Raw genomic sequence first — 115,343 nt, 5'->3', positions numbered from 1 at the left:
GTTATCCCATCTTTTGTCCCTTTTATCGTTACATTTTGTTGCTTTTTTTCTTCCACTAAAGTTCACCCCACCGATTCAATTCGACATAAAATTAGAAAATCCTTTTTTCTTTTTCTTCCATCGCTTTTGAAAGACGCACTATATATCGTCTCAGTGGGAAACAAACTATCAATAAGAAAATAGCATTTAACAATAAAGTAGAAAGGAGACGATCTGTGAAAAAGACATACGCTGGCATATGAGTACGTCCTAATAAAGTTAAGAATCCATACACATAATACTCTAGTGCTACACCGCTAGCTAATATGATAGAAACAACAATAAATAAATTCAATTGTAGTACTTTCATCACACTATATACTAAATAAGCTAAAATCGGATAAGCAAAAATATATATCCCGACAAGTTCTGTGTATACGGTATCAAATAAGAAGCCAAATAATAGTCCGTAATAAATCCCTTGGACCGGACTATAATACACTGTGATAAAACATAAGACGATTATAAAGAAATGCGGTGCTGCTATGCTGTCTTTCCAAAATACATCCGTTGGAACAACAGTAGCAAACATATTTTCAAATAGAAACACAAAAAGGAGCAAAAGAGGAAGAGCTGCTCTTTTTAATATCTTCATCATCTCTTCTTCTCCTCCTATTCTAATGGCGCTGAAGGTGTTGCACGTTTAGCAACCGTAATATGCTCTACGTCATTTAAATCAGCGGCAGGTTTTACATAAGCTGTTTTTGTTAAGCCATATGCATCCGGCTGAACTTCAACGATTTTTCCAATTACAAGACCTTTCGGGAAAATATCACCCAGTCCAGATGTTACAACTAGTTGATCTTTCTCTACCGGTGCATCAGAGCCAATCTTTGTGAAAAGAAGTAATTGCTTTTCTTTGTCATAACCTTCAATCAATCCAAAGATTTTCTCTTGCCCTTGTACAATAGCAGAAACGCGATTTGTTCGGCTCATAGAACTTAGTAATTCTACTGATGATGTAAACTGAGATACACTTTTCACTCTTCCAACTAACCCTTGTGAAGTTACTACAGCCATATCTTTTTTAATTCCTTGCTGTGCCCCTTTATCAATTCCAATTAAATCGTACCATTTATCTGGATTACGAGAAACAACAGTAGCTGGAATTTCAGTATACCCGCTATTTAACTCTTTTTTACCAGTTAGCTCTTGTAACTTCTTGTTATCATCTTCTAATTGTTTTACTTTCCCTGATAGACCTGCATAATTATCTAATTTTGCTTTTAATTCTTTATTCTCTTCATACGTGCGCTTTACATCCTCTACATTTTCGAAGAATCCAGCTACGTATTTCGCTGGCTTTTGGAATACACGTTCTACAACACCGACAGTATCTTTAACAAACTGCTCTGGCCATGTTAAACTGTTCCGTTCTTTCAATGAGATTCCAATCAATGCCACGAGAAGAATAATACTAACCAACAAAACAATTAATCTTTTGTTTAAGAAAAACTGTGGCACGTTCACACCCTCTTAATTTCACTGATTTTTATTTTGCAATATTATCGAGCAGCAGTTTTGAAAAGATCGATATTGTCTAATGCTTTACCTGTTCCAATTGCTACGCAATCTAATGGATCTTCTGCAACAAGAACTGGCATTTTCGTTTCTTCACTAATTACTTTATCTAAATTACGTAGTAATGCCCCGCCACCTGTTAATACGATACCGCGGTCCATAATATCAGCCGCTAATTCAGGTGGAGTTTTTTCTAACGTATTTTTAACTGATTCTACAATCGCATCTACTGTATCTTTTAATGCATCTGCAATTTCTTCTGGCTGAATTAGTACTGTTTTTGGTAAACCACTTACTAAATCACGACCGCGAATTTCCATAGGCTCGATACCTTCTGGCTCGCCTGCAGAACCAATTTCTAATTTTAATGCTTCAGCTGTTCTTTCACCGATCATTAAGTTATAGCTTTTCTTAATGTACTGAATGATTGAATCGTCCATATCATCACCAGCAACACGGACTGACTGGCTTGTTACAATACCACCTAGAGAAATAATTGCAACTTCTGTTGTACCGCCACCGATATCAACAACCATACTACCAGTTGGTTCCCAAACAGGTAAGTTTGCACCAATTGCTGCTGCAAATGGCTCTTCGATAGGATAAGCATCACGAGCACCCGCTTGACGAGTCGCATCGATTACTGCACGTCTTTCTACAGCTGTAATACCAGATGGTACACATACCATTACATACGGCTTACGTGAGAAGAAACCGTTTGATTTTTGAGCTTGTTGAATGTAATATTTCATCATTGTTGCAGTTGTTTCATAATCAGCAATTACACCGTCTTTCATCGGGCGAAGTGCCACAACGTTCCCTGGTGTACGACCAATCATTTGTTTTGCATCGCTACCTACAGCAACGATTTGTTTCGTATCAGTTTGTAACGCAACTACTGAAGGTTCACGTAAAACTACACCTTTTCCTTTTACATATACAAGCGTGTTCGCAGTTCCTAAGTCTATTCCAAGATCGCGAGTAAATCCACCAAATCCAAACATATTATTTATCTTCCTTTCTTGTTTTCACGGACTCATTTTTTCTTACTTTATATTATAAAAACAGTACGTTTTTTATATCTTTATCCTTTTTGTAGATAAATTTCTACAAAAAACTCATAAATCACATTATAAAACAAAATAAGTAAAAAGCATAGTCTTAAATATGACCTTTTTCCTTTAAACTCACGAATTTATGGTCACCTATTATAATATGATCAAGCACTTCAATTCCGATAATCTGGCCGCATTCTACTAAGCGTTTTGTTACTGCAATATCTTCACGGCTCGGCGTGGGATCTCCTGAGGGATGGTTATGAAGACATATGATAGAGGCTGCTGCACGACGGAAGGCTTCTTTAAAAACTTCCCTCGGGTGTACAATTGACGTGTTTAAACTTCCAATAAAGATCGTTTGCCTATGTATAACTTGATTTTTTGTATTTAAATATAAACAAACAAAATGCTCTTGTTGTAAAAAACGCATTTCTTCCATCATGTATTTCGCACAATCTTCTGGACTTCGAATACTATATCTATTTTGATATTCTAAACGTACCATTCTTCTGCCTAGTTCAAAGGCTGCCATAAGTTGCGATGCCTTTGAAATCCCAATACCATGTATACTAATTAGCTCTTCTAATGTTGCATCTTTCAACATACGTAAGCCATCAAATTGATGTAAAATTTTATCTGACAACTTTAAAACTGTTTCTTCTTTAGAACCTGTTCTGAGTAACACTGCGAGAAGCTCTCGATTTGATAAACTTCCAGCACCTTCTAACAATAAACGCTCCCGTGGCTGTTCTTCTCTTACAACATCACGAATACCGTTCATCTCTCCACCCCTTTATTTGTTCTCTCAAAGAAAACCCCATGCAATTTTACGCATGGGTTACATCAATATCAAATTGTTTTAATTCCCGAACGAGACGTGCAATTGGTAAGCCAACTACACTATAGTAGTCCCCTTGAATATTTTGAACGAAAATAGATCCTTTACCTTGAATCCCATAACTACCGGCTTTATCAAAAGGTTCTTTCGACGCGACGTATGTATCAATTTCCTCTTCTGTTAACTCCCAAAATGTAACTTCTGTACGCTCATAAAAAGTAACCGTTTTTTCTTTTGCTATAATTGCAACACCTGTATACACTTCATGTGTTTTCCCTGATAGTAATTGCAACATCTCTTTCGCCTCATCCTCATTAGAAGGCTTACCAAGAATACGCGACTCATATGTAACAATTGTATCTGCACCTAACACAATGTGATCACTATTATTTTCTGCCACCGCTGATGCTTTTTGCAAGGCAAGCGACATTACAATATCAGAAGGCGATGAATATGCACCAATTGTTTCCTCTACTTCACTTACAACGATTTCAAATGGCACACTAGCTAACTCAAGCAATTCCTTCCTCCGAGGTGACCCTGAAGCTAAAATTATTTTTCTCATATTTTCTCCTTCCTTTCTCACATGAAGCAGAACAATTTATATTAATCGTATCAAAGGAATAGTTTGCCCACAAATGAAAGAAATATTAATTTCTCTAACTAAAATAACACTTCTTTATTGCATACGATTATATTCCTGTCATAGAGAAAGCACTTTGCTCTAAATTCAAAAGAAAAGAAAGAAGTACATGTACTTCTTTCTTACTCATTTTATTATCCTATCATTTCACTTTCTACGAAACAATTTTTTCATACGAGAGTAAACCATCAATAATAACTTGATTTAATTTCGCCAAAGATTCCTTATCCATCTTCCCATCTTTTACTGTTTGTACAGCTACCGACGTATACATATACAGTTTCTTTGCTTCTTCTTGTTTCATACTTTTCCCTTCTTTTTCAACCTTTTTCCATTCTTTTTCAATTACTTCTATATCTTTTGCGCTGCTTTTTCCACCAACTTGTACGCTAGAAGCATATTTTGCTAAATGAGTGTATAATGGCTGCACTTTTGTTAAAAATGTTCCTACTTCTTTATCATCTTTCAGCAATGCTTTATCTGTTATATCCCAGTTCTTTTTTAAAACGGAGACACCATCATTTTTATACTTAGTCATTAATTGATTTATAGACTGTTCATCGCTAGCAATACCAACAACTATTGCATACTTATCACCGCTCGGTCTCAAAGCACCAATGCCCCCATTGCCTTTCCATTCTTCAAGAGCTGCCTGTCCCTTTTCTTCAGAAGAATAAAGCCCCCCTTGAACAAAAAATAATTTCATTGGATCCAATGACGTTCCTACTTGTGCTTTTTGTTTTTGTTCTTTCGGTGCTGGTGTTTGTTCTGCCGTTCCACCCACCTTTGATTCTCCATTTCCAGTCGGCCTTGAAGCTGTCACTTCACTTCCTCCTGTCGTTCCTTGTCCAGTAAGTAAATGAAGCATCCCCATTCCAAACGCCGTACCGATAATGATTGCAGTTGCAACGATTACAATTAATGTATTACTCCACTTCTTTCGGTATTTTTCCACAGACATTGATTTCGCTTTTTGAAACGGAACAACATTTTTCGGTCGTTCACTTTCTACTACCATCCATTCAAATTCATCTTTCTTTTTTTCCTCATACTTCGCTTCTGTTCCATTCACTTTCACTGAGATCGTTCGTGATTGCTTGTCCATACACTCACACCTCACCTCTTATCGTTGTCCGCATCATATCATATTCATTTCATAAAAAAACGAGATATTTGTCAGAGGAATTCGCCAAATAACCCTATATATTTATCTTATATGTATGCATTTGACTTCATTTGTAGAACAAAAAAACTAGATAGCAAAGACTATCTAGTTTTTCTCGCAAATATATTTTCGTACTTCAGAAATGAAATAAAGAGAACCTGTTATGATAAAAACATCATTTTCTGCTATCATTTCAACTTTTGTATCAATTGCCTCTTTCCAATTTTCAAAAACTAATTTTGATTCTTTCTGTGAATATGATGCAAGCTTATCAGCAGAAATAGCACGATCAAAGGCGAATGTTGTAAAAATAATTTCATCTGCAATGGTTTCTAATTGGCCTACCATGTTATGTAATTGTTTATCACCAAGGGCAGTAAATAACACTATTACATTTTTATCTTTGTAATGCGCTTCTACTGTTTTCACAAGGCTTTCGATACCTTCTGGATTATGAGCACCATCTATAATAATATCTGGATTACTTTGCAGTTTTTCAAAGCGCCCCACCCAATACGCTTCCTGTAATCCAGTTCTTATTTCTTCTTCCTCAATTAAAAATGATAAGTATGTTTTTACATACATGACTGCCATAAGCGCAAGTGCTGCGTTTCCTACTTGGTGGCTGCCTTTCATTGTGATTCGCACATCTTCAAAAGAGGCGAAAGGACAAGTGAAATCGAACTGTTCTCCATCTTCACTAGACTGTTTATGTAATGCTGTAAAATGGTTGCCCATCTCGTATAAGTTTGCATGATTTTCCTTTGCAACATTTTGAATGACTTGCAAAGCTTCTTCATCTTGTACACCAGTAATTACCGGCACGCCAGACTTAATAATCCCCGCCTTTTCATATGCAATTTCTCCTAGTGTATTTCCTAAAATATGCATATGATCGTGACCGATATTCGTAATAATCGTGAGAACAGGGTGTATAACATTGGTAGAATCAAAACGTCCACCAAGCCCTGTTTCAAATAAAACAACATCACAGAAATTGAATTTGCCGAAATAGCAAATCGCCATAACAGTAATAATTTCAAACTCTGTCGCTTCCCCTAAATCCGTTTCATCTAGTTTTTCCACGACTGGTTTTACCAGCTTTACAAGTTCAGTAATCTCTTCGTCTGCAATTGGTGTTCCATTCACACTAATGCGTTCATTAAATGATTCGATGTAAGGAGAGGTAAACGTTCCTACCTTATATTTCGCGCCTTCTAACATGTAACGCATATATGTTAACGTTGAACCTTTTCCATTTGTACCAGCAAGATGAACACATTTGATATGACGCTCTGGATTTCCAAGTTCTTCTAACATCCATCTCATTCTTTCTAATCCTGGCTTAATTCCAAATTTCAATCGGCTATGGATCCACCCTATCGCTTCTTCGTATGTATGTATCACGTATATTTTTCCCCTTTCAAAAGACAACTTTCATAGTTCTATTATACGCAAAGAAAAGAGACTCACCAATATAGTGAGTCTCTAAAAACATTTTTACTTTTCAAGATCTGCTAGACGTTGACGAACTGCTTCGCGTTTTTCTAGGTAATCTTGCTCTTTCGCACGCTCTCCTTCAATAACCGCTGCAGGAGCTTTCGCTACGAAACCTTGGTTAGAAAGTTTCTTCTGTACACGTTCTACTTCTTTATCGAACTTCTCAAGTTCTTTCTCAAGACGAGCTCTCTCTTCATCAAGATTGATAAGATCAGCTAACGGTAAGAATAACTCTGCACCTGATACGATTGCAGTCATTGCCTTTTCTGGCGCTTGTAAGTCTGTTTGAATTGTTAATTCGCTTGGGTTACAGAAACGCTCAATGTAAGAGCTGTTTTTCGTAAGTTGAGCAAGTACAGCCTCATCTTTTGCTTTAATTTGCATTTGAACTTTTTTGCTCATTGGCGTATTTACTTCTGCACGGATGTTACGAACAGAGCGAATGATATCAACTAGAAGGTGCATTTCTGCCGCAGCCTCCGTATCTTGTAAATCTTCGCGAACTGTTGGCCACGCAGCTACTGTAATAGACTCGCCTTCATGCGGTAAATGTTGCCAAATTTTCTCTGTTACGAATGGCATGAATGGGTGTAATAGACGCATTGTTTGATCTAATACGTAAGCTAAAATAGAACGAGTTGTTTTCTTAGCTGCTTCATCTTCACCGTATAGTGGAAGTTTCGCCATTTCAATATACCAATCACAGAAATCGTCCCAAATGAAGTTGTATAATGAACGACCAGCTTCACCGAACTCATATTTATCCATGTTACGTGTTACGCTTTCGATTGTTTCGTTTAAGCGAGTTAAGATCCACTTATCCGCAACTGATTTTTCACCAGTTAAATCGATTTCTTCATACTTCATATCATCCATGTTCATTAATACGAAACGTGATGCGTTCCAAATTTTATTAATGAAGTTCCAAGTAGATTCTACTTTTTCCATGCTGAAACGTAAATCTTGACCTGGTGCACTTCCTGTTGATAAGAAGAAACGCATTGCATCTGCACCGTACTTCTCGATAACATCCATTGGATCAATACCGTTACCAAGAGATTTACTCATTTTACGACCTTGCTCGTCACGAACTAAACCGTGAATTAATACATCTTTAAATGGACGCTCGCCTGTAAACTCTAAACCTTGGAAAATCATACGAGATACCCAGAAGAAGATGATATCATAACCCGTTACTAGTGCATCTGTTGAATAGTAACGTTTGAAGTCTGCTGAATCTTCATTTGGCCAACCAAGTGTGGAGAATGGCCATAATGCTGAACTGAACCATGTATCAAGTACATCGTTATCTTGATTCCAGTTTTCAATATCTGCTGGTGCTTCTGTACCTACGTATACTTCACCAGTTTCTTTATGGTACCAAGCTGGAATACGGTGTCCCCACCATAATTGACGAGAAATACACCAGTCATGAATATTTTCCATCCAACGTAAATATGTGTTTTCAAAACGCTCTGGTACGAACGTTACTTTTTCTTCTTCTTTTTGTTGAAGCGCTACTGCTTTTTCAGCAAGTGGAGCCATTTTTACGAACCACTGTGTTGATAAATAAGGCTCAACAACCGCACCGCTACGCTCACTATGACCTACTGAATGCATATGTGGCTCGATTTCTACTAATACGCCAGCTTCTTGTAAGTCTTTTACTAATTCTTTACGGCATTCGAAACGATCCATACCGTTATACTTACCAGCTTTTTCGTTCATCGATCCATCTTCGTTCATTACTAAGATGCGTGGTAAGTCATGACGGTTACCTACTTCAAAGTCATTCGGGTCATGAGCTGGCGTAATTTTTACAACGCCCGTTCCGAAATCTTTTTCTACGTACTCATCAGCAATAATCGGAATCTCACGGCCTACGATTGGAAGTGTAACTGTTTTTCCGATTAAATGTTTGTAACGATCGTCTTCTGGATGAACTGCTACTGCTGTATCACCAAGCATCGTTTCTGGACGAGTAGTAGCAAGACGAATGTGACCAGAACCATCTGTTAACGGATAGTTCATATGGTAGAATGCACCTTGAACTTCTTTATGAATTACTTCAATATCAGAAAGAGCTGTACGTGTTGCTGGATCCCAGTTGATGATATATTCACCACGGTAAATTAAGCCTTTTTCGTATAATTGAACGAATACTTTATTAACCGCATCTGATAAACCTTTGTCTAATGTGAAGCGTTCACGAGAATAGTCTAGTCCTAAACCAACTTTCCCCCATTGTTGACGAATGTGAGAAGCGTACTCTTCTTTCCACTCCCAAGCTTTTTCAAGGAATTTTTCACGGCCAAGATCGTAACGTGAAATACCTTCTTCACGAAGTTTTCCTTCTACTTTCGCTTGTGTTGCGATACCAGCATGGTCCATTCCTGGAAGCCATAGTACATCGTATCCTTGCATACGCTTCGTACGAGTTAAAATATCTTGAAGAGTTGTATCCCAAGCATGACCTAAGTGTAACTTACCAGTTACGTTTGGAGGTGGAATTACAATTGTATACGGTTGTTTCTTCTCGTCTCCTGTTGCTTCAAAATATTTGCCTTCAAGCCACCATTGATAAAGGCCTTCTTCAACGGACATATGATCATATTTAGTTGGTAAATTCTTTTCCGTGTTTGACATTATTTTCCCTCCTTAAAATAAAAAATGTCCCTCATCCAAAAAGGACGAGGGACATCGCGGTACCACCTTTATTTACAAACAAATTCATAATTTGCTTATACTCTTAATTTGATAACGGACAAATCCGTCTTTTCCTAATAAGAACTATTCCGTTCAGAAAAGATGCTCCAGGGCTACCTTCTAACATAACTATCTAGAGAATCTCCCAGCTAATGATTCTCCTCTCTGAAGACGTTTCATGTTATACTCTTCCCCTTCAAGGCATTTATATGATTGTTAATTATTATATACAATAGTGTAAAAAACGAAACCTTATTCGTCAAGATAAATTTAAAACTACAGCTTTTGGTGCCAAAAAGAAGATAAGTAGAATCCTCTACTTATCTTCTTTACCCCGCTATTTGTGGGCAGTAAGACCTCCACCTCAAAACTCAGCTGAAGCAAAGAAGTTAGATGGGAGCCCTGGTGCCCGTAAACGCCCAATTAGTGAAGGCTAATCATCAGCGGGGAATGTTTACTTTATCCGTTCCCTTGCTGGGCAGCTTGTAATTGTGACAGGAAATATTCTATATTGCTAACGAGCCAATGCGATTGTTGCAAACTCTTTACTCCGCGCAGTTCATTTTCCTCGTTACGATTATCTCTTCTTTTCTTATAAGACTGGATTTGCCGAATAAATTGCGATGGATACGTCATATACGCAAACATAAGTAGTTGCTCTTCTTTCGTAAAAGGGAAATTTTTTTGATACATTTGAAACCATTCAAACCGATCACTTCTTGCGATTGGATATGTGTTTAAAGACCGTGAATAAAAACCTACTATATCTTGCACAGGCGTTGCAAACTTCGATTTTTCTAAACTAATAAAATAGCCATTCCGTTCATAGTCAAATAAAAAATGATTCAGTGACACATTACCATGCACAAAAGTAATACGCGTTTTCTCCTTTTCTTTCATCGCATCGTTCCACTCATTTAATTGCTTCGTTGCAAATTCACGCGCTCTCATTACATGATGATAGTACGTACAATATTGCAATTCAAACGGGGACATATACCATTTTGATTCAGATTCTACGAGAAACTCTTCTAACATCTCACCATCATTTTCCCAACGATCGGATATACTTGTATAATGTTTTTCTAAATCTTCTTCCGTATACGTTTCTTCCTTCACAGTTTTTTGATGCAACGTTCCAAGTGTCTGAAACATTTTATGGTATTGATCATTGTCCTCACCGTTTCCTTCTGCACGTTCTAACCAAGGCATTAAATAATAATTATACGTCCCGTCACTTAAAATATAACTTCCATCCGTCGCATGATATATAGGTACATAATTTGAAAAACCTTTCTCCTTCAAATATTGAATATGATGCAGAAAGTTATTCCGCTCTAACTTTCTGCCTTCTATTTTCTTGAGTGCATATGGACCTTGATTCGTATAAATTTTCATTACATTTCCGTGCTCTTCCATATGCTGCGTATCTAATCTATATTGCCTCACGATAGGTTCATAGTGATTTCGCAACTCAATATCCATACGAATAACCCTTTCTATTCAAAACATAGCCTCTAAGAAAGGAAGTGAGTGAAAACACTCACTTCCTTATTTCGCCTTTACCCTTGAAACGGGAATATAAATAATTTGCCCCGTATTTAAAAATATATCTTCTGTTTGATTGACACGGTATAAATTTTGTACAGACGTTTCATAACGGTCTGCAATAGATTCAATTGTATCCCCTTCTTGCACGAAATACATTCTTAACTTTGTAAATTCTTCTTCCGGTTCTTTCGTAAATAATTTTGTTAAATAAAGCGCATTTTCATCTCGCTGTGAGTACTCTTCTTCTTGTTCTTCCTGCTTTTTCGCTTTTTCTTTCTTGAAATCTTTTCGTCCGAACAGTTCAAATTGCGGCGTTGTTTCTTGCTCCTCTTCACGCTCCACAAATTCATGTTCCTCTATCTTCTCTTCTTCTAATTCCTGCTCTTTTCTTTCCTCTAATTGGAACGGTTCAAATGCGTAATCTTCCCACTCATCTGATTCCTTATATGCTGGTTCTTCTACATGCGGCGCCGGTCTATTTTCGTCCTCTTGCGCTGAATCTTCTTCTAACTCGGCATACACCGTTTCTTCCTCTTCAGCTTCATCCTCGTTTCTCTCTTCATCACACAAACCGCTAATAGATATATCCGCTAATAATTGTAAGCAACCATTTTCCTTTAATTCATAATCAAATTCCTCAATTGATACATATAGCTCTTCAATTACTTTCACTCGATTTCTCGGAATTGATATTTCAAGCGGAAAGGAATGAACAAGTTCATTAACCCCATCTTCCCTTGTTTCTACATAATCAATTGACTTTGCTGGCGATAGTTCTCTTAATGAATACGCCGAATCATCTTTTCGTGCAACATACTCTCCCGTTAAATCTAATTGCCCTCTCACGATTACTTCATGATCAAGCTCTTCTATCTCAACGTCTGGATCTAACGAAATTGACAAAAGTTCTTCGACTTCCTGTCCCTTTTGGAACCAAACAGATTCTTTTAATGAAAATCGTAACGAATGATCTGTAGCCACTTCTTTTCCCCCTCCCAAACTATATGTCATTACAGATTTATGTGTGGGAAGCTTACTTTATGAATAAAAAAAATCGCCCCCCTTATGGAGAGCGATTTTTCTCTAATACATTATTTTAATTTTGACATTGCAATTTCAGCTGCTGCAATCGTTGCTTCAATATCTGCATCACTATGTGCTGTCGATAAGAATAAACCTTCGAATTGAGATGGTGGTAAGAATACACCTTGTTCTACCATTTCACGATAGTAAGCCGCAAAGAATTCTAAGTTTGAAGATTTTGCTGCATCGTAATTAATAACGGGTTCATCTGTAAAGAAAATACCAATCATAGAGCCTGCACGGTTAATATGATGCGGAATGCCATGTTTTTCAGCTGCTTTACGTAATCCAGCTTCTAACATTTCAGCTTTACGCTCAAATTCTACATATGATTCTGGCGTTAACTGTACTAACGTTTCATAACCTGCCGCCATTGCAAGTGGATTACCTGATAAAGTACCAGCTTGGTAAATCGGTCCGCTTGGCGCAACTTGGCGCATAATTTCCGCTTTACCACCGTATGCTCCTACCGGTAAACCACCACCGATTACTTTACCTAGGCATGTTAAATCAGGCGTTACGCCATAATAACCTTGGCCACAATTATAAGCTACTCGGAACCCTGTCATTACTTCATCAAAAATAAGCAATGCACCGTTTTGTTCTGTTACTTCACGAAGACCTTCTAAAAATCCAGGCTGCGGAGGAACAACCCCCATATTTCCTGCTACTGGTTCTACAATTACACAAGCAATATCATCACCGAATTGTTCAAACGCGTATTTTACGCTTTCTAAATCGTTATAAGCTACTGTAATCGTATTTTTCGCTATACCTTCTGGTACACCAGGACTATCTGGTAAACCTAAAGTCGCCACACCAGAACCAGCTTTAATTAATAACGAATCACCATGACCGTGGTAACAACCAATAAATTTCAAGATTTTATTACGACCTGTATAACCACGAGCTAAACGTAGTGCACTCATTGTTGCTTCCGTTCCAGAGTTAACCATACGCACAATCTCAATTGATGGCACGCGCTCAATAACAAGTTTTGCTAATTTATTTTCAATTTCTGTTGGTGCACCGAAGCTTGTACCTCTTTCAGCAACAGATTTTAACGCTTCTACAACACGATCATTTGCATGACCATGAATTAAAGGACCCCATGATAATACGTAGTCGATGTATTCATTCCCATCGATATCATATACTTTAGAGCCTTTTCCACGCTCCATAAACAACGGATTCATCCCAACAGACTTAAAGGCACGAACCGGGCTATTTACGCCACCAGGCATTAAGTCTTGCGCCTCTTCAAACGCTGCAATTGACTTATCAAACTTTTTCATTATTTAGCGCCTCCTTCTTGTAACCATCTTGCTGCATCTTTTGCATGATACGTAATAATTAAATCTGCCCCTGCACGTTTCATACTAATTAATTTTTCAAGAACAACTTCTTTTTCATTAATCCAACCATTTTGCGCTGCCGCTTTAATCATCGAATATTCACCACTTACATTATAAGCGACAACTGGTAAATTAAAGTTATTTTTCACATCACGAACGATATCTAAGTAAGAAAGAGCTGGTTTTACGATTAAGAAATCTGCACCTTCCATTACATCTGATTCTGCTTCACGGAATGCTTCCATACGGTTTGCCGGATCCATTTGATATGTTTTACGGTCACCAAATTGCGGTGCACCGTGCGCAGCATCACGGAATGGTCCATAAAATGCTGATGAATATTTCACAGCGTACGACATAACTGGCACGTGTCCAAAACCATTTTCGTCTAATGCATGACGAATTGCTGTTACGAAGCCGTCCATCATGTTTGATGGCGCAATAATATCCGCTCCTGCTTTCGCTTGACTTACAGCTGTTTTCGCAAGAACTGCAAGAGACTCGTCATTTAAAATAATCCCATCTTCAATTACACCGCAATGACCATGGCTTGTAAATTGACATAAACATGTATCTGCAACTACTACTAGCTCAGGGAAATCACCTTTAATTTGCTGAATAGCACGTTGTACAATTCCATGATCACAATATGCTGATGATCCAACTTCATCCTTTTCAGCAGGTAAACCAAATACAATAACAGAACGAATACCTAAATCAACAACTTCTTGCATTTCAGCTTGCAATAAATCTAAAGACATTTGATATACGCCCGGCATAGAAGGAACTTCATTACGAATATTTTCACCTTCTAATACAAAAATAGGGTAAATAAAATCTTCCGTATGTAAAAACGTTTCACGCACAAGTGCACGCATGCCCCCGCTTTGTCTTAAACGACGATGACGATTAAATTGTAAAGAGTTCATAGATTTCTATCCCCATTCTTTCATTTTATAGATTCACAAACATATTGTAGTAATGCTTCTACAGTGTACTCTTTCGGCACAATAACAGACGGAAAATAAAGACTTGCCTCTTTTTCCGTAATAGGTCCTATACAAGCAATTGTACATTTTTTTGTCCATTCTCTCCAGTTTGTACCCTCAAGTAAACGAACAAAACTAGTAACAGTTGAAGGGCTCGTAAATGTAATAATGTCTACTTTCCCTAACTTCAATGCTGCTATAAGTTCTTGCTTTTTTTCTATATTCACTTTCGTACCGTATACGATTAGCTCATCTAGAGAAACACCAATTTCCCGAAGTGCAACCGGAATTACCTCTCTTGCTAAATTCCCTTTCGGAAATAAAATACGTTCGTTTCCACTTAATTCTTTTAGAAACTCTTCTGCAAATGCTTCTGCAACAAATGAAGTCGGAACAAAATGAACTTGATAGCCCCTTTTTTCTAACTCTAATTTTGTTTTCACACCTACCGCAGCGATTTTAATGGTTAGCGGTAGTTTCTTTTTTAAACTATCTAGAAAGAAAGCTACACCATTTCTGCTCGTAAAAATAACCCAGTCGTATGAATGTAGCTGCTCTTCAATATGTTGAATTTGCGTATGAGACATACCTTCCATACGCAAAAGCGGAATTTCCAATGGAATTCCGCTCTTTTCTTTCACTGCTACACTCATTTGTTTCGCTTGATGCTGGGCACGTGTAATCAATACCGTTTTTCCAGCGAGAGCGTTCATATTTATTGTTGCTCCTTATTTGCAGCAAGAATGAGTTCTTTGGCGCCTTGTTTAATTAAACGGTCCGCGGCCTCTAACCCTACTTCCTCAGGATTAGTACCCACTACTGTCTCTTTTAATAAAACAGAGCCATCCATAGAGCCGACAAGAGCTGTTAATTCGATTGCATCGTTTTCTGTAAGGGTTGCATATCCAGCAATTGGAACTTGGCATCCACCTTCAAGTTTATGAAGAAATACTCGCTCCGCTGCCACTGTTCTTTCTGTTATCGTATCATTAATATGCGCTAACAACTGCAATAAATCCTTATCATCCTCACGACACTCAATCGCTAATGCACCTTGTCCTACAGCAGGTACACATAACGTCTCATCTAAATGTTCTGTAATAACTTCATTATCCCAGCCCATTCTTTGTAATCCTGCTGTCGCTAAAATAATTGCATCGTAATCTTCTTCTTTTAATTTACGTAAACGTGTATCGATATTTCCGCGAATCCACTTCACTTGTAAGTCTGGTCTCGCAGCGAGTAGCTGTGCACTACGTCTTAAACTACTCGTACCTAAAATAGCGCCTTCTGCTAACTCTTTAAACGACGCTCCGCTTTTTGAGATAAAAGCATCACGAGGGTCAACACGCTTTGGTGTACAACCGATCATTAATCCTTCTGGAAGTACGGCCGGCATATCTTTCATACTATGTACAGCCATATCAATTTCTTTCGTAAGTAGCGCATGTTCAATCTCTTTCACAAACAAGCCTTTTCCGCCTACTTTTGAAAGAGTAACATCTAAAATAACATCACCTTTTGTGACAATTTCTTTCACTTCAAATTCATATGGTAGACCTAAGGCTTTTAACTGATCAATAAACCAGTTTGTTTGCGTTAATGCTAGTTTACTCTTTCGTGATCCTACAATAATTTTGCGCATAATTCTCTCTCCTCATTATAAATACCAAAAGTGGAAATTGGACAAACTGCTTAATAGAAAAATGTTTACTAGCATTACGAGAAACGATCCGATATTCCACTGTACAATTTTCTTACCTTGCAACACATCTGCCGCTCGTAAATATAAACCTGTGCAATACACAAATAGAACGACAAAAGATCCGATTACTTTCGTATCATACCAATGGAAATTATCCAATTTTGTATATCCCCATATACATCCTAATAAAATTGCTAGTAAGAAAAATGGAACAGAAAATAAATTTAATCCGTAAGACATAGATTCTAGCTTCGGTAAATTCCCTAACCTTCTTAATCTCGCATTCCATTTTTTCTTTTTTAATAGGCGATATTGCAATAAATACATAATAGAAAAAATGAACGATACAGTAAACGTTGCGTAAGAAATAATTGCCATACCGACATGCACGTATACAAGTTCTGAAACTAATTGTTCCGCAAGTACTGGCGACATCTTTCCGAGCGGTGTAAAAATAGAAAAAGCGCTTACGCCAAATGCTACAACATTTGTAAAAAAGACTAAAAAGTCAATTCTCATAAATCGATTAATAACTAACGACATCGTAATCAATAACCAAACATAAAAATAAATCCCTGATAATAAAGTTAAAATAGGATTCGTTTCTGAATCTGTAGCTCTAAGCAACATAAAAATAGACTGCAGGACCCATACAATCGCAAGTAACCAAAAAGCAAATCGGTTCGCCTTTCGGTTACTTTGGAAATAATCTATAAAATATAAACTAATGCTACAAGCATATAAAATAATTGCAATATGATAAATAATACTGTTATTAAAAAAACTCATCCGATCATCCTTCCAAATTATAAAGATGGAACGGATGGTGTCCACACTCTTTTATGTTCTACTTCTTCCGCACGACTCTCTACTTCTTCCGTTTCTAAATCAAAAATCTTTGCAAATAACGCTAATTTTTCGCTCGCTCCCTCTTCAGCAGCTATTTCTTTCGCTACTAAAATTGGGTCTTTTAATAATTGATTAATAATACTTTTCGTATGCTTACTAATAACTTTTTTCTCACGATCACTAAGGTTTGGTATTTTTCGCTCTAGGCTTACCATCGTTTCACTTTGGATTGCAAGTGCCTTATCACGAAGAGCTGATATTAATGGAACAACACCAAGTGTACTTAACCACGTTTTAAATAGAACAATTTCCTCTTCAATCATAAATTGAATTTTCTCTGCCTCTTTCAAACGCTCAGCACGGTTTGCCTCCACTACTCCTTGTAAATCATCAATATCATACAAGAAAGAACCTTCTAGCTCATCAATCGCTGGATCAATATCACGCGGCACTGCAATGTCAACCATAAATAATGGACGACCAGAGCGCATTTTCTCCACCTTTGTCATCATCTCTTTCGTAATGACATACTCAGATGCACCAGTTGAACTAATTAAAATATCTGCTTCTAATAATGCACATTGTAATTCGCTTAACGATTTTGCATGTCCCATATATTTCTCAGCCATTACTTCTGCTTTCGAAAGCGTCCTATTCATAACTGTTACTTTACGAGCACCACTTCCATATAAGTTTTGTAGTGCAAGTTCGCCCATTTTACCAGCACCAAGAATAAGCACATGACAATCTGTTAACTCGCCAAATATTTTCTTTCCAAGCTCAACAGCAGCATAACTAACAGACATTGCACTTTCCCCGATTGTTGTTTCTGAGTGGGCACGTTTTGCTAATGTAATGACTTGCTTAAACAATTCATTAAAAATTGTGCCTGTTGCTTTAACTTGTTGCGCTTCTAAAAAGCTATCTTTTATTTGACCTAAAATCTGCGTTTCTCCGACTACCATTGAATCTAAACCGCACGTTACGCGGAATAAATGATCTATTGCACCATCTTGTTCAAAAATAGTTAAATATGGCGCGACTTCTTCTATTTCAAGCTGAAACCAATCAGCTAAAAACTTCTTAATATAATACCGTCCCGTGTGTAATTGATCGACAACAGCATAAATCTCAGTGCGATTACAAGTTGACACAATGACATTCTCTAACACGCTCTTTTGATTTTGTAATGTAGTCATCGCTCGCTCTAGTTCTGCTGCCTGAAATGTGAGTTTCTCACGAAATTCTACAGGGGCTGTTCGATAATTTACACTAACAACAAGAATATGCACGCAGCATGTCCCCCTTCACCCGTTTTATCACTTTATCTACTATCATAATACAACTTTCCTCTTATGAATCTGACAATCGTGTGAACAACCGATTATTTTTTAATTATTCTCCGTATGTAATAAAGGAGATTCAGTAACACTAATAAAAAAATTTCTACTTTATAATGATTATAAATTAATAACTCTATTTGTACGTTACCAAAAAAAGCCCTCATAATCAAGTGATGGAAACTATTCCATATAAATTATAACATCATCTTCCCTATCTTCTTTCATCATGAAGGAAAATATGTATGATTGTTCCAAAATGTAACAAAGACTTTCTCAATACAATGTATTTGACATTGCATTTCTTTTTCGTTATATTAGTTTTACAAAATTAAATTGTGCACAACTTAATTAGAAGGGAGTTATTTATGACAGAAGACTCTTTGCATCTAGATAACCAACTTTGTTTTTCTATTTACGCCTGCTCTAGAGAGGTTACTCGTTTTTATCGACCTTATTTAGAAGAAATGGGTATTACGTATCCCCAGTACATTACTTTACTCGTACTATGGGAGCAAGATGGACTAACAGTAAAAGAAATTGGAGAACGTCTATTTTTAGATTCTGGTACGTTAACACCTATGTTAAAACGTATGGAATCATTAAAACTTGTAAAACGTGTTCGTTCCAAAGAAGACGAGCGAAAAGTTTGTATTGAATTAACAGAACAGGGCAAAGATTTAAAGGAAAAGGCTTGTTCATTACCGACAACGATGGCTACAAACTTAGGAATTACAGAGCAAGAATATCGCTCTTTATTAATTCAACTAAATAAACTGATTGACACAATGAAAACAATTAATGATGGAAAAGGGGAATAAATATGGATAAATTATATACTGCTTCAGTAACAGCAACAGGTGGAAGAAATGGGAAAGTAGTTTCAGATGATGGCATATTAAATCTTGATGTAAAAATGCCGAAAGCACTAGGTGGTGCAGGCGGAGAAGCAACAAATCCAGAACAACTATTTGCAGCTGGTTATGCAGCTTGTTTCGATAGTGCATTACAACTTGTCATTCGTACAAAACGTGTGAAAGTAGAAAGTACAGAAGTAACTGCTCACGTTTCTATCGGAAAAGATACAGATGGTGGTTTCGGCCTATCTGCTGTACTTGATGTACATGTGGCTGGCGTTTCACATAGCGAAGCACAAGAACTTGTAGAAGCGGCTCACGGTGTATGTCCTTACTCGAAAGCAACACGAGGAAATATTGAAGTTACATTAAACGTACGCTAAAAAATTTAGCAAAACAAAAACGCGCGACATTCGTCACGCGTTTTTTGTTTTTGTAAATTTATGAATTGCTTTCCACGCTTCTTCTTTTCCAAGTCCTGTTTCAGAAGAGAATAGAACAATTTCATCGCCAATTTCAACAGCAAGCGTTTCTTTTACAACTTTTAAATGCTTTTGCCATTTCCCTTTCGGAATTTTATCGGCTTTCGTCGCAATAATAATTGTTGGGATTTCATAATGCTTTAAGAAATCATACATCATCACGTCATCACTTGTTGGTTGGTGACGTAAATCAACTACTAATACAGCTGCGTCTAATTGTTCACGCGTTGTAAAGTACGTTTCAATCATTTTCCCCCATGCAGCGCGCTCCGATTTAGATACTTTCGCATATCCATAACCTGGAACGTCAACAAAGTGCATCATCTCATTGATTAAGAAAAAGTTCAGCGTTTGCGTTTTTCCTGGTTTAGAAGAAATACGTACTAACTTTTTACGATTTAAAATTTTATTAATAAAGGAAGACTTCCCCACATTTGAACGACCTGCTAATGCAATTTCTGGTAAATCACTGTCTGGATATTGTTCTGGTTTAACAGCACTAATTACAATATCTGCTTTTGTTACTTTCATTGTTTCACTCCTACTAATGCGTGCTCCAATACTTCATCTAAATGAGATGCAAGCACAAACGTAAGGTTTTCTTTTACGCTCTCTGGAATATCATCTAAATCTTTCTCGTTTTCTGCTGGCAAAATAATTTTTGTTAAGCCTGCGCGGTGAGCACTTAATGTTTTTTCTTTTAAACCACCAATTGGTAATACACGACCACGAAGTGTAATTTCACCTGTCATACCGACTTCTTTACTTACAGGAATACCTGTTAGCGCAGAAATAAGTGCCGTTGCCATCGTAATACCTGCTGACGGTCCGTCTTTTGGAACTGCTCCTTCTGGAACGTGAATATGAATATCATTTTTCTCATGGAAATTCGGATCGATCTGAAGCTCTTCTGCACGAGAACGTATATAACTAAACGCAGCTTGTGCTGATTCTTTCATAACATCCCCAAGTTTCCCTGTTAAAATTAGTTTCCCTTTTCCTGGCGCTACAGAAACTTCAATGGCAAGTGTATCGCCGCCTGCTGCTGTGTAAGCTAGACCTGTTGCCATACCAACTTGGTCTGTTTTTTCAGCTTGCCCATAACGGAATATGTGTTTACCAAGTAAATCAACAATCTTTTTCTCTGTCACAACGATACGTTTACGTTCTGCTGTAACGATAATCTTCGCTACTTTACGGCAAACTTTTGCAATTTGGCGCTCCAGCGTACGAACACCAGCCTCACGTGTATAATAACGAATAATCTCAAGCAGCGCTTCATCACGCACTTGTAAATTACCTTTTCGTAAGCCATGTTCTTTTAATTGTTTCGGCAATAAATGCTCACGAGCAATGTGTACTTTTTCAAGTTCTGTATAGCCAGCAATCGAAATGATTTCCATACGGTCAAGTAATGGACCTGGAATACTTGAAAGTGTATTAGCAGTTGCTACAAACATAACTTTTGATAGATCATATGGTTCTTCAATGTAATGATCACTGAAGTTATGGTTTTGTTCTGGATCTAATACTTCAAGTAATGCCGCTGATGGATCTCCACGGAAATCGTTAGACATTTTATCAATCTCATCTAATAAGAAGACTGGATTAACTGTTTTCGCCTTTTTCATACCTTGAATAATGCGTCCTGGCATTGCTCCAACATATGTACGGCGGTGACCACGAATTTCAGATTCATCACGCACACCACCAAGAGATACACGGACGAAGTTACGATTCAATGATGTTGCAATTGAACGCGCTAACGAAGTTTTGCCGACCCCAGGAGGGCCTACTAAACAAAGGATAGGTCCTTTTAATGAATTCGTTAACTTCTGTACAGCTAAATATTCAAGTACACGCTCTTTCACTTTTTCAAGACCGTAATGATCGTTATTTAAAATCTCTTCCGAATGAGCAAGATCAATTATATCTTCTGTTGCCTCTGTCCACGGAAGCGCTAATAACCAATCAATATAATTGCGAATAACACCACTCTCCGCAGAACTTGCTGGTAACTTTTCATAACGATCTAATTCTTTCAGCGCAGCCTTCATTGTTTCTTCCGGCATTCCTGACTGTTCAATTTTCTCACGAAGTTCTTCTACTTCTCCGCCCTTGCCTTCTTTGTCGCCAAGTTCAGTTTGAATCGCCTTCATTTGCTCACGTAAGAAATATTCTTTTTGCGTGCGCTCCATGGAACGTTTCACTTTTTGCCCAATTTTCTTTTCTAGGCTAAGTAACTCTTGTTCATCTTGAATAATTGAAATAAGTGTTTGTAATCGTTCTTTTACAGATACAATCTCTAGAATCTCTTGTTTCTGCTTCGTTTTAATCGGCAAGTGAGAAGCAATTAGATCAGCTAATCTCCCTGGTTCTTCCACATCAGCTACCGTTGCAAATGTTTCATTTGAAACTTTTTTCGAAACTTTAATATATTGTTCGAAATGCTCCAGTAACGTACGCATAAGAGCTTTCTCTTCTAAATCATCTTCTACTTCTTCAGTTACCGTTTTAATCGACACTTGTACTACATTTTCTTCTTCGATAAACTCTATTACTTCTGCTCTATGTAAACCTTCCACAAGGACACGAAGCGTACCGTTCGGCAATTTTAACATTTGCTTCACTTTCGCCACCGTACCTACACTATATATGTCATCTTCTTTCGGATCATCGATATTCATTTCTTTTTGCATTGCTAAAAAGATGATATTTTCATCCATTGCCGCCTGCTCTAGTGCTTGTATCGATTTATCACGTCCTACATCAAGATGCAAAACCATCGTTGGATATACGAGAACGCCTCTTAATGGTAGGAGGGGCACGATTCTTTCGTTCGTATTCATACTAGACATAGCACCTCCATAATAAATTAAACTCCTGTTCAACTATTTTATATTACAATACACCTAGATGCAATTGCTGAGATTCCGCGCAATTGTAAATAGCTTGTTTTTCTACCTCACGAAAAGAAAAAAGACTCCGATTAAGCATACAAACTTAAACGGAGTCTGGCAAATTTTATTATTGTTTATTTTTACATAGATTGTGCATCAGTTTCGTCTACCTTAGTATGTACATCTAGCTCTCTATGCATATTTTCTTGCATAAACGTTAACTCAAATACTTCTTTTAACTTACGGACAGGAATAATTTCAATTCCCTTGATCGTATACAAAAATGGTTGCATATTTTCAGCAGGAATAATGACTTTCTTAGCTCCCGCTTTTTTCGCAGCTTTTATTTTTGCGTATACGCCACCAATAGGCTTTACTTCTCCGTGTATACTTATTTCCCCTGTCATCGCTACTTCATTATTTACATACGTGCGGTGTACCGCAGAATATACACCTGTTGCCATAGCGATTCCTGCAGAAGGGCCATCAATCGGGATACCACCTGGAAAATTAATATGTATATCATATCCTTCTGGCAACACATCTAAAGAACGAAGTACTGTTAATACATTATCAACAGAGCCTTTCGCCATACTTTTACGACGAATCGATTTCGTTTGACTACCAATACTTTCTTCTTCCACAATTCCGGTAACATTTACCGATCCTTTATCTTTCGCCTTGATTGCTGTTACTTCAATTTCTAATAACGCACCTGTATTTGGTCCGTATACAGCAAGACCATTTACAAGACCAATCCTTGGAATCGGATAAATGCGCTTTTCATATTTCGGTGTAAGCTGACTTGAGTGAACAACCCACTCTATATCTTCATCCTTAATGAAAGAACGTTCTTCATTTATCGCCATACCAGCAGAGATTTGCACGAGATTAATCGCTTCTCGTCCATTCCTTGCATACATCCCGATCATTTCAATACCATTTTCACCTATTTGCATTTCCACTTTTTCCGCGGCATTTTTCGCTACTTTTTGAATTTCTTCCGTATCTAATTCACGGAAAAATACTTCTAAGCAACGTGACCGAATAGCAGGAGGAATTTCCTCTGGCGAACGTGTCGTTGCTCCAACTAAGCGAAAATCTGCCGGTAAGCCTTTTTGGAAAATATCATGTATATATGTTGGGATCATCGTATTTTCTTCACTATAGTACGCACTTTCTAAAAATACTTTTCGATCTTCTAACACCTTTAACATTTTGTTCATTTGAATCGGATGGAGCTCGCCAATCTCATCAATAAACAAAATACCACCATGTGCATCTGTTACAGCACCTTTTTTCGGTTGCGGAATACCTGCTTGCCCCATCGCCCCAGCACCTTGATAAATCGGATCATGCACCGAACCTATTAAAGGGTCTGCGATACCACGTTCATCAAACCGAGCTGTTGTCGCATCAAGTTCAATAAATGTTGCATTCGTACGAAATGGAGATTTAGGATTTCGTTTCGCTTCTTCTAATACAAGACGTGCTGCCGCTGTTTTCCCAACACCTGGCGGGCCATATATGATTACATGTTGCGGATTCGGACCACAAAGAGCCGCTTTTAACGACTTAATTCCGTCCTCTTGCCCTACAATATCTAAAAAGGTTGTAGGACGCACCTTTTCTGCTAGCGGCTCTGTTAAAGAAATCTCACGCATTTTACGAAGCTGTTCTAATTCTTTTTTCGATTCTCGATCAATTGAAACTTTTTGTGTTCGTTGATTTCGAAGTAAATGCCAGAAATACAATCCGACAATTACACCAAAAACAAGTTGAACAACTAAAAATATATTTGTCCAGCTCATTATTTATTTCCTCCCGCAATATTTTATCTCTTAGTATTTCCGCGGAGGAACGTAGCTAAACATAAAGAAAAACAGCAATTATAAAAATTGCTGTTTCCCTTTCGCATTATGCAGATGTTTTTGTATCAAGTACAGTACCGTCTTGTAACACCAATTTTGGCGGCTCATTATCAGCTACTGTTTCTTTTGTAAGAATACACTTCTCGATATCTTTACGAGATGGAAGTTCGAACATTACATCAAGCATTAAGCCTTCAATAATAGAACGAAGTCCACGAGCACCCGTTTTACGTTCAATTGCTTTTTTCGCAATTTCGATTAGTGCACCTTCTTCAAACTCTAACTCAACATCGTCAAGCTCCAATAATTTTTGGAATTGCTTAACAAGTGCATTTTTCGGTTTCGTTAAAATATCAACAAGAGCATCTTCATCAAGTGGCTCTAGGTTCGCAATAACTGGAAGACGACCGATAAACTCTGGAATTAAACCAAATCTTAAAAGATCCTCTGGTAATACGTGAGATAAAACATGCTTCTCATTCACATCAGCATTTTTCTTCTCAGAACCAAATCCAATTACTTTTTCACCAAGGCGACGTTTAATAATCGGCTCAATGCCATCAAACGCTCCACCACAAATGAATAAGATGTTCGTTGTATCAATTTGAATAAACTCTTGGTGCGGATGCTTACGACCACCTTGAGGTGGAACGCTTGCTACAGTACCTTCTAAAATTTTCAGAAGTGCCTGCTGCACACCTTCACCAGATACATCACGTGTAATTGATGGATTTTCGGACTTACGTGCCACTTTATCAATCTCATCAATATAAATAATTCCTTTTTCCGCTTTCTCTACATCATAATCAGCTGCTTGAATTAATTTTAGTAAGATATTTTCTACATCTTCCCCAACATATCCAGCTTCTGTTAAAGATGTTGCGTCCGCGATTGCAAATGGAACATTTAAAATACGCGCTAAAGTTTGTGCCAGTAATGTTTTACCACTACCTGTTGGCCCGATAAGTGCGATATTACTCTTCGCTAATTCTACATCATCAATTTTGCTGTTAGAATTAATGCGTTTGTAATGGTTATATACCGCTACCGCTAGTGCTTTTTTCGCGCTATCTTGCCCGATGACATACTCATCTAAGATTTCACGAATTTCTACCGGTTTCGGTACATCTTTGAATTCTACTTCTTCGTCCTTCGCAAGCTCCTCTTGTACAATTTCAGTACAAAGTTCGATACACTCGTCACAAATGTAAACACCTGGACCTGCCACTAACTTTCGAACTTGCGTTTGTGTTTTACCACAGAAAGAACATTTTAATTGCCCTTTTTCATCATTAAATTTAAACATATTTTCACACCCCTTACAAAGTGCTAACCTCTTGCCTTCGTATGTACACGATAAATGTATCGTATGTAAATACATATTATGTCACTACGTGGCGAGAAATACAAATAATATGACTAGTTATGTACAAATAAAAAATTTTTAAAACTTTTGAAATATGTATATTCGACTTGTAAAGGAACTTTTCCTTCTCCATCGAAAAGTTTTATAAATATATTTCTATATTTATAAAACAAGGCACGATTTTAATCGTGCCTTGTTATTTTATTATGCAGCGTTTTCTACTAAGAAGTCTACAGCTTTACGCACTTTAAGATCTTCAGCTAAAGCGTCTACGCTTCCAAGAGCTTGCTTGATAGCGTCTACTGGCATACCGTACATTTCAGCCATTTTTTCAACTTCTGCAGTTACTTCTTCTTCAGTAACTTCGATGTTTTCAGCTTCAATGATAGCTTCAAGAACAAGATTGATTCTTACACGTTTTTGTGCATCTTCTTTCATTTGCTCTTTTAATTTGTCAGCATCAGTACCTGTGAATTGGTAGTAAAGCTCAAGGTTCATACCTTGTTGGCTTAAACGTTGCTCGAATTCACGAACCATACGATCTAACTCAGTGTTGATCATAGCTTCTGGAATTTCGATTTCAGCGTTAGCAGCAGCTAATTCTACTACTTCGTCACGTACTTTGTGCTCAGCTTCGTGCTTTTTGCCTTCTTCTAAGTTTGTGCGAAGTTTTGCTTTTAATTCATCAAGAGTTGCAACCGCTTCGTCTGCTTCTTTAGCGAACTCGTCGTTTAACTCAGGAAGTTCTTTTGTTTTGATTTCGTGAATTGTTACTTTGAATGTTGCTGGTTTGCCAGCTAATTCAGCAGCATGGTACTCTTCTGGGAATGATACTTCAACGTCTTTAGACTCACCAGATTTAAGACCGATTACTTGCTCTTCGAAACCTGGGATGAATGTACCAGAACCGATTGCTAGAGAGTAGTTTTCGCCTTTTCCGCCTTCAAATGCTTCGCCATCAACGAAACCTTCGAAGTCGATTACAGCTGTATCACCGTTTTCAACAGTTCCTTCTTCTTTAACAACTAGTTCAGCTTGACGTTCTTGTAAAGATTTTAATTCGTTCTCTACATCTTCGTCAGTTACAGTTGTTTCAACTTTTTCTACTGCTAAACCTTTGTACTCACCTAATTTAACTTCAGGTTTCACTGTAACTTTTGCAGTGAAGATAAGGTTAGCATTTTTTTCGAACTTCTCGATGTCGATTTCAGGATGATCAACTGGGAAGATACCAGCTTCTTCAATCGCTTCACCGTATGCTTTTGGTAAAATGATATCTAAAGCATCTTGGTATAAAGATTCAATACCAAAGCGTTGTTCGAATAATGGACGAGGCATTTTTCCTTTACGGAAACCTGGTACGTTAATTGTTTTTACTACTTTTTTGAACGCAGCGTCGATAGAGTTGTTTACTTCTTTAGCATCAACTTCGATTGTTAAAACGCCAACGTTACCTTCTAATTTTTCCCATTTTGTAGACATTTATTCTTTCCCTCCAACTATAATAATGTATGCACATACCTCTATAGATTAAGATCTTCATTATCTCTTTTTTGAAATAACAAATACACAAATAATCCTCTAGCAAAAGCTTTCAGATATAATGTTCCAATCTACTAATTGCCCAGAAGACAACTACGGTATATTTTGTTCGAGAATAATATGAAACATATTAAGTAAGAGAATTACACTTCTCTTCTCTTACAAACAGGCAGTTTTCTGCCTTTTGCAACCCTTACATTATAACATAGAATATGCTCGTTTCAAGAACTGAACGATTCTTTTTCATAATTATACGGGCAAATATCCTTCTCTTTCAACACGTAATAACCATTGATAGGCAATATGAAACTCTTCCAATTCGATATTGTATGCTGCCATAAGCTCTTCTTCATCAATAGCCAATCCGAAACGCTTTCTTCCAATTCTCTCTAAAACAGCTGACCAAATCTCTTCTTTATCCATTAATAGAGCAAATGGGAAAACGCTAATTTGCAATTCTTTCCAATATGTAACCATTGCTTCAAATATATCGGGATAATTTTGCTCTAATCGACTTGATAATTTATGTATAATGTTATTGGATTGCTCCTCATTATGACCTGTAAATGCTGGAATTACCTTAATCGTATTCCCAAACTTTTCTACCTCTATTTCCTCTTCTACCTGACTTTCTATCATTTTATACAAAATAGAAGTTTTCAAATAGGGGTGTTGCTCTTCTTCTATTAAAAATTTCTTTAAAACAGGTAATGCAAGATCTAAGTCTTTTAACGAAAGTCGCTGAATCGCTCTTAGCTTCTGTCCAAAGTTTTCTCCAAAAATTTCATTAGTAAACTCATCCAACTCAAAATTTGAATCGACTAGCGATGCATCTCCCTCATTGAGCATACCTTCTGCAAATAAAGCAAGTTGCGCTAATTTTTCCTTTTGATCAGGCATTATATCTTTCGTTTGTAAAACCTTTTCAACAGTTTCAATAACACCTTCATAATCATTTGTTTGAACTAAAATAGTCACGTACGTTTCAAGAATATCACCAAATAAGACAACTCCTGTTTTAAGCAACTGTTCACATTTGTCTTTCGCTTCTTCCATACGTTTTAATTCGAGTAAACAAATAACTGAAGCTAATTCCGTTTGTTCCGTTTCCGCATTATACTGACGTAATATTTCAAAGCAGCGCAATGCATCTTCGAACTTCCGCTCTTTCAGCGCTAAAAAACCTTCATCAATATAGCGCTCTGATAGTTGTGGAAACAATACGACCGTATTTTCTTTTTTATCCATACGTCCGCCTCTTTTTCTTGATTTTAATTATGTTCAAAGTAAATATATCAAATGCGTAATGAGAACACAACATCCCAAAACTATTTGTTTGAAATATAAAAATATTTAATTTTTACATTCCAATACGAATAAATCTCTACTAAAAATTAAAATTGTACAAATAAAAATCCCCAGCAACAAGCGCAGAGGATTCATCATTAATGGAAAGCTTTTATAATTGTGGGGTATATTACAAGGGTAATAATTTGGAGAACAATAATTGCCATAACAATCATGCTAAAATAGAAGATTGGTTTACTTCGCTTCATTAAAAACATAATAATAAGCATCGTACAAGCAAACAAACTTAAGAAGAACAAACTTGTTGTCGAACTAAGTATACCACTTGGGACAAAGAACAATAACACTACACTACAAGTACCTATAATTCCAAATAACCATTCCATTCATTCACTCATTCCCTTTCCCTCTCATGGCTGTTTTCTCTAAGCAATCAAATGTTTCACAACATCAACTACATACGTTAATTTCTCATATGCTACAAATCCAAAAGCAACCGTTAAGCCCGTTACAACTAATCCTTTCATCATTTCTGCCTCCTCGTTTTATCGTTGTTATCTTCATTATAAAAGATTAGCAATTTGTTACCATCGAACTACCTTACAGTTACCTTACAGAATTGTAAGATTTCAAAAGAGGATAGAAAAACACCTCACATAGCTTGAGGTGCTTTCACGGAATTTCTCTATAATCACTTGCAAAATTAACTTTTTTCTCTTGGTTATTTTTCGGAGAATCCAATCTTAAACTAATAGATTTACTAAATAATTTAGGATCAAAATAATTATTCATTACTTTTCTTAACTTACCTTCAGATATTTTCGTATTACAAGAAAACAAAGGATGAAAATCATGTTAATATATTTTTATACAATTAAGAATTTAATTTACAAGGGGGATTATATATGTTTAAAAAAATGGCCGCAGATGTATTAGGACTAAGCGATGTAGGTTCTGTTATTACACCTAAAGACTATGATAAGGTCGATGCCGATGATTATGTAATGCATGAAGATGGAGAGAAAATTTACTTTCTAATTAAATCGAAATCAGATGAATATTGCTTCACAAACAAAGGGTTAATTCACTTAGACGGTACAAGCGCAACAAGTAAAAAACGTACACTACGCCGCTTTCGTTATAGTAAATATCAAATTAAAAACGTAGCACTCGAAACTGCAGGAACGATTGATTTAGATGTAGAAATTAAGTTTCAAATGGGCGATGAACATTACTCAATTGATGTTCATAAAAAACATATTGAAGAATTAAAAGATTTGTATAAGGCTTTACTTAAAATCGAAGAAATTTCATACGACAACGATATTACATTACAATATGCACATAAAAGTTTAGATATGGCATCTAATGCCTTTAGCCGCATTTCAAACGCACAAGTAAATTTAGCAGAGCAATTTAAAGAAATGAACGAGATTGCCTTTAACTGGCTTGTTGATACGAAGAAACAATATAATGTGAAAGATTATGGTTTTGTATTTGAGAAGTTTATTAACAACTAATTTCAAATACACAAAAAACCTTGTTATCAAAAGATAACAAGGTTTTCTTAGCGTCCCAGGAGAGATTCGAACTCCCGCTCCGCCCATTTCCGTACTATTTTATATATTTTGATCGCAGTCTTAATATATCTTCTCCTTCGCGAATGCCTGCCGATCCCTTCCTCACATTTTTTACGACAGTCCAATTCGGGTTAGTTTCATCACCGATGTTCTGTACTGTAAAATTGCCATCACCATATTTTCGGTGGCCTTCTGCCAATTTCTCCGTTAAATCATTCTCATTTGATCTCGCCATCTTTGCGCCATCTCCCTTTTTTATACGACCTTCTTAAACCATCTAACCAATCACAGGTCCAGTCAATTGGAGATTCTCATTTTCCGCTTCTATTAATTGTAACACACTGCCGGGGATAAGTTCCGATAACTGCTGCTCAACCGTACTAGAATGGTAAAGAATTTTATAATATTGCAAGTAAACAATTAAGAGAATCTGGATATGGATTTGAGTTCCATCATAAACCTATTAATTCTTTAAATTAAATAAGATGAATAGGGCGCATAAATGGCGCTCTTTTTATTTAAGAAAAAAAGTACATATGCAACTGCTTAATATCAAAGGAAAGGTCGCAAATATTAAGCATGAACTACACTTATAACCCAAACATCAAATTTTAGACAAACAAAAAACCTTGTTATCTTTTGATAACAAGGTTTTTTTAGCGTCCCAGGAGAGATTCGAACTCCCGACCGTACGCTTAGAAGGCGTATGCTCTATCCGGCTGAGCTACTGGGACATGGAGCGGGTGAAGAGAATCGAACTCTCGACCAGAGCTTGGAAGGCTCTTGTTTTACCACTAAACTACACCCGCATATGTTATTTTCTTTTCTTCGTTAGCGCCGTTGCCCTATCGACAATATTTATTATATGTATAACCACACATAAAGTCAACACCTTTTTTAAAAGAGGATAAATTTTCTTATCCTCTTTTAAAAACTGCCTGTTCAACTAGTTGTCCGTCTAACGTTTCAAAACGAACTTCCATTTGATTTTCATCCATTTCTAATAAAGCAAATGTCTTTTCTACACGCTGACGTGGTAATAAAATACTGCCTGGATTAATAAATAAAACGCCCTCGATTAATTCCGCACCTAATACGTGAGAATGTCCGAAGCATGCAACTTGCGCTCCCACCTCTTCAGCATGGTACGCTAGCGTTTGTAATGTCATTTTTACATTATGTCGATGCCCATGTACAACTAAGAAGCGAATTCCATCTACATCAGTTACAATTTCATCTTGAAAGTTAGCATAATCACAATTTCCTTTTACAACATGGAAACCTTGCAGCTCTTCATGAGCAGGTGTTAGCTCTGAATCACCGCAATGAATCATGATATCTACTTTCCCTTCATACTTCTCTTTTAACTGCTGTAATTCCTTCACAGAGCTATGACTATCGCTTACGATTAAAGCTTTCATCAATCTCTCTCCCTTATTCTCCTAAAAACCATTCAGGGATTTTTTCTTCTAGCTTACGAAGAGCACGTCCGCGGTGACTAATAGCATTTTTTTCATCTGAACTTAATTCCGCCATTGCTTTTTTGTATTCTTCCACATAAAAGATCGGATCGTATCCAAAGCCATTTTCTCCGCGGCGTTGTTCTAAAATAAATCCTTCACATGTCCCGTTTACAATGACAGGCTTTTTATCACCTTCAGGGAAAGCTACTGCTAATGCACAGTAGAAGCGAGCTTTACGCTTATCAAACGGTATTTCATTTAATTCTTGTAAAACTTTATCAATATTCGCTTGATCATCTTTTGGCTCTCCAGCAAAACGAGCTGAATACACGCCTGGTTTCCCATTTAACGCATCTACAATAAGACCTGAATCATCCGCAATTACAATTGCATTCAACTGTCTACTCAAACTATCCACTTTTAAGATCGCATTTTCTTCAAATGTTTCACCAGTTTCTTCGACTTCTTCAATATGAGGAAAATCGTGTAATGATTTCACTTCTAAATCAAATCGCTCAAATAACTCAGCAAATTCACGTACTTTCCCCATATTTTTTGTCGCTACAACAACTTGTTTCATACTTTCCACCTCTACTCTATATGAGATACGATGTCACCTAACGCTTCTTTTTGCATATCAATCAGTTGGAAAATGCCTTGTTCTGCTGCATCAAGTAATTCATTTAACTGCGCTCTACTAAACGTCGCTTCTTCTCCAGTTCCTTGCACTTCAACAAACTGACCTTTTCCAGTCATAATTACATTCATATCAACGTCTGCTTTAGAATCTTCTGCATAGTTTAAATCTAAAACAACACCTTGCTCTTCAACAATCCCTACTGACGTTGCTGCTAAATAATCTTTTACTGGAATTTTAGATACTTTTTCTGCTTGTAATAACTTCTCAAACGCTAATACCATCGCTACGTATGCACCTGTAATAGAAGCTGTTCTCGTTCCACCATCTGCTTGGATGACATCACAGTCAATCCAAACTGTTCTCTCGCCAAGCGCTTCTAAATCAACTACCGCACGTAATGCTCGTCCAATTAAGCGCTGGATTTCCATTGTACGCCCTGTTACTTTCCCTTTGCTTGACTCCCTAATCGTACGTTGTTCTGTTGCACGCGGAATCATCGCGTATTCAGCTGTTACCCATCCTTTTCCTTCTCCACGCATAAACGGTGGTACACGCTCTTCAATTGTTGCTGAGCAAATCACCTTTGTATCCCCAACTTCAATTAATACAGATCCCTCTGGATGTTTTAAATAATTCGTATGAATATGTATATGGCGTAATTCTGTTTTCTCTCTACCATCTACTCGCATAAAAATAACCTCCTCTTAATTACTACTCGTTAGTATAGCCAAATTTAAATGTATGATATGTATACAATAAAAGAAGGAGAACCCAAAAAGCAATTCTCCTTTCTTACTTAAGTATATCAAATTATTGACGATTAAAAACTACCTGTATTCACGTTTTCTGGACGATCTACAGGTTTTATTAACTTTCCGCCCTTTTCATCTATAAGATTTGCTTTTCCATTCACTTCAATAGAAATATTTTTCACACCTTTCTTTTCTGTTAAAGATAAAACTAACGACTTCAATACGTAATTTGAGATCATATTTTTATCTGGGTTTACAAATATATTTTCATTAAAGTTTAATGTAAGATTTCCGTCTTGTAATTTCGGATTCGTAATAAGCTTAACGCCTGGATTAAAATCATTCAGGAGCGATTGATGGATCGGACCTTTTACAAGTTCATCTATAATTGTTGCATAGTCATTTTCTTTACCTTCCGCAACGCGGCGTGTGACTGGTACGTAGTATTGCTGTTTATTATTATTTTGCGCCATAAAATACAGTGTGACTGGTTTTGTATTTGTTACATCTGCTACTTGTTCATCATCGAAGTTAATACCATTTGCACGGCTCACTCCTTCACCAAGCGGTGTACCACCAACCGGCATCTTTGCCAATTTCTCACCATTTATTTGGAACTGCACTTGTTTTATCTCTGTAAATTGCGTCAACGTCCAAGCTATAGATTCAACGATTTGACGCTCTTCTTCTTTCGCATAGTTTTTCATTTCTTTAGAGAAATCAATAACTGCCGTTCCGTCCTTTTTCAAATCTAAGGTCATCGTTGTATTCGCCGGAATGACTGCACGAAACCCATTCGGTAATAAATTCGTTACCGGTCCATCTTTCACAAGGTATTCTAACGTTTGCTTCACAGTCTCATTTGCTTTCGGAGTAGGTATAGCTAACGTTTGTGGTACAACATAACCATTTTTATCAACAAGGTATAGTTCTCTATTTACCATTTGCCCTTGCTTATCTTTTTTAGCTACTTCTTTCTTCCCACCCTCTGTATACGTAACTTGTTTTGGCGGATCAATTTGTTCAGTTGCTTTCTCTTGATTTATAAAGCCACACCCTGTTAGTAAAACAGCACTCACAGTAGCACCAACAACCCATTTAAAAGTGGATTTAGGCATGCCATTCCCCCCCTAAAATCTAAGTTTGTACTATTATGTATACGAGCTGTTTCACGTTTTAGAACAAGCTGCGCCTCTTATAAATTGAAACTTTAATCAACAGGGGTCTTACTCCCTAGCAAATAGCAAGATAAAACAAAAACTCCTGATTTCTCAGGAGCTCACTTATATAAATTCTACTATTATTCTTTTTCTAAATGAATATGCTTCACATTTTCAATCGGTTGACCGAACCATTTTGATGCAATTTCTTTAAACAAGCCTATTTTTCCTGTTGTTAAGAAGAGATGATCGCTTTGTTCTTCTCCTTCATTCAACATTTTACTATGATATAAGATTGTACTTACTTCACGTGCTGTTTCATCACCAGAACTAATTAGTTGCACTTTATCTCCCATTACTTTTTTAATAACAGGTCCTAAAATCGGATAATGTGTACACCCTAATATAAGTGTATCAATATCGGTACTTTTCAGTGGTTGCAACGTTTCTCTTACAACTTCATACGCCATTTCACTTTCGAAATTCCCACTCTCTACAAGTTCAACGAAAGGTGGACAAGCTAAACTTTCTACCATAACACGGTTATTAATAGACTTTAACGCCTCTTCGTATGCACCACTTTTCACCGTTCCAATCGTTCCAATAATCCCAACGTGATACGTGTTTGTCACTTTTAAAGCTGTACGTGATCCTGGGTGAATAACTCCTACTACTGGAATTGGTAATTGTTTTTGCATCTCTTCTAATACAACTGCAGTTGCTGTATTACACGCAATAACTAACATTTTAATATTTAAATCTAGTAAATGCTCTGTCATTTCCCACGTAAATTGACGTACTTCTTCTCGAGAACGTGGACCATAAGGACAACGTGCTGTATCTCCTAAATATATGATACGCTCTTTCGGCAACTGACGAATTAATTCCTTCGCTACTGTTAAACCGCCAACTCCTGAATCGATAACACCGATTGCTCTATTCAACTTCATCACCCGTTTTCTCATTCATCATCTTTTATGTTTATCATTATATTTTACACACTTTAAGTTCGCTCACTTCAAATGCTTCTGTATGAAAATTTTCATTTTCCCATGTATAGACTAGGACCTTTTTTATTTTGCTCCTTTTTTTCGTAATTTGCAAGATAGAAAAATAACCGACCTTCTATAAGAAAGTCGGTTTCTTCTATATAAAGTGCATATTCATTGCTCCATCTTTTTTTGAAAAGAAGACATTCCCATTAATAAGAAGAAATGAGCAGCAATTAAAATGACGATCAAAATAAAATTCAATCGATAACTATTTGTAGATTCCATAATTTTGCTCGCTACAGCTGGTCCAAATGCCATACCGAAAAAGTTAATTAAATTATATAAACCAAGACCGACTCCAACTTTAGCTGGATTTAATGTTTTCGGGATAAATGTGTTTAATGATACTTGAATTGCCGAATAACTCATAAATGTTAAAATAACCGCAAATAAAATAAAGAGTAAGTTCCCGTCCGGAATAATCCCTAAAATTAAAAAGCCAATGATCATAACTACAGAAGCTACATACATCATCTTCACATTCCCAAACGAAGGAATAATCTTTCCGGTAATAAAACTAGATACAATACCAAAGAGAGATGCAATAAACAATACAATTCCAATAACGAATGGAGACAATCCATGTCCTCTTCCTAACAGTAATGGTAATAATAATAAACTAGCACATAACGCCACATTAATGATAAATCCGACCGCTATTAAACGAAGTAATGGTTTATTTGTAAATAACTCAATATCAATAAACGGCGACTCCGTTCTCTTCATATGAGCCTTAAATAAAAATAGAAAAACAACAGATAACACAAAAAGCCAACTATTAATATTCACTCCTAATAAAATGGTCGTAATCAATACAAATAATAAAACTGCTCCAATGAAATCAAAGCGAAACACTTCATCTGTATGTCGCGCCTCTTCTGGCATAAATTTTACGAGTAAGAAAATACCAATCATTGAAATAACCATAAATAAAAATAAATACGGCCACCCTAACGTATTTGTAATTGCCCCACCTACTAAAGGTCCAATACCAACCGCTAATGCAATAGAAGAACTAATCATTGCTAACGCACCTGGTTTTTTAGCTGGAGCAACTAATTTCGCCACCGCAATCATACTAAGCGCAATAAACGCTGCTCCGCCGCTCGCCTGCACTAACCTTGCGAAAATGATAATTTCATAAGATTGATTCACAAATCCAACAATAGAACCAGCTACAAATATGATAATAGAAATAATTAATAGTCTTTTTACACTGTAACGATCAGCCAGCTTTCCATATATTATCGAACCAATACCGACAACTAAGGAATACCCTACTACAACCCAGCTTACTTTCGATTGACTAATTGATAAATCATTGGCAATATCCTCTAGCGCTACATTAAATAACACAGCGTTCATCGGTCCTAACAAAACAATAAAACATAATGTAAAAACAAACCATTTCGAATGGTTTCTTATATCTTTCCCCATGTGTAACACTCTCCTGATTGCAATTTTAAAACTATCAAACTATAGATAAAAAAATGAACTTATTTAAATGTTGTATCACCACTAAACAACTTCATTAAATGTGTAAAAGTTGCTAATTTATCGCGCGATAAATTGAATTCGAAACGAAACACGTATGTTGTTCGATATTCATGGAACTATCATAGTTTCAGCATTACAGTTTGTCAACGAAAAATATACAAAGTAAACTAATTAAGTCTTTTTAGTTTACTTTGTTCAAAAGTTATTATACACTAATTTCGAAGCCGATATAAGGAGGACTGGCATGATTATTCAAATTTACATTTTTTAACTTAATAAAATGAAACGCATACAGAACTTTTATATAGAAGAGACATTATAGGAGGATTATGATGAAGAGAAAAATGTTAGTTGTATTAACAAGCGTAGAAAAATACCCAAATTTAAATAGGGCTACCGGACTTTGGCTTGGTGAAGCTGTACATTTCGTAAAAAAAGTAGAAGAAGCGGGTTACGAAGTTGATTACGTCAGTCCACAAGGCGGTTATACACCAATTGATCCACATAGTTTAGCAATGGCGGAGAGTATCGATTGGGAATGGTATCAAAAGAAAGAGTTTATGAATCGCCTCGGTTCTACAATGAAACCAAGTGAAGTGAATCCAGAAGACTACGCTGTTATTTATTACGCAGGTGGCCACGGGGTTATTTGGGACTTCCCAGAAAATAAAGAACTTCAAAATATTAGCCGCAATATTTATGAAAACGGCGGAATTGTTTCTTCGGTTTGTCATGGAGCTGCTGGTTTATTTCATATTACATTAAGCAATGGGGATCGTTTAATTAGCGGTAAGAAGGTAACAGGCTTTTCAAATGAAGAAGAAAAATTAGCTGAATTAGATCAATTCGTTCCATTTTTAACAGAAGATGAACTCATTAAAAATGGAGGACTTTACGAAAAAGCCGCGCAACCGTGGGAAGCTTATGCTCTAGAAGATAATCGTGTTATCACTGGTCAAAACCCAGCTTCAGGTGGTCTAGTAGCCGAATTAGTATTAAAACAGTTGCAAAAATAATATGTACTAAAAAAGCAGATTCTCCTCTATTAAGGGAGATCTGCTTTTTTACGAAATCATTTGCAAAATAGCAATAACTTCTTTTTCAATTTCAGAATCATCAATTGCTTCTATATACTCTGGTTTAAAAAGTTGATACTTCTTTAATTGATAAAAATCAAGTATCGCTTTCTTTAACGTAATATCGTACTGAATACAAAAAGAATGATCTATAATACGTCTTAACATCACATCATCTTGTACCATAAATAATTGTGCATTCATTTTATTAAAATAACCTTGTTCCATACCCGCTTCAAAAAACATTTGCAAATTATGGTTACGATTTTGTTGGGCAGCGACTAATTGATCCGACAAATGCGAATATGCTTCTTTCAAATCTTGCAAAAAAACATCCGAAATATATGTCACACATTTTAAAGAATGGATAAACGTCTTTTGGAAACGTTCTGTAAATGACATACTTTCATCTTGATTATCCGCATCACCTTCGAGTAGATAGTTCATGAAATCCTCTACTACCACCTCAATAATTTCATCTTTCGAAGAAAAACGTTTATATAAAGTAGCTTTACTAATATCCATATATTTCGCAATTTCATCTATTTTCAATTGGCTAAAACTTGTCTTTCTAATAATGGGCTTTATTTTATTAATATAAGTATTTGCACATGCGACTTTTCTCATTTAAAAGAGCCTCCCCTTTTGTCCATACAAAATAGTATAGCAAATTCACGAATGATTATAAATGAAGTTATTATACTCACTATGCCTTTTTAGTTTATTACATTTTCATATACTATACATAAAAAACTATAATCAATTATTACCAACTGGACGGTTACAAACCAATTTCGAGACGGGAATTTTAGAATACAGTGAAACTTTAATCAGTGGGGGGGCGTTCATCCCCACTGATTATTAGCTCTCACCAATCGGGGGTCCTACTGCCCGGCAAATAGAGGGATAAAAATACCCACTACCTTTGTTAGTAGCGGGTACTTTTTCTATAATTTATTTACAGCCCTTTTTATAGCCTTACCTATTTCCACGCTAGACTGTGGATTTTGTCCTGTAATTAAATGACCATCTACTACTACATGCGGCGTAAAATTGGGGGCTACATAAAACAAAGCTCCTTCTTCTTTCAACTTACTTTCTAGCAAAAACGGAACGCGCTTTTCTAAATGTACAGCTCTTTCTTCATCGTTTGTATAACCTGTTATACGCTTACCCGCAACAAAAAACGAGCCATCCTTATTTTTCACACCGACTAAAGAGCTTACTCCGTGACAAACAGCCGCTACAATCCGGTTATTGTTATACATATTCTCAATCAAATTTGCTACATATGGATTACCTGGAAAATCTACAATCGCCCCGTGCCCACCACCAAATAAAACCGCATCATAATCCGAAAAATGAACATTTGAAATCGGCCTCGTATTTTGCAATAAAGAAGCTACATGCTTGAATTCGCGAGGTATACCATTCGGAATAGACACTCTATCTATAGGTACTCTCCCGCCTTTTATTGACACAATATCAACATCAAACTTAGCCTTTTTTAATACATGATAAGGAGCTGCGAGCTCTTCAAGCCACAAACCAGTCGGGTGTCCATTCATATCATGAGCACTTGTTGAAACTAACAGTATCCTTTTCAACATATCCCCTCCTTATTACCTATTTATGTATGAAACGTTTTTATCATTCATATAGCAAGTGAAGCAAACAAAAAAATAGCCGACTTTTATATAAAAGTCGGCTGCTTTCTTATAATTCGAGCTCTCCCATACGAAGAAGCTCCACAACTGCTTGTGAACGTCCTTTAACCCCTAGCTTTTGCATTGCGTTTGAGATGTGGTTGCGAACTGTCTTTTCACTTATAAAAAGTTCACCTGCAATTTCCTTCGTTGTTTTATCTTGAACCAGCAATTCAAATACTTCTCTCTCTCTCTTTGTGAGTAAAGGTTTAGATTGATACGCTTTTTCCTTCAACTGGTATAACCCTCCTTGCTTAAGCCAGAGCTGTGTATGTGTAAGTTGGGTGTTTATTTAGTCAAGATATTGTATGAACGAAATGTGCAGGTGGTGAATGAAAATGGGCTTTATTTCCTATGTTATTTTAGACTTTTATACAGTGCGTACACTCTTTTTATCCACTTACTTTCCAACGCGCCATATTTGTTCTAGCAATATACTTACAACCGTACCTACGAATAAACCATTACCGAATATATATTGCATAACAGACGGCAAGGATTGGAGTGCTCCAGACGGTAAAAACATAACGCCGCTGCCAAATAATACTGCAACGCCTAAAATCGTTACATTCCTTTCACTCATCGGCACTTGTTTTATATTATTAAATCCAATTCCAATTAACTGTACGAACGAAGCCATTAAAACAGCCGATGCGACAGCTGATGGTAAAGATGCTAAGTAACGAATAATACTTGGAAAAAGAGACATTACGACTAGTAACGCACATGCCATTAAGAACGATCGGATATATTTTTGTTTTGTTAAACGTATAAATCCTGCCGTTGCTGGTAACGGAACGACACCTACAGTTGAAAATACAGAAGAGATGATATGCGAAATCCCCCCAACCCATGTTCCATCTTTCAACTGTTTTTGTTCAATAGTCGCTTTATGAATAGTTGCTTGATTAATTGCTATAATAGCTGCCACCGTATTCGAAACTAAAATACATACCATAACAAAACTTGATACAGCCATACCTGTATTCCATTTTGGAAGTCCCCAAGCAAATATATGTGGAAGTTGCACAAAATGAGTTACTTGAGATGGGATTGTCACTTTTCCTGCAATGAGAAAAATAATCCACCCACTAATTAATCCTATTAAAACTGCATAACTTTTGACAAAGCCTTTTCCAAAATTAGATAGTATAATAACGAACAGAAATATACTAAACGCGATCATTGCTGTAAATCCGTCGATTTGAGAAATAGTAGCTGTAATTCCTAACATTCCTTTTAAAAACACACCACTTAATTGTAAACATAATAAAAGTAAAAACGTCCCTGTCACAAGCGGCGTAAATAAAAATAAAATACGTCCTATAAAACCAGTTACTCCTAATCCTATTAAAATAATACCGGAGATTATCATTCCTAATTCTAAAATTTGCAGTGTACTATGTAATTGATCTTGTCCGGCCGTTGCATAAGCAAGTACGGTAAATACACCAACCCAAGATCCAGCCGGCCCATCCGCAATTGGTAGTCTATGCCCAAGCCATCCTTGTAAAAAAGAAGATATACCAACTACAAAAAACGTACGCTGCATTAAATAAAATATTTCTTCCGTCGTAAGATGAAATAATCCGCCAACGACAATTGGTAGTGCGATTGAATTTGCTAATAAAAATATAAACCATTGTAAAGTTCCCATAATATGATTTTGGTTATGTTGATTGTCCAATTTTTTCATCCCTTCTAGCTTTCCTATAAAAATATATTGTAAGAATAAAAAAGAAGAGTTCTATCCTCACCATTAGAACCCTCCTCAAAATATTTAAACGATTCTTCTACACAAGATTATTTAATTCCACCTCATTTAAACTTCCAACAACAATATTTCCTTTATACACGACTAAACGTTTTTCTGTTTGACGCGCTACTGCTTCAGCAGCGCATGTCGCATTCGTCAAAACAAAGCTCGCTTCATCCCCTACATTCGGCCATACTCGCTTCCCTTCCTTATTTAACGTTTCTTTTCCTCCTGTAATAAAGCGGAGTGCTTTTCCTAAAGACCTTTCGTCACTCCACCCAAAACGCTCTGCTAATCGATTCGCCTTTTGAAGCATATCACCTGTTCCAAACGGTGACCAATGATCTGTAATGCTATCATTGCCTAATGAAACCGTAACACCTTTTTTATCTAATAACGGAATTGGGATTACTTGTTTACCAATTGGCACTGTTGAAGTAATATCAATATTTACATTTGCGAGTCTTTCTGCCACTTCTTCAGCCTCTTTATCAGTAACACCACCAAGTCCAAGTGCATGACTAATCGTTACACGGCCTTGCCATCCTGCTTCTTCTGTTAAACTTGCCAATCTCTTCATCGTAAACGTTCCAAGATTATTCGCATCGTGCAAATGAATATCAACATCCGCATTAAATTCGACTGCGATATCCATAATTGTATGTAATGACTTTTCAATGTCATTATCCACTGTAGCTGGATCTACTCCTCCGACTAGATGGGCACCCATACGCATCGCATCTTTCACGAGTTGCACAGAATTACTGCGCAATAATCCATGTTGCGGAAACGCAACAATTCTACTAGATACTCGATTTTTATATGTTTCTAATGCCGCTAACGTCGCCTCCAAATTACCAAGCCCAATAATTGGATCAACATTACAATGCGTTCTAATATTCGTTGCACCATTTTGCAGTAGTAACTCTAGCATATTTTCCGCTCTATTTTGAGCAGTCGCTAATTGCTTTGGTAAAATTTTTTCTTCTTCATTAAAACGTGTAAAAATACTTTCTGCTGGCATACAAGCTTTCCATGGGCCACTATAATATGTTTTATCAATGTGAATGTGCATCTCTTTGAAAGCTGGCAATATTAATAAGTTCTTAGCATCAAAAGTTACTATATCTTCCTCTTGAACAATCCCTTTTATAATTTTTTTAATTCGACCATCTTCAATAAGTAAACTGCATAATTCTGTTTCTGTTTGTGAAATTCTCTCTTCTTCATATGTATATCCTGATTCAAGCATTACGTTAGTCAACCAATATACTGTCATCTCTATTTCCCCACCCTTTATTAAAAATCACCTCATAACTACAAGTTTAATATCCACTGAAAATTAAGACAATTAATACGATCGCTTCTCACAAAAAAAATGTAATACAACCCCATAGTCTTCTCATAAATTTCCATATAGAATAAAAGTATGCAGTTTGATATAAAAAGGAGTTGATTGGAATATGTCAAAAAGGTTATGTAAATCCGAAACTGATAAAATGCTATTTGGTATATGTGGTGGTTTAGGAGAATATTTTGATATTAGCTCTACTCTTATTCGTATCATTTGGGTTATTGCTGTTTTATGTTTTGGGACAGGATTTTTAGTTTATTTCATTTGTTTATTACTTATGCCACGTTCGTACTAATGGCATCATTTCACATACTTAAGAAGAGCAAATCACCTATAGAATCCTATAGGTGATTTTTTCATGAAGAATATTTCATCGTTAAATGTAATACCGCCACTTCTTCTTCTTCATTTTTATAAATATGCTTCTTATTCGCTTCAAATTGAATGGAATCAAACTCATTTAATTCGTATACATCATTCTCCACTTGAATAGACACTTTCCCTTTCATTACCGTTACAAGCTCAATCGCACCTTCATGATGAGCTTCTGGCTCATATATACTATTTGATCGTAAACAAGCACGGTGCATTTCCATCCCTGTTTCTTTCGTATAACGGAACATCGTTTCTAAATGCCACGCTTGTCCTTCATCTACTGCAAATCCTTCTCCACAGCGCGCAACAGCTACAGGTTCTCCAGCAACCATTAATCTGGATAAAGGAATTGATAACCCTTTCGTTATTTTCCAAATGACAGCTAGTGTCGGATTTGTTTCCCCTCTTTCTATCTTTCCTAATGTTAATTTACTAACTCCTGTTTTATGGGCTAATTCTTCTAAACTTAATTTCTGTTCATTTCGAATTTGTCTCAATAACTGTCCAACTTGTTGAATGACTTCTTTCGTTTGCATATCTTCATTTTCTTTCATATATAAAACCACCTTAAAGTATAAAATAGTTTACTTTTAACAATTAAAAGTATATCATACTATACATAATTATTTATTTTCGAAAGGAGTGCTATACTTCATGCGCGCAATTTTATTAGGTCTTTTATCATCGGCCTTTTTTTCTGCAACCTTTATTATTAATAGAGCAATGAATGTATCTGGAACGAGCTGGGCTTGGACAGCTTCCTTCCGTTTTTTATTTGCTCTTCCTATTTTATTCCTTATCGTTTTATTTCGCAAAAACTTTAGGGGATTATGGGAAGAGTTAAAAAAACATCCATTGGCATGGATCGGATGGGGTTCTGTTGCCGGTATTGGTTTTTATTCTTTATTAAGTTTCTCAGCTGTCTTTTCTCCAGCTTGGCTCGTTGCTGGAACTTGGCAAGTTACGATTTTAGCTGGTTTACTACTATCACCACTATTTTTCGTGAAAATAGAAACAAAATCAGGTACGAAACTTGTACGCGGAAAAATTCCACTTCGTAGCTTATATGTTGCATTATTTATTTTACTTGGTGTAATTTGTATGCAAGCAACTGCCGCAGGCCATATTACAATGACTCAGTTCATTTCAGGTTTTTTACCTGTCGTATTAGCCGCTTTCTTATATCCGTTCGGTAACCGAAAAATGATGGAGCTTGTTGGTGGACGCCTTGATACGTTCCAACGTGTATTAGGAATGGCAATTGGAAGTCTTCCTATAACAATCTTGCTTGGTATATACGGATTTTCTACTACTGGCATTCCAACATCCAACCAAATGCTTCAAGGATTTTTGTTAGCATTATGTTCCGGCGTTATTGCAACGATGACATTTTTCTTTGCTACTGACTTAGCAAAAGATAACCTCGCTCTACTTGGAGCTGTTGAAGCAACACAAGCTGGAACGATGGTCTTTACCGTACTTGGAGAAATCATTTTCTTAAATGGTTCTCTCCCTGGAGGACTTTCTCTCATCGGAATGATTATTATCATGTTAGGAATGGTTGCAAATAGTATTTTAAACCGTTCTGTTCCAGTCGTTAAACAGAAAAAATCGGCATAAAAAAAGGGTATGGTTCTATAGAGATGAACCATACTCTTTTTTATTGTCCCCCTATTTCGCCTTATCAGAATAGTATTTCATTGGCTGTTTATACTAAAACTTATGTTATAATACGTTTCATGCGCATTAATAGGAGGTAAATTATGTTAAAAAAAGCAATCGCTGAATTTATTGGTACATTTGTACTTGTATTATTCGGAACTGGAGTAGCTGTCACTGGCGGCGGAATTGAAGGAATTGGAACATTAGGAATCGCTATGGCTTTCGGCTTATCTATTGTAGCTATGGCATATAGCATCGGAACAATTTCTGGATGTCACATTAACCCAGCAGTATCAGTAGCTATGTTCATCAACAAACGAATGAACGCTATGGAACTTTGTTATTATGTATTAGCTCAAATTTTAGGTGGTTTATTAGGAACTGCAACGTTAGTAACAATTTTAAAATCTGCTAAAACACCTTTAGATAATTTAGGACAAAATGGTTTCGGAACTCTTGGTTTATCTGGAGCATTTTTAGTTGAGTTCATTTTAACTTTCGTATTTATTTTAGTTATCGTTGCTGTAACAGGTAAAAAAGGAAGTTCTTCTTTAGCTGGACTAGTAATTGGTTTCACATTAGTTTTAATTCACTTATTAGGAATTCCGTTAACTGGAACATCTGTTAACCCAGCTCGTAGTATCGCACCAGCTTTATTTGTTGGTGGAGAAGCACTTTCTCAACTATGGGTATTCATCGTAGCACCAATTCTTGGTGGTATCTTCGCAGCTATCGTAGGTAAATTCATTTTAAATACTGAAAAATAGAATTTTCAATATTTCTGAATAAAAAAATGCGAGCCCTCATTATGAGGAAGCTCGCTTTTTTTATTCTTTCATTTTAGACTTTAAATTTGTAACTAATTGATCTACCGTTACATTTGCAAGTACGTTTTCCATCGCTTCTTGCGCTTGCATTAAAATAATTTCTAATACTGATTGAATATTAGCTCCTACTGGACATTCAATGTTGGGATTTTCATGGAAGGAAAATAGTTGTCCTTCTTCTACAACTTCCACTGCTTTATATACATCAAGTAATGTAATTTCTTCTAAATCTCGAGCAAGTGTCGTACCACCTTTACCAGCTTGTACATCAACAAGTCCTGCTCTCTTCAACATTCCTGTAATGCGACGAATCACAACTGGATTTGTATTCACACTACCGGCAATCCATTCAGAGGTACAGCGAGAGTTTCGATCTATCGCAAGTAATGTCAGCATATGAACACCTACTGTAAAACGACTACTAATCCCCATCTGCACACCCTCCTTTTTATTCATTCTATTAAAAGACGACTCTTATTATTATATACTATTTTTAATTTATACATAAAGAAAAAGCATGATTTCAATAGGAAATCATGCTTTTCTCTCATTATTGACGCTTTATAAATTTCGCTAAATCTTTAAATTTCACTTTATCTGAGTAATTCATTACGCCGTTTACGTAAATGCGGCTTGTAACAGCATTTAATACTGCAATTGTCGCCAATAAGACTGCTAATGTTATCGTAATTTCTAGCATACCTGCTTCACCAGCTACAATACGTGAGAAGGTAACCATCGGTGTAAAAAATGGAACGTAAGAACTTACAACAACGATAGTACTATTCGGATCACTTAATGATTTAATACTAATAAAGAATGCAGCCATAATTAAAATCATTACCGGGAAAGATACAGCTTGTAAATCCTCCGTCTTAGATACGACAGCTCCAGCAGCAGCATACATCATCGCATAAAGTAAATATCCCGTAATGAAATAAACAAGAAACATGCTGATAACTTTTGCATCTAATTTCGTAAAGTCAATTGGAATACCAAATAGTGAGGCACTTTCTAAATCGACCCAACCTAACAAATATGGAATAAGATAACCACACGCCAATACGACAAGTTGCAATAACGCCGTTGAAACAACCGCTAAAATTTTCGCATACATCATCGTAAGAGGCTTCACTTTCGGAAGCATTACTTCCATTACACGTGACGCCTTTTCAGATGCAATATTCATTGCGATTGTATTTCCGAACGCTACAATAAACATATATAAAGCAAATGTAAAGAAATAGGCAATTCCGAAAGAAGATGTACGATCTTTTATCGCTTCTTGCTTTACTTGAATTTCTGTTTGTAATTGCTGTGCAATTTCTGGTGAAACATTATTTTTGGCAATCGTCACCATCGTATATTGTTGCTTTAAATATCCTGCCATAATTGCAGAAGTTGCTTGGCTTGGAAATCCATTATACATATATGTAATCGATGGAGCCCCACCCTTTTCCGTCACATGGAATAGACCATCTAAATCGCCTTCTTCTACTTGCTTATGCAGTTTATCAAAATCATCCTTTGAACCAATTGTTATTTTTGCTGATGGCAATAGCTTATTTAGCTCATCTTTTTGTACTTTATATGTGGAACTCTCTACTACAACTGCAATTTTATCTTTATCCTTATTTTTATCATCGCCTGAAGTAAAATGATTAAATGCAAAAATCCCAAACACAACTAAAAATAAAATCGCACTCGTAATTAATGATTTCTTAGATAAAAACGCTTCCCTAAAATAAAATGAAAATACGTGAGAAAATTTACGCATCGTTATTTCGCCCTCTCTACAAAGATTTCGTTTAACGTCGGCTCTAACATTTTGAATTGTCGTAAGCTAACACCTTGCTCTTGCAACTGTTGCAAAATCTTGAGAGCTTCCGCATCGTCTTGTACTTTCACATAAAGAAGGCCTTGTTGTTTTTCATACGATACATGTATAGCTTCTAATCCCTTTTCATTCTCTACTGTATCTTCAATCGTTAAATTACGGAAACCGTATTCTTTCTTAATATCACTTAGCTGTCCTTTTACGACTGCTTCACCTTTTTTCAAAATACATACATGTTGGCAAAAAGCCTCTACTTGTTCCATACGATGACTTGATAAAATAATCGTCTTTCCGCTCTGTACTTGTTCTTCAATAATACTAGCTAACATCCCAGCATTAACTGGATCAAGGCCGCTGAATGGTTCATCTAAAATGAGAAGTTCCGGATTATGAAGAAGAGCAGCAATTAATTGGATTTTTTGCTGATTCCCTTTTGAAAGCTCTCCAGCCGTTTTAAATTTATATTCTGGTATCGCTAAACGCTCTAACCAGTGATCAATAGCGTGATCCACTTCTTTCTTCGACATTCCTTCTAATCTACCAAAATATCGCAGCTGATCTATTACTCTACTTTTTGTATATAAACCTCTTTCTTCTGGTAAATACCCAATTGTTACACCACTATTTCCAAATGCTTTTCCATCCCATGTAATCGAACCTTCATTAGGCGTTAATAATCCGAGAAGCATTTTGATTGTTGTTGTTTTCCCTGCACCATTTCGTCCAAGTAACCCTAGTACTTCACCTTTTGGTAACGAAATTTGCAAACCGTTAACTGCTTTTGATTCCCCAAATTGTTTCGTTAAGTTTTGAATTTGTAAACTCAAGTATAAAGCCTCCCCTTTAGTATCATTCGTACTCTCTTTCAAAGACTATGTTTATTCAAGACAAAATATAGCACCACGCTTCATCCTCTTATATGTAAACATCGTCATGAATCCATCATTTGTTCTATTTAGTTAAAATTGTAAATAACAAAGTTCTTTTTGTCAATTATAATTGTCATTACGACAATAAAACTTGTCAAAACAGCTATTATTATTTTGCTCATCTTTCTAATATAGGACATACTACTATATATACAAAAGACAATATGCAAATGTTCATATAAAAATATTATATTTTAATATATAATATAAAATGATTTTCTAACATCAAGGAGGATACATATGAAGATGAAGAGGGGCATTACCACTTTATTATCTGTAGCGGTTCTATCTACATCACTTGTAGCATGTTCAGGAACACCAGAGAAAACAGTGGCGAAAGAAGAGAAAGTAAAATTAACAGAACAACAATTAATGGCTGATTTATGGTATCAAACAGCCGGTGAAACGAAAGCACTTTACTACCAAGGGTACAACATTGGTCAATTAAAGCTTGATGCAATTCTTGCAAAAGGGACAGAGAAAAAACCTGCTATCGTGCTTGATTTAGACGAAACTGTTTTAGATAACAGTCCTCATCAGGCAATGAGCGTAAAAACAGGCAAAGGCTATCCTTACAAATGGGATGATTGGATTAACAAAGCTGAGGCTGAAGCCCTTCCAGGCGCAATTGATTTCTTAAAATATACAGAGTCTAAAGGTGTAGATATTTACTACATCTCAAATCGTAAAACGAATCAACTAGATGCAACAATTAAAAATCTTGAGCGTGTAGGTGCTCCTCAAGCAACGAAAGAACATATATTACTACAAGATCCGAAAGAAAAAGGAAAAGAAAAACGCCGTGAACTCGTTTCTCAAACCCATGATATTGTCTTATTCTTCGGTGATAACTTATCTGATTTCACAGGTTTTGATGGAAAATCTGTAAAAGATCGTAACCAAACAGTAGCAGATTCAAAAGCACAATTTGGTGAGAAATTCATTATTTTCCCGAATCCAATGTATGGCGATTGGGAAGGCGCTTTATATGATTATGATTTCAAAAAATCAGATGCAGAAAAAGATAAAATCCGTCGCGACAACTTAAAATCATTTGATGTAAAATAAAAGAGGATGGCATTCGCCATCCTCTTTTATTTTACTTTCTCTGTTAAAGGCAAGATAAATACTTCCACACGTCTATTCTTTGCCTTTCCTTCTTGTGTATCGTTTGGAGCAATTGAACGGTATTCTCCGTATCCAATCGCACTAAATTTTTCTGGTTGTAATTCTTTATTTTGCAGTAATACTTGCATAAAATTAACTGCCCGCTGCGTACTTAATTCCCAATTCGACGCAAACTGCGCATTGGCAATAGGGACATTATCCGTATGACCCGATACTGTAATTTCACGAGGTGACGCTGAAACAAGTAAGCTAGACATCTCTTTTGCAATCCCTAAAGATTCTAATTTCACATCTGCTTTCCCCGAATCAAACAGTATATTTTCTAATATTGTCACCATTAATCCCTTTTCAGTTAATTTAGTTTGAAAAGAAGAAGATAATTGTTTTTCATTAATATATTGATCAATCTTTTTTTGTAATGCTTTCAATTCATCCATCTCTTTTTTTTCTTTAGCTCTAGCTTCTTCTTGTTTTTTTGCTTGTTCTGCCTCAAGGCTACTTGCTGATAATTCTTTTTCATCATTTGGCTTTTGATCACTTAAAAATTCTTTGTTACCTGTTCCCCCAGCTAATTCACTTCGAAAAGCAACTGCCATCTGTTTAAACTTCGCAGCATCTATACTACTCATTGCGAATAAAACGATAAACAATGCAAATAACAACGTTAACATATCAGAATATGGGATTAACCACGTTTCATCGATATGCTCATCATGTTTTTTCTTTTTGCCTCTTCTATTTTTCTTACTCCGCATTTTTTTCTGCTCCTTTTTCTAGCTTTTTACGCTCAGTTGCAGAAAGTGCACCTAAAATGCGGTTCTTCATAATAAACGGATATGTACCTTCTTGTAACATTAATAAACAATCAATGATTAAACGTTTTTTCTCAATTTCAGCTGAAGATTTTTGCTTTAACTTATTTGCAAATGGATGCCATAATACATAACCTGAAAAAATACCAAAAATCGTTGCAATAAACGCACCCGAAATAGCATGACCTAACTTTTCAATATCAGTTAAGTTACCAAGCGCAGCTACAAGACCGATAACAGCACCTAAAACTCCTAATGTCGGTGCATACGTACCCGCTTGTGAAAAAATAGCAGCTCCCTTTGCATGTCTTTCTTCAATTGCTTCTAATTCAGATTCCAAAATCTGCTCTAAATCTTCTGCGGATACGCCATCAATCACAAATTTCATACCGCGCAAAAGAAATTCATCTTGAATTTTGTCTAATTGTTGCTCTAAAGACAAAATACCGTATTTTCTACTTTCAGATGTCCAATGAACAAATAATTCTAGCAACTGTTCATAACTTAAATCCTTTTTATTTGAACCAAAAAGAACTTTAAATAGTTTTGGAACCCTTTTTAGTTGATTCATCGGAAATGCAATACATACTGCAGCAAATGTACCGATAAAAATAATTAATGCTGCGGCAGGATTTAATAAGGCTGTTACGTCAGCGCCCTTGACGACCATCCCTACTACCACTGCTACAAATCCTAAAATAAGTCCAATAATTGTTGCAAAATCCATTCCCATTCACTCCTAGTCTATACAAGAAGTTCTTTATTCTCGATAATCGCTACATCTTCTTATGTATATATATTACATAAAAAATGCAAATCATGAAAGATAAGAAATGAATTATATAAAAAAATACTACAAATTCACACATTTTCTGACATTTTCTTTGCATTTCTATTACGTTATGACTCTTATATTCCTTTTCCAACAAACTAGATTTATAATAAAAAAACAATACACATTTTATGAAGAAGGGACTGTGATTACAAGGCATCATGAAAAAGATAATAATTATTTCTGCCACTACTATTGTAATCGGGATCACATCTTTCGCTTACTTTGGTTCTAAAACACCACTACATAATGAAGCAAAAGCTGTCGAAAGTCAAAAGCATAATAACCATAAAAAAGAAGAGATTCCTGCTTTTCCAAAAGCTGATCATAATGCAAAGAAAATAGACAATGACTTTTCAGTTGTAACAAATCCAAAATCTAATCTTGTCTTAATTAATAAACATCGAAAACTACCAGATGGATACATTCCTGAAGACTTAACGAGACCAAATGTACCATTTATTAGTCCAAAAGATAAAGAAAAAACATTGCTGCGCAAAGATGCTGCCGAGGCACTTGAAAACATGTTCAAAGCTGCGAAAAAAGAAGGGCTTGATCTTACAGCTGTATCTGGTTATCGTTCATACAAACGCCAAAAATCGTTGCATGATACATACGTTAGACGTCAAGGAAAAGCCGAAGCTAATTCGGTAAGCGCAATTCCTGGTACAAGTGAACACCAAACGGGTTTAGCAATGGATATTAGTTCAAAATCAGCTAAATTTCAATTAGAGCCTATCTTCGGAGAGACAGCAGAAGGAAAATGGGTCGCGGAACATGCTCATGAATTCGGCTTTGTCATTCGTTACTTAGAAGATAAAACAGATACAACAGAATATGCCTATGAACCATGGCACTTACGCTACGTTGGTAATCCATACGCTACATACCTATATAAACATCACTTAACATTAGAAGAAGCGATGGAAGACAAAAAATAAGAGAGCAAATTGCTCTCTTATTTTTCTTTCACTCTATTATTGTAGTAATTTCTTCTTCCATTCTTCAGGCCATGGTTCGCCTCTTCCTGTTTTTTTCGAAGCTTGAACCATCATTCCGCGACCTACTAAACAAACCTCTCCTGCTGCATTCTTCACCATATAATGTAAATCTAAAGAAGAATTCCCGACCGATCCTGCCTTTACATACACCTTCAGCTGTTCATCAAAATATATTTGCTTAATAAAATTACATTGTAAATCCGCAACAACGATCATCGTTTCTGATGATGCATGTGTCCACTCTTGCATAAATCCAAGTTCTTTAAACAACGCAATACGAGCTTCTTCAAAATAAGTAAAAGCAACGACATTATTTACATGTCCAAACATATCTACTTCACCAAAACGAACCTTTACAGGGTTGTAAAACGAAAAACCACTTTCCCATTGCTCAAAGTCTTCAATATAAGAAATCCTCTTCATTGTTATCTCTCCTTTTCACCTTGAAATAAACAGAATAAACAGAAAAATAAAGTTATAAATATTGCCTCTTCGATATGAAGAGGCAATATTTATTAATAGTTATTATCGCTACCAAAGAAATCTTTGAACGATTGAATTGTTGTATCACGGTTTAATGCCGCAATTGAAGTTGTTAAAGGAATACCCTTCGGACATGATTGCACACAGTTTTGAGAGTTACCACAGTTTGCTAGTCCTCCATCTCCCATAATTGCACGTAAGCGATCTGCTTTATGCATTTCACCCGTTGGATGTGAGTTGAATAAGCGAGCTTGTGATAACGGTGCTGGTCCAATAAAGTCAGACTTACTGTTTACGTTTGGACATGATTCTAAGCAAACACCACATGTCATACATTTTGAAAGCTCATAAGCCCATTGACGCTTTTTCTCAGGCATTCTTGGTCCTGGACCTAGGTCATACGTACCATCAATTGGAATCCACGCTTTAACGCGTTTTAGAGCATTAAACATGCGACTACGATCAACTTGTAAGTCACGTACAACCGGGAATGTCTTCATCGGTTTTAAGCGAATTGGTTGCTCTAATTGATCGATAAGTGCCGTACATGATTGACGTGGTTTTCCGTTAATCACCATCGAACATGCACCACATACTTCCTCTAAGCAGTTCATATCCCAGGCAATCGGAGTTGTTTGGTTCCCTTTTGAATCAACAGGATTACGACGGATTTCCATAAGTGCTGAGATAATATTCATATTCGGACGATATGGAATTTCAAACTCTTGGTCAAACGCTTGCGCATCTGGCCCGTCTTGTCTCGTAATGATGAGGCGGATTGTTTTCTCAGACATGTTGTTTATCCCCCTTCTCTTCACCCTTAGCAGCTACATCGTGTTTTGAAGAATAATCACGTTTACGCGGTTTAATTAACGAAATATCAACGTCCTCGTAATGGAATGCTGGTGCATTTCCTTCTCCCTCAAATTTTGCCATCGTAGTTTTTAAGAAGTTTGCATCATCACGATTTGGGAATTCAGGTTTGTAATGCGCCCCACGGCTCTCATTACGGTTATATGCGCCAATTGTAATAACACGTGCTAACTCAAACATATTTGCAAGTTGGCGTGTAAATGAAGCACCTTGGTTACTCCATCTTGCTGTATCGTTAATGTTAATACGTTTGTAACGAGCCATTAATTCTTCAATTTTCGCATCTGTTTCTAATAATTTTTTATTTTCACGAACTACTGTAACGTTATCTGTCATCCATTCTCCAAGCTCTTTATGAAGAACATACGCATTTTCGTTACCATCCATCGTTAAAATATTGTTAAATTTCTCTGTTTCGATTAATTCATTTTGCTCATATACAGTAGATGAAACAGCATCAGATGATTTAGAAAGACCTTTCATATACTCAATTGCGTTTGGTCCTGCTACCATACCACCATAAATTGCTGATAATAGTGAGTTCGCACCAAGACGGTTACCACCGTGCATAGAATAATCACACTCACCTGCTGCAAATAAACCTGGAATGTTTGTCATCTGTTTATAATCAACCCATAGTCCGCCCATTGAATAGTGAACAGCTGGGAAGATTTTCATCGGTAGTTTACGAGGATCATCCCCTGTAAATTTCTCATAGATTTCAATAATTCCACCTAGTTTAATATCTAGTTCTTTTGGATCTTTATGAGAAAGATCTAAGTACACCATGTTTTCACCGTTAATACCTAGTTTTTGCTCTACGCAAACATCAAAGATTTCACGCGTTGCGATGTCACGAGGTACAAGGTTTCCGTAAGCCGGATATTTTTCTTCTAAGAAGTACCATGGTTTACCATCTTTATATGTCCAAACACGTCCACCTTCACCACGTGCAGATTCACTCATAAGACGTAATTTATCGTCTCCAGGAATTGCCGTTGGGTGAATTTGAATGAACTCACCGTTTGCATAATATGCGCCTTGTTGATATACAGCAGAAGCTGCTGTACCTGTATTGATAATGGAGTTTGTTGATTTTCCGAAAATGATACCAGGGCCCCCTGTTGCCATAATCACGGCATCTGCTCCGAAACTTCTAATCTCCATAGTTTGTAAGTCTTGTGCAACGATTCCTCGGCACACACCTTCATCATCAACAACAGCTCGTAAGAAATCCCAACCTTCATATTTCGTTACAAGTCCTGCTACTTCGTGACGACGTACTTGCTCATCTAATGCGTAAAGTAATTGCTGTCCAGTTGTTGCACCAGCAAATGCTGTACGGTGATGTTGCGTTCCACCAAATCGACGGAAATCAAGAAGTCCTTCTTCCGTACGGTTGAACATAACACCCATACGGTCCATTAAATGAATGATACCAGGTGCTGCTTCACACATTGCTTTAACTGGTGGTTGGTTCGCTAAGAAGTCTCCACCATAAATTGTATCGTCAAAGTGGATCCATGGAGAATCCCCTTCACCTTTCGTATTTACGGCACCGTTAATTCCGCCCTGAGCACATACAGAATGTGAACGTTTTACTGGTACTAAAGAAAACAGTTCAACATTTACTCCTGCTTCTGCCGCTTTAATCGTTGCCATTAAGCCAGCCAAGCCACCGCCGACTACTATAAGTTTCCCTTTCATGCTCTCCCACTCCTTACTGGTTTGCTAGCTGTGGATCGATGAACGCTAATAATGCACTCACACCTACATAAGATAAACCTAAGAAAATAGCTAATGTTACATAAGTAGAGATTCTTTGTGAACGTGGAGATACTGTAATTCCCCAGCTGATGCAGAATGTCCATAGTCCATTTGCAAAGTGGAAAATTGTTGAAACAACACCAACTAAGTAGAATGCAAACATAGCTGGATTGTTTAAAATATCTGCCATCATATCATAGTTTACCTCTTTACCTAACATTGCTTGAATACGAGTTTCCCAGACGTGCCAAGAAATGAAGATCAGCGTAACGATACCTGAAATTCTTTGGAAGACGAACATCCAGTTACGGAAATAACCGTAAGAAACCGCATTGTTCTTAGCTGTAAATGCAATATATAAGCCATATATAGCATGGTACAGTATCGGTAAAAAGATGATGAAAATTTCTAGCGCATACCGGAATGGAAGGAGCTCCATAAAGCCTGCAGCTTTGTTAAAAGCCTCTGCTCCTCGTGTTGCAAAGTTGTTTACAATTAAATGTTGCGTCAAAAAGACACCAACCGGGATGACCCCCATTAATGAGTGCCACTTACGAAACGTATATTCGCGGCCTTTCATGTCCCCATTACCCCCCTTGAATGTTTGACTGCTGTTTTCAGATTAGTTTATGACAATAATGTTTTTTCACTATTGGCATAAGAAAAACTGAAAAAATTATTCGAAATATTTCAGCATAATTTGATACCAAGTTCATTTTACTCCTATTTTTGTCGAAGCGTCAAGAAAACGTATACATAATTTGCATATAATTTGCCAATTCTTTTTTTCTTCTTATATATTCAGATTTTCCTAAAGAAAAATCTGTTTTTATAAATGTGAAATGTTATATAATAATCCCTATAGAAAGAGGGGAATATTGTGAGTAAAAATACAATCGATACAACATCTTTAGAAGATGTTTCATTGAACGCCTTCGCTTATGAATTGCTACGTGAAGAATTACTACCTGATTTAATCGGCAACGATTTAGATGGTATTTTATACTGGTCTGGTAGAAACCTTGCAAGAAAATATCCGCTAGAAACAATTGAAGAAGTCATTCAGTTCTTTGAAAAGGCCGGCTGGGGCACTTTAAGCATTGTTGAACATAAGCGTCGTGAAATGCAGTTCCAACTTAAAGGCACACTCATCGCAGAACGTCAAAAACAAAAACGACATTCTTCTTATCAACTAGAAGCCGGATTCATCGCTGAACAAATCCAAAAGCAACGGAACGTCGTTGCAGAGTCATACGAAGAAAAGAAAAAACGTTCTGACTCTATTACATTTCTTGTAAAATGGGATATAAAAGATCTCATTGAAGTGTAAGCATTACCTACAGTCAACTAGACATATCAGTTTAGTTGACTTTTTTGTATTTTCATTCAGATGAGTTTATTTTAAATCTTCAGAAATTATACCAAAAAACAGAAGACGTTGTAAACTACAACGTCTTCTTATCTGTTAAATACGTATAAATCGTCTCCGCGACATTTTTCGGCATACCCGCTTCGACAAATTCCTCTATAGAAGCTTCTTTCATCTTCTTTAATGAACCAAAATGTTTTAACAATACCTTTTTCCGTTTATCACCGATTCCTGGAATATCATCCAATGCTGATTGAATGACAGATTTCCCATGTAATTGACGATGGAATGTAATCGCAAATCGATGCACCTCATCTTGAATACGCTGTAATAAATAAAATTCTTGGCTATTTCTCTCAAGCATCACAGGTTCCGGTGGATCCCCAATAATTAAATGGGAGGTTTTATGTTTATCATCTTTTACAAGACCTGCCATCGGAATATATAATCCGAGCTCATTCTCTAAAATATCACTCGCAGCCGCTAGATGGCCTTTTCCTCCATCAATAATAATCAAATCAGGTAAAGGTGAATTTTCTTTAAGCGCCCTTGTATAACGGCGCCTCACAACTTCTCTCATAGACTCATAATCATCTGGCCCTTGAACCGTTTTAATTTTATATTTTCGATACTCTTTCTTCGCCGGTTTCCCATCGATAAAAGCAATCATTGCAGAAACGGGATTTGTTCCTTGAATATTTGAGTTATCAAACGCTTCAATACGATACGGCGTTTCAATCCCAAGCTGCTTCCCTAAATGATCTACCGCTTTAATCGTTCGTTCTTCATCACGTTCAATTAAGTAAAACTTCTCTTCAAGAGCAATCTTCGCATTTTTATTTGCCAATTCTACAAGGTCTTTTTTCTTACCACGTTTCGGCTGCGTCGCTTCCACTTCTAAAAAGCGCTCTACTAATTCCGAGTCTATACTTCCTGGAACGACAATTTCCTTCGGCTTAAAATGACTACTGTTTTCATAAAATTGGCCGATAAACGTTAAAAAACCCTCTTCTGGTTCATCGTAAATTGGAAACATAGAAACATCACGTTCAATTAGCTTTCCTTTTCGAACGAAGAAAACTTGAACACACATCCATCCTTTATCCACTGCATATCCAAACACATCACGATCTACTAAGTCACTCATAATCATCTTTTGTTTTTCCATAATCGCATCAATATGAGCAATTTGATCACGCAACTCTTTTGCACGTTCAAACTCTAGTTTCTCTGAGGCCTCATACATTTTTATTTCTAGTTCTGAACGAACTTCTTTATGTCCACCATTTAAAAACTTAATAATTTCATCTACAATTTCTTTATTTTGTTCTTCCGTCACTTCTTTCACACAAGGCGCTAAACATTGACCCATATGATAATACAAACAAACTTTATCTGGCATATTCGTGCATTTCCGAAGTGGATACATACGATCTAGCAGTTTTTTCGTTTCATGAGCAGATTGTGCATTTGGATAAGGACCAAAATATTTCCCTTTATCCTTTTTTACGTTTCGAGTAATGAGTAAGCGCGGTTGCTTCTCCGCCGTAATTTTAATAAAAGGATATGTTTTATCATCTTTTAATTGAATATTATATTTCGGATCATATTTTTTAATTAGATTTAACTCTAAAATAAGTGCTTCTAAATTCGAAGAGGTTACAATATATTCAAAATCAACAATTTCTCCTACAAGCCGCAGTGTTTTCCCATCATGTGAACCAGTAAAGTACGAGCGCACACGATTTTTAAGCACTTTTGCCTTTCCGACATATATAACCGTTCCTTGCTTATCTTTCATCAAATAACAACCAGGTTGATCTGGTAAAATAGCCAACTTCTCTTTCAAATGTTCGTGCACTCGTCTCCCTCCATTTCTACATACTTAGCATTTTTATTTTCCCTTGAAAACATACTATGCCCAAACACCCAACATACGTTCTTTTATTGTAACGGAAAGACTGTAAAAAAGAAAATAAAAAAAGCTACCAAATGGTAGCTTTTTTTATTTTAGAAGTGTTTAGAAACTAATTCTACTAACGCTTCTTTCGGTTTGTAACCTAACGCTTGATCAACTACTTTACCGTCTTTTAATACGAAAAGAGCTGGAATGCTCATTACTTCGAATTGACGAGCAGTTTCTTGGTTTTCATCAACGTCTACTTTTACTACTTTTACTTTTTCGCCTAGTTCTGCATCAATTTCCTCTAATACAGGAGCGATCATTTTACAAGGTCCACACCAAGGTGCCCAGAAATCTAATAATACAACACCTTCGCTAGTTTCTGCTGCGAAGCTTTGGTCATTTGCGTTTACAATTGCCATTTTATTTCCTCCTTCAAGTATATTCTACCAAGAGTATATCATTAACTTATATACGTGGCGAATAATATGTATCGTTATGTATTGTAACAAAAAAATGTTCCTTTATACTATATAAAAATACGGATTAAATACTAAAAAGATGAGAGACAGGGGATCTCTCACCTTTTTCTATATATAGAGGTACTTCACTTGGAACTCAAGGGTACTTAAATCATGAATGTACTTTTAACTTTTTAAACTCTTCTGTTAAAAGAGGTACAACTTCGAATAAGTCACCGACAATACCATAGTCAGCTACTTTAAAGATACTTGCTTCTGGATCTTTATTAATCGCAACGATTATTTTTGAGTTAGACATACCTGCTAAATGCTGAATCGCACCAGAAATACCACATGCAATGTATAAGTCTGGCGTAACAACTTTACCAGTTTGACCAATTTGTAATGAGTAATCACAGTATTCAGCGTCACAAGCACCACGAGATGCCCCAACAGCGCCACCTAGTACGTCCGCTAACTCTTTTAATGGCTTAAAGCCTTCTTCACTCTTCACACCACGTCCACCAGCGATAATAACTTTTGCTTCAGAAAGATCCACACCTTCTGCTGTTTTACGGACAACATCTTGAATGATTGTACGTAAATCTTTCACATCAACTGTGATAGAAGATACGTCACCGCTGCGAGACTCATCTTTTTCCAGAGTTGCAATGTTATTTGGACGCACTGTCGCAAATAAGATGCCGTCTGTTACAATCTTCTTCTCGAATGCTTTACCAGAGTAAATTGGACGAGTGAAGATAACATTTCCACCTTCAACCTCTAAAGCAGTTACGTCAGAAACTAAACCAGCTTCAAGCTTCGCTGCTAATTTTGGTGATAAATCTTTACCAAGTGCCGTATGTCCAAAAACGATACCTTCTGGATTTTCTTCAGCATGTACAGCTAAAAACGCTTGTGCATAACCATCAGATGTATATGATTTTAATTTATCATTTTCAACTGTCACAACGCGATCTGCACCGTAATGAATCAATTCATTTGCAAAAGAGGCAACACTGTCTCCAATTAGAAGACCTACTACTTCACCGCCTTCTGCAATTGTTTTTGCTGCTGCTACCGCTTCAAAAGAAACGTTACGTAGCGATCCATCACGAACTTCACCCATTACTAATACTTTACGAGCCATAGATTTTCCCTCCTGCATATATAATTTCGTATTTTATTAGATTACTTTCGCTTCTGTATGGAGCAACGATACAAGTTCTTTTACTTGATCTTGCAGCTCGCCTTGTAACACTTTTCCTGCATCTTTCTTAGGAGGCAAATAGATTTCAATTGTTTTTGTCTTTGCTTCCACATCATCTTCTTCTAAATCTAAATCATCTAATTCTAATTCTTCTAGCGGCTTTTTCTTCGCTTTCATAATACCTGGAAGCGATGGATAACGCGGTTCATTTAAACCTTGCTGTGCTGTTACTAAAACTGGTAATGAAGTTGCAATCACTTCTGTATCACCTTCAACATCACGCTCAATCTTCACATTTGTACCGTCAATTTCAAGTTTTGTAATTGTCGTTACATACGGAATATTTAACGCTTCAGCTACGCGTGGTCCTACTTGTCCAGATGCACCATCAATTGCAACGTTTCCGCCTAAAATTAAATCTGCATCTTTATCTTTTAAATATTCAGCAAGCACTTTTGCTGTCGTGAACTGGTCACCATTTTCTACATCATCTTCAATATTAATTAATACCGCTTTATCACAGCCCATTGCTAATGCAGTACGAAGTTCTTTCTCACTATCTTCGCCACCGACTGTTACAACTGTAACTTCTCCACCTTGTGCGTCTCTTACTTGAATTGCTTCTTCAATTGCATATTCATCGTAAGGGTTGATGATGAATTCCGCTTCGCCATCGTAAATTGCACCGTTTTTAATTACGATTTTTTCTTCTGTATCAAATGTTCGTTTCATGAGTACGTAGATGTTCATTCCATTTACCCCCTTGTTTTTCAGAAAGATTCTATCAATTTTAATTTTCTGTTAATTTATATTAAAAAAATAATTGAACTACCTGCCACTAAATGAAGGTTTGCGCTTTTCTAAAAATGCGGCTACACCTTCTCTTCCATCTTCACTCGTAAATACTTCACCAAAAATTTGTGATTCACGTTGTACACCTTCATAGTAATGAGACGATTTTGTCGTTTGCAATAACTCTAGTACAGCACGAGTTGTTGCTGGACTTTTTCCAGCAATTTGTTTTGCAACTTTAAGCGTATCATCTAAAAGAGATTCTTCAGAGAACAATCCGTTAACAAGTCCCCACTTTAATGCTTCTGCACCAGTAATTGGTGTACTTGTTAACATCATTTCACAAGCTTTCGCTTTCCCAACATAACGTGGTAAGCGCTGTGTACCTGCAAAGCCAGGAATTAATCCAAGTGTTAATTCAGGTAAACCAAGTTTTGCACTTTCAGTTGCAAAGCGCATGTGGCAAGACATAGCAAACTCAAGGCCGCCGCCCAGTGCCGCTCCATGAATTGCCGCAATAACTGGTTTTGAACATTTTTCAACACGCTCAAACGTAACTTGTCCAAGCTGTGCTAATTCTGTTGCTTGCTTCGCTTCAGTAACAGATGTAAATTCTTTAATATCTGCTCCTGCTGAGAAGAAACGTCCTTCACCGTGAATAACAACAACACGAATGTTATCATCCTTTTCCACTTGATCAATTAATTCAGTAACGTCATGCATAACTTGTGAAGACATCGCATTCGCTGGTGCGTGATTTAACGTCGCCACCGCGATATGATCTTCAACTCTTACAGATAGGAATTTCAACATGATCCCTCCCATTATTGACGATAACCACAAGCTGCAATAAGTAGCCCGTGTACCGTTTTTGAAAGTGCGACCAGATCATACTTATGATCGCTCATTACCCAATTGGTCACAACTTCATCTACTGTTCCAAAGATCATTTGTCTTGCCACGCGAACATTTAAATCTGCTTGAAATTCACCTTGTTTTATACCAGTCTCTAAAATCTCATCCATAACTTGTAAGTAGCCTTTTAATACTTCATTTATTTTAAGGCGCAAGTCTTGATTGGACTGCCTTAGCTCTAATTGCGTAACGATAGCAAGAGGATCATTTTGCGACAACAGCAAGAAGTGCGTTTCTACCAACATGAATAACTTCGATACAGCGCTTTCAATTCCTGCTGTTTTTTGACGAATTGTTTCGACAAATTCTCCCATCTTCTCTTGGAATAAGGATATTAATATATCTTCTTTATTTTTAAAATATAAATAAATCGTGCCATCAGCTACCCCAGCTTGCTTTGCGATTTTAGAAACTTGCGCTTGGTGGTACCCATTCTCCGCAATCACAATGACTGCCGCATCAATAATTTGATTGTATTTCGGTCTATTTTTCTTCACTTTACTGTCCCCTTCAAGAAGATGACTGAATGAATAGTCATTCATATTCTTATAATACTGACTATTTAGAAAAGTGTCAATCCTATTTTTTCAAAAAGAAAGGGCCTTAGCCCGTTTGCTCATCCTCATTCTTTCTCTTCTCTTCATCTATTAGAACACGGCGTAAAATTTTCCCTACTGTCGTTTTTGGCAATTCATCTCTAAACTCATATACTTTCGGCACTTTATAAGCCGCTAAATATTTACGTGCAAACTGATTTAATTCTTCCTCAGAGCACTCCGTACCTTCTTTTAACACAACAAATGCTTTAACTGTCTCTCCTCGGTACGGATCTGGAACTCCAATTGTCACTACTTCTTGCACTTTTTCATGCTCATATAATACTTCTTCAACTTCACGAGGATACACATTAAATCCACTCGCGACAATCATATCTTTCTTGCGATCTTTTACATAGAAGAATCCATCTTCATCCATGTAGCCAACATCCCCTGTATGGAGCCAGCCATCTTGCAATACAGCCGCTGTTTCCTCTGGCTTATTCCAGTATCCTTTCATAATTTGAGGACCTTTCACTACAATTTCCCCTATTTCTCCTGGCGGTAATGCCTCACCAGTTTCAAGTGACATAATGATTGCTTCTGTATCTGGCCACGGAACTCCGATGCTACCTGGCACTCGCTTTTCCCATAAAAAATTACTATGTGTAACCGGAGAGGATTCTGTTAAACCATATCCCTCTACTAGTTTACCACCTGTAACTTTTTCGAACTTTTCCTGTACTTCTACTGGCAGTGGTGCTGATCCACTAATACAAGCACGAATAGAAGAAATATCGTATTCTTTTAAAAGCGGACTATTTAAAAGAGCGATATAAATAGTTGGTGCCCCTGGAAACAATGTCACTTTATGCTTCTTAATCGCTTCAAAAACCATTTTCATATCAAACTTTGGAATAAGGACCATTTTGTATCCTTGCATAATACTTAAATTCATAACAGCTGTCATACCATAAACATGGAAAAATGGAAGAACCCCAAGAACGACTTCTTCTCCTTCTTTGCAATTATATAACCATTGAACTCCCATTAACGTGTTAGAGACGAGGTTTTTATGCGTTAACATAACTCCTTTCGGAAATCCGGTTGTTCCTCCTGTGTACTGTAAAAGGGCTAGATCATTTTCAGGATCACAAGGCACCTCAACATTCGTATTCACTTCTTTTTCTACTGAATTCCAAAGATGAATCGTTTCACTCTCTGATACTTTCACAACTAAATTCGACTGTTTTTTCTGCACAAATGGATACAATAGATTTTTAGGGAATGGCAAAAAGTCTGCAATACGAGTTACGATAATATGCTCAATTTTTGTAGCAGATTGAACATTCGTTACTCTTGGAAACACTAAATCGAGACAAAGAATTACTTTTGCTCCCGAGTCATGAAGCTGATATTCTAATTCTCTTTCTGTATACAGTGGATTTGTTTGTACTACGATACCTCCCGCAAGTAATGTGCCGTAATAACCAATTACAGCTTGCGGACAATTTGGCAACATAATAGCAACTCGATCACCCTTTTCCACACCGAGCTTTTGAAGATAATTTGCAAACCTCTTCACCTTATCATGGAAGTCCGAAAACGTAATATCCTTCCCTAAAAAGTGAAGCGCTTTCTTTTCTGGGTAGCGAGAAGCCATCTGTTCTACATATCTATGAAGCGGCTGAATATCATAAGAAACCGTACTCGGAATTTCCTCTGGATAACTTTTCAACCATGGTTTTTCCACCTTCATTCCCCCTTCAAATACATAAAAAATAAATGAATGTTCATTCATGATGGTTATTTTCATTATATTATAGTCACCATAGCGTTACAATCATAATATTCTGACTTTTATATAACTATGCTTTACTTCATTAACTTCTTATTATATGTAGAAACTCTCTTACTCTTAAAAGGGTAAGAGAGTTTGTCATTAACTTAATCTTATAATTGTTAATACCGCTCCTGGGGTAGTTGTTGATAATGTCGCAACAGCTAACAAACCAAATAATTGCAAACTAATTGCACTCCCCGCCGCAAGAGTCGTAATAATTGTCGCACTAAATGATGTCGTTGCTAATGCAGGAGAATTAATAGTCCCAGCAAGCGGTGCCCCATTAATTGTAATTCGTGAACTAACTAATAATGCAGCCGTTATATTAATTGAATATGAAATATAATAATTCCCTGCATTTGCAGCCGTAAATACTGTGTTCCCCCCAGACACTGTAATACCTGGACCGATATTCTGATTGTTTGGAAGTGGGACATTTGTTCCACCTAGTAGTACCGATATTGCTGTACCCGACGTATTATTTGCAAATGCGTATGTTGCCGTTATACTTGTGCCTGTTGCTCCTGTTGGACCTGTATCGCCTGTTGCTCCTGTTGGGCCTGTCGCTCCCGTTGGACCCGTCGCTCCCGTTGGACCCGTTGCTCCCGTTACTCCTGTCGCCCCCGTTGGACCCGTTGCCCCTGTTATTCCTGTTGGGCCTGTTGCTCCTGTTGGGCCTGTGTCGCCTGTTACCCCTGTCGCCCCCGTTGAACCCGTTGCTCCCGTTGCTCCTGTTGCTCCTGTTGCTCCTGTTATTCCTGTCGCTCCTGTTGGTCCCGTTGCCCCTGTTATTCCTGTCGCTCCTGTTGGACCCGTTGCCCCTGTTATTCCTGTCGCTCCCGTTGGACCTGTGTCGCCTGTTACTCCTGTCGCCCCCGTTGGGCCTGTTGCTCCTGTTGCCCCCGTCGGACCGGTTGGGCCAACCTTAGGAACTGTCCCATCGCAACTAAAACAGCATGAATCAACATGTACACCATTTTGATTATTACACCCACAATATCCATTTACGTTATTGCTCCATGAAGACATGTTGATCACTTCCTTTACATTCGATCTTTTTAGCGCAATCACCGACTTAAAAAACACCTATCTAAATAACAAAGAAATACTTTGCCTAGTTGGGGATAAAACACAGATTTCCTCCATACATTCTAGTAATTATTACATGCGATTCACTCTCCTTTTGCTTGTACTTTCGCCTTATCTCCACAGACTATTAACAATACACATTACACTATCGTACACAGCCACTTTCCCATTTAAACTTTCCACATTCGCCAATATTTTTAGTAAAGAGGCTTATTCTTCATAAATAGCGACTATAATATATAAAAATCCGTATAGTTCGTTATTTTTCGTCAAAATTTTAAAAATATATTGACACTTAAAATATCCTCATAGTATGATTTGGGTGTTGTAATTGATAACCATTTTCACTTATGGTACTAGTTACAAAAAACACTTAATTTGGGGGCAGAAGATGAAGAAAATTCTCAGTATTTTCATAGTAGTTCTTCTATTCGCTGTTGGATGCGGACAGCAAAAAGAGGAGAAAAAAGAAACAAAAGCGGACAATAAAAATCAAGCTATAACAATTAAACACGCTGAAGGGGAAACGAAGTTAGATAAACCAGCAAAAAAAGTAGTTGTACTTGAGTGGGTATATTCTGAAGACTTATTAGCACTTGGTGTTCAGCCAGTAGGGATGGCAGACATTAAGAATTATAATAAATGGGTAAATACAAAAACAAAACCGAGTAAAGATGTTGTAGATGTAGGGACACGTCAACAACCAAACTTAGAAGAAATTAGCCGTTTAAAACCAGACTTAATTATTACAGCTTCATTCCGTGGTAAAGCAATTAAAAATGAATTAGAGCAAATTGCACCAACAGTTATGTTTGATCCATCAACAAGCAATAACGATCACTTTGCTGAAATGACAGAAACATTTAAACAAATTGCAAAAGCAGTTGGAAAAGAAGAAGAAGGTAAAAAAGTATTAGCTGATATGGATAAAGCATTCGCTGATGCAAAAGCAAAAATTGAGAAAGCAGACTTAAAAGATAAAAACATTGCAATGGCACAAGCATTTACTGCTAAAAACGTACCAACATTCCGTATCTTAACTGACAATTCTTTAGCTTTACAAGTTACAAAAAAATTAGGTTTAACAAATACTTTTGAAGCAGGAAAATCTGAGCCAGATGGTTTTAAACAAACAACTGTAGAATCATTACAAAGTGTACAAGATTCAAACTTCATTTACATTGTAGCGGATGAAGATAACATTTTTGACACGCAACTAAAAGGCAACCCTGCTTGGGAAGAATTAAAGTTCAAAAAAGAAAACAAAATGTATAAATTAAAAGGCGACACTTGGATTTTCGGTGGTCCTGAGTCTGCAACATCTTTAGCAACACAAGTAGCAGATGTAATGACAGCGAAGAAGTGATTACACAATGAATAGCTTACAACATACACTTCGAGCAAGTCTTGTATTCGGAGGAGGAGCAGCTCTCTTGCTCCTCCTTTTCTTTATTCATATCGGACAAGGTCAAGCAAACATTTCCTATAGTATGATTATTGATGCTCTTATCTCACCGAACCAATCGCTAGAACATCAAACTTTAATCATGCTTCGATTACCTAGAGCTGTAATTGCCATTTTAGCTGGAGGCGCTCTTGCTGCATCAGGGGTTATTTTACAAACGTTAACGAAAAATCCACTTGCTGAATCCAGTACAATGGGTATTCACTCTGGCGCATATTTCTTTCTAGTAGCGGCTACAATTTTCTTACCGAAAGATTTACAAATTAATTCTCTTCTGTTCACATTTATCGGTGGTGCTATTACTGCTTTATTTGTATACCGTATTTCTGGTGGAAAAAAGGGAACCCCACTTAGAATGGCATTAGCTGGTATGGTCGTTACATTAATGCTCTCTGCCTTTACCGGAACGATGCAGCTTTTCTATGAAAATGAAACAGCTGGTTTATTTTTATGGGGAGCTGGCTCTCTTATTCAAAATAACTGGGATGGCGTTCAATTTGCTTTTCCATTTATCATTATTTCTTTCCTAGTTTTACTATTTATGTCTCGTAAACTCAACATTCTCTTACTTGGTGATGATGTTGCTATTTCTCTTGGTGAAAAAACAGCAGTAACACGTCTTATCGCCTTCATTGCTGCAATCTTTTTAACAGCAGTAATTGTTACTGTTGTTGGACCAATTGGCTTTGTCGGCTTAGTTGCACCTCATTTAATGCGCCTTATCGGATACCGTCAACACTTTACTCTTCTTCTCTCTTCTTTCTTATGGGGGGCAGTATTATTGCTTGGAGCAGATGTTGTCGGTAGATTAATAGATCCAACCGGTGCAGAACTTCCTGTTGGGGCAGTCACAGCAATGATTGGATCTCCTTGGCTTATTTACTTAGTGTATCGAATGATGAAGTCGAAACAATATATGAATGATAACGGTGCGAATGCAGCTGGAGCTAGTTCCCGCTATTACTCTTATAAAAAGGTAATCATTATATCTATCACACTTTGTATTGTGACGATTGCTCTTGGTGTTACAATCGGTAGTAACGCTTATATCGAAAGCATTACTAATGTTATATCAGGTCAATTAACACAATTTGACAAAAATATGATGATGAATCTTCGTTTACCAAGAATGCTCGTTGCTGCTATTGCTGGCGCATGCCTTGCAATAAGTGGGCTTGTTTTCCAAAGTATATTACGAAACCCACTTGCCGATCCTTCTATTATTGGTATTTCATCGGGAGCTGGTGTCGGTGCTTTAACGATTATGTATGTCTTTCCTGCACTTCCTGGTTTCTTCCTACCAATTGGTGCATTTATTGGCGGACTACTTGCAGTTGGAATTGTCCTCTTCTTCTCTTGGAAATCAGGATTTAGTCCAACAGCTCTCGCTTTAATAGGGATTGGTATTTCTGCGCTTGGCTCAGCAATTATTCAAATCTTTATCGTTAGAGCCAATTTGAATGTTGCCGCTGCTTTAACATGGTTATCTGGCAGTACGTATGCAAGAGGGTGGAATCACTTAGAAAATATCATTCTATATCCATCTCTAATTCTTGTATTCATTATCTTTTTCTTAATAAAACAACTTGACGTTCTCGTACTGGGAGACGATTTAGCAACTGGACTTGGGCAACCAGTAAATAAAACACGTCTTGCTCTAATTGTGCTAGCGACACTACTTGCGTCAGTAAATATCGCTGCTGTCGGTACAATTGCCTTTTTAGGCCTTGTCGCACCTCACTTAGCAAGAATTGTTGTTGGTATGAACCATCAAAGACTATTCGTTTGCTCAGCACTGTTTGGAGCAATTCTTCTTTCCATTGCTGACTTACTCGGCCGAACAATTGCATATCCGAAAGAAATTCCTTCTGGTCTTGTCGTCGCTGTACTTGGAGCACCTTATTTCTTATGGTTGATGAGGAAGAGTGGGAAGAAAGTTAATTAAAAGACGGCTTCATATATGTGAAGCCGTCTTTTCCTATTATGGCATAAAATTAATATAGGCTTTGTACATAATATATATAACAAGTGAATACATGATTATATTGAGCACACTTCGTTTTAAAGTTAACTTTCTCTTTAATTTCTTATCTTGTAATCTCAATTCTATTCCATTCGCTATTTTCAACCTACCTACTATTTGAAATAACTCTCTGTAATCATCAGCATTTCCCAATAATACGTATTCTTTATCATTTTTATACTTTATATGCAGAAACTCACTTCCACCTTTACGGTCTAATATTGTTTTCATATAAGCTACTTCATTCCATACACATACTTTTAAATCAACTTCATTATAATAACGATCCATAAAAAACACATACAACCGTTAACACCTTACTCTGTGCCGTATCTAAAATACTATGAACTACCTTATAAATTAAATCTCCATATCGATCAATTGCTGTATGTAATGCTAACATATCTTGTTTTCGAAGACCTTCTACTATTTCTATATCCTTCACCCTTATCACCACTCTTTATCCCATTCTTTATTCATTATATATACGAATGAGCACATTCGTTCCCTGACACTTTTACAAATATTTTCCAATTGTTTTCATATTGTAGCAATGCTTAATTAATTATTTCTTGTGGAACAGGGATTATATTATCTCTCACGAATTTAATCTATGAACAAAAATAGGAGGGATAACTATGTACCAAACCATTGACGGCTTCTTGCAATCATGGACATACGAAGCAGAGTCTACTCAGAAAATGCTTGATTCATTAACCGATGCATCTTTATCACAAGAAATTGCACCTGAACATTGGACTTTAGGAAGAGTTGCTTGGCATATCGTGACGGCAATTCCTGTTATACTATCTGGCACAGGGCTAAAGTTTGAAGGCGAAACGAAAGATTATCCTGTTCCAACTTCTGCAAAAAAAATTGCAGATGAGTACCGTAAAGTGAACGCGGCTTTTGTTGAAGCACTTCAAAGCGAATGGACTGATAAAGATTTAGCAACTATTAATGACTTCTTTGGTCGTCCTATGCCGAATTCTATATTTTTAATGACACTTATTAATCATCAAAATCATCACCGCGGGCAAATGACGGTTTTAATGCGACAAGCCGGCTTAACAGTTCCTGGCGTATATGGTCCCGCAAAAGAAGAATGGGCTACGGCTGGAATGGAAGCTCCTAAAATGTAACAACAGAAAAAGACAAGGTGTTTACACATCTTGTCTTTTTCTGTAACTTGTTTCATGTGAAACTTTATATTGCATCTTCCCTCTCAATATTTTTAATTCCATAATAAGCAATCGCCACACCAATCACTGCAAATGCGAATTGAAGAGGAAGAAAGGTCGCTATAGGAAATATTGGTGGGTTATTAATTGCGATTAGCACAACGATAATAGACGAAACAATAGTAGTTGGCACTGAACGTTTACGCATTCCGAAGTATAGAGGAATTAAGCTTATTCCCGCAGTGGCAATGGCTAAAGGAACGAGATTTATCCCTTCTTGAATCAATTGATCTACTGCGAATGAATTAGGAAGAATCGAAAAATAACTATCTATTCCAATGAAAATTCCCACTACAAAAATATTAGATAAAATAACTGTTATGAATGTTAATATTGCTGTAATAGCCAACTTACTAACCATTATTTTCTTTCGATTAATTGGATAAGAAAACATCAATAATATTGTTTTGTTTTTATATTCATCAATTATTAACTTAGCTATTAGTACAGCACCAAAAATAATAAATGTTGCTCTCACTATTGAACTAGCCATTAACAAAATGGCCTGCGGATCTCTTATTTCTGGATCTCCCTCTATTTGAGAAACGATGCTAACAAAAATCAATAATGCCAGTATAGCAAGATTTGCAATTACTGCTCTCTTCACGTACCAGCCAAGTTTAATTTTCCTCAGTTCTAGCTTCATAAGACGTAGCATGATAGTCCTCCCTCCTCCTAAGACTTAATCAATATAAATGACCCCTGTCTTACTTAAAATCTCCACTTTGTTTTTTGCATCACCAATCGTTCCTACTTTTATTTTTTCTGTACTTTTATCTTTCTTAAGTCCTTTTAAATCTACTATTACGTCAGCCGAATTACTTTTAGCCATAAGCTTCAATGATGCCGGGACACCTTTATACCGTACGCCAATATCCCCTGATTTTGTTTCTATAAATAATGATTTTCCTTCTATCATATCTTTCAGCAATACTTCCCCAGATGTTGAAGTGATGTTCATATTTGAGTTACTTACATTTGTGATATAGTTATCACCAGTCGTAGACTTTATATTTAATTCTTGTACTGAACTATCTTTTACAACTAACTCTCCACTTTGCGATATGAATTCACCTTTCTCGGCTGATAGTCCTACAATCATTCCATCCCCAGATTTGCCTTTCGTCACGATACTTTTTACTACTATATCTCTTATTTTCACATCACCTGATTTATTATTTAATACAATTTTATCTATTTCTTTCTTCGGAATAGCTATACATATACTATTCTTCTTCCTAAACGTAAAACCATTAAAAAATTTGTTCGCCTCTTGTTTTTGCTTAACCATAATTTTATTTTCATCATTTTCTATTTTGACAGGATCTATCTCTTTATCCGCTTGTTCACCTTGAGCAGAAATTACTATTTTATTAGCGTCTGTACTTTTAAACTCAAGATTCCAATTTTCATTGTCTACTTCTATTGCTTTTATATTATTTATATCAAAAGACTTTTCTTTCTTAAAATCTTTCCCCTGAAATACCTTAATACCAAAAACTACACTAGCAATTGTAATGAATAATATTGCAATTACTATCATTTTTTTCACTATTCATACCCCAGTTCGTTTTTGTTTTAAGCTTGCTTCACGCCACATCTATCTTGTCAATTTTACGAAACGATAGATAGCTAATGAAAATTCCTAATAAACAGAGCACGATTGGGATAGCTATAAAATCAAACATACTTACTTGACCATTTCCAGGACCAACGTTACTGTTCATCATCATCCCAATTATTACTGCAGAAGTAATCGTTGTCGGTGTTGATTTCTTTCTCATTCCAAAAAATAAAGGAATTAAACTAATACCAGATATCATAAATGCACTTATAATAGTAGCTGGAACGATAGCTATTATTTCCCCCATCGTAACAGGCGTTTCAAGTAGTCCCATTATTGGATTCATACAGAATATGAGCAAACTAATAATGAAAGTAGCGATAATCGTGCTCACAAAACAAAAACAAAAAACAATTGTTAATTTCGCACTCATTAGCATTTTCCTTTGCAGTGGATACATAAATAGTAGCTGTATTGTTTTGTTCTTGTATTCATCGATCACTAAACGTGATAAAATAACCGATGCAAAAATAATAAATGTAATTCTAATAAGAATATTTGCTAAAGACATGTATTCCATATAGCTAGAGAACATCAAATCATCCTCTACCTTAGATCCCCACGCCATAAGGCTTACTGCAGCGAAAATTGCTATAATACAAATTGCTACCCCTTTAAAGTAACTAGATAATTTATGTTTCTTCCATTCGAGCTTCATTAATTTAAACATATAAATTACGCCTCCATTCTTTATATACCTGTCTCTACGCTGCTAACATTCTAATTCCAGCAGTAACGAAGCTTAACATTCCTATCACTAGTACACTGAACAACCATTTCCGCCCTGGTTTTCTATAATATAAAATTCCACTTATTAGCATTACGATAAATCCACTTACCAGGTTCAGCCACAGTCCATTAAGCATGAATACCTTCTCCATCCATTACATTTAAGAAATATTCTTCTAAGGAACTATGTTTCTTATTAATACTTTCAATTTCCACATCGTTCATAATAAGTGCTTTTGAAATGGCCTGCTGAGACGCTAACGTATCATAAACCCGAATCATGTTTCCACTCATTATTTTGTAGTTTTTTATACCAAGTTTATCTTCTAAAATATAAGTTGCACGTTTCACATCAGGAACAGTGATTTCAATATACTCTGTTTGTTTTCCGTTAATACTCTTCATTGAAACTTCTTTTATTAGTTTTCCATTTTGAATCACACCAATTGTATCCGCCATTAGTTCCATCTCACCTAAAATATGACTAGAAACTAATAATGTAATGCCATATTCTTTGCAGAGCATTTTAAATAAGTCTCGTAACTCTTTAATACCAATTGGATCTAAACCGTTAATGGGTTCATCTAAAATGAGCAATTCTGGCTTTGTCACGATTGCTCTTGCAATACCGAGTCGTTGTTTCATTCCTAATGAAAAATCTTTTACTTTTTTATTATCTATCCCTTGTAGTTTCACTAAATGTAAAGCATGGTCAATTTCATTTTTATCGTAATAGCCCATATATTCACAATGTAATTCTAAGTTTTCTTTCGCCGTTAATTTATCATAAAAGATTGGATATTCAATAATCGTCCCCATTCTCTTTAATACTTCATAAGATGTATCTGTTAACTTCTCACCGAAAATTTCAATCTCACCGCTCGTCGGTTTTATTAAATTTGTAATCATTTTCATAATCGTTGTTTTACCAGCACCGTTTGGTCCTAAAAAACCGTAAATTTCTCCTTTTTTCACATGCATGTTAACACCGGAAATAACTTCTTTCCCTTTAAACACTTTCGTTAACTGATTTGTTTTTAATATATATGTCATGTTACTTTCCCCTTTCGCAATACTCTATATTTCTATAATAGACAACGGAAATCTCTTTTTTCTTACCCGTTTCTTACAAATTCCTTACGCTGAAAAAAGCTTGTAGAATCTACTGCTCTACAAGCTAAAACTGTATCTTTGTTAATACAATTGTAAAAATTGTTTTTTCATACGGTTTACTAGAAAGATGGATTTTTCCATCCATCGCTTCCACCAGTCTTTTCGTAATCGTTAACCCTAAACCGCTTCCTTGGTACAATCTATTTCTCGAATCTTCAAGTGTGTACATACGCTCAAACACTTTATCAATATGAGATTCATCAATCCCTTTTCCTGTATCCCATACGTCTATATACACATTCGTTTCATCATCTCTTAACGTCATACCCAGTATCTTTCCATCGTCTCCATATGTAATTGCATTTGATATTAAATTGTTCAATACCCTACCTAATACTTCTACATTTCCAAGTGCATATATATTTCTTTCTGGTATATCAATATGAACTTGAAACCCTTTCGCCGTCACTAAATCATAAAAAGATAAAATCTTCTCACGACAAACTTCATTCATATTTACTTTTGTCATTTCAATTGCTTTGTCACCAGATTCTAATTTTGCCAAGTCAAAAAACTTATGAATTAACTCCATCACTTCTAGTGTTTTCGTATGCACTTTTTCAAGTAATATTTGTTGTTCTTCTTTATTTATCGTTTTATCCTTATTTAACATTTCTGTATATCCAAGAATAACTGTTAGTGGTGTTTTCAAGTCATGCGAAATATTTGAAAGCATTTTTCTCATCGAAATTTCTACTTTTGCATGATCTGCATTCGTTTTCTGTTTTGCATCTAATAATTGATTAATTGCCACTAATAATTTTTGCAATTCTAGATCATCTGTCATAACGAGTAACGTCTCGCCTGTTTTGTCATTTACAATACTTTCTAACTTTTCATATGTGTATCGTAAATTTTTACTACTATTTTTTCTCATTTTATATTGTATGTAAATGACACATAACAATATAAAAATAATACTTATTAACAAATTGACCATATTACATCACTTCCAACTTATAGCCGATACCCCATAACGTTTTAATATATTCTGGATTAGATGGATCACTTTCGATTTTCTCACGCAACCTTCTCATATGAACATTAATAACGTTATCGTCACCGTAATACTCTTCGTTCCAAATTAGTGTATATATTTGTGCTTTTGTAAATACACGATTTTGATTTTTTACAAACAATTTTAGAATCTCAAATTCTTTTAAAGTAAGTTTGAGAGGCTTCCCGTTTTTTTCCACAGTAAAATTAATTGGATCAATCGTTAAATCACCAATTTGAATCATCTTTTCTGTTGTTTCTGTAGCCGAATATTTCGTAGATCTTCGAATACCTGCCTTTACACGTGCAGCTAATTCAATCATAGAAAATGGCTTACAAATGTAATCATCTGCTCCAAGTCCTAATCCAACAGCTTTATCAACATCTGTATCTTTTGCCGACATCATTAAAATCGGAACAGCACTTTTTTCTCGAATGATTCGTACAACCTCTAAGCCATCTAGCTTCGGCATCATAATGTCGAGGATAATCAAATCAAATGAACCTTTTAAATATGTGTTCACGCCTTCTTCTCCATCAGACGCAATTGTTACTTGAAAGCCCTCTTTTATCAAATACTTTTCCACCATCTCTTGAATTGAGAGATCATCTTCAACTAATAAAATATGATGTGACATATGTCTATCCCCTTTTTACAAACGTTAACAACTCAATTGTATCGTAACTACTACAGACTTGAAACAAATATATGAATTTTCAAACCAACTTCCCTTCCTTCCTTAACAATGATATGATGAAATTCACTACGATTGTTCATAATTAACTTTATATAAAGGAGACTTATCATGTCAGAAAACAAAAAAGTAAGCTTAGCTGATTTAATGCGCGAACAACTTGCTAAGAAAAAGCAAGGAAATGGAAATGGTCAAAATGCAAAAAATCAAAGCCAAGAAACGAAAAAATTACAAAACCAACAAACAAAGAAAACAAACAACCAACGTAGACGTACAGGTGTGTAAATGAACGGACAAAAACGTTCTAATATCGCGCCCGGTCTTGAAGTTGATATTGTATTAAAACAAGATCAACGAACAGGCAAATTAACACGTGGAATTGTAAAAGATATTTTAACAAACTCCCCTTCCCATCCGCATGGCATTAAAGTGCGATTGCAGGACGGACAAGTCGGTAGAGTACAAAATATCGTTCAATAAGAAAAGGAGCTCAAGTAAACTCGAGCTCCTTTTCTTTATTAACCTTTAATTTTCTCGATGAAAACTACTTTTAAGTAGTCTCCTTCTTTAAATTGATCAATGGTACGGAAATCTTCTGGTAAAGAATGTTCTTCTAATATTTTATATTTGCCATTCATTTCTTTAAAGGCTGTATCGATAAAGCCTTTAAACTTTTTCATATCGAATGCACTACAATTTGTAGAAGCAACGATAATCCCGTTATTTTCGGTAATGGCAATTGTTTCTTTTAATAAATTTTTATAATCTTTTGCTGCACTAAATGTATATTTTTTCGAGCGTGCAAAGCTTGGAGGGTCTAACACAACCATATCGAACTTCATCTTTTTCTTCGCTGCATATTTAAAGTAAAGGAATACATCTTCTACAATAATATCTTGCGCTTCATAATCAATTTCATTTACACTAAACTGCTCAATCGTTTTACTTAAACTACGATTTGCAAGGTCGACACTCGTCGTTTTGCTTGCTCCGCCAAGCGCTGCAAATACAGAAAAAGCACCTGTATAAGAGAACATATTTAACACGGTTCTTCCCTTCGCATATTTATCACGAATTTGTTTTCTCACGTTACGCTGATCTAAAAAGACACCAACCATCGCTCCGTCATTTAAATAAACAGCGAAGTTCACACCGTTCTCTTTTACGATAAGCGGGAACTCACCGCGTTCTCCTGCTACGAAATCATCACCTTCAATGTATTTCCCTTTCGTATCAAAACGCTTCTTCTCATAAATCCCTTTAAAGTTTGCTACTTTTTGAAGAGCTGCTATAATCTCATCTCTGAAAGTATAAATCCCTTCACTATACCAACTTACTACGTAGTAGCCATCATAATAATCGATAATTAGTCCTCCAAGACCATCACCTTCACCATTCACCACACGGAATGCTGTCGTATCACTTGATTTATAAAATTGCTTTCGTTTATGTAGGGCAGATTTGATTTTACTTTCAAAGAAAGATTGATTAATTGGTTCACTCTCTTTTCTCGTTAAAATCCAGCCGTATCCTTTATTTTGCTTTCCATAATAACCTTTTCCGACAAAGTTGTTCTTCTCATCTACTACTTTGATGATTGTTCCTTCTTCACGAACATCATTTAAATTTTGAATCGCATCTTTTAAAATAAGCGGATATCCACTTTTAATTTCTTTTATAAATTTCGGTTTTATTTTTACAGTTACTTCTAATCGCATATAATAACTTCCTTTCCATTTGCATGCTTTCTCTACAGGAAGCATTTGAAAAACGAGACTGAAAAAACAGCCTCGTTTCACTATACCATATTATTGCTTTGCTAGTACAACTAGCTCATTCTCGCACTTAACCGCCACATATTTACTACGTTTTGAAATGAAAATCTCACTGTCCAAAATAATAGAAAAAAACTTATATATTTCACATTTACCATTGACAATGATAATGATTTTCATTATCATTTGATGTATATGAGTTCTTGAAAATATAGCTACATTTATAGGAGGAATAAACATGATTATTGTTACAAATACAGCTAAAATTACAAAGGGAAATGGGCATAAATTAATTGAGCGTTTTAATAAAGTAGGTAAAGTTGAAACGATGCCAGGCTTTTTAGGTCTAGAAGTTCTTTTAACACAAAATACAGTTGATTATGATGAAGTAACAATTAGCACTCGCTGGAATGCAAAAGAAGATTTCCAAGGTTGGACAAAGAGCGCTGCATTTAAAGATGCTCACTCACATCAAGGCGGAATGCCAGAATATATTCTTGATAATAAAATTGCTTACTATGATGTAAAAGTTGTACGTATGCCAATGGCTGCAGCACAGTAAGAACAGTCCTTTTTTAAAGTATAGAATATGAGAAGCGTTATCTATCACTTCTCATATTCTATACTTTTTTCTTTAATTTCTTTTTACTAATTTTGCGTGTACAACTAGCCTTCCAGCCTCTGGATCAAGAGCATAATCACAAGTAGAAAGTGTTACGATTTCATCATTAGCCGTCAATTCCGTATCCGTTTTGTACAGTGATTTTTCTTGAATTTCCTTTAAGAACGATGCATATGCTGCATCATTTCCAAAATCCGTTTCAATGTAATAAAAGTCCGTTGTTGTCGTGTATACTGAAAAAACTTCAACGTCGTATCCTTCAAATAATGTATCGTAATATAATTTACGATGAGACATAAAAAAGTCTTCATCCAACATTTTTTTTAAACTACCAAACATAGAACCATCTTTCATACGATGGCCATATAAAATCGTATTTCGATTTTGAGATTTCACATCATTACGATGGTCCATAAAAATGCTTCCCGCTCTCATATCTTCACCTTTATAATTACGAAATAAATAGTAATCATTATCTTTTGCTTGAACGATTGGATAATTAATTTGTGTATCATCCATCGTAATCCATCCGACTATCTCTGGATTAATTTTCTGGAGATCCTGAAACTGTTTACGTACCTCTCCATTTTCTGATTTTTCTTCCATTGGACTTCTTTTATAAATATGTTGTGCCTCAGCCATTACTTTACGATTTTCATAATAATCCATGAAAATCCCGCCCAACTCATACATTGAATAGAAAAAGATTCCTAAAAACACAATTGTAAGTATGCGTTGAAAAAAAGAATTCTTTTTCCGTCCTTTCTTACTATTCAAATTATCACCTCAAAACGGATTATGCTCAGCCTTTAGATTCCCATAGGTACCATGTACAATCCGGTATCTTCATCCTGCTTTACAATGACATCTACACCATATATTGCTTTAACCATTTCTTCTGTTATTACATCATTAGGAATACCTTTCGTAATGATTTCTCCATCTTTCATAACGATAATATGGTCGCTATAACGAATGGCTTGATTAATATCATGTAATACCATTACAATCGTTAGTCCATGCACTTCATTTAACTCTTTCACTAACTCTAATATTTCTAACTGATAGTAAATATCTAAATATGTGGTCGGCTCATCTAAGAAGAGCATTGGTGTATTTTGAGCTAATGTCATCGCGATCCAAACTCGCTGCCTCTCTCCACCAGATAAAGCATAAATTGGCTTATCACGCTTACTTTGTAAATTCGTACATACTAGTGCACGCTCAATCGCTTCTCTATCTTCATCTGTTTGCGGAGAGAATATATTTTTATATGGCATACGCCCGAAGCTTATTAGCTTTTCCACTGTAATATCTGCTGGAGCCTCATTTTGTTGATGGACAACTGCTAGCTTTCTAGCAAACTCTTTCGGTTTATATTCACCAATCGCTTTCCCATCAAGTATTACTTCTCCACTGCTAGGAGCGTGGTTTCTAGACATGACACTAAGTAATGTTGATTTCCCACATCCATTCGGTCCAATGATTGTTGTAATTTTCCCAATTTCTATTTCACTACTAACAGACTTTAAACGATTTGTTACGTTATCGTATGAAAAGGTTACATTTTTAATTTCCATGAACTTTATCACTCTTTCTAAGCAAAAATATTAAGAATGGACCACCAATAACCGCCATAATTGTTGCTGCTGGAATTTCGTTAGGTGGCACAATTAACCTTCCAATTGTATCTGCCGTCAAAATTAATAACGCCCCTGCAAGCGCAGAAAATGGAATTAATACTTTATGGTCTGAACCGACTAATTGTCTTGAAATATGCGGAACTAGTAATCCTACAAAAGCAATAACACCTGCAATCGCTGTTGATACTGCCGCTAAGAGTACTGCAATGGCAGAAATAATAAGACGAACTCTCGTCACGTGCAAGCCTAAGTTTTTCGCAGTCTTATCTTGTAGCGATAATAAGTTACACCAAGCTCCTACGAACAGAGCAAGAATAAGACCAATCGTTCCATAAGTCACCATTATTTCTACATCGCCCCACGTCTTCATTGTTATATTAGAAGTCGTCGTTTGCTTAATACTCTTAATAAAATACCCACAAATCGTAACGAATGATTCATTTAATCCAGTAAACATTGCATTAATGGCAATACCAATTAAAATAATGCGAAGCGGGCTTAATCCTGATTTCCATGAAAACGAATAAACGAGATAACATGCAAGCGCACCACCTAAAAAGGCGAATACGGGTGTCCAGAAAAAGAATTGCGGAAACAACGTAATAATAACGAGTGTCATAAAACTTGCTCCTGAAGATATACCGATTACCCCAGCATCGGCGAGTGGATTTTTCATAACAGCTTGAAAAATCACACCTGAAACAGCGAGAGCCGCTCCAGTGAACAACGCAATAATAATACGCGGGAAACGTAAATCTTTAATGACTTCAACATCTTCATTTCCACCTGTAAATATCCCTTGTACAAGTTCAACAATACCTACTTCTAAACTCCCTTTCATCGCTGACAATGATGTCATAACAATAAGCAATGCAGTAACAATGAGGAAACTCCAAGTTTTTTTATTCATTCTACTCTTCCTTTATATTAAAATGCATCACGGATACATCATTTTTTTCAATTCATCTAACGCTTCAATTGCTGCTAAATTGCCTGTCGTTCCAAATAAACGCTCTTCTAAATCGTAAACACGGTTATTTTTAACCGCAGCAAAGTGTTTCCAAATATCATTTGTTTTAAATTCTTTATCAAACATTTTTACAACTTCATCAGGCATACCATGAGCTGCTCGTAAAATAATATCTGGATCAGCTTTCTTTAAATACTCTGTATTAGAAGCTAAATATTCTACTTGTTCACCTTGCACAATATTTTTACCACCTAGTTGTTTCACTAAATCTCCAATATAAGAATGCTCTGTTGCTACTAAATAACTTCCCGGCACACCTAATAAAATAAGTACTGTCGGTTCTTTCTTTCCTTTTACTTCTTTTTGAATGCTAGCAACCTTTTTATCTAATTTAGTTACTACTGCTTCGGCCTGTTTTTCACGCCCATATTTCTTACCTAAATCGCTAATAGAACTTTGCATATTTTTCAAACTCGTTAAATCTAAAAAGTTTGCTTTCATACCCACACCATCAAAAACTGGCTTTAATTCATATCCAAGTGTTGTCACAGATAACACTTCTGAAGGCTTTAATGACTTTACCTTTTCCATATCTGGACTCATTGGATTCCCAACTTCAGGTAAACCTTTATATCGCTTCGGTAAAGTTTTAGAGCTTGTTGGAACGCCAACTAAATCTACTTCTAACGCATCCATAATTTCAGTAACAGCCACTGTTGTTGCAACAACGCGCTCTTTACTCTCACTCTTTACCTGCTTTGCTGTTTCTTTTTTGGGTGATGAGCACCCAGCTATACTCATTAACAAAATGATAGCCATTAGTACACTTGCAATTTTCTTCACTCTCAATCACCACTCCTTTCCATACAATATGAAACAAGTCTTGATGCACGCGAATATGCATCAAGACTCCAAAAATTACAATCTACCTGCTCTATATTTACGAACTAGTAAAGCAAGTGAACCTAGCAGTAACACCATATATAAACCAAGTTGTGCTGTATCTGCAGTTTTTGAGTTTTTCTCTTTTTTCGAATCATTTTTTGTATCTTCTTTTTTCTTCTGACCATCTGCATTTCGGTTAAAATCAGGAGTACCTACTGTTTTTACATTATCTACTTTCGGTGTAGTCACTGGATTTTTCGGTTCATTTTTCGGTTCCTCTTTAAGAGTTCCTAACGCGCCGATATTATTTGTATCAAATTGAATTTGCACATCGTAGAAATGATGGTAGTTCATCTCATCGATGTCTACCTTTACTTTTGCGTTTAATTTTTTAAATAGATCTTCTACTTCAAACTGTACTACTCGCGTATTTACATTTTTATCTTCGCTTACTACTTTCGCATCAGCGAATAGTTCATTGTTTTCCGTTTGGAATTTCGTAATCCACGCACTATTTTTCAGCGTCATCTCAATATATTTTTTACCATCTTTTACGATTAATTTCGCTGGATTTACAACATAGTCATTCATCTTTGAAATCTCATCTGTTTTATCTTTTAATACTTTAAATGTAATATCATATTGGCCATCTACTAAATTTTTCGGATCAACTATTACTTTCGGGTTATTATTTCCACCTTGGTTGTTGTTTCCGTCTTGGTTGTCGTTTCCACCTTGGTTGTCGTTTCCGCCTTGGTTGTCGTTTCCGCCTTGGTTGTCGCTTCCGCCTTGGTTCCCTAAGGCTTTAATACTGTCTTGATCAAATACAAATTGAACATCATAGAAATGGTGATAATTCATTGAATCAATATCTACTTTTACTTTTGCATTTAATTTTTTAGACAAATCGTTTACTTCTACTTCTACTACTCTTGTATTTTGTTCTTTATTTTCACTTAACACTTTTGCATTAACGAAAGAACCATTTTTCTCAAATTCAAATTTCGTAATCCATGTACTATTTTTTAATGTAAACGATACGTATTTCTTACCATCTTTTACTTTTAATACACCTGGGCTTTTTGTGTATGTGTTCATCATTGAGATTTCATCTGTTTGATCTTTTAACACTTTAAAGCCAATTCTGTATTCACCATCTTTAAGAGCTTTTGGATCAATTGTTGTGTTATTATCTTGGTTGTTGTTTCCACCTTGGTTGTTGTTTTCACCTTGGTTGTTGTTTCCACCTTGGTTGTTGTTTCCACCTTGGTTGTTGTTTTCACCTTGGTTGTTGTTTCCACCTTGGTTGTTGTTTTCACCTTGGTTATCTAACGACTTAATGCTACCTTTATCAAATGCAAATTGAATATCGTAAAAATGGTGATAATTCATTGAATCGATATCTACTTTTACTTTTGCATTTAACTTTTTCGATAAATCTGGTACTTCTACTTCCACTACGCGTGTATCAGTTTTTTTATCTTCACTTATTACATTTGCATCAACAAACGAACTATTTTTCTCAAATTCAAATTTTGTAATCCAAGAACTGTTCGTTAACGTAAATGATACATACTTCTTACCATCTTTTACTTTTAGCACACCTGGACTTTTTGTATATGTGTTCATCATTGAAATTTCGTCTGTTTGATCTTTTAATGCCTTAAAATTGATGCTGTATTCACCATCTTTAATTGTTTCAGCATCTGGTTTTTTATTTTCATCTGGTTTTTCTACTTCTGGTTTTTCTACTTCTGGTTGTTTCTCTTCATTTTTAATTTGTTCAAGTTTATCTTGTTCAAATAAAAGTTGTACATCATGCATTTGCTTATAATTTCTTGATGCCATTTCGATAAATACTTTTGTATTTAGTTTTTTAGATAAATCGTTTACTTCAAACTCTACTACTCTTGTATCTTTTTCCTTATCCTCACTCACTACTTTTGCATCAACAAATGCGCCATCTTTTTCCGTTTGGAAATTTTTAATTAATGAGCTACTTTTTAGTGTTACAATTGCTTTTTTCTTACCGTTTTCTACTTTTAATACTCCTGGATTTACCATGTAACTATTCATCTTAGATTCTTCATCTGTTTGATCTTTTAACACTTTAAATGGAATGCTGTACGCACCATCTGTAATTGTGTTAGAATTTGGTTGTTGATCTGGGTCAGGCTTTTGGTCGGGCTTCTGACCTGGATCGGTAGTTTCATTTGGATCTGGCTTATTAGCTGGGTCCTCTTTTTCATTTGGTTTTTCTACATGAATTGGTGTAATGCTATTTTGATCAAATGCAATACGAACGTCGTACTCATGATGATAATTTAAAAAATCAATATCTACTTTTACTTTTGCATTTAATACCTTCTCTACATCTTCTACATCAAATTCTACTACTCTTGTATCTTTTTCTTTATCTTCACTAATTACATTTGTCGCAACTAGCTTACCTGCTTTTTCTGTTTCAAATTTCGTAATCCATGAACTATTTGTTAATGTAAAGGATACTTTCTTTTTCCCATCCTTCACTTTTAAAGTTCCGGGACTTACTGAATATTGATTCATCATCGATTCTTCATCTGATGTATCTTTTAAAACTTTGAAGCCAATTGAATATTCACCGTCAGCCAACTTGGTAGCTGCTTGAACTGCAAGTGGTTGTAATGTTGATACGAATGTAAATATCATTAAAAACATAGCAACAATAATTTTTGTATACCTGTTCAATGGAACGACTCTCCCTTTTGAAAATTATTTAATACTGTTCCCATCAAATACAAAGCGAATATCATACGAAGCATTATAATTAATAATTGGAATATTAATTTTCACCTTGCCATTTAGTTTTTTTGACAAGTCAGCAACTTCAAATTCTACAACTCTAGTATTATCTTTTTTGTTTTCACTTAACACGGTTGTTTCTACAAATTGACCATCTTTTTCTACTTGGAAACTTTTAATAGAAGCACTATCTTTCACTTTAAATGAAACATATTGTTTTCCATTTTTAACTGTTAATGTTGCTGGGCTTTCAAAATAACTATTCATTCTAGACGATTCATCTTTATCGCCTTTCCATACAGTAAAAGCAATATTATATTTTCCATCAGCTAGTTTTGTAGCAGCCTTTGCATCTTGTAAACCTAGTGTTGCGATAAATGTAAATAAAACAGCAAATACGGCAATAATCATTTTAAATTGTTTAAACATATATTCATCACCCTTCAAAAGATTTATTTACTCAATTTCACTTTACGAATTAAGAAAGCACCTGAAATAAGAATTAACGCTGCAAACAATCCAATACGTGCTTCATCGCCTGTTTTTGGGTTATCTGTTTTTTCAGCTTTTCCATTTTCATTTTTTGTTTCTTTATTCACTTCTTTAGCTGTTTCCTTACTCTCTACTTTTGTTTTCTCTTCTTTTACTTGTGTATCTGTTTTCGCTTGATCATTATTTTTTGTTGTAGCAGCTACGCCATTATCGCCACCTACAGCTTTTACATTTGCATCAAAAGCAAAACGAATTGTGTAGTGGTGGTCATAGTTTGCACTTGGTACAACAACATGAATTTTTACAGCTGCCGGTTTGGATAAATCATCTACTTTAAACTCTACTGTTCTTTTATCTGCCGATTCATCTTTACTAACAACTTTCGCATCAACAAAATTTCCGTTCTCTGGTGCTTTAAATTCTGTAATCCAAGCACTATGATTCATCGGAACTTGTACTCTCATCTCACCGTTTTTCACTATTAATTTTGCCGGCTTTTCAAAATAGTCATTTGCCATTGAAGCTGAATCATTTTCCGCTTTTTGAATTACGTAATTAATATCGTAAGTACCATCAGCTAGTTTTGCTGAAGCATTCCCGTATGGCATTACAAGAAAAGCTAGCATACATACGAACGTTATAATAAAAGCGGGTAATACAGAAACCTTTTTCATTTTTCTTGTTTCCTCCTTGGTTATCTTTCATTTCACTTTTTCTGAAAATGATAATTATTCTCAATTCACAAGAAAAAAATAATCTCTTCTACCTATTATTTAATTAGCATTCTTTTATGTAACATAAGCGTTATTGATTATCATTCTCATTCGATATTAAAAATAATATCTCACCCTATTCCTTATACGAAGGCATAGAAACTGAGAAAAAATTATAAAACGTATTTATTGATTATCATTCTCAATGTAAGTCGAAAAAATAAACTTTCTCTTCTCCTCTTCTCCTCTTTCACCTCTTCCCATAACAACACTATAGTTATAGAAACCCCGTTTCCCTCACTTCCCTTCCAATATTTCCACAACTAAGTCAATCTTAGCCTACTCATAAATTTTTTGTCAACTATATTACGTATAAAATTTTTAATATCTAAATTTCTCTATATGCGGCTTTTTTTACAAAAAAAGAGACTTTCTATTATAGAAAGCCTCTTTTCTCTATTTTTCTACAGCAATTTCCTGCTTTCGAAACTTAGAAACTATATAACCAAATCCTATACCGATTATGCCTGGAACTAACCAACCAATCCCTACACTATATAATGGAATCTTATCTAAAATAGGTGCTAGCGCTGCAATTTGAAGGTTTGCATTGTGTAACCCATCAAAGAAACTTATTGCAAATGCTCCTACAATCCCGCCCACATACATCGCTAATGGAAGACGAACGTAGTTTTCAACAAGTGATAATACGATAAGTACGATTCCAATTGGATAAATTGCGATTAAGATTGGTAATGCTAATGCATTTAACTGAGTTAACCCAAGGTTTGCTACCATAAATGCTAATACACAGAAAATGAAAACGACTTTTTGATAAGAAAGCTTTGGTAATAAAGAAGAGAAGTAATCACCACAAGCTGCAACAATACCTACAGAAGTTGTTAAACATGCTGCTGTAATTGCGATCCCTAGTAATAAAGTTCCGTAGCTACCAAATAAATGATTCACGACATTTGTTAAAATAATTCCTCCGTTTGCGCCCATTCCAAGTGACACACTAGAAGCTCCAAGATAAGCAAGTGCTAAATACACAAGTAGTAGACCAAGCGCTGCAATAAATCCTGCAAAGATTGTTACTTTTGCAATACTGTTTTTATTTGTAATGCCTTTTTCTTTTAACGCATGAATTACAACATTTCCGAATACCAGTGCTGCAAGTCCATCTAAAGTTAAATATCCATCAATAAATCCTTTGAAGAGAGGAGCACTATACGCTTCTGTCGGTGCACCAAATTCTCCAATTGGTGTAATAAGTGCTTTACCTACGATAATTGCAATAACAGCTAATAATATTGGAGTTAGCACTTTACCAATACGACCCACTAATTTCGAAGGATTTAAAGCTAAATAGAAAGTGACTGCAAAGAAAATAAGTGTAAAGATAACAAGTGGATATGACTGACCAGCTATCTCACTTGGTAAAAACGGTGCAATACTCATCTCATAAGCTACTGTTCCTGTACGCGGCACACTTACGAATACGCCTAAACATAAATAAATTGCAGTGATAAAAACAAGTGCGAATATAGGATGTACACGTCCTGCTAGCTCATTAATATCTCCCTTTAAAGCTATAACAATTACTCCTAATAAAGGTAGTCCAACGCCTGTTACGATAAAACCAAACAACGCAATCCATACGTCTGTTCCAGCGCCTTGTCCTAACGCTGGTGGAAAAATCATATTACCCGCACCAAAAAACAGTGCAAATAACATTAAACTTATTGCAAACATCTCTGAAAACTTTAAAGATGATTTCATTTCTACTAACCTCCTAAAATAATAAATTAACAAAATATTCTGAATTAAAATCCGTCACATATCCTCTTTCAAGCATACTTCCCCGTAAAAGAACGCAAAAAACACCCGTCCCTAATAAAGGGACGAGTGTTGAAATCGTGGTTCCACCCTTATTCTAATAAAATGAATTTATAACGAAATAAGCTCATTTTATAGCTCGTGTAAATTGATAACGGTTTTATCCGCCAAGAATTACAATGCATCATGTATGCAGTTCACTCTTGAAGTTTAGAGGTGGTAAGCTTGTCTTTTCGTATTAGGAAGCTCACAGCCTAAGGCTTCCCTCTCTGAGAATCGTAAAATACAACTCATGTCCTCATCATTACTTTTATAAAATATCTTGTCGAAACTTGTTGTTTTTTATTATATGGGCTATTTTTTAAAAAATCAATAGTTTTATTTTTTCTGACAAAAAAATATAGGGAGAAAATTTTTCCTCCCTATAACTGCCCTATTAAAATTTCTAACTCTTCAGCTGTAACGCTCCGCCACTTTCCAACTTCAAGCTCATTTAGCTCTATATTCATAATGCGTACTCGCTTTAGCTTTATTACAGTAAATCCGAAAGCACGACTCATTCTACGAATTTGCCTGTTCATTCCTTGCGTTAAAACGATACGAAATGTTGATTGATCGACTCTTGTCACTTTGCACGGCTTCGTCATTCCATCTTTAATCTTTACACCGCGGGACATCTCATCAATAAACCAGTCCGTAAAAGGTTTATCGACTGTGACAACATATTCTTTCTCGTGCTCATGATCACCATGTAAAATTTGATTCGCAATGCCGCCGTCATTCGTTAATAAAATAAGTCCTTCTGATGCTTTATCTAATCGCCCAACTGGAAAGATTCGCTCTGGGTAATTGATATAATCAATAATATTATCTTCAATATGATCGGCTGCTGTACAAGTAATTCCGACTGGTTTATGAAATGCGATATACACTTTTTCTTTCTCTTCTTTTACAATAACTTGCCCATCAATCGTTACCCTATCACCATCGCTTACGAGTGCACCGTGCGTACATATTTCGCCGTTAATAGCCACGCGTCCAGCTTTAATGAGACGATCTGTTTCACGTCTGGAGCATAATTTTGCTTCGCTTATGTATTGGTTGATTTTCATGTTCTATTCCTTTTCACATATATTAAAAGCGTCAATCTATGGCAATATCATTCTGCCACGATTGACGCTTTTTCACTTCGCAAAAACAACTAAATAAATAACCCCAATCACCAAAAATATTCCACAACAAGCTAACAATACTTTTGCAAGTTTGTCCATAAACATATAATGGTTTCCCCTTTGTTTCGTTGTTTTCTATTTTAATTCGACAACTGTTACGCCTAGGCCTCCCTCGCCCATGTCACCGTAACGGAAGGTTTTTACACCGCGATGCTTCTTCAAGTAATCTTGTACACCTTGGCGAAGTGCTCCTGTCCCTTTACCGTGAATGATTGATACGCGAGGATAGCTTGCAAGCTGGGCATCGTCTAAGTATTTCTCAACGCGCGCCATTGCATTTTCAAATCGTTCACCACGAAGATCAAGTTCTAATGAAACGTGATAGTCTCTACCTTTTACCGTTGCAACTGCTTTTTTCTCTGTTTGCTTCGGTGTGTTAATGTATTCCATATTAGATTCTTTCACTTTCATCTTCAGAATACCGATTTGTACGCTCCACTCTGTATCGCTTACTTTTTCAAGTAGTTGACCTTTTTGACCGAACGTTAATACTTTCACTTCATCACCTGCACGTAACTGTTGTTTCGGTGCAGTATTTTTCACATTTACTTTTTGTTTCTTAACAAGCTCTGGCGCTGCGCCTTCTAGACGACTCTTCGCTTCAATTAGCTCGTGGTCTTTCACATTTGCAAGCTGTGCTTTACGCAATTGACGAAGTTCTTGAATAATGCCTTCTGCTTCTTTCTTTGCAGCTTCGACTTTTTCTTCTCCTTCTTTTTGCGCTTTTAATAATCGTTCATCACGATCTTCGTTAAATTCAATGATTTGACGTTGTAATTCACGATGCAGTTTTTCAGATTGTTTGCGAAGCGCTTCTGCTTCGTTCCAGTCACGCTCTGCGTTCTTCTGGCTTTCTTCTAACTTCGCAATCATATTTTCAATTTTATTCGTATCTGTACTAATGTGATTGCGTGCTTGCTCAATAACGCGATCAGATAATCCAAGACGTTTCGAAATTTCAAAGGCATTACTACGGCCTGGTACACCGATTAATAATTTATAAGTTGGACTTAATGTATTTACATCAAACTCAACACTCGCATTAATAACTTGCTCACGGTTATATCCGTATGCTTTTAATTCTGGATAATGCGTCGTTGCAACAACGCGAGCACCGCGATTACATACTTCATCTAAAATTGAAATGGCAAGTGCAGCCCCTTCCTGTGGGTCTGTTCCAGCACCTAATTCATCGAATAAAACTAAGCTTTCAAAATCAGCTTTTTCTAAAATATCAACGATGTTCACCATATGTGAGGAGAACGTACTTAAACTCTGTTCAATCGATTGCTCATCACCGATATCAGCAAAGATATTTTTGAATACACAAATCTCTGACTCATCCATTACTGGAATGTGAAGGCCAGATTGCGCCATTAACACACAAATACCAACTGTTTTCAGCGTAACTGTTTTACCACCTGTATTCGGTCCTGTAATAACAATTGTCGTGAAATCTTTCCCTAACATAATGTTATTTGGCACGATTATTTCTGGATCGATAAGCGGATGGCGTGCTTGTCTTAAGTCCATGTAACGCTCGTTATTTACAATCGGCTTTGTCGCTTTAATTCGCTTCGCATAAAAAGCTTTCGCAAAGATGAAATCAAGATTTGCAACTACTTCTACGTTTGATAAAACGATATCCGCTTCTACTGCCACTTCTTCTGTTAACATTAATAAGATGCGTTCGATTTCTTGTTTTTCTTTCACACGTGCTTCTTGCAGTGCATTATTTAATTCTACAATGACTTGTGGCTCAATAAATAACGTTTGTCCAGAAGCCGATTGATCGTGAACAATACCACCATATACGCCGCGATATTCTTGTTTTACTGGGATTACGTAACGTTCGTTACGAATCGTTACAATCGAATCAGACAGCATCTTTTGCGCGTTTGAAGAGCGCGTCATATTTTCTAACTTTTCACGAATACGACTTTCCGCAGTACGAATTTGAGTACGAATACCACGCAGTTTATCACTTGCGCTATCGACTACTTCACCGCCGTCACCGATGCAATTTGTAATTTTCTTTTCTAAATCATATAAAGATACAATTTGAGCGACGTGAGTTTCTAAAATCGGAAGCTCGACACCGTTATCAGCCATATCTTCAATGAAGCGTTTCATATTACGACTACCATACATCGTATTTGCAATATCAAGTAATTCATTTGGACTTAACATACTCCCAATTTTTGCACGCTTCACATTTGAGCGAATATCCGTAATACCACCTAATGGTGCACTACCTTTTAAACGAATAACTTTCGCTGCTTCATCCGTTGTATCTTGCATTTCTACAATTTCTTCAAAATCAGTGCTCGGCACTAAATGCTTCACTTTGTCACGACCAAGTGAAGATGCTGTATGTTCAAGTAATTGTTCTTTTACTTTATTGTATTCTAATACACGCAACGTTCTTTCTAACATGTTGCAGGTCCCCCTTGTATTACTTATTACGTTTAATATAGTCTAATAAACGTTCAATATCCCACGTGTTAATCACGTTATCTTTTTGAATCCAACCTTTACGTGCTGCTGCTACACCTGTTTCCATATCTTCTAACATTTCAAGCGTATGAGCATCCGTATTAATCGCTACTTTCACACCAGCATCTTGTGCTTGTTTTAATAATTTCGCGCTTAAATCTAGACGGTTCGGATTCGCATTTAATTCTAAAACTGTATTTGTCTCTTTTGCTAGTTCAATTAATAAATCTGTATCTACATCATAACCCTCACGACGCCCGAGAAGACGTCCTGTAGGATGGGCAATCATTGTGACATGTTTATTCTCAAGTGCAGTACGTAGACGCTTCATAATCGTTTCACGGTCTTGTGAGAAGCTAGAGTGAATCGCTCCAATGACATAATCTAATTCTGCTAATACTTCATCATCAAAATCAAGCGAGGCATCTGGTAAAATGTCCATTTCAATTCCGCGTAAAATTGTAATGTCTGGATACTTTTCATTCATACGTTCAATTTCTTTCGCTTGCTCACGAAGACGCTCTTTCGTTAAACCGTTCGCCACTTTTAAGTATTGCGAGTGATCAGTAATCGCCATAAACTTATATCCACGAGCACGGCACGCTTGTACCATTTCTTCAATAGAAAAAGCACCGTCACTCCAAGTTGTATGCATATGTAAATCACCTTGTATATCGGAAAACTGAATTAAGTTCGGATACTCTTTAATTAATTCAATTTCTTTTCCATCTTCACGCACTTCTGGCGGAATAAATGGCAAACCGAAATGAGCAAAGAAGTCTTCTTCAGTCTCAAATGTTTTCACTTCACCTGTTTCCAAGTTCTCTACACCGTACTCACTAATTTTCTCGCCTTTATCTTTTGCGATTTGACGCATTTTTACGTTATGATCTTTTGATCCTGTGAAATGGTGAAGAGTTGTAATAAACTCTTCTGGTTTTACTAAACGGAAATCAATTGAAATATCATATTCATATTGAAGACGGACAGAAACTTTCGTATCTCCACTTGCTATTACTTCAATCATATTATCAAATTGTAGTAAATGCTCACGTACCGCTGCTGGTTCTGTCGTTGCAATGATAAAATCTAAATCTTTCACTGTTTCACGAACACGGCGCAAACTACCAGCGCGAGAGAAACGAATTACTTCAGCAATATTCGACAATTTCTCCTCTATTTCCCCGGCAATAGGCAATACCATCGCAATTGGTAAACGCTCTGGACGAGAGCCTACTTGATCGATTGCTTCTAATATTTTCTCTTCTGTCTTCTTACCGAAACCAGCTAAAGCTTGTACTTTATTTTCCTCACAAGCAGCTTTTAACGTCTCCATATCAATAACGCCTAGCTCTTTATATAACTTAGCCACCTTTTTACCACCAAGACCTGGTAGTTTTAATAACGGCAATAAGCTACTTGGTACTTCTTTTTCAAGTTCTTGTAATACTTCAGATGTTCCCGATTCTATATATTCTTGTATAACGGCTGCTGTTCCTTTTCCGATTCCTGGAATCTTTGTGAAATCTTCAATTTCAGAAAGACTACGATCGTCACTTTCTAATGCTGCTGCCGCTTTACGAAATGCAGATATTTTAAATGGATTCGCACCCTTTAGTTCCATAAAAAGCCCGATTGTCTCTAATAATTTGATCACTTGTTTTTTATTTACTTTCATCATTGCCCCGCCTTTCTTTCATAGAAAAAAACTTCTCTTTCCGAAAAAAGAGAAGTTATACTCTGCTACCTGTCTGCCATAGTTCCTTCACCTTTTCAGATAGAATCGGTGTATCGTCTACAATTATTTTGCTAATTGATGATTTTTGTAATGGTGTTTGTACTTGTTCAATCGGAAGAATATTTCCAATGATAATTAAGACAAACAAAATAATATATACTTCTAAAAATCCGAGGATTGCCCCCGCAAACGCATTTACTTGCTTTAAAACCGGTATTTCTGCAAACATATTTAACAAATTACCAAGTAATGAAAGTGCAATTTTAGTGATAATAAACAATATGATAAACGCAAGCGCTTGATAAAATACTGTCTCAATATTATTTGCATCAATCCATTCTGGAACAGATACGTTTTTATCAAATGGATACGGAATAAATTTCGCAAGTGCTGGCGCTAAATCTTTACAGTACCAGTATGCAACAAGGTATGCGATAATAAAGCTTGTTAACTTTACAAGTTGCAGAATAAACCCTCTGCGTAAGCCGAGGAAAAATCCCATAACAAGCAGTAAAATGATAATAATATCAATCATGTTATTCCATTCCTTTTTTTGTCATACTTTCTTTCAATTTCTCATGTTCTTCTTTTAATTTTATGTAATCGTGTATGACGTTTACCGCCGTCAATACCGCTAGTCTACTCGTGTCAAGCGAAGGATTCTTGGCATTGAGTTCGCGCATTTTATCATCCACAATCGCTGCTACCATGCGGATATGACTTGTACTTTCATCGCCAACAACTGAATATTGCTGACCATAGATTTCTACATTAATTCGACTTTTCTTTCCCTTTTGTTGTGACAACTCACCGGCCTCCAATCACGTACAGAATCCTAAAGTTTATCATACCATGAACCTTCATAATATGGAAACAGAAAGAACAATCCGATATGATAAAAATAACAATATAAAAAAAGGGGCGACCATTATGTCAAATTCTATCGTAATTCAAACAAATTCTACAGTAATTGAAGACATGAAACAACAATATAAACATTCGCTTAGCCCGAAAACTCCGCAAGGCGGGATCTTCATGGCAAAGGTACCATCTTGCACGATTACAGCGTATAAATCTGGAAAAGTAATGTTCCAAGGAGGCCGCGCTGAAGCAGAAGCTTCTCGTTGGCAAACTGTCTCTCAAACACCGAAAACAGCTGCAAAAAAATCTGTTGATTCACACCGTTATGCACCGCCTGCTTCCATCGGTACAATGTCTATTGTAGGGTCTGATGAAGTTGGTACTGGTGATTTCTTCGGACCGATGACAGTCGTTGCTGTATATGTGGATGCAAAGCAAATTCCACTACTAAAAGAACTTGGTGTAAAAGACTCTAAAAACTTAAATGACGATCAAATTACTGCCATTGCGAAACAACTTCTACACGTTGTTCCTTATAGCTCTCTTGTCCTTCATAACGAAAAATATAACGAGCTATTTGATAAAGGAAACAACCAAGGTAAGTTAAAAGCTTTACTACACAATAAAGCTATTACAAACTTATTAGCTAAAATGGCACCTACAAAACCTGAAGGCGTCTTAATCGATCAATTCACACAACCTGATACATACTATAAATATTTAGCAAAACAAAAACAGGTACAGCGTGAAAATGTTTACTTCGCTACGAAAGGTGAAAGTGTTCATTTAGCTGTTGCCGCCGCTTCCATTTTAGCTCGCTACTCATTCGTAAAACAATTTGATGAACTAAGTAAAAAAGCTGGTATGCCGCTGCCAAAAGGTGCCGGTAAACAAGTTGATATCGCCGCTGCTAAATTAATTCAAAAGCTTGGTAAAGAACGATTACCTGAGTTTGTGAAACTGCATTTCGCTAATACGGAGAAGGCGCTTCGCTTATTAAGATAGTATCGACAAAAACAGGAGCCTACAAACTCCTGTTTTTTGTTTCACCCTACTATTGTCCTTATAGTTTTGTTACAATTATAATATACAGATTATTCTAACATAGAAGGGGATCCCCATTGCTACTTCTACAAATGATTCTAAATATTTTACTAGGCGATCCACACGAAAGGCAGTTTGAAATTAGGGAAAACATTCAGCTACTAAGTGAACAACGAGCGTTCAACGATCTAATAGAGCGTTATGGTCGCTCTTTCTTATTAAACTTTCGGATTCGAAGATTTATCGGGAAACACGATGCTCGCTCGTTAATACATAATCCAGCAAAACTACAACACTTCTGTGAGGAACTTGAATGTATGATTAGAAAAAGGAGGTTTTTCATATGAACGCTGTAAAAGTTAAAAAGATATTATATGTTTTCGTACACCTCGTAGGCCCACTTTCTTACTTCACTATTTCTACCATTTGAGGAGCTTTTTTCACTACTAAATCCACATTCGAAAATATATCTGATAATCTTGGCGTGATGGCCATCTATTACGTGTTCATGAGTTTACTGTGGTTTTTCTATTTAGATCGATTAGGCAAAGACATAAATAAGATTACAAAAGAAATTAACGATAAGAAGATGTAATACATGAAAAAAGGAGAGTCGCCAAGACTCTCCTTTTTTATGTTAGCTTCGTTTCTGCTTCTTATTTGATGAAGGTACTTTATGTGAACCTGTTTCATGTGTCGTCGTTCCTTGTCCTTCTACTTCTGGAGAACCTAGGCCCGATCTTGAATGATCTTTTTTCACTTTTTTACTCATTTATATTCACCCCTTCGCGTTACTTTTTGCTACAGGGTAATAAACTATGCAAAAGAAAAAGCGAGAGGAAATCCTCTCGCTTTTTTCACATTTTAGAACTCAGAAGAACCTGGAGTTCTTGGGAATGGAATTACGTCACGGATGTTAGCCATGCCAGTGATGTACATTAGGAAGCGCTCGAAACCTAGACCGAATCCAGCGTGTTTTGTACCGCCGTATTTTCTAAGTTCTAAGTACCACCAGTAATCCTCTTCGTTCATACCTAATTCTTTAATTCTGTCTACTAAAACGTCCATTCTTTCTTCACGTTGGCTTCCGCCGATTAATTCGCCGATGCCAGGCACTAGAAGGTCAGTAGCAGCTACTGTTTTACCGTCTTCATTTAAACGCATGTAGAATGCTTTAATGTCTTTCGGATAGTCAGTTACGAATACAGGGCGTTTGAAGATTTCTTCTGATAAGTATCTTTCGTGCTCTGTTTGTAAGTCAATTCCCCATTCTACTGGGTATTTGAAATCAGCACCTGATTCTTGAAGCACTTTAATTGCTTCTGTATAAGTGATGCGACCGAAGTCAGAGTTAATTACGTTGTTCATGCGCTCAAGAACTGTTTTATCAACGAAGCTGTTGAAGAATTCCATTTCTTCTGGTGCATGCTCTAATACGTATTTCATTGCATATTTCAGCATATCTTCTGTAAGGTTCATTACGTCCCCTAGTTCAGCGAATGCAATCTCAGGCTCAACCATCCAGAACTCAGCAGCGTGGCGAGTTGTGTTTGAGTTTTCCGCACGGAATGTAGGTCCGAATGTGTATACATCACGGAATGCTAATGCATAAGCTTCAGCGTTCAGCTGTCCACTTACTGTTAAGTTTGTTTCTTTACCGAAGAAGTCTTTTGACTCATCAACTTTTCCGTCTTCACCTTTTGGTAGGTTATTTAAATCTTGCGTTGTTACGCGGAACATTTCGCCAGCACCTTCTGTATCACTACCAGTGATGATAGGTGTATGAACATGTACGAATCCACGCTCTTGGAAGAATTGGTGAATCGCAAATGCTGCGATAGAACGTACGCGGAACGTTGCAGAGAATGCATTTGTTCTTGGACGTAAGTGAGCGATTGTACGTAAGTATTCAAATGTATGACGCTTCTTTTGAAGTGGGTAATCAGAATCTGATAAGCCCTCGATATCAATTTTTTCTGCTTTAATTTCAAATGGTTGCTTCGCTCCAGGCGTTGCAATTACTTTACCTTCTACTTTAACTGAAGAGCTAAGTGGAAGTTTTGCAATTTCTTTGAAGTTCTCTAATTCTGTATCGAAAACGATTTGAACGCTTTTGAAGAAGCTACCGTCGTTTAATTCGATGAAACCAAATGCTTTTGAATCACGTAAGTTACGAATCCACCCTGATACTTGTACTGTTTGATCTGCATACTTTTCTGTATCTCTATACAGACTTTTTACTAATGTGTTTTCCATAGTGAAATTCTCCTTTGCTCATATATTTAAATACAAAAAAACCTTTCATCCATAAAGGGACGAAAGGTTAAACTTCGCGGTACCACCCAATTTGTCATAAAGACCAACTTTAACTCGTATGTAATACATACTTCCCGGTTTGTAACAGGCCGGATTCCCGTCTAAGTCTACTCTTGAATACAAGATTCAATTTCGGTTAGCAACTCCAAGGTGTTCTTCACATATACCGCCTCATCAGGCTCTCACCGTCCCTGACTCGCTTTGGATTATAGTATATACTACTTTTCCTTATCATCGTCTTTCATTTTGTTAAACTAAAATTAATGTACTACATTCGAGAGAAAGATGCAAGGTGTCGGAAAATATATGAGCGATTTTTGTAATATATCGACTTACCGACAGTGTCCGACAACTAACCCAATAAAAAAATTGCCGGAATATATCCGGCAATTTTCTAATTACTTACGTAACTCCGCACCGAATTTCTCTTCTACCGTTGTTAGTACACGGTTATGTGCTTCTGTTACTTCTTCGTCTGTTAATGTACGTTCTGCATCGAAGTAAGTCATAGAGAATGCAAGTGATTTCTTGCCTTCTTCCATTTTTTCACCTTCGTATAAGTCGAATAGTGTTACGTCTTTCAGAAGTTCTCCGCCAGCTTCAGCAATGACTTGCTTCATTTCACCAGCTTTTGTTTCTTTTGTTACTACAACAGCCATGTCACGTGTCATAGATGGGAAACGTGGAATTGCTGCGTAGTAAGTTTCTTCAGCGTCTGCACCGAATACTTTTACAAGAGATAATTCAAATACGAATGTATTTTTCACATCTAATTGTTTTTCTGCTTCTGGGTGCAATTGACCGATGAAACCAATTACTTCGCCATCTAATACGATGTCAGCTGTACGGCCTGGGTGCATACCTTCGCGTTTTGCTGGTGCATATGTGATTTGGTTTGCAACGCCAAGTACGTCGAATAGTCCTTCTAGTACACCTTTCACAACGAAGAAGTCTACTACTTTCTTCTCACCTTGCCATGCATGGTGAAGAGCAAGACCTGTCATAACACCTGCAAGATGTTGTTCTTCTTTCGGAAGTTCTCCTTCTTCTGTCGGTAAGAAGATAGAACCTACTTCGTATAAAGCAACGCTGTCGTTTTTACGAGCGACATTGTATGAAACTGCTTCTAGTAATTGCGGTACTAAGCTTAAACGAAGTTGGCTACGTTCTTCACTCATTGGAAGCGCAAGACCTACAGGCGCCTTTTCGTTTGGCTCAACCATATATTGTTTCGCTTTGTCAGCGCTTGTTAATGAATACGTGATTGCTTCATATAAACCAGCACCCTCTAAGAAGCGGCGTACTTTACGACGTTTCGTTTGTGCTGATGTTAATTTACCACGAGTCATCGTTCCAGAAGGTAATGTAACTGGAATGTGGTCATAACCGTATAGACGGCCCACTTCTTCTACTAAGTCTTCTGAAATTGTAATATCAGGACGACGTGCTGGTACATTCACGTGGAATGTTCCTTCTACTTCTGTGAATGGGAATTTCAAGTTTGTGAACATTGTACCCATTTCACTCGCAGAAATATTTGTACCTAATACACGGTTTACTTTTTCAGCAGTAACAGATACTGTACGCTCTTGTACTTGTAAGTTGTCAGCTTCTACTACACCTTCAAGTGCTTCACCGCCAGCATATTTCGCCATTAAAGCAGCTGCGTGTTGAATTGCTTCAAATGTACGTGTTGGGTCGATTCCTTTTTCGAAACGTGCACTTGATTCACTACGAAGACCTAAGTCTTTTGATGTACGACGTACTGTTTGACCTGCAAAATATGCAGACTCAATTAGAACGTTTACTGTCTCATTTGTAACTTCAGAATCCGCCCCGCCCATTACACCAGCAACAGCTAAAGCTTTCGTGCCGTTTGTAATTACAAGGTGGTGGCTTTGTAATGTACGCTCTTGATCATCTAACGTTTCAATTTTTTCGCCTTCTTTTGCAAGACGAACAACGATTTCTTTTGAACCTAATTTATCGTAATCGAATGCATGTAACGGTTGACCGTATTCCATTAAAATGTAGTTTGTAATATCAACTACGTTGCTAATTGGACGAATGCCAGCTGCCATAAGACGAGTTTGCATCCACATTGGTGATGGACCAATCTTTACGTTTTTAACCATTTTTGCAATGTATAATGGGTTTTCTTCTTTCGCTTCTACACTTACAGAAATATAATCAGAAGTTTTTTCTGCTGTTTCTTGTAAGTCGATAGCTGGAAGCTTTACTTCGCGGCCATAAATAGCAGCTACTTCGTAAGCAACACCTAACATGTTTAAGCAATCTGCACGGTTTGGTGTTAAGCCAAGCTCAAGTACTTCATCGTGTAAGTTTAAAATTTCAAGTGCATCTGCACCAACTTCAGCGTCACTTGGGAAGATGAAGATACCATCTGCGTATTCTTTTGAAACTAACTTTCCATCAATACCAAGCTCTTGAAGAGCACAAACCATACCGTGAGAAGCTTCACCGCGTAGTTTTGCTTTTTTGATTTTGAAGTTACCAGGAAGTACAGCTCCAACTTTTGCAACTGGTACTTTTAAACCTTTTGCAATGTTAGCAGCTCCACAAATAATTTGAACTGGCTCTTCTTCACCGATATCGATTAAGCATTTGCTTAATTTATCAGCTTCTGGGTGTTTTTCACATTCTAATACGTGACCAACTACAACACCTTTTACACCTTTATTTAATACTTCAACGCCTTCTACTTCAATACCACTTTTCGTGATTTTGTCTGCTAGTTCTTGTGCTGTTACATCTTTAATATCTACATACTCTTGTAACCAACGATATGATACGAACATACTTATCCTCTCCTTCCCTTACGCTCGTTTGAATTGTTGTAAGAAACGTACATCATTTGTATAGAAATGACGAATGTCATCTACTCCGTATTTCAACATTGCGATACGCTCTGCGCCCATACCGAATGCGAAACCTTGATATTCTTTTGAATCATAACCAGCCATTTCAAGTACGTTCGGGTGAACCATACCTGCGCCTAGAATTTCAATCCAGCCAGTTCCTTTACAAGTGCCGCAGCCTTTGCCATGACACATCATACAAGAAATATCCATCTCTACAGATGGCTCTGTGAATGGGAAGAAACTTGGACGAAGACGGATTTCACGATCTTCACCGAACATCTTTTTCACGAATACTTGCAGTGTACCTTTTAAGTCACTCATACGAATGTTTTTATCAATTACAAGACCTTCAATTTGCATGAACTGATGTGAATGCGTCGCATCGTCGTCATCACGGCGATACACTTTACCAGGACAAATAATTTTAATTGGGCCTTTTTCTTTATTATTTTCCATCGTACGTGCTTGCACAGAAGATGTATGTGTACGTAGTAACGTTTCTTCTGTGATGTAGAATGTATCTTGCATATCACGCGCTGGGTGATCTTTCGGTAAGTTTAGTGCTTCGAAGTTGTAGTAGTCTTTTTCTACTTCTGTTCCTTCAGCTACTTCATAACCCATACCGATGAATACATCTTCAATTTGCTCAACAACAGCCGTTAACGGATGGTGACAACCTGTTTCAACAGGACGACCTGGCAATGTAACATCAATTGTTTCAGTAGCTAATTTCGCTTCAATTACTGCTTTTTCTAAGTTACTAATTTTGTCGTCTAGACGCGTTTGAATCGCTTCACGTACTTCATTTACTAATGCTCCCATACGTGGACGCTCTTCTGCTGATAATTTTCCCATGCCGCGTAATACTTCTGTAATTGGACCTTTTTTTCCTAAATACGCTACGCGTACGTCGTTTAAGCCTTTCAGCTCTTTCGCTTCTTCAATAAGCTCTAACGCTTTTTGCTTTAGCTCTTTTAAACGTGCTTCCATTTTGGAACCCTCCTAATTTTAAAAATAAAAAAACCTCGCTCCCAAAAAGGGACGAGGTAAATTCGCGGTACCACCCTAAATTGACAGAACATGTCTGCCCACTCATTAGTTATAACGATCAATTCTGACCGGAACGCCTTTACATATACATGGTCCTGGCGTCAACTCCAGAGGTGAATTCACTTTCGTCTACCATAAGAATGCTTTCAGTCTACGACATTCTCTCCCTATATGGCGATTTTGTAAGCTACTCTTCTCTATCAACGTTTTTCGTTATTTAACTTTTAATATAATGTACTTCAACTTATTATAAGAAGTTTTTTATTTGTTCGCAACCGGGCTTTGCAAATAATACGTTAAAATCCCTGCTGCAACCGCAACATTTAATGATTCTGCCCCGCCGTAAATCGGAATATACAAGTTTTGATCCGTTTTTGCAAGAATTTCTTGGCGTACGCCATTTCCTTCATTTCCTACAATTAATGCAAAACTGCCAGCCGGCGTTACTTCACCATACGGAACTCCATTTTCAAGAGCTGTTCCATATACAGGAACGTTATTTTCTTTTAACTTGTCTACCCATTCTTCTAAGTTCCCTTTTACAATTGGTAAGTGGAAAATAGAGCCTTGTGTAGAGCGGAGTACTTTACTATTGTAAACATCAACACAACCTTCTCCAAGCACAACGGCGTGAATACCAGCTGCATCAGCTGTACGAATAATTGTTCCTAAATTACCTGGGTCTTGCAGGCCATCTAATAAAAGGAATTTCCCATCAGTAAGAGCTACTTCTTTCTCATGCTTCTCACAAACAGCAAATACACCTTGCGTCGTTTCTGTTTCACGAAGTATTTTTACAATCGCCTCAGGTACGATGTACATTTCCACATCATTAACTGTCCAATCTTTCGGAAGGTCTGTCTGATCTGAAACGATAAGTTCTGTTACAATTCCTGTCTTCAAAGCTTCCTCGACTAAGTGGAATCCTTCTACAAAAAATAAACCTTTTTTATCGCGTTCTTTTTTCGTTTGCAGCTTTTTCCACTGCTTTACACGCGGATTTTGTACTGAATCAATGTTTTTCATAATATGTATTTCCCTCTCTTCTTGTCTTATCATTATAGCCTATTTTTCATACATATTTACATAAAAAAGAACAAAAACTAACGTCAGTTTCAATTCTGAAGAAGAGGTGAAAGCAATGAGTTTTAATTTACGCGGTGCCGTATTAGCGAATGTATCTGGAAATTCACAAGATCAATTACAAGAAACAATCGTCGATGCAATTCAAAGCGGTGAAGAAAAAATGCTTCCAGGTCTTGGCGTTTTATTTGAAGTCATTTGGAAAAATGCTGATGAAAATGAAAAGCACGAAATGTTAGAAACACTAGAGCAAGGATTAAAAAAATAAGCAATTTGAAAATCACCTTTGCATAAGCTAAGGTGATTTTTTTGCAGAAAAATTTTTTCTTCTCCTAAACATTTCTACTTTACTAACGAACTATGATGGAGTACAATGTTCAAAATACATTTAAACCGATCGATTTTTCTTCATATACACCATAAGATAAAAGGAGTGAATGTTTTATGCACCGTATTACGCTTGAACAAATTTTTAAACACCACATTACACAAAAATACGTAAACCGTTCTGGAATGGTCCACGCGATCGCTGTCGCTTACCATGCGTTTCACCTAGCCAAAAAGCATCACGCCTCAGTCGATGCTGCCACAAAAGCTGGCTTCCTTCATGATATCGGACATCATACGTGGTACACAGGCGGCGAATGGGATTATGACTTATATAAAAAGAATGATATCCATGCAATTAAAGGCGCTGAAAGAGCACATAAATTACTTATTAGATTAGGAGAACATCCAAAACTAGCAAAAGAAATTTCTATTGCAATTCTTCTTCATACAGATTCTTTCTTAGTGGAACAAGAAATTGAAAGAACATCTCTTCAAAATATTATTAAATGGGCAGACGAAGCAGATGAAGAACCGGGCGGAGCGCATCATTATCGAACAATTTCTTATGAAAAAGCACTTAAAGCAATTCAGCAATTAGATCGATTGGTAGAGCGTGAATTGCAAATAGAGCAAGCAAAATTGAATAACAAGACAGAACATAGTTATCAATGAGAAAGAGGCATCACTACAGGGTGATACCTCTTTTATTATTTTATGGAAAATAAACCTTTATCCCGCATTAACGAGCAGTAAGACCCCCACCTCGAAATTCAGCAAAGACGAGGAAGTTAGGTGGAGAATCAACTGCCCGTAAAAGCCCGATTGGTGAGGGCTGATAATCAGTGGGGGATGAACCTCCCCAATGATTAAAGTTTCACTTTATATGTAATATTTAAATGTTACATTCAAAAACATCTTACTTTATAATTAAATATGCAAATATAAAAGAGGTGATTTTACAAATGCAACCCGTTACACAGCTTTCTAATGAACAAAAACACTCGATGTCATGGGGACAATTTATTAGCTCTGTTTTATTCGCCTTTTTTGGAACTGGACTTATTACTATGTTCCTCGCAATGCCATTAACAATTTATACAGCAGGTCTTACAGATAAAAAACAAGTTGCCCTGTATGAATCTATTGCAAATACTGCAAGTACCGTATTACAACTAGCTGTATTGTTATTCTTCATTTTTAAATTCGAACCCGCAAAAAAATTACTACTAAAATCTTTTAACTTTAAAACACTGAAAGAATGGCGCACATACGTATACTTACTTCTTTTCTTCGTTATCAACATCATACTCAATTACATCTTGTTAAATTATGTGTTCCAAGACGCAACAAAGCAGCAATCTTCCGCACTAAGCTTAGACGTCTTTAAGCAATATCAAATATTATTACTTCTCAGCTTTGCAATACTCACACCCATTTTTGAAGAACTTATTTTCCGTGGTTTTATACTTCGCTTCTTCTCAGAACGCTTTCCATTTTGGATTGCAGCCATCGTAACAAGTTTCTTCTTCGGTATCGCTCATACATACTCACTTGGGGTAATGGTAATTACTTTCTTTATGGGATTATTAATGGCCATTTTATGTAAAAAAACAAAGTCCATTATTCCAGCTATGTTATTTCATATTATGAATAACATATTGGCATTCTTGAGTTAAAAAGAGGTATCATCGCGATACCTCTCTTTACTCTTTTATCATAACTTCAAACTCTTCTGCGGTTAGCGTTTTTGATAATCCGTATCGTTATTACCCATTTCCTTCAATTTATATATACTCATTAATAATATCCAAAATAAACCTCATGTAGTAAAATATAACTTAATTCACATAAAGGAGTTTACATATGTTCAGTATTATTTGGATGCTTTTCACGCCACTTCTCTTACTATGCGGGATTGCTGGTGGTATTTTTTTAATAGTAACAGGGATTAAATATCGGAAATTACTCGTTGGTTTAATGGGGCTACTTAGCCTATCCTTTGTCACACTACCTTTTGTTCTTTTAAGTGTAGGGATTCATATCGATACAATTTTCCCGATTCCAACTGCTCTTTACTGGACCCTATTTTCTTTAACTGGATTATTAGCAGGGGTAAGTGGAGTACAAGCCAAAATTAAAAGTATACGTAATATGGGATTCATTATTTTTACCATTGGAATATTAGGTGTTATCTTCTGGGAGCTCATGTCTGTAGGTGATTCATTCTATATATAATATTTTTTAGCAACCTACAAATCGGAGGTAATACAGAAGTGTTTGGAATATTAACTTGGATGATTTTAGCTCTTACTTTAATGTTATGCGCATTTATCGTTGGTATTTTTTTAATTATTTATGGTATTAAATATCATAAATCACTCACTATTATAGCTGGTTTAATTAGCATATTACTTATCGTTGTTCCTATCGTTTGTATAGGTTCTGGAATAGATTTAGAGGGGATGGTTCCAATTTCGGGAACTTTATATTGGTGCTTCTTCTCTTTAGCTGGACTATTAGCTATTATAAGCGGCAGGCAAATATCGAGTATTTGTTCTATGGGGATAATTTTGTTTCTAGCAGGGCTGTGCTCCGTAACTGGTTATCATTTTTTATATCTCACTCTTTAAAAAGACAAAAAAGCAGGGAAATTAATTCCCTGCTTTTCTATTTGGTTTATTGCCTGATTGTAAGAAGAACGATAACACCCAAGCGATACCTGCTAGTATCGTTGCGATTAAGAAGGCATCGTTAATACCGTTAATTGCAGATAGCTTTGAAATTTGTCCATATAATAGTTGTGTGCTCATCGCGTCTCCTGCTTGAGCTGATCCAGCTAAGGCCGCTAAGCTTTGACCCATGCCGTGTACTTTATCAACTAAAATTGGGTTTGATGTTGTTAACATGTTGCCGTAATCAGCTACGTGAGCAGTCGTTTGTTGCGTCATAAGTGTAATTAAAATAGCTGTTCCGATTGAACCCGCTACTTGTCTTGACGTATTTTGCGTTGCTGTACCGTGAGAAATTAATTTCATCGGCAGCGCGTTCATACCAGCTGTCATAATTGGCATCATAATGAATGACATACCAATTGAACGTATAATGTAATCCGTCATAATAACGCTATACGGCGTATCCATCGATAATTTTGTAAATTCATATGTCGCATACGTCGTAATTGCCAATCCAATTATCGCTAATGGACGAATACCATATTTATCGAATAATTTACCCGCTACTGGTCCCATGATCCCCATAATTAATGATCCTGGAAGAAGTAGTAAACCAGATTCAATTGGCGTAAAGCCACGAATGTTTTGCAGATATACTGGAAGCAATAACATACCTCCGAATAATGCCATCGTAACGATTGCATTAATTACTAAAGTAAAAGTAAATACTGGATATTTAAATACTTGTAAATCAAGCATTTTATTGTCCGTTGTTAACTCTCTCCAAATAAATAACGCTAAACCAATTACACCGATAACAAGTGAAATAATGACTTCTGCACTAGTCCAACTATTATTTCCAGCTTCACTAAATCCGTACAATAAGCTTCCTAGTCCAATACTTGAACTAACCACACCGAATATATCTAATTTCGTTTTAGACACCGGCTGAGCTAGTGTAAAGAATTTTAAAGATAGGAACGTAATAATTAAACCAATAATAAACATCGCATAGAACATTAAGTTCCAGCTATAGTTTTCAATCACCCAACCTGTTACAGTTGGTCCGATAGCTGGTGCTAAAATCATCGCTACACCTAGTAATCCCATCGCCGCTCCGCGTTTATGAGGCGGGAATAACGTCATGAAGATATTCATACCAACCGGCATTAAAATACCCGCACCAACTGCTTGAATTACGCGACCTGTCATCATCATTGTAAAGTTTCCTGAAGTAGCACAAATGATAGATCCTACCGTGAAGAATAACATTGCTGCTACAAATAATTTACGATACGTAAATCGTGAAACTAAAAAGGCACTAATCGGTACTAAAATACCATTTACAAGCATGAAGCCTGTAATTAACCATTGTGCTGTTGAAGTTGATACATTAAATTCATTCATTAACGGAGGTAATGCAACGTTAATGATTGTTTGGTTTAAAATAGAAACGAACATGCCGAGAATTAATACAGCTACAACTGCTTTTACGTTCACATTCTCTACAGGCATAGACATTTGTTTTTTCGGCACTTCTTTTTCTTGTTTTACTTCTTCTTGCTTTCCTGTTTCTAACTCAACTACATTAGAAATTTCCGATTCTTGCTTTCGTTCAATTTCTTTCTCTTCTGTTTCAACTTTACTTACTTCTATTTTACTTACGGCTGGGACTTGTTCTTCTCCCATTTTCGTTTTTTTCTTTCGTAAAAGACGATTTACAAGGAAGAAGACGATTATACAAAATAGTGCATATCCTGCAATTACAATTGAGGACATCTCATCTCCCCCTTACTTATGAATACGAACTGTCACATTCATGCCAGGAACAATATTTACTGATTTGCTATGATCTAAAGAAATTTTAACTGGTACTACTTGTGTTACTTTCGTATAGTTCGCTGTTGCGTTGCTTGATGGCAACATAGAGAATGTATTCGCTGTTGTTAAGCCAACTTGTTCTACTTTTCCTGTTAACGTTGTATCTGGGTATGCATCTACATACACATCTACATCTTGACCTTTTTGAACATCATCAACATCTGTTTCTTCAATGTTTGCTGTTACCCATAAATTGTTCATATCAAATGCATAAGCAATCGGGCTACCCGCTCCAACGAAAGCATTTGTTGTCGCGTTTGATTGTACAACTGTTGCATTTTGTGGAATTGTTACATCTACTGTTTGTTCTCCATTAGCTGCCGCTACAGTAACAGTACCTAATTTATCGTTCTCATTATAATTTTTTCCTACTTCAGCTTTCCAGTCAGTTAGTTTACCTGCTACTGGTGAAGCAACCGGAATTACCTTTCCATCAATCTTTGCATTGTCTGTTTTTAAGTAATTTTCCGTTTGATTGTAATAGTAATAACCGCCAATACCGCCGCCAACTAGTACAATTAATGTGATAATGTTGATAATTACCATTCTTCGAAACTGATTCATTGCATTCCTCTCCTTATATCGCATATAATTTTTTTCTAAACTATTTATGTCCTTATTGTTTAGATTGTTTAATTGTTAATTATATTAACCTTTTAACAAAAAAATCACACCATCTGCAGCGTAAATCGAAACTTCTCTACCTGCGAGCGGTGCTGATTTCTGAAGGACTATCGTTTATAATTATAAATAATTATTTTGAATCTACAACCGACAATTTACGTATGAAATGTCGTTTAAACAACAATATAATACCAATATGTTGTTTAAGTATAGAAAATTAAACGAGGGGAAATAAAAATGTCTATTAAAAATACAAATGATCCACGTGTAAAACGGACGAGACAACTCATACAGGATGCTTTTGTCGCTTTAGTAGGCGAAAAAGGTTTTGAAAATGTTACTGTGCAACATATCGCAGAACGCGCTCCTGTAAACCGCGCTACATTTTATAGCCATTACCACGATAAATATGACTTACTAGACAAAAGCATTGAAGAAATGTTAGAAAAGCTAACTGAAGTAATTAAACCGAGAAATAGAAATAAAGAAGATTTCCAACTAACATTTGATTCGCCACATCCAAGTTTTTTGGCCTTGTTCGAACATATTGCAGAAAACACTAACTTCTATAACGTCATGCTTGGTGATAAAGCTGCTGGAAACTATACGTATAAGATGATGAAAGCAATTCAAACGCATTTAACATTAAGCCTCTCTATTTCACAACCTAACGATGAAAAACTAATGGTTCCACGCGATATTCTCATTAGTTATGTTACTGGTGCCCACCTAGGAATGATTATGTCATGGCTAAAAAGAGGGATGATATATACCCCGCATTTTATGGCGATGCAATTAACTCGTTTAATTATTTTAGGGGCTCATACTGCTGCAGGATTAGAAAGGCCTTTTTAAAACATAAAAAAGCGAAGGAGAAGCTCCTTCGCTTTTTCTATTAATTAAATGTAATGTTATGTACAGCCTCTTTATCAAGACGTTTAATAACTTCTACAATTAACTTCACTGCATTTTCATAATCATCACGATGTAACATTGCCGCATGAGAATGGATATAGCGCGTTGCAATTGTAATTGCCATAGAAGGAATACCATTTACAGCAATGTGAATCGCACCCGCATCCGTTCCTCCACCTGCTACTGAATCATATTGATACGGGATTTGTAATTCATCAGCAACATCAACTACGAAATCACGTAAACCTGTATGTCCAATAACAGAAGCATCATATAAAATGATTTGTGGTCCATCGCCCATTTTACTTTGTGCTTCTTTTGACGTTACACCCGGTGTATCTCCAGCGATACCAACATCTACTGCGAACGCGATATCTGGTTTAATATAATTCGCAGATGTTTTTGCGCCACGAAGACCAACTTCTTCTTGTACAGTTCCAACGCCATATACAACATTTGGATGCTTTTCATCTTTTAATTGTTTTAATACGTCAATTGCAATTGCACAACCGATTCGGTTATCCCATGCTTTTGCAAGTAACATTTTTTCATTCTTCATCACTTGGAATTCAAAGTAAGGTACAACTTGATCTCCTGGTCGTACGCCCCACTCCATCGCTTCTTCTTGGCTAGAAGCACCGATATCGATGAACATGTCTTTAATTTCAACTGGCTTTTTACGAGCTTCTGGAGGTAAAATGTGCGGTGGTTTTGAACCAATTACACCTGTTACATCTCCTTTACGCGTTACAATCGTCACGCGTTGCGCAAGCATAACTTGTGACCACCAGCCACCAACCGTTTGGAAGCGAAGGAAACCTTTGTCATCGATTTGTGTAATCATAAATCCAACTTCATCTAAATGACCTGCAACCATAATTTTCGGGCCGTTTTCTTCCCCTACTTTTTTCGCAACTAAACTCCCTAAATTATCAGTAGAAAGTTCGTCCGCAAACGGCTCAATATATTTCTTCATTACTTCACGTGGTTCACGCTCATTACCAGCAATACCACGTGCATCTGTTAATTCTTTTAGCATTGTCAATGTCGCGTCTAATTTTGTCATTGCCAACACCCTCCTTTTTCTTCAGTCAATTCATTATACAATAATTAAATTGAAATATTCAAAAATTAAATTAGTATCCTTGTGTTTGACGCTGATGATTTACTTCATTTTTATCTAAATATGCTTTTTCAATCTCTTCTTGTTCAAATTCAAGTGCTTGTCCAAGTCGAAGATAGCTCGTAAATAATTCAATATAGTTTGTAATAGATGGTTGATCTGTAAAACGAATTACTTTCGCATATGTGTCTAAGAAAATTTCCACTTGTGTTTTATTCGTCTGTGCACATTTATAGAATAGGAAGTTTTTATCAATACCTAAATCAATTCCGATTGATAAAATAAAATGCAAACCATCTACGTATTCTTCTAATATTACTTCACGTTCTGATGCTGGTTTGTTGCTCCAATATTTAAAACAACGTGTTTCATTTGCAAGTTCTCCAATTTCTACAAGAAGAGCTAACATTTTTTCTTTTAACAATTTTTTCGGTTGTAAGTCATGTTCTTTTGCAATACGGTCATCTAATTCTTTTTGTAATTTAAATAGTTGTAGTAAGTCCATTCTATTGTCCTCCTCCAACATCGCATTTTACGCAACAATGTTGTTTCATCTCAAAGTTCATTATTATGTTTCAGTTCTTATGAATAAGTCAGCTATCTAACTCTTTATAAAATAGCTTGTCCTTAATTTACAAATACGTTTCAGTCATCGCTCTTAAATTGTTCATCTGATGAAAGTTCCATATCATCTTTCCATTATAGCAGTGTCGTTTCAGCTAGGAAAGATACTCTTCTTTCCAAACGAGCAGAATTGAAAAAAGCCAGGAGTATTCTCCTGACTTCATATGTATATTCTTCTATACTGCTATAACTTTTATATTGATTTTGTCATATTGATAACAACATAGCCGTTAATCTTTAGAATTTCTTTCACTTCTAACTTCTATTTGAATACAAATAAAAAAACCTTAGAAGAAAATTCTTCTAAGGTTTCAACTAATTAATTAGTTAATGTTGTTTTTTGCAACTGTTGCTAATTCAGCGAAAGCTTTTTCGTCATGAACAGCTAAGTCAGCAAGCATCTTGCGGTTAACTTCGATGCCAGCATTTTTAAGACCGTGCATTAAGCGGCTGTAAGAAAGACCATTCATACGAGCTGCTGCGTTGATACGTGTAATCCATAATTTACGGAAGTCACGTTTCTTTTGACGGCGGTCACGGAATGCATACATTAGAGATTTCATAACCTGTTGGTTAGCAACCTTGAATAATGTATTTTTTGAACCGTAGTAACCTTTTGCTAATTTAATTACTTTTTTACGACGTTGACGAGTAACTGTACCACCTTTTACTCTTGGCATAATATTACCTCCTAATTGTTCTATATATCAGCCGAACTTATTTTAAGTTGTCAAGCATTTGACGAATGCGTTTGAAGTCACCAGCGCTTACTACACCAGCTTTACGTAGTTTACGTTTAGCTTTTGTAGATTTGTTAGCGAATAAATGGCTTGTGTAAGCGTGAGAACGTTTCAGTTTACCTGATCCAGTCTTTTTGAAACGCTTTGCAGCGCCGCGATGAGTTTTTTGTTTAGGCATAGGTATTTCCTCCTCTATCTATTACTTATCGTTTTTCGGTGCTAAAACTAAGAACATACTGCGTCCTTCCATTTTAGGCTTAGATTCAACTGTGCTAACTTCAGCACAAGCTTCTGAGAAGCGATCTAAAACACGTTGACCGATTTCTTTATGAGTAATGGCACGTCCTTTAAAGCGAATTGATGCTTTAACCTTGTCGCCTTTCTCTAAAAACTTGATAGCATTACGAAGTTTTGTGTTAAAGTCGTGTTCATCAATTGTTGGACTTAAACGAACTTCTTTCATGCTAATTACTTTTTGATTTTTGCGCTGCTCTTTTTCTTTCTTCTGTTGCTCAAAGCGGAATTTACCGTAGTCCATAATGCGGCATACTGGCGGTTTCGCATTTGGAGCAACTAATACTAAATCAAGATTAAGATTTGCAGCTAAGTCTAAAGCGTCATTACGAGACTTGATTCCAAGTTGATCGCCATTTGCGCCAACTAAACGTACTTCACGTGCACGAATTTGCTCGTTAATCATCATATCCTTGCTAATAGTAAGCCACCTCCAAGGTTTTCTCAGAACATATTTTGTAGTCATAGAACCCGAACAAAAAAAGTGCGGGCATACGACACCCACACTTGTAAAATCTTAAGTAAGAAATACATTTACCTGTTAACTGCGAATGCGTCCATCAGGTGAGAAGCGGGTGCTTCTACTTGTTCCACAAAACAATATTCTATTATCCTTGATGAGTTTATCATAGGACATGACGTCTGTCAAGAAGACGCGATGTGTTTTACTAACAACAAGAAATATTGTAACAAACAACTAACATACTTGCAATACTTTTTTATGATAAGTGTTACATGGTTATTTTTTCTAATTTTTCTCAAGTATATTACATAAAAAAGCCGCGGTATACCGCGGCTTTTTCTTATCGTTTTCCTTCTACTTTAATCATGTCAACAAAAGCATCTAATGCGATTGTTTCTGATTTTTGTTCACCATATTTACGTACGTTTACGCCGTTTTCAGTTACTTCATTGTCACCTACTACAAGCATGTACGGAATTTTTTGCATTTGTGCTTCACGGATTTTGTAACCGATCTTCTCTTCACGAGTGTCTAATTCAACACGGATACCAGCACGACGCAATTCGTCTTGTACTTTCTTCGCATAGTCTAAATGTACTTGCGGAGAAACTGGAATTACTTGTACTTGAACTGGAGCTAACCATGTTGGGAATGCACCTTTGTATTCTTCAATTAAGAAGGCTACAAAACGTTCCATAGTTGATACAACACCACGGTGAATTACAACTGGACGATGTTGTTTACCGTCTTCACCAACGTATGATAATTCAAAGCGTTCTGGAAGCAAGAAGTCTAATTGTACAGTTGAAAGTGTTTCGTCTTTTCCAAGAGCAGTACGAACTTGAACGTCAAGTTTTGGACCGTAGAATGCCGCTTCACCTTCAGCTTCATAGTAATCAAGACCCATTTCATCCATAGCTTCTTTTAACATACCTTGTGCTTTTTCCCACATCTCATCATCCGCATAATACTTTTTAGTATCTGCTGGGTCGCGGTAAGATAGACGGAATGAGTAGTTCTCTAAACCGAAATCTTTGTACACTTCTAGAGTTAAGTTTACAACACGTTTTAACTCTTCTTTAATTTGATCTGGACGAACGAAAATATGCGCATCGTTTAAAGTCATTCCGCGTACACGTTGTAATCCAGATAACGCACCTGACATTTCATAACGGTGCATTGTTCCAAGTTCCGCAATACGGATTGGTAATTCACGGTAGCTGTGAATATCATTTTTATAAACCATCATATGATGAGGACAGTTCATTGGACGAAGAACTAATTCTTCGTTATCCATTTCCATTGATGGGAACATGCCATCACGGTAGTGGTTCCAGTGACCAGAAGTTTCATAAAGCTCTCTGCTTCCTAGTACTGGAGTATATACGTGATCATAGCCTAAGCTTGCTTCTTTATCAACGATATAACGCTCGATAATACGACGAATTGTTGCACCCTTTGGTAACCAAAGTGGTAAACCTTGTCCTACTTTTTGGCTATTAGTAAATAGTTTTAATTCTTTACCTAATTTACGGTGATCGCGCTCTTTCGCTTCTTCAAGCATACGTAAGTGCTCATCTAATTCCGCTTTTTTAACGAATGCAGTACCGTAAATACGTTGTAGCATTTTATTATTGCTATCGCCGCGCCAGTAAGCACCTGCAACGCTTAATAATTTAAACACTTTAATTTTCCCTGTAGATGGAAGGTGAACACCACGACAAAGGTCGAAGAATTCGCCTTGCTCATAGATTGAAATAACTGCATCTTCTGGAAGATCGTTAATTAAATCTAATTTTAACTCATCGCCGATTTCTTCAAAGCGACGAATTGCTTCTGCACGTGGTACTTCATGACGAACGATTTCTAAGTTCTCGTTCACGATTTTTTGCATTTCTTTTTCGATTTTCTTGAAGTCTTCAACTGTAATTGCTTCTTCCATATCAATATCGTAGTAGAAGCCATTTTCAATTACTGGACCAATGCCGAGCTCAACCTTAACATCTTTATATAAACGTTTTAACGCTTGTGCTAAAAGGTGGGCTGTTGAATGGCGTAAAATATATAGGCCATCTTCAGAATCTAATGTGATGATAGAAACTGCACCATCTTCTTCGATTGGTGTAACAAGATCGATCATCTCATCGTTTAATTTTCCAGCTACAGCTTTTTTCTTTAAGCCTGGGCTAATAGAAGCTGCGATTTCTTCAGTTGTTACGCCTTTTGGAAACTCCTTCACAGCTCCATCAGGGAAAGTAATTTTAACTACATCTGCCATCACTGGTCACTCCTCTTTTTCTCAAAATAAAAAACACTCATCCCGTAAAAAGGGACGAGTGTTGAATTCGTGGTTCCACCCTTGTTCCAATTAACATAATTGTTAATTGCTCAAGTTCAACATAACGGTGTTGTCCGTTAGCAATTACTAGAAAAACCGTTCACTGCTAAAGTTTAGAGGTGGTAAGTAATAATCCCGTACTAGGAAGCTCACACCCTAAGGCTTCCCTCTCTGAAAATCGTAGAAAACTACTCATGTCCTCATCATGACATTTCAATATATTTCATTTATGTAGGTAATTATATGCTCAAAAACTTAGAAAATCAAGGGCGTTACCTTTATTTTTTAAATTTTTCACATTGCGCTCAAAATCATGTAATCCATGTAATTGGACGCGTTCTTGGAACACATTTCGCAAAGTAATAATCATATTATGGTCTTGTTCTTTCGTATATAAATAAATCTTTTTAGGCGAAATAGAAAGAAGCGGCGCAATTACTTTCGTATCAATATATACATCATTTTGCTTTAATAATTCCTCATCTATATATTGGACCAACTTCTCCTGTTTTAAACGTCTACCTTTATCATCATAAAAGATAAAGCTTTCATCAAAAATAAGATGCACGCAAGACAAACGTGATTTACGGCTACTTACTTGTTGCCGAAGCGTCTCAATGAACATTTGGTATTCTTGCTCCATCTTATATTCATCAATTGCCACTTCCGCAAGTTTAGCCACCATTTCCCTATATGTACGAAGACGAAAACGGATATATGATGAAAACGAGAATGAGAGCGGATCACAAAGCCAATTATTTAAAGAAGACTTAATATGTGACTCAAATGCGTTACGCGTTAAATCCTGAGCTACACCTTTTCTTCTTCCCTTTAAAATCTCATGTGCCATGTGCAATATTTGATGACACTCTTCTTGTTCTTCATAAAAAAACTTTTCTTTTAAAATCGTATAAATCCACTCATTTTGTTTCACATTCACAATGAAATACACCATTACTGGCAATAAGATTTTTTCAATATAATTCGATTCACGTACTGGTATGTGAATCACCACTTTTTGTTCCTGTAAATACACACTCGTTTCCTTATATAACACTTCCGCTCTTTTCAGCAATTGTCTATATACGTGCATAGCATCATTTTTTTCTTCGAAGCAAATTTCAATCACTTTTGTCCCCCCTTTTATCCCCGCTCTAAAGGACTGTATCTATACGTTACAAATCCTATAAGAGTCCGTCCCGCGTGAATTTCACTCTTAGTAGAATCACATTTCCTATCGTTAGAAAATCCACTCAATATGGCTTGCTAATTTTATATATATTAAGGGAGGGAGAAAAAAATGATACAAGCTACTATGAATTTTTATTGTATACTTTACTTATCAATAAAATGGGGCATCTGAATGTTTGAATATAAATTCGTAAAAGTCGAATTACATTGGGGGTTCACTCGCTCAAAACCAGCTGAAGACTACCAAGAAATTATTCAAGAACATGCTAGAGATGGCTGGAGGTTCGTACAGATTGTTGCCCCTACGTTTGGCAGTTCTGGACAACCTGAATATTTCGACCTCATATTTGAAAAGAAAATATCACTATAATACAAAAGAGCAAGCTTCTTGAAGTGACCCCTAAAAGTTAGACACGGTTATTTCATTAGGCA

At 36.3% G+C, this 115,343-nt stretch carries 115 protein-coding genes, 2 tRNA genes, 2 pseudogenes and 6 other annotated features (1 of these 125 running past the window's edge); of the genes and pseudogenes, 26 read left to right on the top strand and 93 right to left on the bottom strand.

All coding sequences use genetic code 11. The annotated features are described in order from the left end of the window. From minC to hemA, 17 genes are all read right to left on the bottom strand, one after another. A protein-coding gene (minC, locus tag BLT20_RS04935; protein ID WP_000391521.1) for a septum site-determining protein MinC crosses the window boundary here: on the bottom strand, window positions 1–56 show its 5' end (the start). The gene continues 631 nt to the left of window position 1, outside the view; 56 of the gene's 687 nt are visible here — the first part of the coding sequence; it begins with the start codon at window positions 54–56; its stop codon lies beyond the left edge, outside the window. Window positions 57–91: 35 nt separating this feature from the next. Further along, a complete protein-coding gene (mreD, locus tag BLT20_RS04930; protein ID WP_000975764.1) occupies window positions 92–637 on the bottom strand; it encodes a rod shape-determining protein MreD in 546 nt (181 codons plus the stop codon). A gap of 14 nt (window positions 638–651) precedes the next feature. Then, window positions 652–1,503, bottom strand: coding sequence for a rod shape-determining protein MreC (mreC, locus tag BLT20_RS04925; RefSeq protein ID WP_001135488.1), 852 nt, complete (start codon window positions 1,501–1,503; stop codon window positions 652–654). Between the two features lie 41 nt (window positions 1,504–1,544). After that, window positions 1,545–2,564 carry a cell shape-determining protein MreB gene (gene mreB / locus BLT20_RS04920; protein WP_000466736.1) on the bottom strand — a complete coding sequence of 340 codons (1,020 nt, stop codon included), beginning with the start codon at window positions 2,562–2,564 and terminating at the stop codon, window positions 1,545–1,547. 157 nt (window positions 2,565–2,721) lie between these two features. Then, on the bottom strand, window positions 2,722–3,399 hold the full coding sequence (radC, locus tag BLT20_RS04915; protein ID WP_001013390.1) for a RadC family protein: 678 nt from the start codon (window positions 3,397–3,399) through the stop codon (window positions 2,722–2,724). A 46-nt stretch (window positions 3,400–3,445) separates the two neighbouring features. Next, complete coding sequence (locus tag BLT20_RS04910; RefSeq protein ID WP_001226290.1) at window positions 3,446–4,021, bottom strand: Maf family protein; 576 nt, start codon at window positions 4,019–4,021, stop codon at window positions 3,446–3,448. Window positions 4,022–4,253: 232 nt separating this feature from the next. After that, window positions 4,254–5,204, bottom strand: coding sequence for a hypothetical protein (locus tag BLT20_RS04905; RefSeq protein ID WP_000361013.1), 951 nt, complete (start codon window positions 5,202–5,204; stop codon window positions 4,254–4,256). 165 nt (window positions 5,205–5,369) lie between these two features. Beyond that, window positions 5,370–6,671 carry a bifunctional folylpolyglutamate synthase/dihydrofolate synthase gene (folC, locus tag BLT20_RS04900; protein WP_000582064.1) on the bottom strand — a complete coding sequence of 434 codons (1,302 nt, stop codon included), beginning with the start codon at window positions 6,669–6,671 and terminating at the stop codon, window positions 5,370–5,372. 93 nt (window positions 6,672–6,764) lie between these two features. Continuing rightward, entirely contained in the window at window positions 6,765–9,410 is a 2,646-nt protein-coding gene (locus tag BLT20_RS04895) for a valine--tRNA ligase (protein WP_000072244.1), read from the bottom strand. Between the two features lie 37 nt (window positions 9,411–9,447). Next, window positions 9,448–9,679, bottom strand: a binding site (T-box leader). A gap of 250 nt (window positions 9,680–9,929) precedes the next feature. Further along, on the bottom strand, window positions 9,930–10,955 hold the full coding sequence (gene ysxE, locus BLT20_RS04890) for a spore coat protein YsxE (protein WP_000350658.1): 1,026 nt from the start codon (window positions 10,953–10,955) through the stop codon (window positions 9,930–9,932). A gap of 66 nt (window positions 10,956–11,021) precedes the next feature. Beyond that, entirely contained in the window at window positions 11,022–12,032 is a 1,011-nt protein-coding gene (gene spoVID / locus BLT20_RS04885; RefSeq protein WP_002026373.1) for a stage VI sporulation protein D, read from the bottom strand. 80 nt (window positions 12,033–12,112) lie between these two features. Then, on the bottom strand, window positions 12,113–13,399 hold the full coding sequence (gene hemL, locus BLT20_RS04880) for a glutamate-1-semialdehyde 2,1-aminomutase (protein ID WP_000712934.1): 1,287 nt from the start codon (window positions 13,397–13,399) through the stop codon (window positions 12,113–12,115). Further along, window positions 13,399–14,388: a porphobilinogen synthase gene (gene hemB / locus BLT20_RS04875; RefSeq protein ID WP_001087052.1), complete on the bottom strand. Its 990-nt coding sequence runs from the start codon at window positions 14,386–14,388 to the stop codon at window positions 13,399–13,401. The genes hemL and hemB overlap by 1 nt, the downstream gene beginning before the upstream one ends. Before the next feature lie 20 nt (window positions 14,389–14,408). Beyond that, entirely contained in the window at window positions 14,409–15,161 is a 753-nt protein-coding gene (hemD, locus tag BLT20_RS04870) for a uroporphyrinogen-III synthase (RefSeq protein WP_000992356.1), read from the bottom strand. A 2-nt stretch (window positions 15,162–15,163) separates the two neighbouring features. Continuing rightward, a complete protein-coding gene (gene hemC / locus BLT20_RS04865) occupies window positions 15,164–16,093 on the bottom strand; it encodes a hydroxymethylbilane synthase (RefSeq protein WP_001226421.1) in 930 nt (309 codons plus the stop codon). 15 nt (window positions 16,094–16,108) lie between these two features. Then, window positions 16,109–16,942: a cytochrome c biogenesis protein gene (locus BLT20_RS04860; protein ID WP_000007721.1), complete on the bottom strand. Its 834-nt coding sequence runs from the start codon at window positions 16,940–16,942 to the stop codon at window positions 16,109–16,111. Between the two features lie 17 nt (window positions 16,943–16,959). After that, the gene (gene hemA, locus BLT20_RS04855) at window positions 16,960–18,294 is read right to left on the bottom strand and encodes a glutamyl-tRNA reductase (RefSeq protein ID WP_000547868.1); all 1,335 of its coding nucleotides are present in this window, start codon (window positions 18,292–18,294) and stop codon (window positions 16,960–16,962) included. A 416-nt stretch (window positions 18,295–18,710) separates the two neighbouring features. Between hemA and BLT20_RS04850 the strand changes: the two genes are divergently transcribed. Together BLT20_RS04850 and BLT20_RS04845 are read left to right on the top strand one after the other, a co-directional pair. Continuing rightward, a complete protein-coding gene (locus BLT20_RS04850) occupies window positions 18,711–19,163 on the top strand; it encodes a MarR family winged helix-turn-helix transcriptional regulator (protein ID WP_000133916.1) in 453 nt (150 codons plus the stop codon). A 2-nt stretch (window positions 19,164–19,165) separates the two neighbouring features. Continuing rightward, window positions 19,166–19,582: an organic hydroperoxide resistance protein gene (locus BLT20_RS04845; RefSeq protein ID WP_000359781.1), complete on the top strand. Its 417-nt coding sequence runs from the start codon at window positions 19,166–19,168 to the stop codon at window positions 19,580–19,582. A gap of 33 nt (window positions 19,583–19,615) precedes the next feature. Here the strand turns inward: BLT20_RS04845 and ysxC are convergent, their stop codons facing one another. From ysxC to BLT20_RS04810, 7 genes are all read right to left on the bottom strand, one after another. Further along, window positions 19,616–20,212 (bottom strand): ribosome biogenesis GTP-binding protein YsxC, encoded by a 597-nt coding sequence (gene ysxC / locus BLT20_RS04840; protein ID WP_000869116.1) that lies wholly within the window; start codon window positions 20,210–20,212, stop codon window positions 19,616–19,618. Beyond that, complete coding sequence (gene lon, locus BLT20_RS04835) at window positions 20,209–22,539, bottom strand: endopeptidase La (protein ID WP_000097289.1); 2,331 nt, start codon at window positions 22,537–22,539, stop codon at window positions 20,209–20,211. The genes ysxC and lon overlap by 4 nt, the downstream gene beginning before the upstream one ends. A gap of 182 nt (window positions 22,540–22,721) precedes the next feature. After that, the gene (gene lonB / locus BLT20_RS04830; RefSeq protein WP_000119176.1) at window positions 22,722–24,392 is read right to left on the bottom strand and encodes an ATP-dependent protease LonB; all 1,671 of its coding nucleotides are present in this window, start codon (window positions 24,390–24,392) and stop codon (window positions 22,722–22,724) included. 106 nt (window positions 24,393–24,498) lie between these two features. Further along, the gene (gene clpX, locus BLT20_RS04825; protein WP_000472289.1) at window positions 24,499–25,758 is read right to left on the bottom strand and encodes an ATP-dependent protease ATP-binding subunit ClpX; all 1,260 of its coding nucleotides are present in this window, start codon (window positions 25,756–25,758) and stop codon (window positions 24,499–24,501) included. 264 nt (window positions 25,759–26,022) lie between these two features. Continuing rightward, window positions 26,023–27,300, bottom strand: coding sequence for a trigger factor (gene tig, locus BLT20_RS04820; protein ID WP_000105215.1), 1,278 nt, complete (start codon window positions 27,298–27,300; stop codon window positions 26,023–26,025). Between the two features lie 309 nt (window positions 27,301–27,609). Further along, complete coding sequence (locus tag BLT20_RS04815) at window positions 27,610–28,608, bottom strand: hypothetical protein (RefSeq protein WP_000358277.1); 999 nt, start codon at window positions 28,606–28,608, stop codon at window positions 27,610–27,612. A gap of 197 nt (window positions 28,609–28,805) precedes the next feature. Next, a complete protein-coding gene (locus BLT20_RS04810; protein ID WP_001983650.1) occupies window positions 28,806–29,054 on the bottom strand; it encodes a hypothetical protein in 249 nt (82 codons plus the stop codon). Window positions 29,055–29,573: 519 nt separating this feature from the next. Here BLT20_RS04810 and BLT20_RS04800 point away from each other — a divergent pair. Then, window positions 29,574–30,188, top strand: a complete 615-nt coding sequence (locus tag BLT20_RS04800; protein ID WP_000473863.1) for a PH domain-containing protein — start codon at window positions 29,574–29,576, stop codon at window positions 30,186–30,188. Window positions 30,189–30,282: 94 nt separating this feature from the next. On the opposite strand, the gene BLT20_RS04795 is transcribed toward BLT20_RS04800, so the two are convergent. The 9 genes from BLT20_RS04795 to BLT20_RS04750 form a co-directional block, all read right to left on the bottom strand. After that, window positions 30,283–30,483 (bottom strand): hypothetical protein, encoded by a 201-nt coding sequence (locus tag BLT20_RS04795; protein ID WP_000124460.1) that lies wholly within the window; start codon window positions 30,481–30,483, stop codon window positions 30,283–30,285. Window positions 30,484–30,908: 425 nt separating this feature from the next. Beyond that, window positions 30,909–30,982 (bottom strand) — tRNA-Arg (locus BLT20_RS04790). Window position 30,983: 1 nt separating this feature from the next. Beyond that, window positions 30,984–31,057: transfer RNA gene (locus tag BLT20_RS04785), tRNA-Gly, on the bottom strand. A 108-nt stretch (window positions 31,058–31,165) separates the two neighbouring features. After that, window positions 31,166–31,669: a metallophosphoesterase gene (locus BLT20_RS04775; RefSeq protein ID WP_000645488.1), complete on the bottom strand. Its 504-nt coding sequence runs from the start codon at window positions 31,667–31,669 to the stop codon at window positions 31,166–31,168. A gap of 13 nt (window positions 31,670–31,682) precedes the next feature. Then, window positions 31,683–32,291 (bottom strand): XTP/dITP diphosphatase, encoded by a 609-nt coding sequence (locus BLT20_RS04770; protein ID WP_000815951.1) that lies wholly within the window; start codon window positions 32,289–32,291, stop codon window positions 31,683–31,685. A gap of 11 nt (window positions 32,292–32,302) precedes the next feature. Further along, window positions 32,303–33,040, bottom strand: a complete 738-nt coding sequence (rph, locus tag BLT20_RS04765) for a ribonuclease PH (RefSeq protein WP_001261765.1) — start codon at window positions 33,038–33,040, stop codon at window positions 32,303–32,305. A 131-nt stretch (window positions 33,041–33,171) separates the two neighbouring features. Continuing rightward, on the bottom strand, window positions 33,172–34,221 hold the full coding sequence (gene gerM, locus BLT20_RS04760) for a spore germination protein GerM (RefSeq protein WP_001126748.1): 1,050 nt from the start codon (window positions 34,219–34,221) through the stop codon (window positions 33,172–33,174). A gap of 182 nt (window positions 34,222–34,403) precedes the next feature. Next, window positions 34,404–35,213, bottom strand: coding sequence for a glutamate racemase (gene racE, locus BLT20_RS04755; RefSeq protein WP_000774005.1), 810 nt, complete (start codon window positions 35,211–35,213; stop codon window positions 34,404–34,406). A gap of 213 nt (window positions 35,214–35,426) precedes the next feature. Then, a complete protein-coding gene (locus BLT20_RS04750; RefSeq protein WP_000513857.1) occupies window positions 35,427–36,752 on the bottom strand; it encodes an MFS transporter in 1,326 nt (441 codons plus the stop codon). A 392-nt stretch (window positions 36,753–37,144) separates the two neighbouring features. Here BLT20_RS04750 and BLT20_RS04745 point away from each other — a divergent pair, with 392 nt between their 5' ends. Continuing rightward, window positions 37,145–37,828: a type 1 glutamine amidotransferase domain-containing protein gene (locus tag BLT20_RS04745; RefSeq protein WP_000823847.1), complete on the top strand. Its 684-nt coding sequence runs from the start codon at window positions 37,145–37,147 to the stop codon at window positions 37,826–37,828. A 48-nt stretch (window positions 37,829–37,876) separates the two neighbouring features. On the opposite strand, the gene BLT20_RS04740 is transcribed toward BLT20_RS04745, so the two are convergent. The 5 genes from BLT20_RS04740 to BLT20_RS04720 form a co-directional block, all read right to left on the bottom strand. Next, complete coding sequence (locus BLT20_RS04740) at window positions 37,877–38,515, bottom strand: TetR/AcrR family transcriptional regulator (protein ID WP_001233009.1); 639 nt, start codon at window positions 38,513–38,515, stop codon at window positions 37,877–37,879. Between the two features lie 320 nt (window positions 38,516–38,835). Next, a complete protein-coding gene (locus BLT20_RS04735) occupies window positions 38,836–39,498 on the bottom strand; it encodes a type 1 glutamine amidotransferase domain-containing protein (protein WP_000919610.1) in 663 nt (220 codons plus the stop codon). A gap of 106 nt (window positions 39,499–39,604) precedes the next feature. Beyond that, window positions 39,605–39,829 (bottom strand): spore germination transcription factor GerE, encoded by a 225-nt coding sequence (gerE, locus tag BLT20_RS04730; protein ID WP_000659484.1) that lies wholly within the window; start codon window positions 39,827–39,829, stop codon window positions 39,605–39,607. A gap of 165 nt (window positions 39,830–39,994) precedes the next feature. Continuing rightward, a complete protein-coding gene (locus BLT20_RS04725) occupies window positions 39,995–41,290 on the bottom strand; it encodes a purine/pyrimidine permease (RefSeq protein WP_000732140.1) in 1,296 nt (431 codons plus the stop codon). A 97-nt stretch (window positions 41,291–41,387) separates the two neighbouring features. Further along, entirely contained in the window at window positions 41,388–42,629 is a 1,242-nt protein-coding gene (locus BLT20_RS04720) for an amidohydrolase family protein (RefSeq protein WP_000219556.1), read from the bottom strand. Between the two features lie 184 nt (window positions 42,630–42,813). Here BLT20_RS04720 and BLT20_RS04715 point away from each other — a divergent pair, with 184 nt between their 5' ends. Further along, window positions 42,814–42,999 carry a PspC domain-containing protein gene (locus tag BLT20_RS04715; protein WP_000044334.1) on the top strand — a complete coding sequence of 62 codons (186 nt, stop codon included), beginning with the start codon at window positions 42,814–42,816 and terminating at the stop codon, window positions 42,997–42,999. A 61-nt stretch (window positions 43,000–43,060) separates the two neighbouring features. Here BLT20_RS04715 and BLT20_RS04710 read toward each other — a convergent pair whose 3' ends face one another. Next, complete coding sequence (locus BLT20_RS04710; protein ID WP_000661920.1) at window positions 43,061–43,633, bottom strand: helix-turn-helix domain-containing protein; 573 nt, start codon at window positions 43,631–43,633, stop codon at window positions 43,061–43,063. A 100-nt stretch (window positions 43,634–43,733) separates the two neighbouring features. On the opposite strand from BLT20_RS04710, the gene BLT20_RS04705 reads away from it, so the two are divergent. Further along, the gene (locus BLT20_RS04705) at window positions 43,734–44,699 is read left to right on the top strand and encodes a DMT family transporter (protein ID WP_001201636.1); all 966 of its coding nucleotides are present in this window, start codon (window positions 43,734–43,736) and stop codon (window positions 44,697–44,699) included. 143 nt (window positions 44,700–44,842) lie between these two features. Beyond that, a complete protein-coding gene (locus BLT20_RS04700) occupies window positions 44,843–45,508 on the top strand; it encodes an aquaporin (protein ID WP_000913213.1) in 666 nt (221 codons plus the stop codon). A gap of 60 nt (window positions 45,509–45,568) precedes the next feature. On the opposite strand, the gene BLT20_RS04695 is transcribed toward BLT20_RS04700, so the two are convergent. From BLT20_RS04695 to BLT20_RS04685, 3 genes are all read right to left on the bottom strand, one after another. Further along, window positions 45,569–46,000, bottom strand: coding sequence for an Rrf2 family transcriptional regulator (locus BLT20_RS04695; protein WP_000512998.1), 432 nt, complete (start codon window positions 45,998–46,000; stop codon window positions 45,569–45,571). A 118-nt stretch (window positions 46,001–46,118) separates the two neighbouring features. Continuing rightward, window positions 46,119–47,345: an ABC transporter permease gene (locus tag BLT20_RS04690; protein ID WP_001224982.1), complete on the bottom strand. Its 1,227-nt coding sequence runs from the start codon at window positions 47,343–47,345 to the stop codon at window positions 46,119–46,121. 2 nt (window positions 47,346–47,347) lie between these two features. Next, on the bottom strand, window positions 47,348–48,232 hold the full coding sequence (locus BLT20_RS04685) for an ABC transporter ATP-binding protein (protein WP_000058117.1): 885 nt from the start codon (window positions 48,230–48,232) through the stop codon (window positions 47,348–47,350). A 342-nt stretch (window positions 48,233–48,574) separates the two neighbouring features. Between BLT20_RS04685 and BLT20_RS04680 the strand changes: the two genes are divergently transcribed. Then, entirely contained in the window at window positions 48,575–49,402 is an 828-nt protein-coding gene (locus tag BLT20_RS04680) for a 5'-nucleotidase, lipoprotein e(P4) family (protein WP_000782767.1), read from the top strand. A gap of 26 nt (window positions 49,403–49,428) precedes the next feature. On the opposite strand, the gene motB is transcribed toward BLT20_RS04680, so the two are convergent. Continuing rightward, window positions 49,429–50,217, bottom strand: coding sequence for a flagellar motor protein MotB (gene motB / locus BLT20_RS04675; protein ID WP_001256734.1), 789 nt, complete (start codon window positions 50,215–50,217; stop codon window positions 49,429–49,431). Further along, the gene (gene motA, locus BLT20_RS04670) at window positions 50,207–51,001 is read right to left on the bottom strand and encodes a flagellar motor stator protein MotA (RefSeq protein WP_000344859.1); all 795 of its coding nucleotides are present in this window, start codon (window positions 50,999–51,001) and stop codon (window positions 50,207–50,209) included. Before motA ends, motB begins: the two co-directional genes overlap by 11 nt. Before the next feature lie 266 nt (window positions 51,002–51,267). On the opposite strand from motA, the gene BLT20_RS04660 reads away from it, so the two are divergent. Further along, a complete protein-coding gene (locus BLT20_RS04660; protein WP_000720201.1) occupies window positions 51,268–52,047 on the top strand; it encodes a M15 family metallopeptidase in 780 nt (259 codons plus the stop codon). 36 nt (window positions 52,048–52,083) lie between these two features. On the opposite strand, the gene BLT20_RS04655 is transcribed toward BLT20_RS04660, so the two are convergent. From BLT20_RS04655 to sdhC, 4 genes are all read right to left on the bottom strand, one after another. Beyond that, window positions 52,084–52,530: an acyl-CoA thioesterase gene (locus BLT20_RS04655; protein WP_000822734.1), complete on the bottom strand. Its 447-nt coding sequence runs from the start codon at window positions 52,528–52,530 to the stop codon at window positions 52,084–52,086. Between the two features lie 92 nt (window positions 52,531–52,622). Next, window positions 52,623–53,384, bottom strand: coding sequence for a succinate dehydrogenase iron-sulfur subunit (sdhB, locus tag BLT20_RS04650; RefSeq protein WP_001291827.1), 762 nt, complete (start codon window positions 53,382–53,384; stop codon window positions 52,623–52,625). After that, window positions 53,377–55,170, bottom strand: coding sequence for a succinate dehydrogenase flavoprotein subunit (gene sdhA / locus BLT20_RS04645; RefSeq protein ID WP_000676750.1), 1,794 nt, complete (start codon window positions 55,168–55,170; stop codon window positions 53,377–53,379). Before sdhA ends, sdhB begins: the two co-directional genes overlap by 8 nt. A gap of 13 nt (window positions 55,171–55,183) precedes the next feature. Then, window positions 55,184–55,810, bottom strand: a complete 627-nt coding sequence (gene sdhC / locus BLT20_RS04640) for a succinate dehydrogenase cytochrome B558 (RefSeq protein WP_000678354.1) — start codon at window positions 55,808–55,810, stop codon at window positions 55,184–55,186. Window positions 55,811–56,110: 300 nt separating this feature from the next. Between sdhC and BLT20_RS04635 the strand changes: the two genes are divergently transcribed. Next, the gene (locus tag BLT20_RS04635; protein WP_000042226.1) at window positions 56,111–56,560 is read left to right on the top strand and encodes a YslB family protein; all 450 of its coding nucleotides are present in this window, start codon (window positions 56,111–56,113) and stop codon (window positions 56,558–56,560) included. 115 nt (window positions 56,561–56,675) lie between these two features. Here BLT20_RS04635 and uvrC read toward each other — a convergent pair whose 3' ends face one another. The 8 genes from uvrC to BLT20_RS04595 form a co-directional block, all read right to left on the bottom strand. Beyond that, entirely contained in the window at window positions 56,676–58,460 is a 1,785-nt protein-coding gene (gene uvrC / locus BLT20_RS04630; RefSeq protein ID WP_000544296.1) for an excinuclease ABC subunit C, read from the bottom strand. Between the two features lie 149 nt (window positions 58,461–58,609). After that, window positions 58,610–58,924 carry a thioredoxin gene (gene trxA, locus BLT20_RS04625; RefSeq protein ID WP_001018943.1) on the bottom strand — a complete coding sequence of 105 codons (315 nt, stop codon included), beginning with the start codon at window positions 58,922–58,924 and terminating at the stop codon, window positions 58,610–58,612. Between the two features lie 211 nt (window positions 58,925–59,135). Then, window positions 59,136–60,113, bottom strand: a complete 978-nt coding sequence (etfA, locus tag BLT20_RS04620) for an electron transfer flavoprotein subunit alpha (RefSeq protein ID WP_000101945.1) — start codon at window positions 60,111–60,113, stop codon at window positions 59,136–59,138. Between the two features lie 36 nt (window positions 60,114–60,149). Next, window positions 60,150–60,923 (bottom strand): electron transfer flavoprotein subunit beta, encoded by a 774-nt coding sequence (etfB, locus tag BLT20_RS04615; protein ID WP_001029028.1) that lies wholly within the window; start codon window positions 60,921–60,923, stop codon window positions 60,150–60,152. Between the two features lie 78 nt (window positions 60,924–61,001). Further along, window positions 61,002–61,778, bottom strand: a complete 777-nt coding sequence (locus BLT20_RS04610; protein ID WP_000911292.1) for an enoyl-CoA hydratase — start codon at window positions 61,776–61,778, stop codon at window positions 61,002–61,004. An 11-nt stretch (window positions 61,779–61,789) separates the two neighbouring features. Continuing rightward, window positions 61,790–62,422, bottom strand: coding sequence for a TetR/AcrR family transcriptional regulator (locus BLT20_RS04605; protein ID WP_002001012.1), 633 nt, complete (start codon window positions 62,420–62,422; stop codon window positions 61,790–61,792). 61 nt (window positions 62,423–62,483) lie between these two features. After that, entirely contained in the window at window positions 62,484–64,169 is a 1,686-nt protein-coding gene (locus BLT20_RS04600; protein WP_000414746.1) for a long-chain-fatty-acid--CoA ligase, read from the bottom strand. 189 nt (window positions 64,170–64,358) lie between these two features. Further along, the gene (locus BLT20_RS04595) at window positions 64,359–65,288 is read right to left on the bottom strand and encodes a BclA C-terminal domain-containing protein (protein WP_002026382.1); all 930 of its coding nucleotides are present in this window, start codon (window positions 65,286–65,288) and stop codon (window positions 64,359–64,361) included. A 451-nt stretch (window positions 65,289–65,739) separates the two neighbouring features. Between BLT20_RS04595 and BLT20_RS04585 the strand changes: the two genes are divergently transcribed. Next, window positions 65,740–66,714: an ABC transporter substrate-binding protein gene (locus tag BLT20_RS04585; RefSeq protein ID WP_000722821.1), complete on the top strand. Its 975-nt coding sequence runs from the start codon at window positions 65,740–65,742 to the stop codon at window positions 66,712–66,714. Between the two features lie 7 nt (window positions 66,715–66,721). Further along, window positions 66,722–68,758 carry a Fe(3+)-hydroxamate ABC transporter permease FhuB gene (gene fhuB / locus BLT20_RS04580; protein ID WP_001087088.1) on the top strand — a complete coding sequence of 679 codons (2,037 nt, stop codon included), beginning with the start codon at window positions 66,722–66,724 and terminating at the stop codon, window positions 68,756–68,758. Window positions 68,759–68,794: 36 nt separating this feature from the next. On the opposite strand, the pseudogene BLT20_RS04575 reads toward fhuB, so the two are convergent. Both BLT20_RS04575 and BLT20_RS04570 read right to left on the bottom strand, forming a co-directional pair. Beyond that, window positions 68,795–69,145, bottom strand: a pseudogene (locus BLT20_RS04575) (hypothetical protein); the annotation flags it as partial. Beyond that, window positions 69,111–69,281 (bottom strand): hypothetical protein, encoded by a 171-nt coding sequence (locus BLT20_RS04570; protein WP_002026384.1) that lies wholly within the window; start codon window positions 69,279–69,281, stop codon window positions 69,111–69,113. The pseudogene BLT20_RS04575 and the gene BLT20_RS04570, both read right to left, overlap by 35 nt. Window positions 69,282–69,474: 193 nt before the next feature. On the opposite strand from BLT20_RS04570, the gene BLT20_RS04565 reads away from it, so the two are divergent. Next, window positions 69,475–69,978 (top strand): DinB family protein, encoded by a 504-nt coding sequence (locus BLT20_RS04565; RefSeq protein ID WP_000284951.1) that lies wholly within the window; start codon window positions 69,475–69,477, stop codon window positions 69,976–69,978. Between the two features lie 64 nt (window positions 69,979–70,042). Here BLT20_RS04565 and BLT20_RS04560 read toward each other — a convergent pair whose 3' ends face one another. The 7 genes from BLT20_RS04560 to BLT20_RS04530 all read right to left on the bottom strand — a co-directional run bounded on the left by BLT20_RS04560 (window position 70,043) and on the right by BLT20_RS04530 (window position 75,237). After that, window positions 70,043–70,735, bottom strand: a complete 693-nt coding sequence (locus tag BLT20_RS04560; RefSeq protein ID WP_000945201.1) for an ABC transporter permease — start codon at window positions 70,733–70,735, stop codon at window positions 70,043–70,045. Between the two features lie 24 nt (window positions 70,736–70,759). After that, on the bottom strand, window positions 70,760–71,629 hold the full coding sequence (locus BLT20_RS04555; protein ID WP_000738280.1) for a DUF4097 family beta strand repeat-containing protein: 870 nt from the start codon (window positions 71,627–71,629) through the stop codon (window positions 70,760–70,762). A 37-nt stretch (window positions 71,630–71,666) separates the two neighbouring features. Then, window positions 71,667–72,371, bottom strand: coding sequence for an ABC transporter permease (locus BLT20_RS04550; RefSeq protein WP_000475536.1), 705 nt, complete (start codon window positions 72,369–72,371; stop codon window positions 71,667–71,669). 34 nt (window positions 72,372–72,405) lie between these two features. Beyond that, the gene (locus tag BLT20_RS30490; RefSeq protein ID WP_000931815.1) at window positions 72,406–72,567 is read right to left on the bottom strand and encodes a hypothetical protein; all 162 of its coding nucleotides are present in this window, start codon (window positions 72,565–72,567) and stop codon (window positions 72,406–72,408) included. Then, window positions 72,560–73,483, bottom strand: coding sequence for an ABC transporter ATP-binding protein (locus BLT20_RS04540; protein ID WP_000221070.1), 924 nt, complete (start codon window positions 73,481–73,483; stop codon window positions 72,560–72,562). The genes BLT20_RS30490 and BLT20_RS04540 overlap by 8 nt, the downstream gene beginning before the upstream one ends. A gap of 124 nt (window positions 73,484–73,607) precedes the next feature. Beyond that, window positions 73,608–74,543: a HAMP domain-containing histidine kinase gene (locus tag BLT20_RS04535; RefSeq protein ID WP_000247686.1), complete on the bottom strand. Its 936-nt coding sequence runs from the start codon at window positions 74,541–74,543 to the stop codon at window positions 73,608–73,610. A gap of 1 nt (window position 74,544) precedes the next feature. After that, window positions 74,545–75,237 (bottom strand): response regulator transcription factor, encoded by a 693-nt coding sequence (locus tag BLT20_RS04530; RefSeq protein ID WP_000018056.1) that lies wholly within the window; start codon window positions 75,235–75,237, stop codon window positions 74,545–74,547. Window positions 75,238–75,405: 168 nt separating this feature from the next. On the opposite strand from BLT20_RS04530, the gene BLT20_RS30485 reads away from it, so the two are divergent. Together BLT20_RS30485 and BLT20_RS04520 are read left to right on the top strand one after the other, a co-directional pair. Beyond that, complete coding sequence (locus BLT20_RS30485) at window positions 75,406–75,579, top strand: hypothetical protein (protein WP_001293578.1); 174 nt, start codon at window positions 75,406–75,408, stop codon at window positions 75,577–75,579. Next, on the top strand, window positions 75,580–75,774 hold the full coding sequence (locus BLT20_RS04520) for a YwbE family protein (protein ID WP_001014310.1): 195 nt from the start codon (window positions 75,580–75,582) through the stop codon (window positions 75,772–75,774). A gap of 38 nt (window positions 75,775–75,812) precedes the next feature. Here BLT20_RS04520 and BLT20_RS04515 read toward each other — a convergent pair whose 3' ends face one another. Continuing rightward, a complete protein-coding gene (locus BLT20_RS04515) occupies window positions 75,813–77,012 on the bottom strand; it encodes a class I SAM-dependent rRNA methyltransferase (RefSeq protein WP_001235506.1) in 1,200 nt (399 codons plus the stop codon). 295 nt (window positions 77,013–77,307) lie between these two features. On the opposite strand from BLT20_RS04515, the gene isdG reads away from it, so the two are divergent. Beyond that, window positions 77,308–77,631, top strand: coding sequence for a heme oxygenase (isdG, locus tag BLT20_RS04505; RefSeq protein ID WP_000587818.1), 324 nt, complete (start codon window positions 77,308–77,310; stop codon window positions 77,629–77,631). Between the two features lie 72 nt (window positions 77,632–77,703). Here isdG and srtB read toward each other — a convergent pair whose 3' ends face one another. The 13 genes from srtB to zapA all read right to left on the bottom strand — a co-directional run bounded on the left by srtB (window position 77,704) and on the right by zapA (window position 93,286). Next, a complete protein-coding gene (gene srtB, locus BLT20_RS04500; RefSeq protein WP_001086126.1) occupies window positions 77,704–78,468 on the bottom strand; it encodes a class B sortase in 765 nt (254 codons plus the stop codon). A gap of 32 nt (window positions 78,469–78,500) precedes the next feature. After that, window positions 78,501–79,271, bottom strand: a complete 771-nt coding sequence (locus BLT20_RS04495; RefSeq protein WP_000403758.1) for an ABC transporter ATP-binding protein — start codon at window positions 79,269–79,271, stop codon at window positions 78,501–78,503. Beyond that, window positions 79,261–80,244: a FecCD family ABC transporter permease gene (locus tag BLT20_RS04490; protein ID WP_001036832.1), complete on the bottom strand. Its 984-nt coding sequence runs from the start codon at window positions 80,242–80,244 to the stop codon at window positions 79,261–79,263. The genes BLT20_RS04495 and BLT20_RS04490 overlap by 11 nt, the downstream gene beginning before the upstream one ends. Before the next feature lie 27 nt (window positions 80,245–80,271). Continuing rightward, window positions 80,272–81,153 carry a heme ABC transporter substrate-binding protein IsdE gene (isdE, locus tag BLT20_RS04485; protein ID WP_002164420.1) on the bottom strand — a complete coding sequence of 294 codons (882 nt, stop codon included), beginning with the start codon at window positions 81,151–81,153 and terminating at the stop codon, window positions 80,272–80,274. Between the two features lie 69 nt (window positions 81,154–81,222). Further along, on the bottom strand, window positions 81,223–83,916 hold the full coding sequence (locus BLT20_RS04480) for an NEAT domain-containing protein (RefSeq protein ID WP_090869525.1): 2,694 nt from the start codon (window positions 83,914–83,916) through the stop codon (window positions 81,223–81,225). A 24-nt stretch (window positions 83,917–83,940) separates the two neighbouring features. After that, a complete protein-coding gene (locus BLT20_RS04475; protein WP_000476164.1) occupies window positions 83,941–84,399 on the bottom strand; it encodes an NEAT domain-containing protein in 459 nt (152 codons plus the stop codon). A gap of 23 nt (window positions 84,400–84,422) precedes the next feature. Next, on the bottom strand, window positions 84,423–85,136 hold the full coding sequence (isdC, locus tag BLT20_RS04470) for a heme uptake protein IsdC (protein WP_000757953.1): 714 nt from the start codon (window positions 85,134–85,136) through the stop codon (window positions 84,423–84,425). A 495-nt stretch (window positions 85,137–85,631) separates the two neighbouring features. Continuing rightward, window positions 85,632–86,957: a branched-chain amino acid transport system II carrier protein BrnQ6 gene (gene brnQ, locus BLT20_RS04465; RefSeq protein ID WP_000842636.1), complete on the bottom strand. Its 1,326-nt coding sequence runs from the start codon at window positions 86,955–86,957 to the stop codon at window positions 85,632–85,634. Window positions 86,958–87,072: 115 nt separating this feature from the next. Further along, window positions 87,073–87,328, bottom strand: a binding site (T-box leader). Window positions 87,329–87,436: 108 nt separating this feature from the next. Next, window positions 87,437–88,126 carry a 23S rRNA pseudouridine(2604) synthase RluF gene (locus tag BLT20_RS04460; RefSeq protein ID WP_000700716.1) on the bottom strand — a complete coding sequence of 230 codons (690 nt, stop codon included), beginning with the start codon at window positions 88,124–88,126 and terminating at the stop codon, window positions 87,437–87,439. Window positions 88,127–88,321: 195 nt separating this feature from the next. Next, a complete protein-coding gene (locus tag BLT20_RS04450; RefSeq protein ID WP_000893715.1) occupies window positions 88,322–90,682 on the bottom strand; it encodes an endonuclease MutS2 in 2,361 nt (786 codons plus the stop codon). Between the two features lie 19 nt (window positions 90,683–90,701). Further along, complete coding sequence (polX, locus tag BLT20_RS04445) at window positions 90,702–92,420, bottom strand: DNA polymerase/3'-5' exonuclease PolX (protein ID WP_000867515.1); 1,719 nt, start codon at window positions 92,418–92,420, stop codon at window positions 90,702–90,704. A 55-nt stretch (window positions 92,421–92,475) separates the two neighbouring features. Next, window positions 92,476–93,015 (bottom strand): CvpA family protein, encoded by a 540-nt coding sequence (locus tag BLT20_RS04440; protein WP_000565409.1) that lies wholly within the window; start codon window positions 93,013–93,015, stop codon window positions 92,476–92,478. A gap of 1 nt (window position 93,016) precedes the next feature. Then, a complete protein-coding gene (zapA, locus tag BLT20_RS04435; protein WP_000082701.1) occupies window positions 93,017–93,286 on the bottom strand; it encodes a cell division protein ZapA in 270 nt (89 codons plus the stop codon). A gap of 124 nt (window positions 93,287–93,410) precedes the next feature. Here zapA and rnhC point away from each other — a divergent pair, with 124 nt between their 5' ends. The 3 genes and pseudogenes from rnhC (at window position 93,411) to BLT20_RS30075 (ending at window position 94,980) form a co-directional block, all read left to right on the top strand. After that, window positions 93,411–94,346: a ribonuclease HIII gene (rnhC, locus tag BLT20_RS04430; RefSeq protein ID WP_000071587.1), complete on the top strand. Its 936-nt coding sequence runs from the start codon at window positions 93,411–93,413 to the stop codon at window positions 94,344–94,346. Window positions 94,347–94,462: 116 nt separating this feature from the next. Beyond that, on the top strand, window positions 94,463–94,732 hold the full coding sequence (locus tag BLT20_RS04425; RefSeq protein ID WP_000925539.1) for a hypothetical protein: 270 nt from the start codon (window positions 94,463–94,465) through the stop codon (window positions 94,730–94,732). Next, window positions 94,729–94,980, top strand: a pseudogene (locus BLT20_RS30075) (hypothetical protein). Before BLT20_RS04425 ends, BLT20_RS30075 begins: the two are co-directional and overlap by 4 nt. Window positions 94,981–95,022: 42 nt before the next feature. On the opposite strand, the gene BLT20_RS04420 reads toward BLT20_RS30075, so the two are convergent. The 5 genes from BLT20_RS04420 to BLT20_RS04400 all read right to left on the bottom strand — a co-directional run bounded on the left by BLT20_RS04420 (window position 95,023) and on the right by BLT20_RS04400 (window position 101,692). Beyond that, entirely contained in the window at window positions 95,023–95,157 is a 135-nt protein-coding gene (locus BLT20_RS04420; RefSeq protein ID WP_000039588.1) for a YuzL family protein, read from the bottom strand. A gap of 92 nt (window positions 95,158–95,249) precedes the next feature. Continuing rightward, window positions 95,250–96,641 (bottom strand): asparagine--tRNA ligase, encoded by a 1,392-nt coding sequence (gene asnS, locus BLT20_RS04415; protein ID WP_000432177.1) that lies wholly within the window; start codon window positions 96,639–96,641, stop codon window positions 95,250–95,252. Window positions 96,642–96,693: 52 nt separating this feature from the next. Further along, window positions 96,694–96,945 (bottom strand) — a binding site (T-box leader). A 154-nt stretch (window positions 96,946–97,099) separates the two neighbouring features. Then, window positions 97,100–99,520 (bottom strand): phenylalanine--tRNA ligase subunit beta, encoded by a 2,421-nt coding sequence (gene pheT / locus BLT20_RS04410; RefSeq protein ID WP_000498186.1) that lies wholly within the window; start codon window positions 99,518–99,520, stop codon window positions 97,100–97,102. 18 nt (window positions 99,521–99,538) lie between these two features. Further along, a complete protein-coding gene (gene pheS, locus BLT20_RS04405) occupies window positions 99,539–100,573 on the bottom strand; it encodes a phenylalanine--tRNA ligase subunit alpha (RefSeq protein WP_000388219.1) in 1,035 nt (344 codons plus the stop codon). A gap of 44 nt (window positions 100,574–100,617) precedes the next feature. After that, window positions 100,618–100,846 (bottom strand) — a binding site (T-box leader). Between the two features lie 48 nt (window positions 100,847–100,894). Further along, window positions 100,895–101,692 carry a TrmH family RNA methyltransferase gene (locus tag BLT20_RS04400; protein WP_002026395.1) on the bottom strand — a complete coding sequence of 266 codons (798 nt, stop codon included), beginning with the start codon at window positions 101,690–101,692 and terminating at the stop codon, window positions 100,895–100,897. Window positions 101,693–101,774: 82 nt separating this feature from the next. On the opposite strand from BLT20_RS04400, the gene sspI reads away from it, so the two are divergent. From sspI to BLT20_RS04375, 5 genes are all read left to right on the top strand, one after another. Continuing rightward, entirely contained in the window at window positions 101,775–101,984 is a 210-nt protein-coding gene (gene sspI, locus BLT20_RS04395; protein ID WP_000009509.1) for a small acid-soluble spore protein SspI, read from the top strand. Window positions 101,985–102,160: 176 nt separating this feature from the next. After that, window positions 102,161–102,718 (top strand): HD domain-containing protein, encoded by a 558-nt coding sequence (locus BLT20_RS04390; protein WP_000554786.1) that lies wholly within the window; start codon window positions 102,161–102,163, stop codon window positions 102,716–102,718. Window positions 102,719–103,008: 290 nt separating this feature from the next. Further along, window positions 103,009–103,722, top strand: a complete 714-nt coding sequence (locus BLT20_RS04385) for a CPBP family intramembrane glutamic endopeptidase (RefSeq protein ID WP_001183327.1) — start codon at window positions 103,009–103,011, stop codon at window positions 103,720–103,722. A gap of 187 nt (window positions 103,723–103,909) precedes the next feature. Continuing rightward, a complete protein-coding gene (locus tag BLT20_RS04380) occupies window positions 103,910–104,281 on the top strand; it encodes a hypothetical protein (RefSeq protein WP_000491395.1) in 372 nt (123 codons plus the stop codon). Window positions 104,282–104,319: 38 nt separating this feature from the next. Further along, window positions 104,320–104,676 carry a hypothetical protein gene (locus tag BLT20_RS04375; RefSeq protein ID WP_000467057.1) on the top strand — a complete coding sequence of 119 codons (357 nt, stop codon included), beginning with the start codon at window positions 104,320–104,322 and terminating at the stop codon, window positions 104,674–104,676. Between the two features lie 21 nt (window positions 104,677–104,697). On the opposite strand, the gene BLT20_RS04370 is transcribed toward BLT20_RS04375, so the two are convergent. Beyond that, entirely contained in the window at window positions 104,698–106,497 is a 1,800-nt protein-coding gene (locus BLT20_RS04370) for a DHA2 family efflux MFS transporter permease subunit (protein ID WP_000095295.1), read from the bottom strand. 12 nt (window positions 106,498–106,509) lie between these two features. Continuing rightward, window positions 106,510–107,163: an HlyD family secretion protein gene (locus BLT20_RS04365; RefSeq protein WP_001071419.1), complete on the bottom strand. Its 654-nt coding sequence runs from the start codon at window positions 107,161–107,163 to the stop codon at window positions 106,510–106,512. Between the two features lie 297 nt (window positions 107,164–107,460). Between BLT20_RS04365 and BLT20_RS04360 the strand changes: the two genes are divergently transcribed. Then, on the top strand, window positions 107,461–108,078 hold the full coding sequence (locus BLT20_RS04360) for a TetR/AcrR family transcriptional regulator (protein WP_000023672.1): 618 nt from the start codon (window positions 107,461–107,463) through the stop codon (window positions 108,076–108,078). A 40-nt stretch (window positions 108,079–108,118) separates the two neighbouring features. On the opposite strand, the gene BLT20_RS04355 is transcribed toward BLT20_RS04360, so the two are convergent. From BLT20_RS04355 to ytxC, 7 genes are all read right to left on the bottom strand, one after another. Beyond that, window positions 108,119–109,204, bottom strand: a complete 1,086-nt coding sequence (locus BLT20_RS04355) for a M42 family metallopeptidase (protein WP_000163555.1) — start codon at window positions 109,202–109,204, stop codon at window positions 108,119–108,121. A gap of 70 nt (window positions 109,205–109,274) precedes the next feature. Then, window positions 109,275–109,766 carry a dUTP diphosphatase gene (locus tag BLT20_RS04350; protein ID WP_000365050.1) on the bottom strand — a complete coding sequence of 164 codons (492 nt, stop codon included), beginning with the start codon at window positions 109,764–109,766 and terminating at the stop codon, window positions 109,275–109,277. A 442-nt stretch (window positions 109,767–110,208) separates the two neighbouring features. Further along, the gene (gene rplT, locus BLT20_RS04345) at window positions 110,209–110,565 is read right to left on the bottom strand and encodes a 50S ribosomal protein L20 (RefSeq protein WP_001138362.1); all 357 of its coding nucleotides are present in this window, start codon (window positions 110,563–110,565) and stop codon (window positions 110,209–110,211) included. 37 nt (window positions 110,566–110,602) lie between these two features. Beyond that, a complete protein-coding gene (rpmI, locus tag BLT20_RS04340) occupies window positions 110,603–110,803 on the bottom strand; it encodes a 50S ribosomal protein L35 (protein WP_001125945.1) in 201 nt (66 codons plus the stop codon). A gap of 21 nt (window positions 110,804–110,824) precedes the next feature. Then, the gene (gene infC / locus BLT20_RS04335) at window positions 110,825–111,328 is read right to left on the bottom strand and encodes a translation initiation factor IF-3 (RefSeq protein ID WP_000973215.1); all 504 of its coding nucleotides are present in this window, start codon (window positions 111,326–111,328) and stop codon (window positions 110,825–110,827) included. A 63-nt stretch (window positions 111,329–111,391) separates the two neighbouring features. Beyond that, window positions 111,392–111,512, bottom strand: a sequence feature (ribosomal protein L20 leader region). A gap of 210 nt (window positions 111,513–111,722) precedes the next feature. Further along, complete coding sequence (thrS, locus tag BLT20_RS04330) at window positions 111,723–113,660, bottom strand: threonine--tRNA ligase (protein WP_000786083.1); 1,938 nt, start codon at window positions 113,658–113,660, stop codon at window positions 111,723–111,725. A 47-nt stretch (window positions 113,661–113,707) separates the two neighbouring features. Next, window positions 113,708–113,936: a binding site (T-box leader), on the bottom strand. Window positions 113,937–113,967: 31 nt separating this feature from the next. Then, window positions 113,968–114,849: a putative sporulation protein YtxC gene (ytxC, locus tag BLT20_RS04325; protein ID WP_000569626.1), complete on the bottom strand. Its 882-nt coding sequence runs from the start codon at window positions 114,847–114,849 to the stop codon at window positions 113,968–113,970. Between the two features lie 234 nt (window positions 114,850–115,083). On the opposite strand from ytxC, the gene BLT20_RS04320 reads away from it, so the two are divergent. Further along, window positions 115,084–115,281, top strand: a complete 198-nt coding sequence (locus tag BLT20_RS04320) for a DUF4177 domain-containing protein (RefSeq protein ID WP_000464456.1) — start codon at window positions 115,084–115,086, stop codon at window positions 115,279–115,281. The last annotated feature ends 62 nt before the right edge of the window (window positions 115,282–115,343 follow it).

The sequence above is a fragment of the Bacillus sp. cl96 genome, from assembly GCF_900100505.1.
GTDB lineage: Bacteria > Bacillota > Bacilli > Bacillales > Bacillaceae_G > Bacillus_A > Bacillus_A cereus.
Note: the sequence above shows the minus strand (reverse complement) of the source record. Positions and strands in the feature narration are given on the sequence as shown.

Bases quoted from the DNA above. Each gene is read 5' to 3' on its own strand.
- BLT20_RS04320 (WP_000464456.1), top strand. From the start codon at position 115,084: ATGTTTGAATATAAATTCGTAAAAGTCGAATTACATTGGGGGTTCACT.
- BLT20_RS04750 (WP_000513857.1), bottom strand. From the start codon at position 36,752: ATGGGGAAAGATATAAGAAACCATTCGAAATGGTTTGTTTTTACATTA.
- BLT20_RS04350 (WP_000365050.1), bottom strand. From the start codon at position 109,766: ATGGACTTACTACAACTATTTAAATTACAAAAAGAATTAGATGACCGT.
- BLT20_RS04700 (WP_000913213.1), top strand. From the start codon at position 44,843: ATGTTAAAAAAAGCAATCGCTGAATTTATTGGTACATTTGTACTTGTA.
- BLT20_RS04720 (WP_000219556.1), bottom strand. From the start codon at position 42,629: ATGACAGTATATTGGTTGACTAACGTAATGCTTGAATCAGGATATACA.
- mreB (WP_000466736.1), bottom strand. From the start codon at position 2,564: ATGTTTGGATTTGGTGGATTTACTCGCGATCTTGGAATAGACTTAGGA.
- BLT20_RS04440 (WP_000565409.1), bottom strand. From the start codon at position 93,015: ATGATTGATATTATTATCATTTTACTGCTTGTTATGGGATTTTTCCTC.
- pheT (WP_000498186.1), bottom strand. From the start codon at position 99,520: ATGTTCGTATCATATCGTTGGTTACAAGAGTATGTAGATATTAAAGAT.
- BLT20_RS30490 (WP_000931815.1), bottom strand. From the start codon at position 72,567: ATGCTTAATGGACTGTGGCTGAACCTGGTAAGTGGATTTATCGTAATG.
- tig (WP_000105215.1), bottom strand. From the start codon at position 27,300: ATGTCTACAAAATGGGAAAAATTAGAAGGTAACGTTGGCGTTTTAACA.
- rpmI (WP_001125945.1), bottom strand. From the start codon at position 110,803: ATGCCTAAACAAAAAACTCATCGCGGCGCTGCAAAGCGTTTCAAAAAG.
- BLT20_RS04770 (WP_000815951.1), bottom strand. From the start codon at position 32,291: ATGAAACAAGTTGTTGTAGCGACAAAAAATATGGGGAAAGTACGTGAA.
- BLT20_RS04360 (WP_000023672.1), top strand. From the start codon at position 107,461: ATGTCTATTAAAAATACAAATGATCCACGTGTAAAACGGACGAGACAA.
- BLT20_RS04515 (WP_001235506.1), bottom strand. From the start codon at position 77,012: ATGCGATTAGAAGTAACTGTAAAAATAAAACCGAAATTTATAAAAGAA.
- BLT20_RS04380 (WP_000491395.1), top strand. From the start codon at position 103,910: ATGTTCAGTATTATTTGGATGCTTTTCACGCCACTTCTCTTACTATGC.
- BLT20_RS04550 (WP_000475536.1), bottom strand. From the start codon at position 72,371: ATGTTTAAATTAATGAAGCTCGAATGGAAGAAACATAAATTATCTAGT.
- sspI (WP_000009509.1), top strand. From the start codon at position 101,775: ATGAGTTTTAATTTACGCGGTGCCGTATTAGCGAATGTATCTGGAAAT.
- BLT20_RS04475 (WP_000476164.1), bottom strand. From the start codon at position 84,399: ATGTTTAAACAATTTAAAATGATTATTGCCGTATTTGCTGTTTTATTT.
- BLT20_RS04895 (WP_000072244.1), bottom strand. From the start codon at position 9,410: ATGTCAAACACGGAAAAGAATTTACCAACTAAATATGATCATATGTCC.
- BLT20_RS04815 (WP_000358277.1), bottom strand. From the start codon at position 28,608: ATGGATAAAAAAGAAAATACGGTCGTATTGTTTCCACAACTATCAGAG.
- BLT20_RS04795 (WP_000124460.1), bottom strand. From the start codon at position 30,483: ATGGCGAGATCAAATGAGAATGATTTAACGGAGAAATTGGCAGAAGGC.
- isdG (WP_000587818.1), top strand. From the start codon at position 77,308: ATGATTATTGTTACAAATACAGCTAAAATTACAAAGGGAAATGGGCAT.
- BLT20_RS04810 (WP_001983650.1), bottom strand. From the start codon at position 29,054: ATGGAATGGTTATTTGGAATTATAGGTACTTGTAGTGTAGTGTTATTG.
- BLT20_RS04660 (WP_000720201.1), top strand. From the start codon at position 51,268: ATGAAAAAGATAATAATTATTTCTGCCACTACTATTGTAATCGGGATC.
- motA (WP_000344859.1), bottom strand. From the start codon at position 51,001: ATGGATTTTGCAACAATTATTGGACTTATTTTAGGATTTGTAGCAGTG.
- trxA (WP_001018943.1), bottom strand. From the start codon at position 58,924: ATGGCAATTGTAAACGCAAATGACCAAAGCTTCGCAGCAGAAACTAGC.
- brnQ (WP_000842636.1), bottom strand. From the start codon at position 86,957: ATGAAATCATCTTTAAAGTTTTCAGAGATGTTTGCAATAAGTTTAATG.
- rph (WP_001261765.1), bottom strand. From the start codon at position 33,040: ATGCGAGTAGATGGTAGAGAGAAAACAGAATTACGCCATATACATATT.
- etfA (WP_000101945.1), bottom strand. From the start codon at position 60,113: ATGGCTCGTAAAGTATTAGTAATGGGTGAAGTTCGTGATGGATCGCTA.
- BLT20_RS30485 (WP_001293578.1), top strand. From the start codon at position 75,406: ATGTCAGAAAACAAAAAAGTAAGCTTAGCTGATTTAATGCGCGAACAA.
- BLT20_RS04800 (WP_000473863.1), top strand. From the start codon at position 29,574: ATGTTTAAAAAAATGGCCGCAGATGTATTAGGACTAAGCGATGTAGGT.
- BLT20_RS04905 (WP_000361013.1), bottom strand. From the start codon at position 5,204: ATGGACAAGCAATCACGAACGATCTCAGTGAAAGTGAATGGAACAGAA.
- gerM (WP_001126748.1), bottom strand. From the start codon at position 34,221: ATGCCTAAATCCACTTTTAAATGGGTTGTTGGTGCTACTGTGAGTGCT.
- hemL (WP_000712934.1), bottom strand. From the start codon at position 13,399: ATGAAAAAGTTTGATAAGTCAATTGCAGCGTTTGAAGAGGCGCAAGAC.
- BLT20_RS04735 (WP_000919610.1), bottom strand. From the start codon at position 39,498: ATGTTGAAAAGGATACTGTTAGTTTCAACAAGTGCTCATGATATGAAT.
- BLT20_RS04400 (WP_002026395.1), bottom strand. From the start codon at position 101,692: ATGATAAGACAAGAAGAGAGGGAAATACATATTATGAAAAACATTGAT.
- BLT20_RS04705 (WP_001201636.1), top strand. From the start codon at position 43,734: ATGCGCGCAATTTTATTAGGTCTTTTATCATCGGCCTTTTTTTCTGCA.
- BLT20_RS04910 (WP_001226290.1), bottom strand. From the start codon at position 4,021: ATGAGAAAAATAATTTTAGCTTCAGGGTCACCTCGGAGGAAGGAATTG.
- BLT20_RS04740 (WP_001233009.1), bottom strand. From the start codon at position 38,515: ATGAGAAAAGTCGCATGTGCAAATACTTATATTAATAAAATAAAGCCC.
- hemD (WP_000992356.1), bottom strand. From the start codon at position 15,161: ATGAACGCTCTCGCTGGAAAAACGGTATTGATTACACGTGCCCAGCAT.
- BLT20_RS04710 (WP_000661920.1), bottom strand. From the start codon at position 43,633: ATGAAAGAAAATGAAGATATGCAAACGAAAGAAGTCATTCAACAAGTT.
- BLT20_RS04355 (WP_000163555.1), bottom strand. From the start codon at position 109,204: ATGACAAAATTAGACGCGACATTGACAATGCTAAAAGAATTAACAGAT.
- lonB (WP_000119176.1), bottom strand. From the start codon at position 24,392: ATGAGCTGGACAAATATATTTTTAGTTGTTCAACTTGTTTTTGGTGTA.
- radC (WP_001013390.1), bottom strand. From the start codon at position 3,399: ATGAACGGTATTCGTGATGTTGTAAGAGAAGAACAGCCACGGGAGCGT.
- etfB (WP_001029028.1), bottom strand. From the start codon at position 60,923: ATGAACATCTACGTACTCATGAAACGAACATTTGATACAGAAGAAAAA.
- BLT20_RS04860 (WP_000007721.1), bottom strand. From the start codon at position 16,942: ATGAGTTTTTTTAATAACAGTATTATTTATCATATTGCAATTATTTTA.
- hemB (WP_001087052.1), bottom strand. From the start codon at position 14,388: ATGAACTCTTTACAATTTAATCGTCATCGTCGTTTAAGACAAAGCGGG.
- pheS (WP_000388219.1), bottom strand. From the start codon at position 100,573: ATGGAAGCACGTTTAAAAGAGCTAAAGCAAAAAGCGTTAGAGCTTATT.
- BLT20_RS04535 (WP_000247686.1), bottom strand. From the start codon at position 74,543: ATGGTCAATTTGTTAATAAGTATTATTTTTATATTGTTATGTGTCATT.
- BLT20_RS04775 (WP_000645488.1), bottom strand. From the start codon at position 31,669: ATGAAAGCTTTAATCGTAAGCGATAGTCATAGCTCTGTGAAGGAATTA.
- isdC (WP_000757953.1), bottom strand. From the start codon at position 85,136: ATGAAAAAGGTTTCTGTATTACCCGCTTTTATTATAACGTTCGTATGT.
- BLT20_RS04595 (WP_002026382.1), bottom strand. From the start codon at position 65,288: ATGTCTTCATGGAGCAATAACGTAAATGGATATTGTGGGTGTAATAAT.
- asnS (WP_000432177.1), bottom strand. From the start codon at position 96,641: ATGGAAAACACATTAGTAAAAAGTCTGTATAGAGATACAGAAAAGTAT.
- BLT20_RS04530 (WP_000018056.1), bottom strand. From the start codon at position 75,237: ATGTCACATCATATTTTATTAGTTGAAGATGATCTCTCAATTCAAGAG.
- BLT20_RS04655 (WP_000822734.1), bottom strand. From the start codon at position 52,530: ATGAAGAGGATTTCTTATATTGAAGACTTTGAGCAATGGGAAAGTGGT.
- ysxC (WP_000869116.1), bottom strand. From the start codon at position 20,212: ATGAAAGTAACAAAAGCAGATATTGTAATTAGTGCTGTTAAACCAGAA.
- BLT20_RS04715 (WP_000044334.1), top strand. From the start codon at position 42,814: ATGTCAAAAAGGTTATGTAAATCCGAAACTGATAAAATGCTATTTGGT.
- thrS (WP_000786083.1), bottom strand. From the start codon at position 113,660: ATGGCAGATGTAGTTAAAATTACTTTCCCTGATGGAGCTGTGAAGGAG.
- BLT20_RS04520 (WP_001014310.1), top strand. From the start codon at position 75,580: ATGAACGGACAAAAACGTTCTAATATCGCGCCCGGTCTTGAAGTTGAT.
- sdhA (WP_000676750.1), bottom strand. From the start codon at position 55,170: ATGAAAGGGAAACTTATAGTAGTCGGCGGTGGCTTGGCTGGCTTAATG.
- lon (WP_000097289.1), bottom strand. From the start codon at position 22,539: ATGTCTAGTATGAATACGAACGAAAGAATCGTGCCCCTCCTACCATTA.
- infC (WP_000973215.1), bottom strand. From the start codon at position 111,328: ATGATGATTAACGAGCAAATTCGTGCACGTGAAGTACGTTTAGTTGGC.
- BLT20_RS04385 (WP_001183327.1), top strand. From the start codon at position 103,009: ATGCAACCCGTTACACAGCTTTCTAATGAACAAAAACACTCGATGTCA.
- BLT20_RS04390 (WP_000554786.1), top strand. From the start codon at position 102,161: ATGCACCGTATTACGCTTGAACAAATTTTTAAACACCACATTACACAA.
- polX (WP_000867515.1), bottom strand. From the start codon at position 92,420: ATGAAAGTAAATAAAAAACAAGTGATCAAATTATTAGAGACAATCGGG.
- BLT20_RS04365 (WP_001071419.1), bottom strand. From the start codon at position 107,163: ATGAATCAGTTTCGAAGAATGGTAATTATCAACATTATCACATTAATT.
- BLT20_RS04495 (WP_000403758.1), bottom strand. From the start codon at position 79,271: ATGGAAATTAAAAATGTAACCTTTTCATACGATAACGTAACAAATCGT.
- BLT20_RS04560 (WP_000945201.1), bottom strand. From the start codon at position 70,735: ATGCTACGTCTTATGAAGCTAGAACTGAGGAAAATTAAACTTGGCTGG.
- BLT20_RS04850 (WP_000133916.1), top strand. From the start codon at position 18,711: ATGACAGAAGACTCTTTGCATCTAGATAACCAACTTTGTTTTTCTATT.
- BLT20_RS04845 (WP_000359781.1), top strand. From the start codon at position 19,166: ATGGATAAATTATATACTGCTTCAGTAACAGCAACAGGTGGAAGAAAT.
- BLT20_RS04370 (WP_000095295.1), bottom strand. From the start codon at position 106,497: ATGTCCTCAATTGTAATTGCAGGATATGCACTATTTTGTATAATCGTC.
- BLT20_RS04490 (WP_001036832.1), bottom strand. From the start codon at position 80,244: ATGAATAAAAAAACTTGGAGTTTCCTCATTGTTACTGCATTGCTTATT.
- BLT20_RS04565 (WP_000284951.1), top strand. From the start codon at position 69,475: ATGTACCAAACCATTGACGGCTTCTTGCAATCATGGACATACGAAGCA.
- BLT20_RS04725 (WP_000732140.1), bottom strand. From the start codon at position 41,290: ATGAAAAAATTGGACAATCAACATAACCAAAATCATATTATGGGAACT.
- ysxE (WP_000350658.1), bottom strand. From the start codon at position 10,955: ATGGATATTGAGTTGCGAAATCACTATGAACCTATCGTGAGGCAATAT.
- BLT20_RS04695 (WP_000512998.1), bottom strand. From the start codon at position 46,000: ATGGGGATTAGTAGTCGTTTTACAGTAGGTGTTCATATGCTGACATTA.
- BLT20_RS04460 (WP_000700716.1), bottom strand. From the start codon at position 88,126: ATGAAAATCAACCAATACATAAGCGAAGCAAAATTATGCTCCAGACGT.
- BLT20_RS04450 (WP_000893715.1), bottom strand. From the start codon at position 90,682: ATGTTAGAAAGAACGTTGCGTGTATTAGAATACAATAAAGTAAAAGAA.
- motB (WP_001256734.1), bottom strand. From the start codon at position 50,217: ATGCGGAGTAAGAAAAATAGAAGAGGCAAAAAGAAAAAACATGATGAG.
- clpX (WP_000472289.1), bottom strand. From the start codon at position 25,758: ATGTTTAAATTTAATGATGAAAAAGGGCAATTAAAATGTTCTTTCTGT.
- mreD (WP_000975764.1), bottom strand. From the start codon at position 637: ATGATGAAGATATTAAAAAGAGCAGCTCTTCCTCTTTTGCTCCTTTTT.
- rplT (WP_001138362.1), bottom strand. From the start codon at position 110,565: ATGCCAAGAGTAAAAGGTGGTACAGTTACTCGTCAACGTCGTAAAAAA.
- BLT20_RS04585 (WP_000722821.1), top strand. From the start codon at position 65,740: ATGAAGAAAATTCTCAGTATTTTCATAGTAGTTCTTCTATTCGCTGTT.
- hemC (WP_001226421.1), bottom strand. From the start codon at position 16,093: ATGCGCAAAATTATTGTAGGATCACGAAAGAGTAAACTAGCATTAACG.
- racE (WP_000774005.1), bottom strand. From the start codon at position 35,213: ATGAAGTTGAATAGAGCAATCGGTGTTATCGATTCAGGAGTTGGCGGT.
- BLT20_RS04420 (WP_000039588.1), bottom strand. From the start codon at position 95,157: ATGAGTAAAAAAGTGAAAAAAGATCATTCAAGATCGGGCCTAGGTTCT.
- fhuB (WP_001087088.1), top strand. From the start codon at position 66,722: ATGAATAGCTTACAACATACACTTCGAGCAAGTCTTGTATTCGGAGGA.
- BLT20_RS04605 (WP_002001012.1), bottom strand. From the start codon at position 62,422: ATGAATGACTATTCATTCAGTCATCTTCTTGAAGGGGACAGTAAAGTG.
- BLT20_RS04610 (WP_000911292.1), bottom strand. From the start codon at position 61,778: ATGTTGAAATTCCTATCTGTAAGAGTTGAAGATCATATCGCGGTGGCG.
- spoVID (WP_002026373.1), bottom strand. From the start codon at position 12,032: ATGACATATAGTTTGGGAGGGGGAAAAGAAGTGGCTACAGATCATTCG.
- rnhC (WP_000071587.1), top strand. From the start codon at position 93,411: ATGTCAAATTCTATCGTAATTCAAACAAATTCTACAGTAATTGAAGAC.
- BLT20_RS04745 (WP_000823847.1), top strand. From the start codon at position 37,145: ATGAAGAGAAAAATGTTAGTTGTATTAACAAGCGTAGAAAAATACCCA.
- sdhC (WP_000678354.1), bottom strand. From the start codon at position 55,810: ATGAAAGGCCGCGAATATACGTTTCGTAAGTGGCACTCATTAATGGGG.
- BLT20_RS04540 (WP_000221070.1), bottom strand. From the start codon at position 73,483: ATGACATATATATTAAAAACAAATCAGTTAACGAAAGTGTTTAAAGGG.
- sdhB (WP_001291827.1), bottom strand. From the start codon at position 53,384: ATGTCTGAGAAAACAATCCGCCTCATCATTACGAGACAAGACGGGCCA.
- BLT20_RS04690 (WP_001224982.1), bottom strand. From the start codon at position 47,345: ATGCGTAAATTTTCTCACGTATTTTCATTTTATTTTAGGGAAGCGTTT.
- BLT20_RS04680 (WP_000782767.1), top strand. From the start codon at position 48,575: ATGAAGATGAAGAGGGGCATTACCACTTTATTATCTGTAGCGGTTCTA.